At 70.7% G+C, this 112,098-nt stretch carries 109 protein-coding genes, 1 tRNA gene and 4 pseudogenes (1 of these 114 only partly in view); 55 read left to right on the top strand and 59 right to left on the bottom strand.

Translation table 11 applies throughout. From position 1 onward, the window contains the following. The 4 genes in view from N5096_RS07985 to N5096_RS07970 are tightly spaced (at most 60 nt apart) and all read right to left on the bottom strand, a layout consistent with a single transcriptional unit that may run on beyond the window. Positions 1 to 1,638, bottom strand: the 5' portion of a protein-coding gene (locus N5096_RS07985) for a type II secretion system protein (RefSeq protein ID WP_267663825.1). It extends 183 nt beyond the left edge of the window; 1,638 of the gene's 1,821 nt are visible here — the first part of the coding sequence; its start codon is at positions 1,636 to 1,638; the stop codon falls past the left edge of the window. Continuing rightward, entirely contained in the window at positions 1,635 to 3,560 is a 1,926-nt protein-coding gene (locus N5096_RS07980) for an ATPase, T2SS/T4P/T4SS family (RefSeq protein WP_267663824.1), read from the bottom strand. Before N5096_RS07980 ends, N5096_RS07985 begins: the two co-directional genes overlap by 4 nt. Before the next feature lie 33 nt (positions 3,561 to 3,593). Continuing rightward, complete coding sequence (locus tag N5096_RS07975; RefSeq protein WP_267663823.1) at positions 3,594 to 4,076, bottom strand: DUF7311 family protein; 483 nt, start codon at positions 4,074 to 4,076, stop codon at positions 3,594 to 3,596. Positions 4,077 to 4,136: 60 nt separating this feature from the next. After that, a complete protein-coding gene (locus N5096_RS07970) occupies positions 4,137 to 4,703 on the bottom strand; it encodes a DUF7310 family coiled-coil domain-containing protein (RefSeq protein WP_267663822.1) in 567 nt (188 codons plus the stop codon). Between the two features lie 75 nt (positions 4,704 to 4,778). Here N5096_RS07970 and N5096_RS07965 point away from each other — a divergent pair, with 75 nt between their 5' ends. Both N5096_RS07965 and N5096_RS07960 read left to right on the top strand, forming a co-directional pair. Beyond that, on the top strand, positions 4,779 to 5,858 hold the full coding sequence (locus N5096_RS07965) for a tubulin/FtsZ family protein (RefSeq protein WP_267663821.1): 1,080 nt from the start codon (positions 4,779 to 4,781) through the stop codon (positions 5,856 to 5,858). Between the two features lie 70 nt (positions 5,859 to 5,928). Beyond that, positions 5,929 to 6,636, top strand: coding sequence for a phosphoglycerol geranylgeranyltransferase (locus N5096_RS07960; RefSeq protein WP_267663819.1), 708 nt, complete (start codon positions 5,929 to 5,931; stop codon positions 6,634 to 6,636). 33 nt (positions 6,637 to 6,669) lie between these two features. On the opposite strand, the gene N5096_RS07955 is transcribed toward N5096_RS07960, so the two are convergent. Continuing rightward, complete coding sequence (locus tag N5096_RS07955) at positions 6,670 to 7,284, bottom strand: riboflavin synthase (RefSeq protein ID WP_267663818.1); 615 nt, start codon at positions 7,282 to 7,284, stop codon at positions 6,670 to 6,672. Between the two features lie 119 nt (positions 7,285 to 7,403). Here N5096_RS07955 and N5096_RS07950 point away from each other — a divergent pair, with 119 nt between their 5' ends. Further along, positions 7,404 to 7,676: a DUF7533 family protein gene (locus tag N5096_RS07950; RefSeq protein ID WP_267663817.1), complete on the top strand. Its 273-nt coding sequence runs from the start codon at positions 7,404 to 7,406 to the stop codon at positions 7,674 to 7,676. 19 nt (positions 7,677 to 7,695) lie between these two features. Here N5096_RS07950 and N5096_RS07945 read toward each other — a convergent pair whose 3' ends face one another. The 5 genes from N5096_RS07945 to N5096_RS07925 form a co-directional block, all read right to left on the bottom strand. Next, positions 7,696 to 9,039, bottom strand: coding sequence for a M24 family metallopeptidase (locus N5096_RS07945; RefSeq protein WP_267663816.1), 1,344 nt, complete (start codon positions 9,037 to 9,039; stop codon positions 7,696 to 7,698). Next, on the bottom strand, positions 9,036 to 10,880 hold the full coding sequence (locus N5096_RS07940) for a UvrD-helicase domain-containing protein (protein ID WP_267663815.1): 1,845 nt from the start codon (positions 10,878 to 10,880) through the stop codon (positions 9,036 to 9,038). The genes N5096_RS07945 and N5096_RS07940 overlap by 4 nt, the downstream gene beginning before the upstream one ends. Before the next feature lie 85 nt (positions 10,881 to 10,965). Next, positions 10,966 to 11,124 (bottom strand): DUF7563 family protein, encoded by a 159-nt coding sequence (locus tag N5096_RS07935; RefSeq protein ID WP_008002314.1) that lies wholly within the window; start codon positions 11,122 to 11,124, stop codon positions 10,966 to 10,968. 88 nt (positions 11,125 to 11,212) lie between these two features. Beyond that, entirely contained in the window at positions 11,213 to 11,395 is a 183-nt protein-coding gene (locus N5096_RS07930; protein ID WP_092565639.1) for an HVO_0416 family zinc finger protein, read from the bottom strand. A gap of 190 nt (positions 11,396 to 11,585) precedes the next feature. After that, positions 11,586 to 12,128, bottom strand: coding sequence for a CDP-2,3-bis-(O-geranylgeranyl)-sn-glycerol synthase (locus N5096_RS07925; protein ID WP_267663811.1), 543 nt, complete (start codon positions 12,126 to 12,128; stop codon positions 11,586 to 11,588). Between the two features lie 140 nt (positions 12,129 to 12,268). On the opposite strand from N5096_RS07925, the gene N5096_RS07920 reads away from it, so the two are divergent. Both N5096_RS07920 and N5096_RS07915 read left to right on the top strand, forming a co-directional pair. Continuing rightward, complete coding sequence (locus tag N5096_RS07920) at positions 12,269 to 13,108, top strand: proline dehydrogenase family protein (protein WP_267663810.1); 840 nt, start codon at positions 12,269 to 12,271, stop codon at positions 13,106 to 13,108. Positions 13,109 to 13,176: 68 nt separating this feature from the next. Then, positions 13,177 to 13,881, top strand: coding sequence for a DUF502 domain-containing protein (locus tag N5096_RS07915; RefSeq protein WP_267663809.1), 705 nt, complete (start codon positions 13,177 to 13,179; stop codon positions 13,879 to 13,881). Between the two features lie 22 nt (positions 13,882 to 13,903). On the opposite strand, the gene N5096_RS07910 is transcribed toward N5096_RS07915, so the two are convergent. The 3 genes from N5096_RS07910 to N5096_RS07900 form a co-directional block, all read right to left on the bottom strand. After that, complete coding sequence (locus N5096_RS07910) at positions 13,904 to 14,833, bottom strand: branched-chain amino acid transaminase (protein WP_267663808.1); 930 nt, start codon at positions 14,831 to 14,833, stop codon at positions 13,904 to 13,906. 493 nt (positions 14,834 to 15,326) lie between these two features. Next, entirely contained in the window at positions 15,327 to 16,061 is a 735-nt protein-coding gene (gene ribB, locus N5096_RS07905; RefSeq protein ID WP_267663807.1) for a 3,4-dihydroxy-2-butanone-4-phosphate synthase, read from the bottom strand. Beyond that, positions 16,061 to 16,843, bottom strand: coding sequence for a CTP-dependent riboflavin kinase (locus N5096_RS07900; protein ID WP_267663806.1), 783 nt, complete (start codon positions 16,841 to 16,843; stop codon positions 16,061 to 16,063). The genes ribB and N5096_RS07900 overlap by 1 nt, the downstream gene beginning before the upstream one ends. Before the next feature lie 248 nt (positions 16,844 to 17,091). Between N5096_RS07900 and N5096_RS07895 the strand changes: the two genes are divergently transcribed. Beyond that, positions 17,092 to 17,163: transfer RNA gene (locus tag N5096_RS07895), tRNA-Ala, on the top strand. Between the two features lie 143 nt (positions 17,164 to 17,306). Here N5096_RS07895 and N5096_RS07890 read toward each other — a convergent pair. Then, positions 17,307 to 17,486, bottom strand: a complete 180-nt coding sequence (locus tag N5096_RS07890; RefSeq protein WP_267663804.1) for a hypothetical protein — start codon at positions 17,484 to 17,486, stop codon at positions 17,307 to 17,309. Positions 17,487 to 17,570: 84 nt separating this feature from the next. Here N5096_RS07890 and N5096_RS07885 point away from each other — a divergent pair. The 4 genes and pseudogenes from N5096_RS07885 to N5096_RS07875 all read left to right on the top strand — a co-directional run. Further along, a pseudogene (locus N5096_RS07885) lies at positions 17,571 to 17,810 on the top strand (hypothetical protein); the annotation flags it as partial. Positions 17,811 to 17,879: 69 nt separating this feature from the next. Continuing rightward, complete coding sequence (locus N5096_RS07880) at positions 17,880 to 18,014, top strand: hypothetical protein (RefSeq protein WP_267663802.1); 135 nt, start codon at positions 17,880 to 17,882, stop codon at positions 18,012 to 18,014. Positions 18,015 to 18,057: 43 nt separating this feature from the next. Next, positions 18,058 to 18,564, top strand: a pseudogene (locus N5096_RS16425) (MFS transporter); the annotation flags it as partial. Positions 18,565 to 18,709: 145 nt separating this feature from the next. Next, on the top strand, positions 18,710 to 20,002 hold the full coding sequence (locus N5096_RS07875; protein ID WP_267663801.1) for an MFS transporter: 1,293 nt from the start codon (positions 18,710 to 18,712) through the stop codon (positions 20,000 to 20,002). On the opposite strand, the gene N5096_RS07870 is transcribed toward N5096_RS07875, so the two are convergent. The 4 genes from N5096_RS07870 to N5096_RS07855 form a co-directional block, all read right to left on the bottom strand. Beyond that, entirely contained in the window at positions 19,993 to 20,391 is a 399-nt protein-coding gene (locus N5096_RS07870) for an MmgE/PrpD family protein (RefSeq protein WP_267663800.1), read from the bottom strand. The two genes, N5096_RS07875 and N5096_RS07870, sit on opposite strands and share 10 nt — an antisense overlap. A 76-nt stretch (positions 20,392 to 20,467) precedes the next feature. After that, complete coding sequence (locus N5096_RS07865) at positions 20,468 to 20,857, bottom strand: hypothetical protein (RefSeq protein ID WP_267663799.1); 390 nt, start codon at positions 20,855 to 20,857, stop codon at positions 20,468 to 20,470. Between the two features lie 54 nt (positions 20,858 to 20,911). Beyond that, positions 20,912 to 22,213, bottom strand: coding sequence for a ribonuclease catalytic domain-containing protein (locus N5096_RS07860; protein WP_267663798.1), 1,302 nt, complete (start codon positions 22,211 to 22,213; stop codon positions 20,912 to 20,914). A gap of 71 nt (positions 22,214 to 22,284) precedes the next feature. Next, a complete protein-coding gene (locus N5096_RS07855) occupies positions 22,285 to 22,635 on the bottom strand; it encodes a DUF7562 family protein (protein ID WP_267663797.1) in 351 nt (116 codons plus the stop codon). 193 nt (positions 22,636 to 22,828) lie between these two features. On the opposite strand from N5096_RS07855, the gene N5096_RS07850 reads away from it, so the two are divergent. Continuing rightward, positions 22,829 to 23,308: a cation:proton antiporter regulatory subunit gene (locus tag N5096_RS07850; RefSeq protein ID WP_267663795.1), complete on the top strand. Its 480-nt coding sequence runs from the start codon at positions 22,829 to 22,831 to the stop codon at positions 23,306 to 23,308. A gap of 64 nt (positions 23,309 to 23,372) precedes the next feature. After that, complete coding sequence (locus N5096_RS07845) at positions 23,373 to 24,608, top strand: cation:proton antiporter (RefSeq protein ID WP_267663794.1); 1,236 nt, start codon at positions 23,373 to 23,375, stop codon at positions 24,606 to 24,608. Between the two features lie 472 nt (positions 24,609 to 25,080). On the opposite strand, the gene N5096_RS07840 is transcribed toward N5096_RS07845, so the two are convergent. From N5096_RS07840 to N5096_RS07830, 3 genes are all read right to left on the bottom strand, one after another. Further along, positions 25,081 to 25,536 carry a DUF302 domain-containing protein gene (locus tag N5096_RS07840; protein WP_267663793.1) on the bottom strand — a complete coding sequence of 152 codons (456 nt, stop codon included), beginning with the start codon at positions 25,534 to 25,536 and terminating at the stop codon, positions 25,081 to 25,083. A gap of 72 nt (positions 25,537 to 25,608) precedes the next feature. Then, positions 25,609 to 25,896, bottom strand: coding sequence for a DUF5789 family protein (locus N5096_RS07835; protein WP_267663792.1), 288 nt, complete (start codon positions 25,894 to 25,896; stop codon positions 25,609 to 25,611). A 426-nt stretch (positions 25,897 to 26,322) separates the two neighbouring features. After that, positions 26,323 to 27,468 (bottom strand): M24 family metallopeptidase, encoded by a 1,146-nt coding sequence (locus N5096_RS07830; protein ID WP_267663791.1) that lies wholly within the window; start codon positions 27,466 to 27,468, stop codon positions 26,323 to 26,325. Positions 27,469 to 27,564: 96 nt separating this feature from the next. Between N5096_RS07830 and N5096_RS07825 the strand changes: the two genes are divergently transcribed. Together N5096_RS07825 and N5096_RS07820 are read left to right on the top strand one after the other, a co-directional pair. Continuing rightward, positions 27,565 to 27,705 (top strand): hypothetical protein, encoded by a 141-nt coding sequence (locus N5096_RS07825; RefSeq protein ID WP_267663790.1) that lies wholly within the window; start codon positions 27,565 to 27,567, stop codon positions 27,703 to 27,705. A gap of 122 nt (positions 27,706 to 27,827) precedes the next feature. Then, complete coding sequence (locus N5096_RS07820; RefSeq protein ID WP_267663788.1) at positions 27,828 to 28,058, top strand: DUF7543 family protein; 231 nt, start codon at positions 27,828 to 27,830, stop codon at positions 28,056 to 28,058. A gap of 110 nt (positions 28,059 to 28,168) precedes the next feature. Here the strand turns inward: N5096_RS07820 and N5096_RS07815 are convergent, their stop codons facing one another. Next, positions 28,169 to 28,480 (bottom strand): VOC family protein, encoded by a 312-nt coding sequence (locus N5096_RS07815; protein WP_267663787.1) that lies wholly within the window; start codon positions 28,478 to 28,480, stop codon positions 28,169 to 28,171. A gap of 26 nt (positions 28,481 to 28,506) precedes the next feature. Then, complete coding sequence (locus N5096_RS07810) at positions 28,507 to 29,931, bottom strand: tRNA(Ile)(2)-agmatinylcytidine synthase (RefSeq protein ID WP_267663786.1); 1,425 nt, start codon at positions 29,929 to 29,931, stop codon at positions 28,507 to 28,509. A gap of 207 nt (positions 29,932 to 30,138) precedes the next feature. Between N5096_RS07810 and N5096_RS07805 the strand changes: the two genes are divergently transcribed. Then, positions 30,139 to 31,110 (top strand): transcriptional regulator, encoded by a 972-nt coding sequence (locus tag N5096_RS07805; protein ID WP_267663785.1) that lies wholly within the window; start codon positions 30,139 to 30,141, stop codon positions 31,108 to 31,110. 44 nt (positions 31,111 to 31,154) lie between these two features. Here N5096_RS07805 and N5096_RS07800 read toward each other — a convergent pair whose 3' ends face one another. Then, positions 31,155 to 32,786 (bottom strand): nucleotide-binding protein, encoded by a 1,632-nt coding sequence (locus tag N5096_RS07800; RefSeq protein WP_267663784.1) that lies wholly within the window; start codon positions 32,784 to 32,786, stop codon positions 31,155 to 31,157. A 156-nt stretch (positions 32,787 to 32,942) separates the two neighbouring features. Here N5096_RS07800 and ahaH point away from each other — a divergent pair, with 156 nt between their 5' ends. The 8 genes from ahaH (at position 32,943) to N5096_RS07760 (ending at position 41,152) form a co-directional block, all read left to right on the top strand. After that, positions 32,943 to 33,299 (top strand): ATP synthase archaeal subunit H, encoded by a 357-nt coding sequence (ahaH, locus tag N5096_RS07795; protein WP_267663783.1) that lies wholly within the window; start codon positions 32,943 to 32,945, stop codon positions 33,297 to 33,299. Continuing rightward, a complete protein-coding gene (locus N5096_RS07790; RefSeq protein ID WP_267663782.1) occupies positions 33,286 to 35,484 on the top strand; it encodes a V-type ATP synthase subunit I in 2,199 nt (732 codons plus the stop codon). Before ahaH ends, N5096_RS07790 begins: the two co-directional genes overlap by 14 nt. A 248-nt stretch (positions 35,485 to 35,732) precedes the next feature. After that, positions 35,733 to 35,984, top strand: coding sequence for an ATP synthase subunit K (locus tag N5096_RS07785; RefSeq protein WP_066412079.1), 252 nt, complete (start codon positions 35,733 to 35,735; stop codon positions 35,982 to 35,984). A gap of 20 nt (positions 35,985 to 36,004) precedes the next feature. Further along, a complete protein-coding gene (locus tag N5096_RS07780) occupies positions 36,005 to 36,583 on the top strand; it encodes a V-type ATP synthase subunit E (RefSeq protein ID WP_267663781.1) in 579 nt (192 codons plus the stop codon). Continuing rightward, positions 36,580 to 37,626, top strand: a complete 1,047-nt coding sequence (locus N5096_RS07775; protein ID WP_267663780.1) for a V-type ATP synthase subunit C — start codon at positions 36,580 to 36,582, stop codon at positions 37,624 to 37,626. The genes N5096_RS07780 and N5096_RS07775 overlap by 4 nt, the downstream gene beginning before the upstream one ends. Continuing rightward, positions 37,623 to 37,952, top strand: a complete 330-nt coding sequence (locus N5096_RS07770) for a V-type ATP synthase subunit F (protein WP_267663779.1) — start codon at positions 37,623 to 37,625, stop codon at positions 37,950 to 37,952. Before N5096_RS07775 ends, N5096_RS07770 begins: the two co-directional genes overlap by 4 nt. A gap of 1 nt (position 37,953) precedes the next feature. Next, a complete protein-coding gene (locus N5096_RS07765) occupies positions 37,954 to 39,732 on the top strand; it encodes an ATP synthase subunit A (RefSeq protein WP_267663778.1) in 1,779 nt (592 codons plus the stop codon). 1 nt (position 39,733) lies between these two features. Further along, a complete protein-coding gene (locus N5096_RS07760) occupies positions 39,734 to 41,152 on the top strand; it encodes a V-type ATP synthase subunit B (RefSeq protein ID WP_267663777.1) in 1,419 nt (472 codons plus the stop codon). Between the two features lie 53 nt (positions 41,153 to 41,205). Here N5096_RS07760 and N5096_RS07755 read toward each other — a convergent pair whose 3' ends face one another. Continuing rightward, positions 41,206 to 42,381 (bottom strand): helix-turn-helix transcriptional regulator, encoded by a 1,176-nt coding sequence (locus N5096_RS07755; RefSeq protein WP_267663776.1) that lies wholly within the window; start codon positions 42,379 to 42,381, stop codon positions 41,206 to 41,208. A 179-nt stretch (positions 42,382 to 42,560) separates the two neighbouring features. Between N5096_RS07755 and N5096_RS07750 the strand changes: the two genes are divergently transcribed. The 4 genes from N5096_RS07750 to N5096_RS07735 all read left to right on the top strand — a co-directional run bounded on the left by N5096_RS07750 (position 42,561) and on the right by N5096_RS07735 (position 46,843). Further along, entirely contained in the window at positions 42,561 to 44,609 is a 2,049-nt protein-coding gene (locus tag N5096_RS07750) for a DUF7096 domain-containing protein (RefSeq protein ID WP_267663775.1), read from the top strand. Continuing rightward, positions 44,609 to 45,337: a DUF7345 domain-containing protein gene (locus tag N5096_RS07745; RefSeq protein ID WP_267663773.1), complete on the top strand. Its 729-nt coding sequence runs from the start codon at positions 44,609 to 44,611 to the stop codon at positions 45,335 to 45,337. Before N5096_RS07750 ends, N5096_RS07745 begins: the two co-directional genes overlap by 1 nt. A 321-nt stretch (positions 45,338 to 45,658) precedes the next feature. Further along, positions 45,659 to 46,351 carry a V-type ATP synthase subunit D gene (locus tag N5096_RS07740; protein WP_267663772.1) on the top strand — a complete coding sequence of 231 codons (693 nt, stop codon included), beginning with the start codon at positions 45,659 to 45,661 and terminating at the stop codon, positions 46,349 to 46,351. Between the two features lie 87 nt (positions 46,352 to 46,438). Continuing rightward, the gene (locus N5096_RS07735) at positions 46,439 to 46,843 is read left to right on the top strand and encodes a DUF6276 family protein (protein WP_267663771.1); all 405 of its coding nucleotides are present in this window, start codon (positions 46,439 to 46,441) and stop codon (positions 46,841 to 46,843) included. A gap of 19 nt (positions 46,844 to 46,862) precedes the next feature. Here N5096_RS07735 and N5096_RS07730 read toward each other — a convergent pair whose 3' ends face one another. Then, positions 46,863 to 47,225, bottom strand: coding sequence for a hypothetical protein (locus N5096_RS07730; RefSeq protein WP_267663770.1), 363 nt, complete (start codon positions 47,223 to 47,225; stop codon positions 46,863 to 46,865). Positions 47,226 to 47,347: 122 nt separating this feature from the next. Between N5096_RS07730 and N5096_RS07725 the strand changes: the two genes are divergently transcribed. Together N5096_RS07725 and cysS are read left to right on the top strand one after the other, a co-directional pair. After that, the gene (locus N5096_RS07725; RefSeq protein WP_267663769.1) at positions 47,348 to 48,733 is read left to right on the top strand and encodes a cryptochrome/photolyase family protein; all 1,386 of its coding nucleotides are present in this window, start codon (positions 47,348 to 47,350) and stop codon (positions 48,731 to 48,733) included. Positions 48,734 to 49,104: 371 nt separating this feature from the next. Then, the gene (gene cysS, locus N5096_RS07720; RefSeq protein ID WP_267663767.1) at positions 49,105 to 50,607 is read left to right on the top strand and encodes a cysteine--tRNA ligase; all 1,503 of its coding nucleotides are present in this window, start codon (positions 49,105 to 49,107) and stop codon (positions 50,605 to 50,607) included. Positions 50,608 to 51,081: 474 nt separating this feature from the next. Here the strand turns inward: cysS and pheA are convergent, their stop codons facing one another. The 3 genes from pheA to N5096_RS07705 all read right to left on the bottom strand — a co-directional run bounded on the left by pheA (position 51,082) and on the right by N5096_RS07705 (position 52,951). Beyond that, a complete protein-coding gene (pheA, locus tag N5096_RS07715; RefSeq protein ID WP_267663766.1) occupies positions 51,082 to 51,888 on the bottom strand; it encodes a prephenate dehydratase in 807 nt (268 codons plus the stop codon). Positions 51,889 to 51,964: 76 nt separating this feature from the next. Beyond that, positions 51,965 to 52,501, bottom strand: a complete 537-nt coding sequence (locus N5096_RS07710; RefSeq protein ID WP_267663765.1) for a copper resistance protein CopD — start codon at positions 52,499 to 52,501, stop codon at positions 51,965 to 51,967. Between the two features lie 93 nt (positions 52,502 to 52,594). Continuing rightward, positions 52,595 to 52,951: a hypothetical protein gene (locus tag N5096_RS07705; RefSeq protein ID WP_267663763.1), complete on the bottom strand. Its 357-nt coding sequence runs from the start codon at positions 52,949 to 52,951 to the stop codon at positions 52,595 to 52,597. A 225-nt stretch (positions 52,952 to 53,176) separates the two neighbouring features. Between N5096_RS07705 and N5096_RS07700 the strand changes: the two genes are divergently transcribed. The 4 genes from N5096_RS07700 to N5096_RS07685 are packed head-to-tail and all read left to right on the top strand — an operon-like array spanning position 53,177 to position 57,270. After that, on the top strand, positions 53,177 to 54,307 hold the full coding sequence (locus N5096_RS07700) for an ABC transporter substrate-binding protein (protein ID WP_267663761.1): 1,131 nt from the start codon (positions 53,177 to 53,179) through the stop codon (positions 54,305 to 54,307). Beyond that, the gene (locus N5096_RS07695) at positions 54,304 to 55,455 is read left to right on the top strand and encodes an ABC transporter ATP-binding protein (protein WP_267663760.1); all 1,152 of its coding nucleotides are present in this window, start codon (positions 54,304 to 54,306) and stop codon (positions 55,453 to 55,455) included. The genes N5096_RS07700 and N5096_RS07695 overlap by 4 nt, the downstream gene beginning before the upstream one ends. Further along, on the top strand, positions 55,455 to 56,390 hold the full coding sequence (locus N5096_RS07690) for an ABC transporter permease (protein WP_267663759.1): 936 nt from the start codon (positions 55,455 to 55,457) through the stop codon (positions 56,388 to 56,390). Before N5096_RS07695 ends, N5096_RS07690 begins: the two co-directional genes overlap by 1 nt. After that, entirely contained in the window at positions 56,383 to 57,270 is an 888-nt protein-coding gene (locus tag N5096_RS07685) for an ABC transporter permease (RefSeq protein ID WP_267663758.1), read from the top strand. The genes N5096_RS07690 and N5096_RS07685 overlap by 8 nt, the downstream gene beginning before the upstream one ends. Before the next feature lie 104 nt (positions 57,271 to 57,374). On the opposite strand, the gene N5096_RS07680 is transcribed toward N5096_RS07685, so the two are convergent. Next, a complete protein-coding gene (locus N5096_RS07680) occupies positions 57,375 to 57,626 on the bottom strand; it encodes a hypothetical protein (protein ID WP_267663756.1) in 252 nt (83 codons plus the stop codon). Between the two features lie 143 nt (positions 57,627 to 57,769). Then, a complete protein-coding gene (locus N5096_RS07675; protein ID WP_267663755.1) occupies positions 57,770 to 58,321 on the bottom strand; it encodes a DUF7523 family protein in 552 nt (183 codons plus the stop codon). A gap of 127 nt (positions 58,322 to 58,448) precedes the next feature. Here N5096_RS07675 and N5096_RS07670 point away from each other — a divergent pair, with 127 nt between their 5' ends. The 4 genes from N5096_RS07670 to N5096_RS07655 all read left to right on the top strand — a co-directional run bounded on the left by N5096_RS07670 (position 58,449) and on the right by N5096_RS07655 (position 64,872). Continuing rightward, positions 58,449 to 59,318 carry a CbiX/SirB N-terminal domain-containing protein gene (locus N5096_RS07670; RefSeq protein ID WP_267663753.1) on the top strand — a complete coding sequence of 290 codons (870 nt, stop codon included), beginning with the start codon at positions 58,449 to 58,451 and terminating at the stop codon, positions 59,316 to 59,318. Positions 59,319 to 59,320: 2 nt separating this feature from the next. Then, positions 59,321 to 60,538 (top strand): DR2241 family protein, encoded by a 1,218-nt coding sequence (locus N5096_RS07665; RefSeq protein WP_267663752.1) that lies wholly within the window; start codon positions 59,321 to 59,323, stop codon positions 60,536 to 60,538. A gap of 136 nt (positions 60,539 to 60,674) precedes the next feature. Then, positions 60,675 to 63,308 (top strand): DNA topoisomerase I, encoded by a 2,634-nt coding sequence (locus N5096_RS07660; RefSeq protein WP_267663751.1) that lies wholly within the window; start codon positions 60,675 to 60,677, stop codon positions 63,306 to 63,308. 64 nt (positions 63,309 to 63,372) lie between these two features. Next, complete coding sequence (locus N5096_RS07655) at positions 63,373 to 64,872, top strand: PAS domain-containing sensor histidine kinase (RefSeq protein ID WP_267663750.1); 1,500 nt, start codon at positions 63,373 to 63,375, stop codon at positions 64,870 to 64,872. Positions 64,873 to 64,902: 30 nt separating this feature from the next. Here the strand turns inward: N5096_RS07655 and N5096_RS07650 are convergent, their stop codons facing one another. The 5 genes from N5096_RS07650 to N5096_RS07630 form a co-directional block, all read right to left on the bottom strand. Beyond that, the gene (locus N5096_RS07650) at positions 64,903 to 65,280 is read right to left on the bottom strand and encodes a DUF192 domain-containing protein (RefSeq protein ID WP_267663749.1); all 378 of its coding nucleotides are present in this window, start codon (positions 65,278 to 65,280) and stop codon (positions 64,903 to 64,905) included. 94 nt (positions 65,281 to 65,374) lie between these two features. Further along, a complete protein-coding gene (locus N5096_RS07645; protein WP_267663748.1) occupies positions 65,375 to 65,629 on the bottom strand; it encodes a glutathione S-transferase N-terminal domain-containing protein in 255 nt (84 codons plus the stop codon). A 252-nt stretch (positions 65,630 to 65,881) separates the two neighbouring features. Continuing rightward, a complete protein-coding gene (locus tag N5096_RS07640; RefSeq protein ID WP_267663747.1) occupies positions 65,882 to 67,261 on the bottom strand; it encodes an NCS2 family permease in 1,380 nt (459 codons plus the stop codon). A gap of 148 nt (positions 67,262 to 67,409) precedes the next feature. Continuing rightward, positions 67,410 to 68,123, bottom strand: a complete 714-nt coding sequence (locus N5096_RS07635; RefSeq protein WP_267663746.1) for a phosphoribosyltransferase family protein — start codon at positions 68,121 to 68,123, stop codon at positions 67,410 to 67,412. Positions 68,124 to 68,251: 128 nt separating this feature from the next. Further along, positions 68,252 to 68,707: a DUF7529 family protein gene (locus tag N5096_RS07630; RefSeq protein ID WP_267663745.1), complete on the bottom strand. Its 456-nt coding sequence runs from the start codon at positions 68,705 to 68,707 to the stop codon at positions 68,252 to 68,254. Between the two features lie 126 nt (positions 68,708 to 68,833). Between N5096_RS07630 and N5096_RS07625 the strand changes: the two genes are divergently transcribed. The 5 genes from N5096_RS07625 to N5096_RS07605 are packed head-to-tail and all read left to right on the top strand — an operon-like array spanning position 68,834 to position 74,844. Beyond that, positions 68,834 to 70,474, top strand: a complete 1,641-nt coding sequence (locus N5096_RS07625; protein WP_267663744.1) for an ABC transporter substrate-binding protein — start codon at positions 68,834 to 68,836, stop codon at positions 70,472 to 70,474. 33 nt (positions 70,475 to 70,507) lie between these two features. Beyond that, on the top strand, positions 70,508 to 71,500 hold the full coding sequence (locus N5096_RS07620) for an ABC transporter permease (RefSeq protein WP_267663743.1): 993 nt from the start codon (positions 70,508 to 70,510) through the stop codon (positions 71,498 to 71,500). Position 71,501: 1 nt separating this feature from the next. Then, entirely contained in the window at positions 71,502 to 72,521 is a 1,020-nt protein-coding gene (locus N5096_RS07615) for an ABC transporter permease (RefSeq protein WP_267663741.1), read from the top strand. After that, complete coding sequence (locus N5096_RS07610) at positions 72,518 to 73,792, top strand: ABC transporter ATP-binding protein (protein WP_267663739.1); 1,275 nt, start codon at positions 72,518 to 72,520, stop codon at positions 73,790 to 73,792. Before N5096_RS07615 ends, N5096_RS07610 begins: the two co-directional genes overlap by 4 nt. Further along, complete coding sequence (locus N5096_RS07605) at positions 73,789 to 74,844, top strand: ABC transporter ATP-binding protein (RefSeq protein WP_267663738.1); 1,056 nt, start codon at positions 73,789 to 73,791, stop codon at positions 74,842 to 74,844. Before N5096_RS07610 ends, N5096_RS07605 begins: the two co-directional genes overlap by 4 nt. A 43-nt stretch (positions 74,845 to 74,887) precedes the next feature. On the opposite strand, the gene N5096_RS07600 is transcribed toward N5096_RS07605, so the two are convergent. The 4 genes from N5096_RS07600 to npdG form a co-directional block, all read right to left on the bottom strand. Continuing rightward, positions 74,888 to 75,304 carry a thiol-disulfide oxidoreductase DCC family protein gene (locus tag N5096_RS07600; protein ID WP_267663737.1) on the bottom strand — a complete coding sequence of 139 codons (417 nt, stop codon included), beginning with the start codon at positions 75,302 to 75,304 and terminating at the stop codon, positions 74,888 to 74,890. Between the two features lie 185 nt (positions 75,305 to 75,489). Beyond that, a complete protein-coding gene (locus tag N5096_RS07595; RefSeq protein ID WP_267663735.1) occupies positions 75,490 to 76,302 on the bottom strand; it encodes a hypothetical protein in 813 nt (270 codons plus the stop codon). Between the two features lie 68 nt (positions 76,303 to 76,370). After that, positions 76,371 to 77,213 (bottom strand): polyprenyl synthetase family protein, encoded by an 843-nt coding sequence (locus N5096_RS07590; protein ID WP_267663734.1) that lies wholly within the window; start codon positions 77,211 to 77,213, stop codon positions 76,371 to 76,373. 622 nt (positions 77,214 to 77,835) lie between these two features. After that, a complete protein-coding gene (gene npdG, locus N5096_RS07585) occupies positions 77,836 to 78,504 on the bottom strand; it encodes an NADPH-dependent F420 reductase (RefSeq protein WP_267663733.1) in 669 nt (222 codons plus the stop codon). A 125-nt stretch (positions 78,505 to 78,629) separates the two neighbouring features. On the opposite strand from npdG, the gene N5096_RS07580 reads away from it, so the two are divergent. Further along, the gene (locus tag N5096_RS07580; protein WP_267663732.1) at positions 78,630 to 78,935 is read left to right on the top strand and encodes a MazG-like family protein; all 306 of its coding nucleotides are present in this window, start codon (positions 78,630 to 78,632) and stop codon (positions 78,933 to 78,935) included. A 78-nt stretch (positions 78,936 to 79,013) separates the two neighbouring features. Beyond that, on the top strand, positions 79,014 to 79,184 hold the full coding sequence (locus N5096_RS07575) for a hypothetical protein (protein ID WP_267663731.1): 171 nt from the start codon (positions 79,014 to 79,016) through the stop codon (positions 79,182 to 79,184). A gap of 48 nt (positions 79,185 to 79,232) precedes the next feature. Here the strand turns inward: N5096_RS07575 and N5096_RS07570 are convergent, their stop codons facing one another. The 3 genes from N5096_RS07570 to N5096_RS07560 all read right to left on the bottom strand — a co-directional run bounded on the left by N5096_RS07570 (position 79,233) and on the right by N5096_RS07560 (position 84,229). Further along, positions 79,233 to 80,951, bottom strand: a complete 1,719-nt coding sequence (locus N5096_RS07570) for a globin-coupled sensor protein (protein ID WP_267663730.1) — start codon at positions 80,949 to 80,951, stop codon at positions 79,233 to 79,235. Between the two features lie 117 nt (positions 80,952 to 81,068). Further along, positions 81,069 to 83,153: a formate dehydrogenase subunit alpha gene (fdhF, locus tag N5096_RS07565; protein ID WP_267663729.1), complete on the bottom strand. Its 2,085-nt coding sequence runs from the start codon at positions 83,151 to 83,153 to the stop codon at positions 81,069 to 81,071. Positions 83,154 to 83,278: 125 nt separating this feature from the next. Beyond that, on the bottom strand, positions 83,279 to 84,229 hold the full coding sequence (locus N5096_RS07560) for a hypothetical protein (protein WP_267663909.1): 951 nt from the start codon (positions 84,227 to 84,229) through the stop codon (positions 83,279 to 83,281). Between the two features lie 184 nt (positions 84,230 to 84,413). On the opposite strand from N5096_RS07560, the gene N5096_RS07555 reads away from it, so the two are divergent. Beyond that, on the top strand, positions 84,414 to 85,109 hold the full coding sequence (locus N5096_RS07555) for a helix-turn-helix domain-containing protein (protein WP_267663728.1): 696 nt from the start codon (positions 84,414 to 84,416) through the stop codon (positions 85,107 to 85,109). A 35-nt stretch (positions 85,110 to 85,144) separates the two neighbouring features. On the opposite strand, the gene N5096_RS07550 is transcribed toward N5096_RS07555, so the two are convergent. The 11 genes and pseudogenes from N5096_RS07550 to N5096_RS07500 all read right to left on the bottom strand — a co-directional run bounded on the left by N5096_RS07550 (position 85,145) and on the right by N5096_RS07500 (position 95,033). After that, complete coding sequence (locus tag N5096_RS07550) at positions 85,145 to 85,327, bottom strand: DUF7987 family protein (RefSeq protein WP_267663727.1); 183 nt, start codon at positions 85,325 to 85,327, stop codon at positions 85,145 to 85,147. 61 nt (positions 85,328 to 85,388) lie between these two features. Then, positions 85,389 to 87,008, bottom strand: a complete 1,620-nt coding sequence (locus N5096_RS07545; protein ID WP_267663726.1) for a cobyric acid synthase — start codon at positions 87,006 to 87,008, stop codon at positions 85,389 to 85,391. A 43-nt stretch (positions 87,009 to 87,051) separates the two neighbouring features. After that, entirely contained in the window at positions 87,052 to 87,765 is a 714-nt protein-coding gene (locus tag N5096_RS07540) for a cob(I)yrinic acid a,c-diamide adenosyltransferase (RefSeq protein ID WP_267663725.1), read from the bottom strand. After that, entirely contained in the window at positions 87,762 to 88,490 is a 729-nt protein-coding gene (locus N5096_RS07535) for an adenosylcobinamide amidohydrolase (protein WP_267663724.1), read from the bottom strand. Before N5096_RS07535 ends, N5096_RS07540 begins: the two co-directional genes overlap by 4 nt. Next, the gene (locus N5096_RS07530) at positions 88,483 to 89,535 is read right to left on the bottom strand and encodes an aminotransferase class I/II-fold pyridoxal phosphate-dependent enzyme (RefSeq protein ID WP_267663723.1); all 1,053 of its coding nucleotides are present in this window, start codon (positions 89,533 to 89,535) and stop codon (positions 88,483 to 88,485) included. The genes N5096_RS07535 and N5096_RS07530 overlap by 8 nt, the downstream gene beginning before the upstream one ends. Then, positions 89,532 to 90,215: an NTP transferase domain-containing protein gene (locus N5096_RS07525; protein ID WP_267663908.1), complete on the bottom strand. Its 684-nt coding sequence runs from the start codon at positions 90,213 to 90,215 to the stop codon at positions 89,532 to 89,534. Before N5096_RS07525 ends, N5096_RS07530 begins: the two co-directional genes overlap by 4 nt. Then, entirely contained in the window at positions 90,215 to 90,997 is a 783-nt protein-coding gene (gene cobS, locus N5096_RS07520) for an adenosylcobinamide-GDP ribazoletransferase (RefSeq protein WP_267663722.1), read from the bottom strand. The genes N5096_RS07525 and cobS overlap by 1 nt, the downstream gene beginning before the upstream one ends. Then, positions 90,994 to 92,046, bottom strand: coding sequence for a CobD/CbiB family cobalamin biosynthesis protein (locus N5096_RS07515; RefSeq protein ID WP_267663721.1), 1,053 nt, complete (start codon positions 92,044 to 92,046; stop codon positions 90,994 to 90,996). Before N5096_RS07515 ends, cobS begins: the two co-directional genes overlap by 4 nt. A gap of 2 nt (positions 92,047 to 92,048) precedes the next feature. After that, complete coding sequence (locus N5096_RS07510) at positions 92,049 to 93,359, bottom strand: cobyrinic acid a,c-diamide synthase (protein ID WP_267663720.1); 1,311 nt, start codon at positions 93,357 to 93,359, stop codon at positions 92,049 to 92,051. Further along, positions 93,356 to 94,441: pseudogene (locus N5096_RS07505) on the bottom strand (nicotinate-nucleotide--dimethylbenzimidazole phosphoribosyltransferase); the annotation flags it as partial. The gene N5096_RS07510 and the pseudogene N5096_RS07505, both read right to left, overlap by 4 nt. Before the next feature lie 196 nt (positions 94,442 to 94,637). Then, on the bottom strand, positions 94,638 to 95,033 hold the full coding sequence (locus N5096_RS07500) for an ArsR/SmtB family transcription factor (protein WP_267663719.1): 396 nt from the start codon (positions 95,031 to 95,033) through the stop codon (positions 94,638 to 94,640). A gap of 159 nt (positions 95,034 to 95,192) precedes the next feature. On the opposite strand from N5096_RS07500, the pseudogene N5096_RS16510 reads away from it, so the two are divergent. From N5096_RS16510 to hcsS, 5 genes and pseudogenes are all read left to right on the top strand, one after another. Next, positions 95,193 to 95,324 (top strand): annotated as a pseudogene (locus N5096_RS16510) (cupin domain-containing protein); the annotation flags it as partial. Between the two features lie 192 nt (positions 95,325 to 95,516). Further along, positions 95,517 to 95,846, top strand: coding sequence for an arsenite efflux transporter metallochaperone ArsD (gene arsD / locus N5096_RS07495; RefSeq protein WP_267663718.1), 330 nt, complete (start codon positions 95,517 to 95,519; stop codon positions 95,844 to 95,846). A gap of 3 nt (positions 95,847 to 95,849) precedes the next feature. Then, positions 95,850 to 97,820 (top strand): arsenical pump-driving ATPase, encoded by a 1,971-nt coding sequence (gene arsA, locus N5096_RS07490; protein ID WP_267663717.1) that lies wholly within the window; start codon positions 95,850 to 95,852, stop codon positions 97,818 to 97,820. After that, entirely contained in the window at positions 97,817 to 98,233 is a 417-nt protein-coding gene (gene hcsL, locus N5096_RS07485) for a halo-CC-star protein HcsL (RefSeq protein WP_267663716.1), read from the top strand. Before arsA ends, hcsL begins: the two co-directional genes overlap by 4 nt. Beyond that, the gene (gene hcsS, locus N5096_RS07480; RefSeq protein WP_267663715.1) at positions 98,224 to 98,445 is read left to right on the top strand and encodes a halo-CC-star protein HcsS; all 222 of its coding nucleotides are present in this window, start codon (positions 98,224 to 98,226) and stop codon (positions 98,443 to 98,445) included. The genes hcsL and hcsS overlap by 10 nt, the downstream gene beginning before the upstream one ends. Before the next feature lie 15 nt (positions 98,446 to 98,460). Here hcsS and N5096_RS07475 read toward each other — a convergent pair whose 3' ends face one another. The 4 genes from N5096_RS07475 to N5096_RS07460 all read right to left on the bottom strand — a co-directional run bounded on the left by N5096_RS07475 (position 98,461) and on the right by N5096_RS07460 (position 104,335). After that, the gene (locus N5096_RS07475) at positions 98,461 to 98,937 is read right to left on the bottom strand and encodes an arsenate reductase/protein-tyrosine-phosphatase family protein (protein ID WP_303654931.1); all 477 of its coding nucleotides are present in this window, start codon (positions 98,935 to 98,937) and stop codon (positions 98,461 to 98,463) included. 109 nt (positions 98,938 to 99,046) lie between these two features. Beyond that, the gene (locus tag N5096_RS07470; RefSeq protein ID WP_267663907.1) at positions 99,047 to 99,769 is read right to left on the bottom strand and encodes a DUF726 domain-containing protein; all 723 of its coding nucleotides are present in this window, start codon (positions 99,767 to 99,769) and stop codon (positions 99,047 to 99,049) included. Between the two features lie 253 nt (positions 99,770 to 100,022). Next, entirely contained in the window at positions 100,023 to 101,966 is a 1,944-nt protein-coding gene (locus N5096_RS07465) for a type II secretion system F family protein (RefSeq protein ID WP_267663713.1), read from the bottom strand. Beyond that, positions 101,963 to 104,335: a type II/IV secretion system ATPase subunit gene (locus N5096_RS07460; RefSeq protein ID WP_267663711.1), complete on the bottom strand. Its 2,373-nt coding sequence runs from the start codon at positions 104,333 to 104,335 to the stop codon at positions 101,963 to 101,965. Before N5096_RS07460 ends, N5096_RS07465 begins: the two co-directional genes overlap by 4 nt. Before the next feature lie 211 nt (positions 104,336 to 104,546). On the opposite strand from N5096_RS07460, the gene N5096_RS07455 reads away from it, so the two are divergent. The 3 genes from N5096_RS07455 (at position 104,547) to N5096_RS07445 (ending at position 106,911) form a co-directional block, all read left to right on the top strand. Then, entirely contained in the window at positions 104,547 to 105,587 is a 1,041-nt protein-coding gene (locus tag N5096_RS07455) for a zinc-dependent alcohol dehydrogenase family protein (RefSeq protein WP_267663709.1), read from the top strand. Between the two features lie 76 nt (positions 105,588 to 105,663). Beyond that, complete coding sequence (locus tag N5096_RS07450; RefSeq protein WP_267663707.1) at positions 105,664 to 105,831, top strand: hypothetical protein; 168 nt, start codon at positions 105,664 to 105,666, stop codon at positions 105,829 to 105,831. 168 nt (positions 105,832 to 105,999) lie between these two features. Next, positions 106,000 to 106,911, top strand: coding sequence for an HpcH/HpaI aldolase/citrate lyase family protein (locus tag N5096_RS07445; RefSeq protein WP_267663706.1), 912 nt, complete (start codon positions 106,000 to 106,002; stop codon positions 106,909 to 106,911). A 105-nt stretch (positions 106,912 to 107,016) separates the two neighbouring features. Here the strand turns inward: N5096_RS07445 and N5096_RS07440 are convergent, their stop codons facing one another. Further along, positions 107,017 to 107,502, bottom strand: a complete 486-nt coding sequence (locus N5096_RS07440; RefSeq protein WP_267663705.1) for a DUF7529 family protein — start codon at positions 107,500 to 107,502, stop codon at positions 107,017 to 107,019. 80 nt (positions 107,503 to 107,582) lie between these two features. On the opposite strand from N5096_RS07440, the gene N5096_RS07435 reads away from it, so the two are divergent. Then, complete coding sequence (locus N5096_RS07435) at positions 107,583 to 110,315, top strand: dipeptide ABC transporter ATP-binding protein (protein WP_267663704.1); 2,733 nt, start codon at positions 107,583 to 107,585, stop codon at positions 110,313 to 110,315. Positions 110,316 to 110,407: 92 nt separating this feature from the next. Continuing rightward, on the top strand, positions 110,408 to 112,098 hold a 1,691-nt coding region (locus N5096_RS07430; protein WP_267663703.1), incomplete at its 3' end, for an ABC transporter substrate-binding protein.

The raw sequence follows: 112,098 nt of genomic DNA, 5'->3' as shown, positions 1-112,098 counted from the left end.
GACGGAGAGCGTTCCGGAGCCGGATCCGCCGGCGGAATCCCCAACCGTCCCGGCCGTGCCCACGTCCCCGCCGCCGGTAGGATCCCCGCCGCCCACTCCGAGGACGTCCGCGCCGGCGGTGGCTCCGCCACCCAGCCCGCCGGCGTCGACGGTATCGATCCCCGTCGCGAGCGCGACGGTTGCGCCGCCGACGAGCGGCGCGAACACCGCGGCGGTGTTCGTCAACGTCCCCGTCACGGTCGCGAGCTGCCGCCGGGCGTCGGTTTCGAGCGCGCGGAGCTCTTCCAGTTGATCGGCGAGCTCGAGGAGCACGTCGCCGGCCGGACGCCCCTCCCGCGCGGCGACGGCGAGCAGCGCGACCGCGCCGCGAACTCGCGGTGACGGAACCGGAACGGCCGGCCCGCCACGACCGAGGAACGCCTCTCGCACGCCAACTCGGAGGGTCTCGCTCCGGCTTCCTGCGCGCTCGAACAGCTCGCCGGTCGCGCCGTCGAGCCGCTTGCCGGCGTTCGCGATCGCCGTCTCGACGGCGACGCCCTCGGCCACGTCACCGCCGATAACCGTCATGGCGTCCGGTAGCCCGCGTTCGACGGCGCGGATCTCCGAGAGCGCCGCTCGCCGGTGTCGGACCCCGACGAGGAGCGCTGCTCCCGTCCCGGTCCCGACGCCGGCGACGGGCGCGGCCCATCCGGCAACCAGCCGACCGGCGACCGCGGCTGCGATGACTCCGGAAACGGAACCGGCCGCGACGGCGTGTTTCGCCCGCTCCGGTACGTCCGGGTGACTACCGTCGATCGACGGCGGCGCGAACGCGACCGGTCTGCGCGAGAGCAGCCACGCCGACGCGGCGAGCAGTCCGGCAGGGAGTACGCCGAGGTAGAGTCCGGCGACGACGCCGGACCCGACGGGAACGCCCGATGCGGCCGCCGCGGGGAGCAGAGCGATCAGGGCCAACGGGAGGAGCACCCCGAAGGCGTATAGCGCAGAGACCGGGCCGCGGACCTCGCCGACAAACGCCGCGAGCCGATCGGTCGTCCCGGAGACGGTCGCGTCGAGCGCGCGGTTCAGACAGCGTCCTCGCCGCTCTGCGGGCGCCGACGCCGCCGTCCGGATCAGCGCGGCGGCGCGGTCGATCGCGGGGAACCACGGTTGCCACTCCCGGGCGAACGACCGAAGCCCGCTCGTCGGTCCGTTCGCGCTCCCGCGTTCGTGACGCGCCAGTCCCTCGGCGAGCGGCCCGTCTCCAGTACGCGCGGCGAACCGGACGGCGCGCTCCGCCGACGGGTCCAGACGCATTCGCAACACAAGTCGACCGACGAGGCCGGGAGCCGCCCCGAGCGCTCGCGTCCGCCGGAGCGAGGCGAGCCACACCGGTGCCCGATGGGCCGCGTGGGTCGCCGTCAGCCCGCCGGCGAGCCCGGCGAGCGCTCCCGGAACAGGACCAACAGCGAAGGAGAACACGGCGACACAGAGCAGACCGACACCGATCCCGACCCGATACCCGAGTTCGACGACGCGCTCGGCCGAGGAGTCCCACCCGAGGAACGCGACCGCGCGACGGAGCTCGGGCGACTCGATCGCCTCGTCCCCGAGGGAACGAGGCGAGCCGTCAGTCGGCCCGTCGATCGGCTCCGTCATCTCCGCTCACCGTCCGCGCCGACGAACTCGGCGTATTGCTCTGGATCGGTTCGCCCGACGGCGACCGCCTCGCGGATTCGTTCTCCCCGTTCTCTGACGGTCTCTCGAGCCGCGGCGTACGATCCGTCGGTCTCCGCGAGTCGCTCGATGAGCCGGCTCTCGCCGCGGTCGATCCGTCCGGTCGGCGTCAGCCCTTCGGCCGTCCGCTCGAACAGCGGGTCGAACGCGGCGCCGCCGTCGTGACCGACCACCTCGGCGATCGCGCCGACGCGGTGGTCATCGAGCATGACGATCAGGTCGGTCGCGGCGAACGACGAGGGTGACACGCCCAGATCGGAGACCACCCGCTCTCGGACGGCCCCCGGATCCTCGCCGTGGATCGTCCCCAGCACCGTCTCGCCGGTCGCGCCGACGCGCATCGCCTCGTAGAGGGCCTGCGCCTCCTCGCCGCGGACCTCTCCGACGACGATCGCGCCGCCGCCGAGTCGGAGCGCGGTCCGAACCGCGTCGCTCGGCGACGGCTCTGCGCCGTCGCCGACGCGGAGGCGCTGGGCGTCCCGCCCGCCGGCCGTCAGGGCGCTTGCCGGGAGCTCGGGCGTGTCTTCGATCAGAATCGACCGCGCTTCCGCGGGGAGCTCCCACAGGAGCGCGCCGAGCGCGGTCGTCTTTCCCGCGCCCCGCCCGCCGGCAACGAGCCCGGTCACGCCCCGCTCGACGGCGACCGAGAGGAGCCCGGCGGCCCCCGGCGTGATCGTCTCGACGTCGACGAGCCGCGCGAGCGTCCACGCGTCGGGGTCGCCGCGGCGGAAGGCAAACGAGAGGCCGTCGCTGGCGGGGTCCGTTGTTGCGGCGACGCGGACGCGACCGGCGTCCGTCTCCAGCGTCGCATCGAGGGTCGGGCTCGCCCGGGAGAAGCCTCGGCCGCTGGTCCGCCGGAGCCGAGAGGCCAGGGTGGCGGCCCCCTCCGGCGGGAGCCTGACGTTCGTCCGACAGCGCTCGCCGTCGACGACGACGCGAAGCGGGTTCTCGGTCACCGGCGCCGACAGCGTCGCGTCGCTGACTCGGTTGTCGGCGAACACGTGCTCGAACGCGCCGTATCCCCGCGTGTGCCGCCGGAGGGCATCGGCGAGCGTCGAGACCGGATCCGCGTCCTCGGCGACAGCACGCGCCGCGCGGCCGGGCGCCCGCTCTCCCCCGGTCGGATCGTCGAGCAGCCGCCGCTTGGCGTCGTCGAGCCGCTCAACCGCCCCGTCGTCGAGCTCTCGGACCGGGGGCCTGAGGTGATACGTCCGGAGCGGTCCCGCCCCATCGTACAGCCGGACCGTCGCGCCGGTGTCGAGCTCCCAGCGCTCGACGAGCGTCGCCTCCGGCGGCGGCGCGGTCGCGACACGCGCGGCCGCGATCCGGGGACCCGCGTGCGCTCGCAACACCCCTTCGACCCCGTCGGACCCCTCGACGACTGCCGACAACCCCGTCTCCGCGACGATCCGAGCCGGCGGTCCCTCGCGTCCGGCGGCTTCCCGGGCAGCACCGACCGGGTCGCGCAGCACGCGGTCGGCGAGCCGCGTCTCGTGGAACTCAACGCGCTCGCGGAACCTCCCCGCCGCGACCAGACACGCCGCGGCACGTCCGGCGTAGGCCCGCTCACGTCCCCGGTGGCGAGTCCTGATCACGTCGGCGTCGCGCTCGCTCAGCGCCTCGACGACGGTCGCCAGGCAGTCCGGGCTCTCGGCGAGATCGCCGCGTCCGGGACAGTCGTCCGCGTCGACGGCGAGCACGACGCGGTCGCCGACGCCCGTTCCGACCGGTTCCCGGAACGACGGCTCGCACCGACAGCCGCGCTCGTCGTCCGTCCACGGCAGCGACCGAAGCGAGGCCTCGTCGCCGTCGATCCGCGGCAGCGAGGGGAGATCGAGGTTCATGGCGGGCGTGCTCCCGGCATCGTATATAAACGCTCACCCGACCCTGCCGATACGGACGGTCGGCCCGCCGTCGTCGACGAGCCGGAGCACCAGCCGGCTCTCGCCGCCCGGTCGCAGCGCGATCGCTTCCCCGTCGACCGCGACGGTCGCGTCCACGCCACCGGGCGCGATCGGCACGCTCCGCTCGGAGCCGCCGTCGATCCGATATCGGAGCGCGACATCCGCCCCTGCGGTGTCCCCCTCACTGACCTCGTCGGTCTCCGCGAGCGCGACGCGGTCGATCGGTGCCGCCCCGAACCCGCTCGGGACGCGGACGGTCACGGTCGTCCGGGCGGCGAGCGACGGGTTCGCGACGCTCACGGAATCCGCGACGAGACGTCCGACGGCTCGCTCGACCCTGTCCGCCTCCGTGTCGAGCCGCTCGGCGGTCGTGGTCGCCCGGGCGCTTTCCAGCGCCGGCATTGCGGCCGCGAGGAGGGCGACAGCGACGAGAACCGTGAGAACGACGCGGATCACAGTTCGATCCCATCGTTTCCGGTCCGCGGCGCTCTGCCCCGCTCCGCCGTGCCGTCCGCTCTACAGGGACTCACGGAGTCGGTCCAGCGCCTCGTCTCGCCACGTTCCGTCCGCGTCGGCCCCCTCTCTCAAGCCCTCCCGGTCAGCCCCTCCCGGCGCCTCGGTCCGACGGTCGTCGTCCGCCGGAACGGCGGCGTCGAGAGCGGTCTCGCTCGGCACGGCGTCGCCCGGGCCGGCCTCGCTCGAACGTTCGCTCTCCGGGGCGGCGTCCTCGCCGCCACTCGCCCTCGCCAGCGCGAGGTCGGCTCGCCGTTCGACCTCTTGGTTGACGGCTCGGATCGATCCCACGTACCCCCTGATTGCCTGTGTGGCGGCCTCCAACTCCTCCACTCGCGACTCGACCTCGGCCACGCGCGACGCCAACGCCTCGCGTTCCGCGGCGGCCGCCGCGCTGTCGCCGAGGTCCGCGACGGCCGCGTCGGACCCCGTCACGGCGCGCTCGACCGCGCTGAGGCGCTCGTCGAGTCGATCTTGACCCCGTGCGTCGCTCGGTCCGTCGGCTCCGGCAGCGCCTCGTCGCTCTCCGCGCTTCGACGTCTGACTCCCCTCGTCGGTGGCGTTCGACATGCTCGCGGTTGGCCTCGATTTCGCACTTAAACCTCGGGGGAAAAGGTAAGACGACGGATCGGTTACCCTCCGATCATGAAGGCAGTCCTCCTCGGCGTCGGGCAGGCGGGCGGGAAGCTCACGACCGCTCTCGCCCGGTTCGACGCCGATGCCGGCCACGGGGCGGTGCTTGACGCGCTCGCGGTCAACACGGCCGCGGCGGACCTCGACCCGCTCCCACTCGACACGGTCCTCGTCGGTCAGTCCCGGGTGAACGGCCACGGCGTCGGCGGCGACAACGAACTCGGCGCCGAGGTGATGGACGGGGACGCCATCGAGGTGCTGGACGCGCTCGCCTCGAAGGTGACGGCGGAGGCTGAGGCGTTGTTCGTCGTCGCCGGGCTCGGCGGCGGCACCGGGTCGGGCGGCGCGCCGGTGCTCGTCCGCGAGCTGAGCCGCGTGTACGACGTCCCGGTGTACGCGATCGGTATCCTCCCCGGCCGCGACGAGGGGGCGATGTACCAGGTGAATGCGGGCCGGTCGCTGAAGACGCTGGTCCGGGAGGCGGACGCGACGATTCTGCTCGACAACGACGCGTGGCGCTCCTCGGGGGAGTCGGTCGAGGGCGGTTTCGCCGCGATCAACGAGTCGATGGCGCGGCGCGTCGGGCTCCTCCTGGCCGCCGGGGAGTCCGTGGAGGGCGTCGCGGAGTCGGTCGTCGACACCAGCGAGGTGATAAACACGCTACGGGCCGGCGGGATGGCGGCGGTCGGGTTCGCCTCGGCGCCGGCCGCCGAGGACGCCGAGGAGAACGTCACGACCGTGATGAGCGCGGTCCGGAGCGCGGTGATGACGGGGATGTCGCTCCCGAACGCGACCGACGCCGACGCCGCCCTCGTCGCAGTCGCGGGCGACCCGGACCGCATCTCCCGGAAGGGCGCGGAGAAGGCGCGCAAGTGGCTCCAGGAGGAGACCGGCTCGATGCAGGTGCGCGGCGGCGATTTCCCGCTCGACTCCGACCGGATCGCGGCGCTCGTGCTGCTCGGCGGCGTCGAGCGCTCCCGGCGGATCGAGGCGTTCCTCGAACGCGCCCGCCAGGCCGTCCGCGACGAGCCGGAGGAGCGACCCGACCCCGCGGCGGCGTTCCAGAACGACGATCTCGACGACCTGCTCTGATCAACGGACGCGGTCGTTCGACGGCGTCGGTTCCGCACCTTTTTGGTTCCGCCCGGTGGAGTCGTTCCCGATGAGCAACCCGTGGGACGACTGGGACCACGTGCTGAAGGTCGACCCCGACAAGGAGCTGCGGGACGGCGAGACCTTCGAGGACGTCTGCCGCACCGGCACCGACGCGATCGAGATCGGCGGGACCCTTGACGTCACCGCGGAGAAGATGACGCGCGTCGTCGACGCCGCGGCCGAGTACGACGTTCCCCTGTACCAGGAGCCGTCGAACCCGGGCGTCGTCATCGACTCGCCCGCGCTCGACGGCTACCTGATCCCGACGGTGTTCAACGCCGGCGGGCCGTTCTGGATCACGGGCGCGCACAAGGAGTGGGTCCGCATCGACGAGTTAGACTGGGACCGGACTCACACCGAGGCGTACATCGTTCTCAACCCCGACGCCGCCGTCGCGGAGCTGACGGACGCGAACTGCGACCTCGCGGCCGACGACGTCGGGGCGTACGCGAAGGTCGCCGAGCGGATGTTCGGCCAGGAGATCGTTTACGTCGAGTACTCGGGCACCTTCGGTGACACGGAGAAGGTCGCGGCCGCCCACGACGCGCTCGACGAGTCCACCCTCTTTTACGGCGGCGGAATCCACGACTACGAGTCCGCCAACGAGATGGCCGCCCACAGCGACGTGATCGTCGTCGGCGACCTGCTCCACGACCAGGGCGTCGACGCGGTCCGGGAGACGGTGGAGGGCGCGAAGGACGCACACGACGACTGAGCGTCAGATTCCGAGCGCGGCGGTTCCTTCCTCTCAGTCCGCTCCCGCGTACCCGCCGATCATGTTCTCGACGTACTTCGCGATCACGTCGACCTCCAGGTGGACCGGGTCGCCGACCGACTTCTCAGAGAGCGTCGTCAGCTCGTACGTCGTCGGGATGACGGCGACGTCGAACTCCCCCTCGCGCTTCTCGGCGACCGTCAGCGAGATGCCGTCGAGCGTCACCGACCCCTTGTCGACGAGGTAGTCGGCGTGTCCCTCGGGGATCTCAAACCCGAACCGCCAATCCTCGCCGACGCGCTCGACCCCCGTCACCTCGGCGACGGTGTCGACGTGGCCCTGCACGACGTGGCCGTCGAACCGGCCGTCGGCCGGCATCGCGCGCTCGACGTTGACCGGGTCGCCCTCGCCGACGTCGCCGAGGTACGTCTTCGCGACCGTCTCGCTCGCGAGGAACACCTCGAACCAGCCGCTCTCGTCCTCGCTGACCTCGTACTCCTCGACGGTGAGACAGACGCCGCTGACGCTTATCGACTGGCCGTGACCGATGTCGTTGAACCCCTCGACGCCGATCCGGAGCCGCAGCCCGTCCGCTGTCTCGGTCCGCTCGCGGACCGTGGCGGTCCCTTCGACGATGCCGGTGAACATACCCGATCTGGGCGCGCGCGACACATATCGGTTCGGTGTTCGGGCGGCCGTCTCGCCCCGCCGTCCCCTCCCTGTCGCCGCCGCGGCCCTTTTGAATGCCGGGCGCCAACTCGAGTCCGATGAACCTCGGGTTGATGGATATGATCGGGCTGGCGGCGTCGCTCGTGTTCGCGCTGCCGCTCGCGAACTACGCCGTTATCCGGCTGTTCGTCGGCGAGGTCGCGCTCGGCGCCGGGCTGCTCGTCGTCGCCGCCGCGATGGTCGTCCTCCCGCAGTACTTCCTCGACCCGGGGCGGATCCTCCGCGGACTGATCTCGGGGCTGCTTCCCCGACAACTCCGCGGCGAGGAGGGCTCCGGCGCGGAGTCCGACGCGGAGTCCGTCGAGAAGTGATCGGCGGCCGGAGCCGACCTCACTCGCGCTTCTCGGGCGCGATCCCGAACGGGTACTCGGCCAGTATCTCGTAGCCGTCGTCGGTGACGGCGACGAGGTCCTCCAGTCGGACGCCGCCGACATCGGGGTCGTAGACGCCGGGCTCTATCGTCACGACGTGGCCCGGCCGCAGCTCGCCCGCGCCCGTCAGCGACGGCGACTCGTGGAGGCTCACGCCCACGCCGTGGCCGGTGCCGTGCGTGAACCCCGCCTCCCCCTCGCCGGCGTTCGGGTCGAAGCCGTAGGCCGCCAGCTCGGCGGCCGCCTCGCCGTGGACGGTCTTGGCCGGCACGCCGGGTTCGACCTCCGCGAGCGCGGCCTCCCGCGCGGCCTCGATCGCGACGTACGCGCGGCGCCCCCAGCCGCCGTCGCCGTCGACGACGAACGTCCGGGTCATGTCGCCGTAGTAGCCGTCCGGACCGCGAGGCGAGACGTCGAGCAACACCGTCTCCCCCGGCCGGATCGGCTCGTCGCCGACGAAGTGGAGGTCCGCGGCGGACGGGCCGGCGCCGATCACGGTGTTGCCGGCGTCGCGGACGCCCCGGGCGGTGAGGGCAGCGTTCACCTCGCGGCGGAGCCGCTCGGTCGTCAGGGGCGCGCCCTCCCAGCGGAGCGTCGGGCTTCCCGTCTCCTCGCCCTCGCCGACCTCGCTCCCGGCCAGCACGGTCTCGGCGCGCGCCATCCCGGCGGCCGTCGCGCGCTGCGCGCGGCGGAGACGGTCGAGTTCGGCGTCGGTCTTCCGGGCTCGCGCCGTCGTCACCGCGCTCGTCGACGCGAGCTCGTTGCCGGCGCGTTCGAGGTAGACGGCGGCGTCGTGGGGGATAGACGGCGGGACGAGGAGGGCGTGGCGGCCGTCGGACTCGTCGACCAACTCGTCGACCGCCGCGGCCGCGCGCTCTCCGGCGTGGTCGCCGACGTTTTCGGTTCGGACCTCGCGAGCGACGCCGTCGTGGAACCTGCGGTCGCCGCCGCCGCTGCCCCGATCCTCACCGCCGTTCCGAGCCCGCCCGCCCCCGACGAACTCCCGCTCGGCCTGTTCGGCGAACGGCGCGGGCGCACAGCAGACGGCGCGGCCGGTGGCGACGTCGCCGTCGGTTTCGTCAGTGCGGTCGCCGTCCGGGACCACCACCAGCGCGTACGCCCGGTCCGGACCGGAAAAGCGCGTGAGGTACCGCAGGTCGTCGTCGAAGCGGTCGCCGACCGCGACGAGCGCGTCGGCGTCGGCGGCCTCGACCGTCTCGATGATCGGGGCGAGATCGGTCCGGAGGGGGCGCACGGAGGCGGCGCTCCCGTCGAGCGCACCCTCCTCGCTCCCGTCGCTCACGGCTCCGGTTCGGGGACCGCCAGCTCGGCCTGGACTTCCTCAATGAGCTCCTGTGCGGGCTCGTCGCGGATCTCGTTGAACAGCAGGACGCTGATCGGAAGGGTCGGCGCCCCACTGATGAGGCTCTCCATGATGACGAGCCGCTCGCGGGCACGGGACATCCCGACGTAGAAGACGCGGCGCTCGTTGTCGGTGAGGACGGGGACGGGGCTCGTCGCCTTCGTGAACTCGTCGACCCCGTCGACGTCGGCCGGGTCTTCGATGGAGGCCGCCATCTGCTCGACGACCTTCTCTGTGAGGTCGGTCGCGACGAACACGTGGTCGGCCTCGCGGCCCTTCGCGGAGTGGATCGTGCCGACGCGGACGCGGGTCGGGTCCGCCCCCTCGTAGTCGCCGTCGAAGTACGCGCCCATCGACTTCCGCTGGAAGCTCGTCACCTTCCGGACCATGTCGTCGGCGCTCGCGGTGTCCGGCATGAAGGGGATGTGGTCGTCGAGCTCGTCGGCCGTCACCTCGATCAGGGAGACGTCGTCGACGTCGGCGGCCTCCTCGCGGTCGTCGAGCAAGTCGTAGAACTCGTCGCGCTCGTGGGTCCCGAACGCCGAGTCCTGGAGCATATCGGCGAGCCGCCGGGCCTCGAGCCCGTTCACGGGGTCGCCCGCCTCGGCCTTCTCGATGGCGCTGACGTAGTCCTGCACGCGGTCGGTCCACATCCGCCCGTCGGTCAGCATCGTGAACGGGATGCCGTGGTCGATGAACTCGTCGATGAAGTCGAACATCTGGTAGCGCGCGCGGAACAGACACATGATGTCGCCCTCGTCGTCGTCGACCGTGTACCGGACGTTCCGGACGAGTTCGATCATCGACGGCGACTGGATCGCCTCGACGGTCCCGCCCTCCTTGCGGGGATGGAGGTCCTTCTCCTGGCGCTTGTCGATGTGGCGGATCTCGGCGTTGACGACGTTGAGGATCTCCGAGGGGAGCCGGTAGGAGTTCGGGAGCACGACGTCCTCGTCGACCTCGGTGTCCAGCAGGAGGTCCGGGTCGGCACCCTGCCACGCGTAGACGACCTGGTCGTCGTCGCCCGCGATGAGCACCTTCTCCATGTGCGGTTTCCACTCCTCGAAGACGTTGTACTGCAGCGTCGTGATGTCCTGGAACTCGTCGATGATCAGGTAGTCGACACTGGGCACGAGCGAGCGCTGCGCGACTCGCTCGAGCATGTCCGCGAAGCCGATGAGCTCGTTGTCGCCCTTGTAGCCGCGCCACGCGCGGATCGTCTCGGGGATGTCGATCCGCTCGTCGTCGGAGGGCCACGTGGGGGTGTACTTGTTCCCCTCCTGGGCGTTGGGGTCCTCCTCGGGCGGGAGCCGGACCTCCTCGACGTTCCACTGGAAGGGGACGTCGTACCAGTCGGCGACGTCGCGCTCGGTGCGCTGGAGCCACTGGGAGGTGGCGATGATCTTGTTCCCGATCGTCGTCGACCGGGCGGTCCGGCGGCCGGCGCCGCCGTGCTGGTCCTCGAACTCGATGCCGTACTCCTCGCAGAACGCCTCCTTGTCGTCCTCGCCCACGACGTCGCCGCGGGAGAGGTCGAGCAGCTCGTACGCTTTCGCGTGCATGGTGCTGACGTTCCCTTGGAGGCTGCGGGGGGAGACGTCGAGTCGCTCCGCGAGCCGCTCGCGGATCTCGGCGGCGGCCGCGCGCGTGTACGAGACGACGAGCACGTCGCGCACCTCGGCGTCGCCGTCCTCGAGGATCCCCTCGACGCGATCCAGGAGCGCCGTGGTCTTCCCGCTGCCCGGACCGCCGAACAGTCGCGTCACCGTGGGATCGGTCATTGTCTACTTCTGACCCCGGTTCTCCTTAAACGCCGTGGCTCGGGGTCGCTCCGGAAGGAATCCTCCGATCTCACGGACTGATACGTCAGTTACTCCGCGTCGCGCGCGCTTCCCGGACGTCGGCGCCGTCGCGGACGAGGTCCTCGCAGGCGGGGCAGACCCGGGGACGATCGACCTCGTTCGGGGTGAACACCCGAACGTAATCCGTCGTGACGAACGAACCGCAGTTCTGGCAGGTCGGCATAATCGTCACTATCGATTGATACTACATAATGCTGCCGCCAAACATCATCGAAAGAAAACCGCTCGTCGCCCGTGCGCCGCCGTCGGCGTCAGGTCGGGCGCCAGTCGCAGACGTCGCACCGCGCCGTTCCCTCAGGGTGGAGTGCACCGCACTCCGGACACTGGAGCTTGTTATAGGATCGCTCCCAGCGTACGATCTCCGTCTCGTGGCCGCGATCGGACAGGAACTCGTCGAGCACGTCGTCGTCCGAGCTGGGTGCACTACTGGACATGCATGCCAATTAATGACACACGGGTATATATATCTTCTCACGATTCTCGTCGAACAGATGTCTCTCCCACGAACGATCGGAAATACCCGTGAACATGTTCGAATAGACGTTTTCCCCGCCGGCGGCGCGGTGCTTGTAAACTGCTCTCACACGCGAATTCCCGCGGGCGACGGGACCGTTCTCCCGGCGCTCACCACGGCTCGTTCTTCAGCCCGAGGGCGTAGGCGCCGACGTTCGTGACCACGTGGAGGACGGGGGTCATCACGAGGACGACCCCGAGGACGGCGGGCGTGAACGTCGCCAGCGCCCAGTTGGTGTCGACGACGAAGACGGCCAACAGCGCGACGACGACGAAGTCGAGCTGATCGAGCCCGGGGAACGCCGCGCCGCGCTCGCGGCCGGAGCGCCGCTTGAGGAAGGAGGCGCCGATGTCGCCGCACATCGCGCCGAACGCGAGCGCGACCGCCGCGGGGAGCGCGAACGTCGGGAGGTCGACGCCGAGGGCGGCGCTGGCGGGCTCGTTGAGACGGTTGAGCGCGAGCGCGAGGACGACGCCAGTGAGGGTGCCGACCGCCGTGCCGCGCCACGTCTTCCCGTCGCCGAGCAGGCGCGCCCCGCGCCACTCCCGGCCGCCGTCGATGGGGCGGCCGCCGCCGGCGAGCACCGCGGCGTTGTTGGGCACGTACGCGGGTACCATCGCCCAGAACGCGGTCGCGACGAGCGAACCGATCATACGCGCTCCACTCCCGTCGGGGGTATATAAACCACGATCCCTCTCGCGGGGCGGCTCCGCGTTGCGGGTCGGTCTCGCCGGCGATCCGCGCGACCCCTCGGCTCGACAACAGTCAAGTCGCCGCCACCCCCATATCGGGTATGATCCCCCCGATCGCCCGGCGGTTCGTCGCCGGCGAGAGCGTCCCGGAGGCCCTCGACCACGTCCGAGCGTGCAACGAGGACGGCGTCGCCGTCATCGTCAACCTGCTCGGCGAGCACTACGACCGCCCGACGGACGCCCGCGCCGACGTCGACGCGTACCTCGCGCTGTTGGACGACATCGCCGGCAGCGGCCTCGACGCCTGCGTCTCGGTGAAGCCCTCGCAGATCGGGCTCGACGTCTCCACCGAGCTGTTCGAGGAGTACTACCGCGAGATCGTCGACCGCGCCCACGAGCTCGACGCCTTCGTCTGGTGCGACATGGAGGACGCCGACACCACCGACGACGCCCTCGACGCCTTCGAGTCGATCGCCGCCGACTACCCGTGGAGCGTCGGGCAGTGCGTGCAGGCGAACCTCAGGCGCACCCGCGAGGATCTTGACCGCCTCGTCGACGTCCCCGGCAAGATCCGGCTCGTGAAGGGCGCGTACGACGAGCCGGCGTCGATCGCGTACGCGGACGCGGACCGCGTCGACGAGGCGTACCGCGAGAACCTCCGCTTCCTCTTCGAGCGCAGAGACCGGGGAGTCGCCGTCGGCAGCCACGACCCGGCGATGATCTCGCTGGCGAACCGGCTGGCCGCCGACCACGGCACCGACTACGAGGTCCAGATGCTGATGGGCGTCCGGGGGGACGCGCAGCGCGACCTCGCCGCGCAAGGCGTCGACGTGGCCCAGTACGCGCCGTACGGCGACAAGTGGCTCTCGTACTTCTACCGGCGCGTCCGCGAGCGCAGAGAGAACCTGACGTTCGCGCTGCGGGCGGTCGTGGGCCGGTGACCGCCCTCGCGAGTGGGGCGGCGCGTGGAAGCCCTCTTAAGGGTCGCCGCCACATACCAACTCGATAGATGTCCACGTGGAAACGCGACTTCGCCAGCGGGCTCATCGTGTTGGCGCCCCTCTTAGTCCTCCTCTTAGTCCTCCAGTGGATCTACCGGTACATCGCCTCTATCCCCCTCATCGAGGGGCTCCAGCCGGCGATCATCCCGGGGCCGCTCGAGCCGATCTCCCGCGTGATCATCGCGCTCGCGGTGTTCGCGACCGTCGTCCTCGCGGTCGGCTACCTCATGCGGACGACGTTCGGCCGACTGGCCGAGTCCGCCGTCGACGGCGCCATCAACCGGATCCCCGCGCTGCGCGTGGTGTACAACGCCTCCAAGCTCGCGATCGAGACGGCCGTCTCCGGGACCGACGAGCTCCAGAGCCCGGTGTACATCGAGACGTGGCAGGGGATCCGCATGACGGCGTTCCGGACCGGAAAGAAGACCCGCGACGGGAAGATCGTCTTATTCATGCCGACGGCGCCGAACATCACTACCGGATTCGTCATCGAGGTCGAGCCGGAGCGCATCGAGGAGACCGGCGAGACCGTTGAGGAGGGGATGACTCGCGTGCTCTCGGCCGGCTTCGCCGAGTCGGCTCACCAGGTCCCCGTTCAAGAGGAGCGCCCGCCGGACGGCGACACCGACACCCCCGGCGGCGTCGGCGGCGTCAGAACCGACGGCACGCCCGGGGAGACGGACCGGTCCGCCGCGGACCCCGGGAACGACTGACCGGCGGCGACGGCGTCGCCGCTTATAAATACGCGAACCACTCGTCGTGGTCGTCCGTCCGCCGCTCGACGAGGTCGAAGAAGGCGGTCTGCAGCTCCTCGGTGACCGGTCCGCGGCTGCCCGATCCGATCTCGGTGTCGTCGACGGAGCGGATCGGGGTCACCTCGGCCGCGGAGCCGGTGAAGAACAGCTCGTCGGCCGTGTACAGCTGGCCGCGGGAGATGACGGCCTCGTCGTGGACCTCGTAGCCGCGCTCCTCGGCGAGCGCGATGACGGTGTCGCGGGTGATTCCCTCGAGGATCGACTGGGCGGGCCCGGTGGTGTATATCTCGCCGTCGTTCACCATGAAGATGTTCTCGCCGGGGCCCTCGGCGACGTTCCCCTCCTTGTTGAGGACGATGGCCTCGACGTAGCCGTTCCGCCGGGCCTCCTCGCCCGCGAGCATGGAGTTGACGTAGAGGCCGGTGGTCTTCACGTTGGTCGGGACCTGCGAGGAGGCGTGTTTCCGCCACGAGGAGACCATGACGTCGACGCCCTCCTCCAGGGCCTCGTCGCCGAGGTACGCGCCCCACGGCCACGCCGCGAGCACGAGGTCGGTCGGGCAGTCCTTCGGCGAGACGCCGAGCGAGTCGTACCCGTAGTAGGCGATCGGGCGGATGTACGCGGAGTCGAGGTCCTGTCGGTCGAGGAGCTCGAGGGTGGCCTCGGTGATCTCCTCGCGGGAGTGCTCGATATCCATGTCGTACATCTTCGCGGAGTCGAACAGCCGGTCGAGGTGTTCGTCCCACCGGAACACCGCCGGGCCCCGCTCCGTGTCGTAACAGCGGACGCCCTCGAACACGCCGCTCCCGTAGTGGAGCGCGTGGGTCAGAACGTGAGTCGTCGCGTCCTCCCAGTCGAGGAACTCACCGTTCTTCCAGATCGTGTCGACGTCCATCTCGTCGAATCCCATAGTTGAGAGTTGCGGTGATCGGGCTTAAAAGTGTGACATGTGGAGAACGCGACTCTTGCGAGTCGAGTGCTGTCGGCATCTGAGTCGACCGGTCATAAATAGTTGCTGTCGGATCGCCGGTGAACGCCTCCAAAGCCCCAGCCGGGAGGGCGGCGCACGCTCGCTGCGCTCCTCAGTCAGTCGCTCCGCTCCCTCCTTGTGGTGCTTACGTCGCCTGCGCCGCCCTCCCGGCTGCCCCTTTGAGTCCCACCCGACCGCGACCGCACCGCAGCCTCACGCCTCCCCAGCCTCGTCGCCGGCGGTGAAGCCGCCGGCTGCAAGCGAGAGCTTCGCTCTCGTCCTGTCGGTCGCCCTCCGCGTCGCTCCGGGCGACCGACTCCAGCGAGGGACCGGAGGTCCCTCTGGCAGTCGGGCTTCGCCCGACGACCTCCCACGCGCTCCTCGCGCCCTTATCAGGGCGCTCGGAGGCTCGCGCCGACTGCACAGCGGTCGCTTATTTAAATGCTTCAACGAGCGCCGCGCCCTCGACGTACGGGATATCGCGGCGGGTCGCGTACGCCTCGGCGTCCGCGGGCGCCAGCGCGGCGCCCGTCTCGTCGTCGAGCATCTCGCAGACCACGGCGGCGGGGGCGGCGCCGACCGCCCCGGCCATCGCGAGCCCGAGCTCCGTGTGGCCGGTCCGGCCGCCGAGCCCGTCGCGGTCGCCTCGGAGCACGTGGACGTGGCCGGGCGCGCGGAACTCCGTCGCGAAGTCCTCGGGGCTGTACCCCCCGGGGTCGGCGTCGACGGCGGCGGCCGCGCCCGCCAGCTCGACGATGGTCCGCGCGCGGTCCTCGTCCGTGATCCCGGTGAACGTCTCGCGGTGGTTCACCGGCAGCGAGAACGAGGAGCGGTCGTCGTAGTCGGGGTCGTCGTCGACCGCGGGGTGGTCGAGCGCGTCCGCGAGGAACGGGAGCCCGAACGCGTCCGCGACCGGGTCCCCGACCGCGACGCAGATCAGCCCGCCGGCGTCGTTGCGCATGTGCGCGACGGCGCCCTCGTCGACCGCGCCGGCCGGGTAGACGATGTCCGTCTCGCCCTCGCGGTCGGCGAAGTCGTGGACGCAGACCGGGTCGCCGGCGCGGAAGGCGTCAAGCGCGCGCCCGACCGACTCGTCGGTCGCGTCCGGGGCGCTATCCGTCTCGGCGTCGGGAGCGACCTCCGCGTCGGCGTCGACGTCGGCGCGCATCAGGCCGCCTCCGTCCCGGCGACCTCGCCCTCGCCGGTTTCCTCCTCCTCCGTGGCGCCCTCGCCGGGTTCGTCCGCTCGGCTCGTCGCGGTCACCCGGACCTCGACCTCGTCGCCGTCGTCGAGGCCGAGCGCGGCGCGGAGCCGCTCGGGCGCGATGAGCTCCAGCTGGTCGTCGTCGTGGTGGGTCCGGTCCGGGACGATCGCGTGGGCCTCCTCGTAGCGCTCGTCGCCGGCGACGAGGGTGACGCCGTAACACGAGGCCGCGCCGTAGGTCCGGTCGTCGTCCTCCCACGCGTCGATCGGGACTGCGTCGATGCCGGCCATCTCGCCGCGACGCCGGACGCTCTCCTCGCTCAGGTCGACGTTGAACGTGCCGGGGAACGGCTCGTAGCCCAGCCGCGTCCGGAACTGCTCGGCGTAGCCGGGCAGGGTGATGTAGTGGCGCCCCTCGCCCATCCCGCCGGTGACCGCGCCGCGGAGGACGAGCTCGACGTTGCTCTCGAACAGCCGGCGGTAGTCGGCGTACTCGGCCCGGAGGGCTGCCTCGCCCGCGTCGGTGACGCGCACCCACTGGCCGTCGCCGACCACGTCTCGCTCGATGTAGCCCGCGGACTCGAGGGTCTGGAGCCGCCGGGATGCGGTCTGCGTCGAGGCGTCGAGCCGGTCGCCGAGGGCCGCGCACGACACCTTCGTCTCGGTCAGGCCGCCGACGAGCCCGACGTGTTTCAGGGCCGCGATCGCGGCCGGGTCGGGGTCCGTCGTCGCCGTCGCTTCTGCCATACTCAGATCTTCGTCGCCCGCACGCAAAAGAGTAACGAATGTGGTATGCGTCTCAAAAACGTTAATCTGGTTTAGGCTCGGAGCCGCGATTCCGATGTCGACCAAATCTTGCGGCGGCAACCACCTAATCCCGTCGGTGTCGGCGGTGTCCGTCGCGGGCTGCGGCGGCCGGCGCCGCCTGCGAACGACCCGCGTGCGGGTCGTCGAAAGGTAAGGTACAAATACGAACGGCGACTGATCTCAGATGCGGGCTCGTAGATCAGCGGCAGATCGCTTCCTTCGCAAGGAAGAGGCCCGGGGTTCAAATCCCCGCGAGTCCACTCTTTCACTCGCTTCGGCCGTTCAGCCGTTCTCTCGCGTGCCCCCACTCGCTCGGCTCGTGGGCACCCCGCGGGTCCCTGTTTCTCCGTAATGATCGCCAGAATCGCGGTTCCGAGTCGCGACGCGCCCAGCGCCGACGCCGCTAGCTCTGCACTTCGGCGACGACGTGTCGGAGGTCGCGTTTGATGCCCCAGCTGAACAGCTGGTCGAGCAACAGCACGGAGACGGTGTAGATGACGGCTCCGGTCGGCACGGTCAGGACCAGTTCGACCAGCGGGGAGACGTCCACGAGGCGCTGCGCGTACCAGATACCCCCGAACATGACCGCCGACCCGATCGCCGGGTGGGTGTACTCGTGGAATATCTCGACCGGGTGCGCCGAGAGGAGCGTCGAGACGGCGTAGACGTCGAGGCGTTCGCCGACCGGGTCCGAGACCGGTACCTGTTCGCGCTCTCGGGGCTCTCCGAGGCCGAGCGCGCTGTCGTCGAGGAGGCGGTCGACGGCGGGTACTTCGAGGACGACGAGGCGTTCCGGTCGGTGGTCGACCGGATCCGGGAGCACGAGGGGACCGACGTGACCGACTCCTACGGCACGTGGCTCCTCGCGTACGCGGGGACCGAATACCTCGCGTACGTCGAGTGGTAGGCCCGGTCGCGAACCGTCGCTCTCGGCCCGTTGAAAACGATTTAAATACTTTCGGCGAATCGTCGAGATATGGGCGTTTCAGAGATACTCGAGGGAAAGAACCTCTCGCATCGCCAGATGGGCGCGATCATGATCGGCTGGCTGGTGCTGGTCACCGTCATCTCCGTCGGGCTGCTTCTGTACACGTCGTTTAACCTCTCGTAGTCGACCGCTCGAAACCGGGGCGATGGGTCCCCGAACGCAACCCTGGCAGGTCGGCTTCCTGATCGCGGCCGCGCTCGGCGTCGTCGCGGTCGGCTTCTACGCGCTCTACCGCGGCGAGAGCGGCGACGCCGCCAGCTACCCGGACCTCCGCGGGCTGGCGGCCAACCGGGCGTACGTGCTGCTGGCCGTCTCCGGGCTGTTCCTCGGTGCGGCCCTCTTCACGACCACCGGGTACACGGTGCTCTACGTCGAGGGGCCGATCGGCGGGTCGGTCGCCTTCGGCGGCGCCGTGCTCGCGGTCGTGCAGCTGTTCGGGAGCGGCGGCCGGCTCCTCGGCGGGTGGCTCTCCGACGCGCTCCCCGGCGACCCGCAGACCCGGATCGGGGGGATCCTCCTCGTTCAGACCGTCGCCAGCGCGGGCCTGTTCCTCGTCGTGGCCCGGACGTCGACGCCGGTGAACGCGGGGGTCGCGTTCGCGGCGCTCGGCTTCTTCGTCCTGGGCTTCACGGGCGTCTACTACTCCTGCATGGCGACGCTCGTCCCCGCCGACCCGCCGACCCGCCGGGCGGCGAGACGGCGATGGCGGAGTGACCGGGCGGCGCGAGACCCCGGCGCCCGTGTCTCCCGGCGCGCCCTCGCGGCAACCCCGGCAGCTACCCCCGAACCTTTGAGCGGTCACCGCGAACGCCGGCGTAATGGACTCCGCCGAGCGACGGATCGTGGCCTTTACCGCCGGCTCACACGGGCTCGTCCACACGTACGAGCTCTCGATCCCGATCCTGCTGACGGTGTGGATCGCGGAGTTCTCGACGACTGCGGCCACGCTCGGGCTCGTCTCGACGATCGGCTACGGGCTGTTCGGAGTCGGCGCGCTCCCCGGGGGCATCGTCGTCGACCGGTTCGGCTCCAAGCCGGTCATCCTCGCGTGTCTCGCCGGGATGGCGGGCTCGTTTCTCCTCGTGAGCGTCGCTCCGAACCTCCTCGCGCTCGCGCTCGCGATCGGCGTCTGGGGGGTCACCGCGAGCGTCTACCACCCCGCGGGGCTGTCGCTGCTCTCGAAGTCGGTGGCGCAGCGCGGGACCGCGCTCGGCTACCACGGGATCGGCGGCAACCTCGGCATCGCGCTCGGTCCGCTGGCGACCGCGCTGCTCCTCTTGGCGTTCGACTGGCGCATCGTCGCGGCCGCGCTCACGCTCCCCGCGGTCGTCGTCGGCGCCTACGGGGCCACCGTCGACGTCGACGCGGCGCTCGCGGACCCCGCGGCGGCCGACGGCGGGGGTGAGCGCGGGGACGGAAGCGGGGAACGCGAGCCCGCCACGAGCGGCAGCGCCAAAGGGGAGGTCTCGCTGTCGACGGTCGCGGACGACACGCGGGTCCTGCTCGCCGGCGGGTTCCTGATCGTGTTCGCGTTCGTCACGTTCAGCGGGCTCTACTACCGGACGTTCCTCACGTTCCTGCCGGACCTCCTCGGCGACGTCCTCGGCGGGCTCATCGACGTCCAGCTGATCGACCCGGAGAGCCCGTACGCCGAGGAGTTCGACGTCGCCCGGTACATGTACGTCGCGATCCTCACGGTCGGCGTGTTCGGCCAGTACCTCGGCGGGCGGATCGCCGACCGGATGCCCCCGGAACGCGGCCTGATCGTCCTCATGTCCGTGCTGACGGGACTCGCGCTCCTGTTCGTTCCCGCCAGCGGCGGCCCCGCGACGTTCCTCGTCGTCTCGCTCTCGCTCGGAATCGCACTGTTCACGGTTCAGCCGCTCTCGCAGGCGACGGTCGCGGCCTACTCCCCGAGTGAGGCGCGGGGCATCTCGTTCGGCTACACGTACCTCGGCATCTTCGGCGTCGGGTCGTTCGGCGCGGCGCTCGCCGGGACGGTCCTCACCCGCGCCGGCCCCCGCGAGCTGTTCCTCGTCCTCGCGGGGATCGCGGCGTTAGGCGCGCTTTCGGCGGCCGCGGTCTCCCGGTTCGCGACGCGTCAGGACTGAGCGGTCACCTCGGCCCCTCCCGACCGCCCGACCGCCGCCGAGGTCTCCCGGACCACGCCGGCGGTCGCCACGGCCCCGAAGGTGCCGCAGGTGGCGGTCACGTGGAAGCCGCGGTCGTAGTGCGAGTCCGGACCGACCGCCTCGCCGACGGTGCAGGCCACGTCGTAGCCGGCCGCGACGCCGGCGAGGAACCGGTCGATGCTCGCGTCTGTCCCCGGATCCGGCGTCGGCCCGGCGATCCGGTCGATCCCGTCCAGCACGGCCGGCGAGGAGTCCGCGTGTTCGGCCCCGCCGATCGTCACCGCGAACCAGTCGAAGACGTGTTCGGACAGGCCGGCTCGGTCGCCGTCGGCGACCTCGCAGCGGGCGACAACGCGGTCAGTTACCATGCGCTCGCGTCGCGCGCGAGACATCATTCGGCTCTCGGCGGGGACGCGGCGGCGGGGCCCGGGCTCCCGGAGCCGATCAGTCCCCGTCGTCCGCCTCGCTGCCCGCCTCGTCGTCTGCCTCGTCGACCTCGATCCGGACCGGCCCCTCGTCCCCGAGGTCGTCGCGGGAGTCGTCTCCCGGGGCGTCCGCCGCGCCCGCGTCGGTCGCGTAGTCGTCGAGCGTCGTCTCGTGGGGCTCGCCGCGGCTCCCCTCCAGTTCGCTCAGCGCGTAGCCGACGGCGTAGCCGGTCGACCCCCCGAGAAAGGCACCGATCCCGGCGCCGATTGGGCCGCCACGAGCGCCGAGCACGGCGCCCGCGAATCCGCCCATCGTGGCGCCTCGCTCCGCCTCCCGTTCGGACCGGATGCGGTCTCGGTCGCCGATCCGATCGGCGGCATGGCCCTCGTCCTCATCGTGAGCGTTCATACCGCCATGTAGGAGCTCCGGCGGTCTATACGCTTCGCCGAGGTGAGCGAGGGGTCAGACGGTGTGTTTCGCTTCCTCGGCGTCGTCGACGACCTCGGTCCCGCGGTTGTTCACCGCGTGAGGGTCGAGCCCCTGCTCCTGGAGGAACTGCTTGTAGAGGCGCTCAACCGTCTCGCCGTCCTTCTGTCGGTCGCTGGCGTGGTCGCACAGCTCGATCAGGTTCTCCGGCACGTCGTTCTCGTGGACGATCCAGTGGTTGATCGTGTCGGAGAGCCGCCGAATTGGCGAGGTGAAGTGGCCGTAGATGTCGAAGTTGAGCGCGTGGTGGCCGCCGAACGGGTCGTTCATGTACTTCGCGCGCGGCATCACCTTCAGCACGGCGCGCTGGATCTTGTTGAGCTGGCGGCCGGGCGACTCCTCAAGGGCGGCGTTGACCGCCTTGCGCGGGTCGTCACCCCACGCGTCCCCGGGGATGGAGACGGAGTCGAGCTCCTGGATCTCTTTTAAGGCCTCGTTCCACTGGTCGGGGGTCGGCTGCGGGTGGACGCGGTACATCGCCTCGACGCCGCGGTCCCACATCAGGGTGTGCGTCACCGCCTTGTTCGCCTTCAGCATCGACTCCTCGATGATGGTGTGCGCGCGGTCGCGGCGGGGGTTCAACACGAGCGAGCCGTCCGCCTTGCGCTGCTCGTGCATGCGGTCAGCGAGCTCGAAGGCGAGCTGGTTCTCCTCGCCGAGGGGGAGCGAAGGGTCGTCGAGCCGGTTCTCGCACTCGGAGTAGGTGAGTCGCTCGTCGGAGTTGATCACCGATTTGTAGATGTCGATATCCTCGAAGGAGAGCGTCTCGTCGTCGATCTCCATCTCGACGGTGTGCGCGAGCCGGTCCTCGTCGGCGACGAGCGAGCAGACGGTCTCGGCGAGCACCGGCGGGAGCATGTGGATCGTGTAGTCGGGCAGGTAGACGGTGTTCGACCGCTTCACCGCCTCTTCCCACATCGCGGTGTCCGGGTTGACGTAGTGGGTGACATCGGCGATGTGGACCCACAGCCGGTAGGCGCCCTCCTCGCGCTCGATGGAGATGGCGTCGTCGAAGTCCTGCGCGTCGATCGGGTCGGTGGTCCACGTCGTGAGGTCCCTGAGGTCCTCGCGCCCGTCGATCTCCGATTCGATCTCGTCGTCCACGCCCTCGGTCCGCGCCTCGGCCTCGCGGAGGACCTCGCTCGGGAACTCGTCGGGGATCTCGAACTCCTCGAAGAGGTCCGCCCGCTTCTCGGCGAGGCGGTCGGCCAGCTCCGGCGTGATCGTCACGGGACCCTGGTCCTCTGCGGACCCCGGTTTCGGCTCGTCGTCTGACATACCGGGACCAACGCGGGTCCGTTAGAAAGGCCTGTCGGGGGGCGGGCGGAGCCGCCCGGAACGGCGGCGCGCTACCGGTCGCGGTCCGACGGCTCCCTGTCGCGGTCGGATCGGCCGCGGGACCCGGTCGCGCCGTCGTCGTCGCGCTCGTCGACCGCGACCGCGTCGCCGTACCGGGCGAGGAACTCCTCGCGCGAGAGCCCGTCGGCCTCGATCGAACAGACCAGCGACTCCAGCCCGTCGCGGGGCTGGTGGCAGAGCTCGTCGTCGCAGTCGGTACAGAGGTACTCGAACTCCTTGTCGCGCCGGTTCCAGCGGTTCCCCTCCTTGTCGTACTCGCGCGCCTCCTCGCGAAGCAGCGAGTCCCCGCATGCGATACAGGTCACCGATCGCCGGTCCCGGCTCTTCCGGGATCCCCACATGGTTCCCACCTCGGCCCCACCCCACTTAGCGTTTTGTGCGCGGGGGCGCGCGCCGCGGTCTGCGGTGCCGCGGTCCGCGGGGCCGCGATCCCGCCGCCGACGCCGGGCATCGCCGCGGACCGTCGCGCGGACCGTCGCCCGGACGCCGACCCCCGACGTGTACACCTATTACCCGGGCGCCGCTCACTCCGGTATGACGATCCGCGAATCCGACCTCCCGGGCGTCGGCAAGAAGTTCGAGATCGAGCTCGACGACGGCGAGATGGTCGTCGTCATCCACAACACGGGGAAACGCGAGGTGTTCCGCCGTCCCGACCCCGACGCCGACTCGGAGAAGGCGTTCGAGTTCAGCGACGACCTCGCCCGGACGATCGGGTCGATCATCGAGGGCGCGTACTTCCAGCCGGTCGAGCCCGAGACGCGGGAGACCACCCTGCCCGGCGGGATCCTCCTGGAGTGGTACGAGCTTCAGCCCGGCTCCCTGCTGATCGGCGAGACGCTGGAGAGCGCGGACATCGGTAACCGCACCGGTCTCGCCGTCGTCGCGATCCAGCGCGGCGACGAGGTGATCGACAGCCCGACCGCCGACACCACGCTCCGCGAGGGCGACACCGTGATCGGGGTCGGGACGCCCGAGAACTGCGCGGCGTTCGAGGAGCTCCTCACGGAATGAGCGACCGGTCGGACGCCGCCGTCGGCTCGACCGCCTCGGCCGCCCGCCTCGGCGGTGACCCGTAGTGGCGCTGCTCGACGTCGGCGTCATGTTCGCCGCCGTCGCGGTGGCCGGCGCGCTCGCGAACCGCCTCGGCCAGTCCGTGATCCCCTTCTACATCGTCGCGGGAATGCTGCTCGGGGAGTTCGTCCTCGGACGGGTCTCGCTCCCGGTCGTGGGCCCCGCCTACGTCCCCGAGACGGAGTTCATCGCGCTCGGCGCGGAGCTCGGGATCGTCTTCCTCCTCTTTTTCCTCGGGCTCGAGTTCAACCTCGACCGCCTGCTCGCGCGGCGGCGCCAGATCGGGGCGGCCGGGACGATTGACCTCGCCAACTTCGGGGCGGGGCTGGTCCTCGGCTGGCTCGTCTTCGGGGCGTTCCTCCCGGCGTTCCTGGTCGCCGGGATCGTGTACATCTCCTCGTCGGCGGTGATCACGAAGTCGCTCATCGACCTCGGCTGGATCGCCAACGACGAGGCCGAGCCGCTGCTCGGGACGCTCGTCTACGAGGACCTGTTCATCGCCGTCTACCTCTCCGTCGCGGCCGCGCTCGTGCTCGGGGGCGGCGACGTCGCCGCGGCTGCCGTCGACGTCGGCGTCGCGGTCGGTTTCATCCTCGCGCTGCTGGCCGCGGTCCGGTTCGGCACGCCGGCGCTCGACCGGCTGGTCGCGACCGACAACCAGGAGTTCGTCGCGCTCCGGTCGATCGCGGCCGTGGTGCTCATCGCCGGCGCGGCGCTCGCGCTCGGCGTCAGCGAGGCGGTCGCAGCCTTCTTCGTCGGGATGGCGTTCGCCTCGACCGACGACGCCCACGATATCGAGGCGCTGCTCGAACCCGTCCGCGACACGTTCGCGGCGGTGTTCTTCTTCTGGATCGGGCTCGTCACCGACCCGCTGCTGTTCGGCGGCGTGGCGGGGCTGATCGCGCTCGCGGTCCTCGTGACGACGCCGACGAAGCTCGTCACCGGCTTCTTCGCCGGGCGCGCCTTCGACCTGAACACCCGGCGGTCGACCCGCGTCGCGCTCGGGATGACGACCCGCGGGGAGTTCTCGCTGATCATCGCGACGATCGCCGTGACCGGGGCCGACGCGGGCGCGTTCGACCCGGCGCTCGCGCAGACGATCAACGCGTTCGCGGTCGGCTACGTGCTCGTGATGGCGATCCTCGGCACGACGCTGATGCAGTACTCCGAGCCGTTCGAGTCGATCACCGTCTCGTGGCTGGACCGAGACTCCGGTGATGCGGGCGGTGAGCGTTTATAAATGGTCGTCCGCGGATCGGCGGTGAAATCTTCGATAGTCACAGTTAATAGCTTATAAATAGTTGATACCACCTTAACGGCGAAGACGTCAGAAGCTTCGGTCGCTTACTTATAAATAGTCATCAACAGATCGACGGTGAAGACCTCCAAAGCCCCAGTCGCGACGACTCGCGCGCCTTGCTGCGCGCCGCACTCGCTTCGCTCGCGCGCCTTGCTGCGGCGTGCTTCGCCCTCGCCACTGCCCGTTTGAATCCCACCCCATACCGCACAGCACCGCAGCCTCACACCTTCCCAGCCTCGTCACCGGCGCGTAGCGCCGGTTGCAAGCGAGAGCTCCGCTCTCGCCCTGTCGGTCGTCCTCGGCGTTGCTCCGGACGACCGACTCCCTCGTGCGGTCTGCTCACGGGCCTGCGGCCCGCTCGCAGGCGCACGCCACCGCGTCCAGTTTTTAAATAGTCGCCGTCGTCCGCTCGCTATTCGGCGCCGTCCGCTAACTCCGCGAACACGGCGTCGACCATCTCGCCGGTGTCGGCGATGATCTCGTCCATCGCTGCGTCGTCGACCGGGAGCCCAAGGAGCCGCGCGGTCTTCATGATCGAGATGTGGTAGACGACCTGCTTGCCGGGCGACTCCTGCCAGATAACCATGTTGCAGGGGAACAGCCCTCCCATGCGCTTGTCGGTCGCGTCGAGCGCGCGGTCCGCCATCGACGGGTTACAGGCCCCGAGGACGTAGTACGGGTCGCGGTCGGCGTCGATCTTCTTGTTCAGCATCTCCGACGGAGAGAACTCGACCGGGATGCCGAAGCCGGCGTCGAGACACACCTCGCGCACGCGCTCGATCGCGGACTCGTGGTCGGTCGACAGCGTCGTCCGCGTCTCACCGTACTCTTCGGGGTCGATCTCGTGCGGATCGAAGGGGATTGCCATACGTCGACTCCGCGCTGACGGGGGAAAAAGGCCGCGGGGGACGGAGACCGCTCGCGTCTGGCGACGAGAGGGCTACTCGGTCGCGACCGGGCCGCGCCCGACGAGTTCCTCGACCTCCGCGACGAACTCGCTGCGGCTCTCGAACAGGGGCACGTCGGAGTCCGCGAGGACCTCGTCGAGGTCGCGCGCCCCGTCCGGGCTCCGGACCGCGGCGTCGCCCTCCTGTGCCAGGACGTCGCTGCGCTTCGCGGGCCACGTGAGCCGGGACGCGACGCGGGCGATCGGCTCGCCCGCCACGTCCGGCCCCTCGCCGAGCTCGACGGCCGGTTCGCTTTCCTCGGCCTCGTCGTTGTCGCTCATACCCCGCGGTTCCGCTCCGGCGACACTAATGGTTTCGATGCGGACCGGTGCGTTCCGTCCCCGTCGTCGACCCCCGCGTTCGCTCCGCCCTCACACGTTCGATCGGTTCTCACGCCCGTCTGCCGCGATCGGTGGCGACCCGTTCGAATCGCTCGCCTCGAGACCCCTGCTCAACACCGAAATAATTCGGTGTCACAACTATGTGATTCGACAATGACCTCTGATTGCGGAGTAAGCACACGACTCCCGCATCCCGCGTCGGGCGACCGGCGCGTCGGTTTTCGGAGATCCTCACGGTTCTCCTCCCGCGTCTTCCCCCTTTCACGCGTTCTCCCGTTTCACGAGCCCTCACGCCACGCGTAGGGGCTCCTCGACGTCGCCGCCATCGCCGACGTCACCGACGCCACCGTCGCCGGACGGATCCGGTCAGCGCCAGCCGCGGTCGGTGTCGTTCAGCCGTTCGCAGCCGTCCGGCGTGACGGCGACGAGGTCCTCGATCCGGCAGCCGAACCGGCCGTCGAGGTAGACGCCCGGCTCGACGGAGAACACCATCCCCGGCTCCAGTTCGCGGTCGTTGCCCGCCACGATGTACGGCTCCTCGTGGACGTCGAGCCCCACGCCGTGCCCGGTCCGGTGGACGAAGTCGTCGCCGTACCCCGCCGCCTCGATCACCTCCCGCGCGGCCCGGTCAACCGCGGCTGCGGTGCCCCCCGGCTCGGCGGCGTCGACCGCGGCCGCCTGCGCCTCCCGGACCGCCTCGTGAACCCGTTCGTACGCCGCTGGGGGGTCGCCGTCGAAGACGATCGTCCGGGTCTGGTCGGAGGGGTAGCCGTCGACGCGCGTCCCGAAGTCGAGGACGACGGGCTCGCCCGCCCGGACCTCACGGTCGCCGTGGCCGTGGTGGGGCTTCGCGCCGTTGGGGCCCGCGCCCACGATCGTCTCGAACGAGACGCCGGTGCCGCCGTGCGCCGCCAGCCGATCGGCGATCCGCTCGGCGAGATCGCGCTCGGTCATCCCGACCGCGTCGGCGCCCAGCTCGCGGAGGTCGCGCACGGTCGCGTCCGCGGCGGCGGCCGCCTCGCGCAGGGCCGCCAGCTCGGCGTCGTCCTTGCGAACCCGGAGGTCGGCGAGGGCCTCGCTCGCGAGCCCCCACGTCGCGTCCGGCGCCGCCGCGCGGAGGTCCTGCGTGAACGCCGCCCACATCGTGTCGTCGACGAGGAGGCGACCCCCGCGGAGGTCGAGGTCGGCCAGCAGGTCTCGCGCGGCTGCGACCGGGTCGTCGCCGTCGGCCCACGTCCGGACGGTCGCGACCGTCGTCTCCTCGCGCACCTGCGTCTCGTACAGCGACGGGACGAGGAGGGTCGGCGCCTCCCCGTCGCTCGGCGCGTCGGCCCCGCCGTCGCCCGTCCCAGCCGGCACCGCGAACAGGAAGTGCCGCTCGCTCGGTTCCCCGTCGAAGCCGGTGAGGTACCGGAGGGTCCGGCTCGGGAAGCAGACCAGCCCCTCGGCGTCGACCTCCCGGAGTCGAGCGGCGGCGCGCTCCCGTCGGTCCGCGTGGATGTCGTCGGCCATGCGCGCCCTCGGCTCGGCGGTCGCTTATAAGTAGAGACTCGTTGACGGCCCGGCAGGCGGCGTGTAACGATACGGGTCCCCGTGTCACGACGAGATATGAGCATCGAGAACGCGTCGACGTTCGACTGCCCGGAGTGCGACGTGACCGCCCCCTCGGCGTCCGTCCCGTACGACACCCTCGGCTACGCCGTCTGCCCGGTCTGCTCGTACACGAGGGGACCGGCCGACGGGGACTGAGCGGCCGACTGGGACCGAGTGGCCGACTATGACAGGCCAACGATCGCGCGCGGCCGGCTCGTCCGCTTCGACGCCCGCGCCCGAACCGGGCCGTTTTAGCCGCGGCGCCCGCCCCGTGAGGTATGAGCTGGTCACTGGGCCGCGAGGACGACACGATCACCGAGTGGGAGCGCTCCGACGGCTACGCGACGGTCCGGGTCCGCGAGCGCGCCGACGGCGGGTTCGTCGTCCGCCTCGACGTGATGGAGCAGGCGGCCGACGAGTCGGCCTACGAGCGCGAGCGCTTCGGCGACCGCGAGGCCGCGCTCGACCGCGCCGCGGAGTGGCGCGACGACCGGACCGTCGAGGAGTGAGCCGAGCGCCGCGGCGGCTTTCCGCGCGACGTCTCCCTTTTAAATAGCCGGCGCGTCGGCGGCGAGGAACGCCCGGCACTCGACGGTCCGTCGGGGTCCTCGGCGAACAACTAATAAATGCGGTACCGCTCGTTCTCACTCGGTTCCTCGACCGCGGCGGGCGCGCTCCCGTCGTCGCGCCGGTCGCTCGCCTCGACGAGGCGCTCGTGGACCTCGTCGACTCCCCCGCGGTCGGGGTAGACGAACGTGAGCGTCCCGCACGTCTCGGTCTCGTCGCGGTCGCAGAAGCCGAACAGGAGGTTGTCGTACCGCAGGACCGTGCAGTCCGGCTGTCCGAGCCACGTCTCGGCGCCCAACTCCTCGCGGTAGAAGTCGACGCCGCCGTCTCGGTTCTCCGTCTCGTGGAAAACGATCCCGGACATGCCCGACGCCTCACGCCCGGACCACCTCACCGCTCCGGGTGGACCGGCGCGTCGAACCCACCCCTGACGAGCGGCTTCGCGACGTGGCGCCGGGCGCTCGGGGGCACCTCGTACCAGCCGGGCTCCAGCTCGCGGTCGACCTCCCGGGCGACCTTCCCGGGCGCGGCGGTGCCGCAGTCGCGGCAGCGGTAGCCCTGGTCCCGGCCCGCCGAGGACATCGACCGCCCGCAGTCCGGGCAGGTCGGCACGGCCGGCTCGGTCCGCACGAGGTCGCGCACGGCGAACTTCTCGAGTTTGAGGGTCGACGTCGCCCCCGCGGCGCGCCCGTCGTCCGCCCCACCGTTGCCCGGCTCCCGGACCTCGTGTTCGCCGCACAGCGTCACCCGGTCGCCGGGGCGGAGGGCCCGCACGCGGTCGCGAAACCGGCCGGTCGGCGCGAAGGCGACGCACCCGAGGCGGGCCGCGCCGCTCCCGGCGTCCGTCTCGCCCCCCTCCTCTCTCGCCGCGACGTCGACGTGGACGTGACCTCCGCGTTTCGTCTCCGGGTCGCTCGCGACCCTCCCGGCGACCTCGTACCCCGCGCCGTCCCGGAGGTCGCCGATCCGCCCGGGCGCGAGGTGGACGTCGGTGCCTTGGTTCGTGAGGAACGTCGCGGCGCGCTCGACCGGTTCGCTCTCGATCGCCCCCGCCACCTCCCGGCACGCCGCCGGGTCGTCGCCGCGGATCCCGTGGAGGATCGGGCCCGGGGCGTTGGGGACGCAGACGGCGGCCCCCGTCTCGCGGTCGACGGTGTCCCAGACGGTCGGGTACCCGGCGTCGGCCGCGGCGAAGACGCTCTCGACGTCGACCTCACGAGGCGTGCCACACCGGTCCAGCTCCCGATAGGAGATGCGCTCCGCGGTCCAGTCGTCGAACGCCCCCGGGGCGCCGACCGCCGCGAGCGCGCCGATCCGCCCCCGGCCGGCGACGGCCGTCGCCTCGGTCTCCCCGCCGGTTCCGAACGCGGCGTGTCGGTACCCGTACGCCTCGGCCAGCGACAGCGCCTCGTCGAGGCCGAGGCGATGCCGGAGCGCGCGGCGGGCGAACTCAGCAACGTCGCCGGGGACCCCCTTGCCGATCGGAGCCGATCCCGGTGCGAACGGGTCGCCGGTCACGTCGCCGTCGGCGACCACGAGGCCCGGAGAGGTCCGCGGGTCGTCGGCGGCGGCGAACTCCCGAACGGTCTCCGCGGCGAGGTCGAAGGCGGTATCGACGGCGAGGTCGGCGACGTGAACCGCGACGGCGGCGTTCCCCCGCGTCTTGTGTTTCACGGCGGGGTTCAGCCGGACGAGGAGTCGGCGCCGGACCCGTCCGCCGGCCGATTCGAGCCGCTCGGCGAGCCGCGCGCCGACGTACGTCGTGCACATCCCCCGCTCTCGGGAGTCGGTGTCGTCGACGGCGACGATCGGCATGCGCGTCCTTTCCCGCTCCCGGACAAACCGGTTTCGGCCGGGTTGCCGAGCGGGTCTCCGGCGGCCGGACGCCCCGGCGAGGCGCTCGCCCAGGTTCCGGTATTTAATCGCTCCGACGACGCTCGCGGGAAAACCGCAAGCCCGCGGCGCTTTCGCGCGAATACAAGTGACACAACGCATATATACGACGAGCCGCTTGCTTCGGGTATGTCCCGGACTGCGCTGATCGAAAACGTCACCGCGATGCTGGAGGACGCGGGCTTCCTCGTCAGCGACCGGTGTGCGGTCCGGCCCAAGAGCTTCGACGTGGCGGCCCGGCGCGGCGAGGACCTGCTCCTCTTGAAGATCCTCGGCAACGTCGACGCGCTCGACGCGGAGACCGGCGCGGAGATGCGCCGCCTCGGCGAGTACCTGCAGGCGACGCCGATGGTGACCGGGATCCGAACGCGCGACGAGGAGCTGAAGCCGGGCGTCGTCTACTTCCGGCACGGCGTCCCGGTGGTCAACCCCGACACCGCCTACGACCTGTTCGTCGAGGGGATGCCGCCGCTCATCTACGCGGCGCCCGGCGGGCTCTACGTCAGCCTCGACGGCGACCTGCTCGCCGACGAGCGCGAGGAGCGCGGCTGGTCGCTCGGCCGGCTCGCGACCGAGCTCGGCGTCTCGCGGCGCACCGTCTCGAAGTACGAGGACGGGATGAACGCCTCCATCGAAGTCGCGATCCAGCTCGAGGAGCTGTTCGACGAGCCGTTCTCCAGCCCGGTCGACGTGCTGGAGGGCGCGGACGACGTCCGCGACGCGGACCCGACCCCGTCGGCGCCCGAGACCGACCCCGACGACGAGCACGTCCTCCACGTGCTCACCAACGCCGGCTTCACGGTCCACCCGACCGCCCGCGCCCCGTTCAAGGCGGTCTCCGAGGACGACCAGCGCGCCGAGACCCGCGTACTCACCGGCCACTCGGCGTTCACTCCCGCCGCGGAGAAGCGCGCGCGGATCATGTCCTCCATCGGCGAGGTCGCCCACACGCGCTCGGTGTACTTCACCGAGGAAGACGAGAAGCGCGAGTCGGTCGACGGCACCGCCCTCGTCTCCTGCGAGGAGCTCGCGGGCATCACCGACCCCGAGGAGATCCGCGAGCTCATCCGCGACCGCGCCGCGACGCCCTCCGAGGCCTGAGCCAGCGAGCGCGGTCAAAACCCGCTATCTCAAAATAGCTCCGGTCACCGCCCGAACAGCCGGCTGAAGAAGCCGCCGCTCTCCTCGTCCTCGTCGTCGCCCTCGTCGCCGTCCGCCGCCTCTCCGCTCGCCTCGCTCCCGCTTCCGCCTTCGTCGCCCTCCGAGAGGACGGTGTTCATGCTCCCGGTGTCGTCGTCGCGGAACGGAACGCTGCCCGCGAGCTCGTCGTCGAGGTCGGTCGACGCCTCCCCGTCCTCGCTCGTCGACGCGGCTTCGCCCGCCTCTCCCGGAGCGGGGTCGTCGTCGTCCGAGTCGGTCGCGCCCGCGTCGTCGACCCCGTCGCCCCCGGACTCCGCATCGACGTCCGTCGCTTGGTCGGCGAACGCCTCGGCCTCGCCCGTTTCGATCATCGCCTCGAGGTCGTCGCCGTCGACGTGCTCCTCGCCGACGGTCTCCGTCTCGCCGGCCGTCGCCGGCTCCGGGGCCGCGGCGTCGTCGGCGGTCTCGGCGGCGGCGCCCTCGCGGTCGTCGGCGTCTGCCGCCGCGTCCGCCTCGGAGACGGGGTCCTCGTCGGCGACGATGATCTCCTCCTCGTCGCCCGGGTCGCTCAGTCCGCCCGACTCGGCGTCGGCGACGATGATGTCCTCGTCGTCCGCGTCGTCCGCATCGGCCGCGTCGTCCGCATCGGCCGCGTCGTCCGCATCGGCCGCGTCGTCCGCATCGTCCGCGTCGTCCGCCGACGCATCGACGGCTGCGGCGTCTCTCGGGTCGGATTCGTCCTCGTCGGCTGCGTCGAACTCGTCCTCGTCGCCTGCGTCGTCCGGCTCGACACTCGCGTCGTCGCCCGGTTCGTCGCCTGCGTCGGATTCGGCGCCTTTCGCTCTGTCCTCCCCGTCGCGTTCGGGGCCCTCGGCCTCGCCCCCCTCGACCGCTTCGCCGGTCTCGTCGGTCTCGCTGACTCCCGCGCCCTCGATCTCCACGCCCGTCAGCATGCGGGTGAGGTCACGGTAGGCCCGGGTGGCGGGTGCGTCCGGCGCGGACGTCGGTAGCGGGCGGTTCGCGGTCGCCGCACGCACTACCGCGTCGTCCTCCGGGATCCGGCCGAGAACCGCCGCGTCGAGCACGTCGCCGACGTCGCCGAGCCCCTCGCCGCCGTCGGGGTCGACGCGAGTGATCGCGGCGCCGGCCACCGTGCCGCCGAGGCGCTCGGCGAGCTGTCGGGTCTTCTCGGTGTCGCCGAGGGCGCTCCGCTCGGCCGTCGAGACGAGCAGCGTCTCGTCGGCGATCGCGAGCGGGAGGCTCGAGTCGTGCGAGAGCCCCGCGCCGGCGTCGACGAACACGTAGTCGGCGTCCTCGAAGGCCGCGACGACGTCCGTGAGCCCCGCGGGATCCGCCCACGCGTAGGCGTCGAGGTCGTCCGCGCCCGGGACGACGACGAGCCCCTCCGGGCCCTCGTGGACCGCGTCGAGCGGGTCGGCCCGTCCCGCGAGCACGTCGTGGAGCGTCGTCTCGCCGGGCGTCACGCCCAGCGCGCCCGCGAGGTTCGCCATGCCGATGTCGGCGTCGATCGCGACGACGTCGGCGCCGGAACCCGCCAGAATCGTCGCCATCGCCGCGGTCGTGGTGGTTTTCCCGACCCCACCTTTCGCCGACGCGACCGCATACACCGTTGCCATACGGTGACGGTCCGGCGACTGGTACTTAAATGTAGGCGGCGGTCGCCGGCTTGGCGCGTCTCGACGCCGCGGATTCCCGCCGATACCGGGGGCAACACCCGCGTACTTTCGCAAACACCTTATACGTCGCTTGTGGAGTTTCAGGCGATTAGTAGCATGGCGAGACCAGAGGTGCTCGACCGGATCAAGGAGGCTGAACGGGAGGCGGACGAGATCATCGCGGCGGCGGAATCGGACGCCGACGAGCGCCTCGCCGAGGCTCGAGAGCGCGCGGACGAGATCCGCGCCGAGGCCGAGGAGGGGGCGGAGTCCGAGGCCGCGGAGCGGCTCGAGGCGGCCCGCGAGGAGATCGAGGAACGGCGGGAGGAGATCCTCGAGGCGGGGCGGTCCGACCGCGACGAGCTCGAACGCGAGGCCCGCGAGCGCGTGGACTCGGCCGTCGACTACGGAGTCGAACGGTTTGAGGAAGCGGTGAACCAACAGGCCGAGGAGGCGGTGGATGCTCAGGCCTGAGCGGATGAGCAAGGTGTCGGTGACGGGCTCGAAGCGCGTCATCGACGACGTCATCGAGGCGGCGTACGCCCACCACTCGCTGCACGTCACGGACTACGACGAGCGCTACGAGGGGTTCGCGCCCGGCGAGTCGCTCGACGGCGCCGAGACGGTGAACGAGCGGCTCGTCACCGTCCGCTCGCTGGAGAGCGTCCTCGACGTCGACGGCGACGAGGTCGGCGCGGCCGACGCGATAGACGACGAGGCGCTCGAACGCGAGCTCGACGACGTCCGCGACCGCGTCAACGCGCTCAACGACCGGCGCGACGAGCTCCAGGCCGAGATCCGCGACCGAGCGGACGAGATCGACCGGATGGAGCCGTTCGCTGACCTCGGCATCGAGCTCGACCTCCTGGGGGGCTACGACTCGCTGGAGGTCGTCGTCGGCGAGACGAAGCCCGACGCCGTCGAGGCGACGCTCGCCGGCGCCGACGGGATCGAGGCCTACGAGCTGTTCGCCGGCGGCGACGTCGTGGCGGTCTTCGCGAAGCCCGCCGCCGACGCCGAGGAGGGGGTCCTCCAAGACTCGCTCGTCGGCGTCGACATCGCGCTGCTGGAGGTCCCCGAGGCCGAGGCCAGTCCCGCCGAGTACGTCGCGGAGCTGGACCGCGAGCGCGAGGAGCTTCGAGCCGATCTCGACGAGGTCGAGACCGAGCTCGCCGCGGTGAAAGAGGAGGCGGCCGGCTTCCTGCTCCGCGCCGAGGAGCAGCTCACTATCGAGGCCGAAAAAAAGGAGGCGCCGCTCTCCTTTGCCACCACCGAGAACGCGTTCGTCGCCGAGGGATGGGTCCCGACCGACACCTATCCCGACTTCGAGGCGACCATCGCGGACGCCGTCGGCGACCACGCCGAGGTCGAGGAGCTCGAACGCGCCTCGTTCACGCCCGACGGCGACCACCACACCGAGGCGGTCGCCGACGGCGGCGCGGACCTCGACGCCGAACGCGAGGCCGCCACCGACGGCGGCCACGCGGGCCACGGCGAGGACGACCCGCCGGTCGTCCAGGACAACGGCGGCGCGGCGGGCCCCTTCGAACTGCTCGTCCAGGGGTTCGGCCGACCGAAGTACTCGGAGTTTGACCCGACGCTCCTCGTCTTCCTCACGTTCCCGCTCATGTTCGGCTTCATGATCGGCGACGTCGGCTACGGCGTCCTCTACGCCGGGATCGGCGCCTTCCTGTACAGCCGATACGACGGGGCGTTCCGCGAACTCGGCTCCGTGGCGATGTGGGCCGGCGGCTTCACCGTCCTGTTCGGGATCTACTTCGGGATCGACGTGTTCGGCTACCACGCCTACCAGCTGCTACCCGGTGACGTCCACTGGCCGGTCGCCGGGAAGGGACTCTCGCCGGCCGACCTCGACTGGGGGCTGGCGTTCCTCGTCGCCAGCGTGCTGTTCGGGATGATCCACCTGAACGCGGGTCACGCCCTCTCGTTCGTGAGCAACTACCAGCAGCACGACGTCAAGCACGCGCTGTACGAGAGCGGCTCGTGGCTGCTGATCCTCAACGGCGCGTGGATCTGGATCTTCAGCCAGCACGTCCCGGCTCCCAAGCCCGACTTCCTGTTCGAGTCCGTGTCGCTGCTCACCCTCGGCGCGGTCTCGTTCGCCGGCTTCCCCGTGGTCGTCGGCTACGCCGGGCTCGCGGCCGCCGTTGTCGGTGTCGTCCTCTTGGGGATCGGTGCGACCGCGGAGCTCGCGGAAGTGCTCGCGCCCATCGTCAACGTCATCTCGTACGCCCGGATCATGGCGGTGCTGCTCGCGAAGGGCGGGATGGCGCTCGCGGTGAACTTGCTCGCGTTCGGCGCGTACATCGACGACAGCGGGGAGGGGAGCTTCCACTTCATCTTCTCCGCCGACTACCTCGCCGAGGTGCAAAACACCGCCGACTACGAGCTCGTCTTCGCGGGGATGACGACCGCCTTCGACCCGGCCTCGATCGGCGCGGTCGGCGTCGCCGCGCTCGTCGGCGGGGTCCTCGTGGCCGTCGTCGGCCACATCGTCGTCCTCCTGTTGGGCGTCACCTCCGCCGGCATTCAGGCGGTGCGCCTCGAGTACGTGGAGTTCTTCGGGAACTTCTACGAGGGCGGCGGCGACAGCTACCTGCCGTTCGGCTACGACCGGGAGTACACCACGGAGGAGTAGGGCGCCGCACAGGCGCTCGCCTCTCTCGTGCCGCCGGCCGCCCCGAAGCGCGTCTCGCCGCTCGAGTCGGAACCGCGCCGTCGGTCCGAACTCTCCGCTACGCGGCGTGCGAGTCGGAGCGCGACGCGCGTTTAGCGACGCCTCCGCTCCCGATTAAGGCCGCTCTATTCGGTCGTTTTGGGAAGCTTTATGACTCCTGTGGCGGCAAATAGCAACTGTTCGGAGACGAGCAACCGCAACTACTACCAATGCTTGAAGCTACCAACGCACTCGGGAACGCCGTACTGTCCACCGGAGGAACCCTCACTGACCCCAGCGCCGCAGCGGCGCTCGCCGTCGGGCTCGCCGCCCTCGGTGCGGGCTACGCCGAGCGCGGGATCGGTTCGGCCGCCGTCGGCGCGATGGCCGAGGACGACGACCTCTTCGTCAACGGGCTCATCCTGACGGTGCTTCCCGAGACGATCGTCATCCTCGCACTCGTCGTCGTCTTCATCGTCTGAGCGGCACTTCCTTTCACACAATGAGTTTGGACACTGTCGTTGAGGACGTTCGAGACGAAGCCCGCGCGCGTGCAGAGGAGATCCGCGAAGCGGCGGAGTCCGAGGCGGACGAGATCGTCGCCGAGGCGGAGGCCGACGCCGAGCGCATCCGCGAGGAGCGGCTCGCGACGGCCGACTCCCGGATCGACCAAGAGCGCGAGCAGACGCTCTCGTCGGCCAAGCTCGAGGCCAAACAGGAGCGGCTCGGGGCTCGGCGCGACGTCTTGGAGGACGTCCGCGACGACGTCGAGGCGGCGATCGCCGACCTCGACGACGACCGCCGGCGCGAGCTGACCGAGACGCTGCTCGACGCGACCCTGGCGGAGTTCGACGACGGCGACGACGTCGCCGTCTACACCCGCGCCGAGGACGTCGAGCTCCTCGAGGAGCTCGTCGACGACCGCAACGCCGAGGTCGACGGCGAGATCGACTGTCTCGGCGGCGTCGTCGCCGAGAGCGACACCTCTCGCGTTCGCGTGAACAACACGTTCGACTCGGTCCTGGAGTCCGTCTGGGACGACGAGTTGAAGAGCATCTCGGAGCGACTGTTCGACCAATGAGCGCCGCCGGGAGCTCGAACCCAGAGTACGTCGTCGCGCGGGTTCGCGCCCGCCGCGGCAGCCTCTACGGGGACGAGGAGTATCGCAAGCTGACCCGGATGGGTCCAGCGGAGATCGCCCGGTTCATGGAGGAGTCGAGCTACGGCGCGGAGATCAACGCTCTCGGGAGCCGCCACGGCGGCGTGGACCTCATCGAGTACGCGCTGAACCGGAACCTCGCACAGCAGTTCGAGGGGATCTTGGACTGGAGCGAGGGGTCGCTGTACGACCTCATCGCCCGGTACCTCCGCAAGTTCGACGCGTGGAACGTGAAGACGGTCATCCGCGGCGCCTACACCGACGCGGACCAGTCGGCCATCGAGGTCGACCTGATCCGCGCCGGCGAGTTCGACGACCGGCGGGTCCGCCGCCTGCTCGAAGCCGACTCGATCGACGCCGTGGTCGAGGTGCTGGAGGACACGATCTACGGCGACCCGCTCCGCGAGGCGTACGCCGAGTACGAGGAGACGGACGTGCTGGTCCCGCTGGAGAACGCCGTTGACCGCGCGTTCTACGAGCGGCTCCTCTCCGGGCTCGGCAACGACGAGCCGACCCGGCAGTACGAGGCGTTCCTCAAGGCGGAGGTCGACTTCCGGAACGCGACCAACGCTCTCCGGCTCGCCCGGTCGGGCGCGGACATCGACCCTGCCGCGTACTTCATCGAGGGCGGCGAGCTGTTCTCTCGCGGGTCGCTCGCGCGGCTCGCGCGGAACCTCGATGAGCTCGTGGAGTACATCGCGGACAGCCAGTACGCCGACGAGCTCGGCCCGGCGCTGCGCGAACTCGAAGAGGCGGACAGCCTCATCGCGTTCGAGCACGCGACGGACCGGGCGCTGCTGGCGTACGGAGACCGACTCGGGACGGTCCACCCGGTTTCGATCACCCCGATCATCTCGTACATCCTCGCCAAGGAGCGCGAGGTGGAGAACATCCGGGCGATCGCCCGCGGGAAGGAGGCCGGGCTGTCGGCCGACGAGATCGAATCGGAGCTGGTGATAACATGAGCCAGGAGATCGCCGTCGTCGGCAGCCCCGAGTTCACCACCGGGTTTCGGCTCGCCGGCGTGCGGAAGTTCGAGAACATCCCGGACGACGAGAAGGACGAGCGCCTCGACGACGCCGTCGAGCGGACCCTCGACGACGAGGGCACCGGCATCATCGTGATGCACGACGACGACCTCGACCACCTCTCGCGGGGGACCCGCGAGGCGGTGGAGGGGAGCATCGAGCCCGTGCTCGTCACGCTCGGCGGCGCCGGCGCCGGCAGCGGCGGGCTGCGCGACCAGATCAAACGAGCCATCGGGATCGACCTGATGGAGGAGGACGACTAATATGAGTAAAGCAGAATCCACGGAGACCACCACAACCGAAGACGGTGCTATCCAAAGCGTGAGCGGTCCGGTCGTGAGCGCCCGCGACCTCGACGCCCGCATGAACGACGTCGTCTACGTCGGCGACGAAGGCCTCATGGGGGAAGTGATCGAGATCGAAGGCGACATCACGACCATTCAGGTGTACGAGGAAACCTCCGGGGTCAGCCCCGGCGAACCCGTCGAGAACACGGGCGAGCCGCTGTCGGTCGACCTTGGTCCGGGAATGCTGGACTCCATCTACGATGGCGTCCAGCGCCCCCTGGACGTGCTGGAGGGCAAGATGGGCAGTCCGTACCTCGACCGCGGGGTCGACGCGCCCGGTATCGACCTCGAGCAGCAGTGGGAGTTCGAGCCGACCGTCGAGGTCGGCGACGAGGTCGGTCGCGGCGACATCGTCGGCGTCGTCGAGGAGACGGTCACCATCGACCACAAGGTGATGGTGCCGCCGGACGCCCTCGAGGAGGGCGAGACCACCGAGGTCACCGCCGTCGAGTCGGGCTCGTTCGACGTCACCGAGACGGTGGCCGAGCTCGCCAACGGCACGGGCGTCTCGATGCACCAGGAGTGGCCCGTCCGCGAGGCGCGCCCCTCCCAGAACAAGAAGACGCCCCGGACGCCGCTGGTGTCCGGACAGCGCATCCTCGACGGCCTGTTCCCCATCGCGAAGGGCGGGACGGCCGCGATTCCGGGGCCGTTCGGCTCCGGGAAGACGGTCACTCAACACCAGCTCGCGAAGTACGCTGACGCGGACATCATCATCTACGTCGGCTGCGGCGAGCGCGGCAACGAGATGACCGAGGTCATCGAGGACTTCCCCGAGCTGGAGGACCCGGCCAACGGCAACCCGCTGATGGCCCGCACCTCGCTCATCGCGAACACGTCGAACATGCCCGTCGCGGCGCGTGAGTCCTGTATCTACACGGGAATCACGATCGCGGAGTTCTACCGCGACATGGGGTACGACGTCGCGCTGATGGCCGACTCCACCTCGCGGTGGGCGGAGGCCATGCGCGAGATCTCCTCCCGGCTGGAGGAGATGCCCGGCGAGGAGGGGTACCCCGCGTACCTCGCCGCCCGGCTCGCGCAGTTCTACGAGCGCGCCGGCTACTTCGAGAACGTCAACGGCACGGAGGGCTCCGTCTCGGCGATCGGCGCGGTGTCGCCGCCCGGCGGCGACTTCTCCGAGCCGGTCACCCAGAACACGCTGCGCATCGTGAAAACGTTCTGGGCGCTCGACGCGGACCTGGCGGAGCGCCGCCACTTCCCGTCGATCAACTGGAACGAGTCGTACTCGCTGTACAAAGAACAGCTCGACCCGTGGTTCCAGGAGAACGTTGAGGAAGACTGGCCCGAGAAGCGCCAGTGGGCGGTCGACATCTTGGACGAGGAGACGGAGCTGCAGGAGATCGTCCAGCTCGTCGGGAAGGACGCGCTGCCGGACGACCAGCAGCTCATCCTCGAAATCGCTCGCTACCTGCGCGAGGCGTACCTCCAGCAGAACGCGTTCCACCCGGTGGACACGTACTGTCCGCCGGAGAAGACGTACCTCATGCTGACGGCCATCCAGACGCTCCACGACGAGGCGTTCGACGCCCTCGAAGCGGGCGTCCCCGTCGAGGAGATCGTCGACACGGAGGCCGCTCCCCGGATCAACCGGATCGGCGTCCAGGAGGACTACGAGGAGTACATCGAGGAGCTCAAGGCGGACATCGCCGAGGAACTCCGGAGCCTCTACTAACATGAAAGAGTACCAAACCATCACCGAGATCAGCGGCCCCCTCGTGTACGCCGAGGTCGACGAGGCGATCGGTTACGACGAGATCGTCGAGATCGAGACGGCACAGGGAGAGACGCTACGCGGACAGGTGCTCGAATCCTCGGAGGGCGTCGTCGCCATCCAGGTGTTCGAGGGCACCTCCGGTATCGACCAGAACGCGTCCGTCCGCTTCCTGGGCGAGACGATGAAGATGCCCGTCACCGAGGACCTCCTCGGACGGGTCCTCGACGGCTCCGGCCGCCCGATCGACGACGGGCCGGAGATCGTCCCCGAGGAGCGCCAGGACATCGTCGGCGCGGCGATCAACCCGTACTCCCGCGAGTACCCCGAGGAGTTCATCGAGACGGGCGTCTCCGCGATCGACGGGATGAACACCCTCGTCCGCGGGCAGAAGCTCCCGATCTTCTCCAGCTCCGGCCAGCCGCACAGCCAGCTGGCGATGCAGATCGCCCGGCAGGCCAGTGTGCCCGAAGAGGAGGAAGACGGCGAGGAGAGCTCCGAGTTTGCCGTCATCTTCGGCGCGATGGGAATCACCCAGGAGGAGGCCAACGAGTTCATGGACGACTTCGAGCGCACCGGCGCCTTGGAGCGTTCCGTCGTCTTCATGAACCTCGCGGACGACCCCGCCGTCGAGCGGACGGTCACTCCGCGAATGGTCCTGACGACGGCCGAGTACCTCGCCTTCGAGAAGGACTACCACGTCCTGGTCATCCTGACGGACATGACCAACTACTGCGAGGCGCTCCGCGAGATCGGGGCGGCCCGCGAGGAGGTCCCCGGCCGGCGTGGCTACCCCGGGTACATGTACACCGACCTGGCGCAGCTGTACGAGCGCGCCGGGCGGATCCAGGGCCGTGAGGGGTCCGTCACCCAGATCCCGATCCTCACGATGCCGGGCGACGACGACACCCACCCGATCCCCGACCTGACCGGATACATCACGGAGGGGCAGATATACGTCGACCCCGACCTCAACAGTCAGGGCCTGCAGCCCCCGATCAACGTGCTCCCCAGCCTGTCTCGGCTGATGGACGACGGGATCGGCGAGGGGCTCACCCGCGAGGACCACGCCGACGTGAAAGACCAGATGTTCGCGGCGTACGCCGAGGGCGAGGACCTCCGCGACCTCGTGAACATCGTCGGCCGCGAGGCGCTCTCGGAGCTCGACAACAAGTACCTCGACTTCGCGGACGCCTTCGAGTCTGAGTTCGTCGACCAGGGCTTCGATCAGAACCGCGACATCGAGGAGACGCTCTCGATCGGCTGGGACCTGCTCTCGATGCTCCCGAAAGACGCCCTCAACCGGATCGACGAGGAGTTCATCGAGGAGTACTACCGCGAGGACGACTCCGAGCGCAAGGTCATCGAAGCCGCCGACTAATCCCCGGCCTTCTTTCCGCTTGCCCGCCCTCGGTCAGCGGCTGCGTCGGCCTCTCACGCCTCGTCGTCGTCAACGACGTCGATCACGTTCTCTCGGCCGATCCGCAGCTTCTCCACCTCGCCGGCGTCGGCCATCCGCGAGAGCACGCGTGAAGTCTTCGATTTCGACCAGCCGAGCGCGTCGACCACATCGGACTGCTTCATTCGTCCGCCCTCCTCGCGGAGCACGCGCGTAACGCGGTCTTCGTCAGTGAGCAGCGCCGGATCGGTCTCACCCGATCCGGCCGACTCCTCCGTCGCGGCCGCCCGCTCCGCGCGCGGCTCCGTCGATGGAGCGCCGGAGCCGTTCCCACCGCCTTGCTCCGACGCGACACCGCCGCTTATCGACGCGCTCGCCGTGGGGGTGTCGTTGTCGCCCCCATCCCCGATCCGGCCGGTCCGGACGGCGAAGGCGACGAGCGCGGCGCCTCCAACGAGTAGGATGCCGCCGAGCGCGACGAGAATCAGCGCGTCGCCGGTCACCGCTCCTCCTCCGTCACCTCCGCCCGTGCCGCCGTTTCCGCCGTCGGCAGTCGATCCGGGCACGGCTCGAACGCTCGGACGACCCCCGGCGAAGTCCTCGCGCCCCCGCCACTCGGCGACCCCGCCGTCGAGTTCGTCGGGGGTCGGCGAGGCGTCCGCGACCGCGTAGCCGTCGGGCGCCGCGATCGCCAGCGCGTCGTCGTCGCCGATGAAGAAGCCGCCCTCGAACACGTCCCCGACGACGACCGCGTCGCCGTCGACCGCGGCGAAGCCGGTCCAGGTGAACCGGAAGCTGACGACCCCCCACCGGCGCGGAACCTCCTGTATCGACGTCTCGGCCTCGAACTCCGTCGCGCGCATCTCGCGGTCGGCCGAGTCGTTCGCGGCCGCGACCACCCCTGTCATCCGGTCGGCGAAGGGGTCGAGGTAGCGGCTCGTGTTCGACCGGAACCGCTCTTGAAACCGCTCGTACTCGGCGACTTCGCTGTCGTTTTCGAGCCGCGTTCGGAGGGTTATCTCCCACGTCGCGGAGCCGTCGGCCGACAGGCCGATCCTCGTGACCGTGTTGTCCGGCTCCGGTTGGTCGTCGGTCTGCGGGAACGCCGCCGTCTGCGCGCTCGCGGGGACGGCGAACGCGAGGGCGACGACGCAGCAGGCGGCGAGGAGGAGGGCGGCGATCGACCCGACGGTCCGATCGCGTCGTCTCATCGATCTGGGGTACTTCGGCGTCCGGCTTAAATCCACAGATAGCCACGCGACCCGTCTCGCGCAATCCGCCGAAACTCGGTGAAACGGTCGTCAGTCCGGTGAAACGCGGTGCAACTGACCGCAACGGACCGCCACGGTCGTCCCGGTATATGTGGTCGGAGCCCGTTAATCCGTCCGTAATGCAAGCCACACGACTCCTGACCGTTCTCGTGGCGCTGGGGCTCGTCTTGGGCTCCGTGCCGGGCGGGGCGCTCGCGAGCGCCGCCGGCGCCGGGGACGCGACGGACATCGACTCGGCCGACGCGGCGATCGAGGGTATCGACGAATCGACCGTCACGGCGCAGACGGACGACGGGAACGCCACGGACGGGAACGCGACGAGCACGACCGACGGTGACGCGAACGCCTCGGACTCGGACACGTCGCGCGCGACGGTCGGACAGCAGCTCGCGACGGTCATCGCCGTCACCGACGACGAGGTGTCGAGCGACGTCGAGGCCTCGTCGCTCGACGCGGCGCTGGAGGACGCGAACGAGTCGGAGCGCGCGGCGATCCTCGCTGACCGGGCGGCCGCGCTCCGCGACCGCGCCGACGGGATCGTCGCCGACCAGCGCGAGGCGCGGGTCGCCTACGAGGACGGCGAGATCGACCGCGGGGAGTTCGCACAGCGGCTCGCGGTCCTCGCCGGACAGGCGCGCACGGTCGACCGTGAGTTCGACCGGCTCGACGACCACGCGGACGACGTCTCCGGGCTCGAACTCCGCGCGGCGGGCTACGACCGGAGCGCCAACGCGGACGCCCGCCAGCGGCTCGCCCGCGTGACGGGGACCGGGGCGAGCGCGCTGCTCGCGCAGTACACCGGCGAGAGCGCCGGGGAGTTCTCCCTCGCCGTCGACGGCGGCGTCTCCATCGAGGTCGAGGGCGACGACGGCGATCGCTCGCGCGAGATCGAACGCGAACAGCCCGGCGACGGCAGCTTCGAGGTCAGCCAGAGCGAAGCGCTCACGGCCGCCACGGAGCAGCTGTCGACCGACGGCGACGGCGAGTGGACCCTTCGGTCCACCGACCGCGACGAGGACGACGGCTACTACGAGTTCGAGTTCACCTTCTTCGGTCCGGAGACGACCGGCGAGGCCGAGGTGAGCGTCGACGGACAGACCGGCGAAGCCTTCGAGTTCGAGGAGGAGCTCGAGTCCCGCGACCCGGACGACGACGGCGACGAGGCCGATGAGACGCCCCTCTCGATCTCGATCGTCGACGGCACGGCCGAGCCGGGCGCGACGGTGACCCTCCGCGTGACCGCCGCCGGCGAGCCCGTCGAGGGCGCGACCGTCGAACTGGGCGACCGGGGCGTCGGCGCGACCGACGCGGACGGGCGGATCACGGTGACGCTGCCCGACGACGACGAGGTGGATATCGAGGCCGAAGACGCCGACCGCGAGGGCGAACTGGAGATCACGCTCGGCGCGGGCGACGACGGCGACGAGGCGGACGCGGAGATCCGCGAACGGCTCTCCGTGGACGGCACCGTCGAGAACGGAACGGTCACCGTCTCAGTGACCTACGACAGCGATGGCGTCGACGGCGTCGCCGTCTACGTCGACGACGAGCGCGTCGGGACGACCGACGAGGACGGAACGCTCTCGTTCGACGCGTCGGGCGTCGACGACGAGCTGCAGGTCACCCTCGTGAAGGGCGCGTTCGAGGCCGCACTCGACTTCGAGGTCGGCGCGGACGGGGGCCTCGTGCTCGACGAGGTCGACGTCGACGACCGCGACGCGGACGACGAGGCCGACGGCAGCGAGGACGAGGCCGACCGCGAAGACGAAGAGGACGACCGCGAAGACGAAGAGGACGACCGCGAAGACGAAGAGGACGACCGCGACGCCCCCGACCTCTCCGTCGCCGTCGTCTCCGGCGAACTCGGTCCCGGCGCGACGGTGACCGTCGAGGTGACCGACGCTGACGCCGAGCCCGTGGAGGGCGCGAGCGTCGAGGTCGAAGGAGAGTCCGTCGGCGCGACCGACGCTGACGGTCGCGTCGAGGTGACGCTACCGGCCGACGCCGACGGGGCCGATATCGACGTCGAGGACGGCGACCGCGAGGGCCAACTCGAAGTGGAGTTCGAGACCGACAGCGGCGACGCGGACGAGGAGGTCGACGACGATGAGGCGGACGGTGACGACGCGGACGATGAGGAAGACGACGACGAGGAGGACGACGAGTGATGGCGTCCCGCAGTCGCGTCCTCACCGCGGTCGCGGCCGTCGCAACGGTCGCGCTGGTCGGCGCGCTCCTCGCGCCGGGAGCCGCCGCGGTCGACGGTCCGGGGGCGGAGGCCGCGACCGAGGAGGGGTCGGCGTTCGTCGTCGCGCTCGAATCCGACGGCGACGCGACGGTCACGCTCGTCTTGGCGTACGACCTCGACGACGCCGACGACCGGGCCGCGTTCGCGGACCTGCGCGAGCGCCCGGAGAACATCACGGGGCCGTTCGGTGACCGTATGACCCGGATCGCCGAGCGAACGGCGGCCCAAACCGGACGCGAGATGACCGTCTCCGACGTCCGCGCCGAAATCGAATCCGGAGACGGCACCGGCGTCGTCCGGCTTTCGGCGGCCTGGACGAGCCTCGCCGCGGTCGACGGCGACCGGCTGGTCGTGAGCGAGCCGTTCGCCAGCGAGTTCCGCCCGGACCGCCCGTTCGTCCTCGTCGCGCCCGACGGGTACGCGCTCGCGGACGCGACGGTCCCCGCCGACGCCACGACCTCGCCCGACGGGAACGACGCCGCGACCGCCGAGTGGACCGCCGGAACGGACCTGTCGGAGTTCTCGGCCGCGTTCGCCCCGAGCGACGCCGCCGGGGCTACCGACGACTCGGCGCCCACCCCGTTGGCGCCGACGCTGGCGCTCCTCGTCGCCGGGCTGCTCGGTTACGCGGGCTGGCGGCGGGCGTAACCCGACAGCCCTGACCGACGCGACCGCTACGGGTCCCACCGGGTGGCGAGATCCCCGCTGACCGCGGCCCCACCGGACCCGAACGGACGGCCGCTATCCCGGCGACCGCCGTCGGAAGCGATCGCCCGCGCCGTCAGAGGCACACGACCTGTTGCGTCTCCCGGCTTCGCCTTTCTTTGTTGTACGTTCGCTCTCGATGCGGCGAGATATTTGTCCCGTGCGTCGGTTTCGCCGGCCCCTCGTCCCGTGCGTGGCCGCGGCGATGAGACGTCCCGACTGAAAAGAATTATCCGCGTCGGAGCGGAACCGTTCTCCAACAAGATGGCCAAGGACGTCAAACCGACGCGGAAGAACCTGATGGCGATCGAGGACCGCATCGAGCTCTCCGAGCGCGGTCACGACACCCTCGAACAGAAGCGTGACGGCCTCATCATGGAGTTCATGGACATTCTCGATCAGGCGCAGGACGTCCGCTCGGACGTGTCCGAGACGTACGAGACGGCCCAGCGCAAGATCGACATGGCCCGCGCGATGGAGGGCGACGTCGCCGTCCGCGGCGCGGCCGCGGCGCTGAAAGAGCACCCCGAGATCACCACCCAGTCGAAGAACATCATGGGCGTGGTCGTCCCGCAGATCGAGTCCTCGAAGGTGCGGAAGAGCCTCGACGAGCGCGGCTACGGGCTGCTCGGCTCTTCCGCCCGGATAGACGAGGCTGCCGACGCCTACGAGGCGCTGTTGGAGAAGGTCATCCTCGCGGCCGAGGTCGAGACGGCGATGAAGAAGATGCTCACGGAGATCGAGACCACCAAGCGCCGCGTGAACGCCCTCGAGTTCACGCTCCTCCCGACCCTGTACGAGAATCAGGAGTACATCGAGCAGAAACTGGAAGAACAGGAGCGCGAGGAGATCTTCCGGATGAAGAAGATCAAGGACAAAAAGGAGGAAGAGGAGAAGGAAGAGCGAGAAGCGGCCGCCGAAGCGGCCGCGGCCGAGGAGCCGGAGCCAGCGGACTGACGGCCCTCGCCGACCCAGCTCTCCCCGGCCCCTACTGCCCCGCACTGCACCACTCGATAACTCACCGTCTCATCCATCTCGCTTCTCATGGCCTGTCCCCGCTGTGACGCCACTCTCGTCGCCTTCGCCGTCCCGCCCCCGCTCCGGGAGCACGCGCCGGCCCCGACGACGGCGATCTGCGCCCGCTGTCTGCGGACGTTCGCGGCCGACGGGAGCGGGGAGGCCGTCGACGTCGCGGCCGGGAGCGAGTCCGGCGACCCCGATTTCTCCGTCGTCGACCCCGCCTTTCCCGACGGCGAGGCGGGCGTTGCGCTCGCGCTCGTCTGCGGGCACCTGGAGTCGTTCGCGCTCAACCGCACCTCGATCGAGGCGCTCGTCGAACACGCGGAGCGGTCGGGCGCGGACGTCTTCGCCTTCCTCGAGCGGCTCGACGCCCCGGACGCCGCCTTCGATCTCGACCGGCGACGGGCGGCGCTGCTCGACGCGCTGTGAGGCCTCGTCGGGAGCTCCCTCACGACTCGTCGACGTCGACGCCCGGCGGGTCGTCCCACTCGTCCTCCGCGTCCGCCTCGTCGTCGGCCTCGGTCCCAGCCGGCCCGAGCGGCTTCTCGCCGCGGCGTCGCTCGTGGACGGCGAGGCCGGCCTTACGCGCGTCGCTCCCGCCGGCGTAGGGGTCCTCTGAGGGGTCGTACGACTGCTCGTCGCGCTCGAAGAGGTACGCGAAGAGCCCGAACAGCGGGACGACGAAGGTGATGAGCGCCCACTTCCTCCGATCCATCCCGTGTTTCGGCGCGTCGACGTAGGCGTACGCCGCGAAGCCGACCAGCCACGCGAGCGGGACGCCGACGAGGATGGCGACGACGAGCGGTTGCATACCTCCGCTTCGGGCTCATCGGCTTAAGCGCACGGGTGAGTTTCGGGTGGAACGCGGCTGCGACCGTGCCAACCGGGAATCCCGTCCGAAGGACACTATTCGGTGGAGCCCGTATCGATCTCATGCAGCTATTCTGGCACCGACGCGACCCGCGGACCCGAGACAACGCCGGGCTGGCGGCGGCCGCGCGGGCGGGGACCGTCGTCCCCGTCTTCGTCTACGACGCTGACCTGCTCGAGACGGTGGGAGCACGCCAGCGGGCGTTCCTCCTCCGACACGTGAAACGGCTGGAGGCGCGCTACCGGGAGCTCGGGAGCGACCTCGTCGTCCGGGCGGGCGACCCCGAGGAGGTCCTCGTCGAGCTCGCCGACGAGTACGGCGCCGAGACCGTCTTTCATAACGAGTACTACCGCGCGGCCCGGCGGAACCGCCAGCGAGCCGTCGAGGATGCTCTCGCGGGGGCGGGAGTGGAGACGGACGCGCGGACCGACGCCGTGTTAGTCGACCCCGGTCGGCTCGAGTCGCGCTACGCGAACCACAGCCGGTTCCACGACGACTGGGAGGCGGTCCCGAAGCGGGGGCCGTACGCCGAGCCGGACGCCGACGCGCTCGCGGCCGTGCGCGACGGGAAGACGGTCCCTGAGCCGGACGCCGATATCGACCTCCCGGCGGCGGGGTACGAGGGCGCTCGCGAGCGCTTCGACGAGTTTCTCGACTACGGGATCGCGTCGTACAACGACACCCGGGACGATCTCCGGCGCGCCGCGGAGGCACCCACGCACGCGGTCTCTCGGATGTCCCCGTACCTCGCGACCGGCGCGATCGGGATCCGCGAGCTGTGGGCCGGCGCGAGCGACGTCTACGAGGCCGTGACGGGCGGCGAGCGCCGCAACGTGGACAAGTACCGGTACGAGCTGTCGTGGCGCGAGCAGATGTACCACCTGCTCTACTACAACCCCGACTTGGCGGTGTCGAACTACAAGTCGTTCCCGAACGAGATCGCGTGGCGTGAGTCCGACGAGGACTTCGCGGCTTGGGCGCGCGGGGAGACCGGCTATCCCCTCGTCGACGCCGGGATGCGCCAGCTGAACGCGGAGGGGTACATCCACAACCGCCCGCGGCAGGTCGTCGCGAGCTTCCTCGCGAAACATCTCCTGATCGACTGGCGGCGCGGGGCGCGCTACTTCACCAAGCAGCTGATCGACCACGACTACGCCTCGAATCACGGCGCGTGGCAGTGGACCGCCTCGACCGGCACCGACTCCGTCGACGTGCGCATCTTCGACCCCGTGAGCCAGATGAGCAAGTACGACGACGGCGCCCACTTCGTGAAAGAGTACGTCCCCGAGCTCAGCGACGTGCCCGCGGGCAAAGTCGTCGACTGGCCGACGCTCTCTCACGGGGAGCGCGAGGAGCTCGCGCCCGACTACCCGCATCCGATCGTCGACCGCAACGAGGGGTACGACCGCGCGCAGCGCGTCTTCGAGGAGGCGCTCGGGAAGCGGTGAGACGCAGCCATTTATAAGTAAACGAGGCGGTCGGCGCGCGCCGCCGAGTGGTCGCCGAAGGCGGCCACGAGGAGCACGTGCGAGGGAGTCAGTCGCCCGGAGCGAAGCGAAGGGCGACTGACGAGGCTGGGGAGGTGTGAGGCCGCGGTGTGTTGCGGTTGGGCGCTCCTCGCGGCTGGGGCTTTGGAGGTGTTTTCCGTAGAGCAGCCGCAGACGTATGCTCGAGCAAGTAGGAGTTCACAGGCGTCCGTCACCGATCCGCCGTCAGCGTCGGCCATTTATAAATAACTTCACGAGTCGCCAGAGCGCTCGCCTCGGTACCCTCGCTCGATTCGACGGGTTAAAACTCTCACCGTAGCAACGACCCGCTAATGAGTCTCGTCGTTACCGACACCCTGGAAGACGAGCGCGTCGAGTTCACGGCCGACGGCGACGTCACGCTGTACGTCTGTGGCCTGACGGTGTCGGACGACCCCCACCTCGGCCACGCCCGGCTGTGGTTCCACGCCGACGTCCTCCACCGGTGGCTCGACCACCTCGGCTACGACGTGCGCCACGTCGAGAACGTCACCGACGTCAACGAGAAGATCGCGGCCCGCGTCGGCGAGCGCGACGACTGGGCCGCGGAGCGCGACGTGGCCGAGACGTTCACGGCGACCGTCTTCGACGCGATGCGCGGGCTGAACCTCAAGCGCGCGGAGGTGTACCCCCGCGTCACCGAGCACGTCCCGGAGATCCGCGAGCTCGTCGAGACCCTGGTCGAGAAGGGGTACGCCTACGAGTCGCACGGCTCCGTCTACTTCGACGTCACGAGCTTCGACGACTACGGGAAGCTCTCGAACCAGGACGTCGACGAGCTCGAAGCGCAGGGCGAGCCCGATGAGCGGTCGGAGAAGCGCAACCCGTCCGACTTCGCGCTATGGAAGGCCGACGGCGTGAGCGAGACCGCCGCGCGCGAGCACGCGAAACACGACCACGGCACCGAGACGCCCCCGGGCGAGACGTGGGAGTCGCCGTGGAGCGAGGGGCGCCCGGGGTGGCACGTCGAGTGCTCGGCGATGTCGACGACGCACCTCGGCGACACCCTCGATATTCACATGGGCGGGCGCGACCTGGTCTTCCCGCACCACGAAAACGAAATCGCACAGTCGGAGGCGGCGACCGGCGAGCGGTTCGCCCGCCACTGGCTCCACGTCGGGCTGCTGGCGATGGACGGCGAGAAGATGTCCTCCTCGATCGGGAACTTCTGGACCGTCCCGGACGCCTTGGAGGTGCTCGGCGTCAACGTGGTCCGAACCTTCTACGCCGGGGCCGCCTACCGCTCCGAGCAGGCGCTCACCGAGGAGACGATCGCTGAGGCCGAGGAGCGCTGGGAGCGCCTCTCGCGCACCTACGACCGCGCCCTCGACGCGCTCGATTCGACCGACGCCCGCGCGAAGGTCGCGGACGAGGAGCTGCGTGAGGCCGTCGACACCGCCCGCGAAGAGTTCGCGGCCGCGATGAACGACGACCTGAACCTCCGGGAAGCGACCGCCGCGCTGCTGGAGCTCACGGACGCGGTGAACCGACACGTGGACGGAGCGGACGGGAGTGGCGGGGCCGGGTCGGGAGACGCCTACGACTACCGCGGCCTCCGCGAGGCCGTCGCGGCGTTCGACGACCTCGCCGGCGACGTGCTCGGCCTCCAGTTCGAGACCGAGACCGACGGCGACGTTGATCTGGCGGGCGAGCTGGTCGAACTGGTGCTGGACGTGCGTGAGGCCGAGCGCGAGGCCGGCAACTACGAGCGCGCCGACGAGCTCCGCGACGCGCTTCAGGAGGTCGGCGTCGAAATCGAGGACGGCGCCGACGGGGCGACGTACCGATTCGAATAGTACGAAGCCGTTTGCTTATAAATAGATAAGACTGCGACGACCCTCTCCAAAGCCCCAGCCGCTCGCTTATAAGTGGTTATTACCGGATCGGCGGAGAACACCTCCAAAGCCCCAGCCGCTCGCCTCTACGTCGTTGATATCGGATCGGCGGAGAACACCTCCAAAGCCCCAGCCGCTCGCCTCTACGTCGTTGATATCGGATCGGCGGAGAACACCTCCAAAGCCCCAGCCGCGAGGGCTCGCGCGGCTCGCTGCGCGCTTCAGTCGCTCGCGTTGCTCGCTCCTTCCAGTGCTTGCCTCGCCGTGCTTCGCCCTCGCGACTGCCCCTTTGAGTCCCACCCGACCGCACGGCACCGCGCCTCACGCCTCCCCAGCCTCGCGGCTCCCTTCGGTCGCCGCGTCCCTCGCACGCGCTCCTCGCAGGCCGGGGGCCCGCTCGGAGGCGCGCGCCACCGCACTGCAGAGGAATGAACGCTACTCTAACACGTGTTCCGTGTCGTACGAGCCGAGCACGCGCACCCACCCCTTGTCGGCGATCGCCTCGATGTCCTCGACCGCCTGCGCCATGTGGTCCTCGTAGAGCCCGGCGTCGACGTCGAAGTGGAACAGGTAGTCGCCGAGCCGCTCCCCGCTCGGCCGCGACTCGATCCGCGAGAGGTTGAGGTTGCGGTCGGCGAACGCCTCTAGGAGTTCGAGCAGGAGCCCGGGGTAGTTCGCGTTCGGGTAGACGATGAGGGTCGTCTTCCCGCCCGCGTCCGCCCGCTCGGACGCGGGCGCCACGACGAGGAACCGGGTCGCGTTGGAGGTGCGGTCCTGGATGTCCTCCGCGAGGATCTCGAGGTCGTCGCCGGCGTTGTCCGGATGCCCGATCCCGGCGATCCGACTGTCCTCGCGGGCGCGTTCGACCCCGCGTGCGGTTGAGGCGACCGCCTCGAGCCCGGCGTTCGGGTAGCGCTCCTCCAGCCAGTTGCGGCACTGCGCGAGCGCCTGCGAGTGGCTGGCGACGACCTCGAACTCGGGCCCCTGCGCGAGGAGCGCGTGCCGGATCGGGGTGACGACCTCGCGGGTGACCGCGACGTCGAAGTCCGCCAGCGCGTCGAGGCTCTCCGTGACGGAGCCCTCGATGCTGTTCTCAATGGGGACGACTCCCCGCTCGAACTCCCCGACCGCGACCGCGTCGACGATAGCGGTGACCGACTCGCGGAACGACACCTCGGCGGCGACGGCCCGCGCCGCACGGTGTGAGTACGTGCCGGCGGGACCGAGCGTGACGGCGTTCATCGCTCCTACGTATCAGACCGCGTTAGAAAAACGTGCGGGGTCCCGCCTCCAGCCCGTCCACACGCCCCGACGGGTCTCACGTCGGGACGCCGCCGGCCAGGAGCCCGGCGTCGACCAGCAGCAGCGCGGCGAGCCCGGCGCTCGCGAGCAGGTACGGCCGACCGACCGCGGCGAGTCGCTCCGCCGTGAGGTCGCCGCCGACCGCGTCTGCTCCGCCGCCGAGCGCGTCCACCGGGAACCCCTCGGCCATGTACGTCCCCCAGCCGATTTCGGGGTCGACCTCGCGTCGCATCCGGAGGACGCCCAGCTCGACGAGGCCGTTCATGATCCCCCACAGCGAGAGCATCGCGACGACGGCCCACCCGCGGACGCTCGCCGTGAGGAGCCCGAGCGGCCTGTACAGCGCCCAGACCATGTACCCCCCGGTGGCGGGGAGGACGACGCCGGTCCAGCGCGTGATCATGAGGAGGCGGTGCGCGGCGTCGACGAACGCGTCGCGGCCGAGCGTCCCGTCGGCCGCCCGCGGGAGGGTCGCGTAGACGACGTACAGCGTCGCGCCGGTCCACAGCGCGCCAGAGAGCACGTGGAGGACGAAGGCAGTCGTGAGGAGCACGGGATCGGGTGAGGACGCCCGGAAAATAAAGACACCCCGGCGTTCCCGCGGTGCGGCGTCGCGGCCGACTCGGGGGTCGGGACTCTTCGGCGGTCACGGGAGCCGGAGTGTCCCCTCGTACCGGTGTCGACCGTCGACCGTCTCGGCGTATTCGTACGCGTCGGGCGGCTCGATCCCCCACGCTCGGAGCCGGTCGTCGACGCCGTCGACGTACGTCGCGAGGAAGGAGCCGCGGTCCCGCAGCGTCGGCGGGGCCCGGGTGTGTTCCGTCTCGAAGCGGCAGCGCGCGACCCCGTCGCCGGTCGGAGCGATCCGGAGCCGGAGGTCGGAGCGAAGCCGCTCCCGGACCGGGGGCGGGTCACCGCGCAGGTGTCCCTCGCCGAACGCGTCGAGCGCCGCGAGGGCGTCGTCCGGAACGTGGTTCACGTCGGAGGGTGGGCCCGCAGGCACCTCATTCGGTCGGCATTCCCGGTGTGATACCCGTGGGTGACCGCGGCAAGCCCCGAGCTCGACAGACCGAACCCCACGGGACATTCCTGTATGCCAGCATCGTGATGAGTCCGCACTCGATACGAGGTAAAAACGCGCACAAATACGAGAGCCCATTCTAGCGGGACAGGGCACAGGAAACCCGGAAACACGGTATTTTTACCCTCGGACCACTTGGTAATGGTAATGCCAAACGCAGGTATGAACCGGTCCAGACATGTTTCCCGTCGTGAGTTTGTCGCCGCCGGTGGGGCAGTCGGTGTCGCCGGGTTGGCCGGCTGCGCCGGCGGCGGCGATTCGACACCCGACGGAGCGACCACCGGGGAGACGGAGTCAGACGCTCCGTTCCGCAACAAGACCTTGCGGCTCTCGACGTGGAGCGGGGCGAACGCGACCGTGTTCGAAGAAGAGATCAAGCCGGTCTACGAGGAACGGACGGGCGGCACGCTGGAGATCGTTCCGGGGTGGTCGCAGATACTCGCGAAGATCCGCTCTGCGCCCCCGGACAACCCACCGTACGACCTCACCGTCGTGGGCGATCGGCAGCACTACATCGGCCTCCAATCTGACCTGTGGGAGCCGGTGGACTACGGTAACTTGGAGAACGGCGACGTGATCAAGCCGGAGATCCAGCGCGAGGACCCGATTTCCGTGCCGCTCGCGTACGGGGTGATGTGTTACGCCTACGACAACGCGGCCGTCGACTGGCAGCCCGACACGTGGGCCGACCTGACGACCGAGGCCGAGGACGTGGCGCTGCCGGGCAGCTACTGGACGAACTCGATGCAGATGGCGGCTATCGTCTCCGACGCGCAGCCGTTCGACGACGAGCTGTATTCCGCTGAGGGCCACGACGCCATATTCGAGACGCTGAAGAGCATCGACACCGCGAAGTTCTACACCGGGGCCCAAGACATGTGGACGGCCATCGACCAGGGCGTGGCGACGATGGGTCAGTACTTCTTCGCGTATTCGCTGAAGAAGTCGCAGACCGAGTCGACGGACATCGGGCTTCACGTCCCCGAACGGACGACCGGCTACATCGACGACTACCACGTCGTCCGCGGGACCGACCGGAAAGCGATGGCGGAGGACTTCCTTGATTTCATGCTGTCGACGGAGATGCAGTCCACCTTCGCGGAGTCGTTCAACATGGGAGTGGTCAATCCCGACGCGGAGTACCCGGAGGCGACGCGCGAGAACGTCCCGCTGTCGAACGAGGCCCTGAAGGACGTCTCGTTCCTCGAGTGGGCAGACGTCTCGGAGTACGCGAGCGAACTCAACGAGCAGTTCAAGCAACTGAAAGCCAACGTATGACGACCCCGGTGTTAGAGCTCGACGGTGTCACGAAGCGGTTCGGTTCGATGACCGCCGTCAATGACGTGTCGCTGTCGGTCGCCGAGGGAGAGCTCGTCTGCTTGCTCGGCCCCTCCGGATGCGGGAAGTCGACGACGCTGCGGAGCGTCGCCGGCTTCGAGACCCCTGACGACGGCGCCGTCCGGATCGAGGGACGCGACGTGACGGCCACCCCGCCAAACGAACGACCGTGTACGATGGTGTTTCAGAACTGGGCGCTGTTCCCGAACAAGACGGTCCAAGAGAACGTCGCGTTCGGGCTCAAAATGGCCGGCGTGAGCGAGCGCGAGCGCCACGAGCGCGCCGCCGAACTGCTCTCGCTCGTCGAGATGAGCGAGCAGGCGGACGCTCGCCCCGAAGAGCTGTCAGGCGGACAAAAACAGCGGACAGCGCTGGCGCGGTCGCTGGCGCCCGATCCGGACCTGCTTCTGCTCGACGAGCCGCTGTCGAACCTCGACCGGAAGCTGCGGGAGGCGATGCAGCTGGAAATAAAGGAGATCCAGGCGACTCTCGGCACGACGATGGTGTACGTTACCCACGACCAGGACGAGGCGTTCACGCTGGCCGACCGCATCGGCGTGATGAACGACGGCCGACTGGTCCAGACCGGGCCGCCGTCGGACGTGTACACCGATCCGGACGACCGGTTCGTCGAGTCGTTCCTCGGAACAACCAACTTCGTCGAGTGCACCGTTGCGCCCGCCGAGACGCCGCAGCGGAAGCCGTCGGCCGACGGCGGCCTCGCCGACGATCGGGTGCCGCTGGAGACCCCGCTCGGATCGTCGCTGGCCGCGCCGGCGAGCGACGACCTCGAACCCGGCGACCGCGTGACCGCCTCGCTTCGACCGGAGCGGCTGTCCGTCAGCGTGGACACCGACGCCGACGCGAACACCGCCGACGACCCAGGCGCCTTCGCAGCGCGGGCGACCGTCGAAAACGTGCTTCACCGCGGGTCGACCGTCCGGTACGAGCTCACGGTCGGCGACGCGACCCTGTTCACCGAGCGACGGATGGCCGACCGACTGGACGTCGAACCCGGTGACGCGGTGATGGTCCGGTGCGGGAGCCGCGACGTGTCGTACTTCGGCCCCGCGGGGGCGCGGGTCTGATGAGCCTCGGCGACGCGACCCCCACTGACAGCGACGTCCGAGCCGCGTTCCGACGCGCGACCGCTGCTGTTAGCGGGCGCTCGGCCGGGCTGGTCGCACCGCTGTTGTTGTTCGACCTCCTGGTGTTCGTGGTGCCGTTCGGTTATCTCGTGCGGATAAGCCTCACCGAACAGGCGACGGCTCAGGCGTTCGTCGAGGGGACGTGGTCGCTCGACGGGTATCGGTTTATCGCGGAGTCGGCGACGATCCGTCGGGAATTCGTTTTCACCCTTGGGTTCGCCGCCGTCGTGACGGCGTTGGCCGTCGGAATCGGCCTGGTGTACGCGTACGCGATGTGGCGGGCGGAGGGACCGCTACGGGTGGCTCTCGTCGCCGGCGTGTTGGTGTCGATGTTCACCGCCATTGTCGTGAAGTTGTTCGCGGCCGTCCTCGTGTTCTCGCCGAACGGCGTGCTCAACGCCGCGCTCGTCGGCAGCGGGGTGATCGCGGCGCCGCTCACCCTCGTCAACAACGTCCCCGGCGCGGTGATCGCACAGCTGTATATCGTCGTCCCGTACGCGGTGCTCGCGACCTTTTCCGTGCTCGCGACGGTCGACGAGTCGCTCGTCGAGGCGGCTCGGGACCTGGGCGCGTCGCGACCGCGAGCGTTCCTTGCGGTCGTGTTACCCCACACCGTTCCGGGCCTGCTCGTCGCTGGCGTGATCGCGTTCACGTGGAGCGTCGGGTCGTACGCCGCGCCGTTGCTGCTCGGGTCCGGCTCCGAGCGGACGGTCGGTATCGAGGTTGCGGACCTGCTCTTACAGGAGTTCGACTGGTCGGCGGCCGCCGCGTTGGCAGTAGTCGTGACGACGACCGTGATCGCCGCGCTGACGCTGGCGTACCTGCTCATGCGTCGTCAAGGCGGCGCGAGCGCGGAGGTGGCCGCGGATGGCTGAGTCCGGTGCTGACGCGGGTGCGGAAGACGCTGCCCCGGCACCGGCGATCGGTACCGCGTCGACGCGACCGCTCGCGGCTCGACTCGCGGAGCTGTCCGGGACGATCGTGTTTCGGATCGCTTACCTCGCCGTGTTCGCGTTCCTGCTCGCGCCGTTCGTCGTCGTCGCGGGCACGTCGCTGGACGCGTCCGGGGCGGTCGTGTTCCCCCCGTCTGGTGTGTCGCTGCGGTGGTACGATACGTTGCTTTCGAGCCCGGACTGGATCCGCGCGGCGCGCAACAGCCTGATCGTCGCCGGCGGGACGACGATGGTGTCAACGACACTCGGCGTCGGCGCGGCACTCGGCCTCCGGAACGTCGACTCGTGGCCCGCCACCGTCGTCACCGGAATCGCGCTCGTCCCGCTGCTGGTCCCCGGCGTCGTCCTCGGCGTCGCGCTACTGGTCTTTTTCAGTCAGCTCGGTCTCCAGCAGCAGATCCCGACGATCGTGGCCGCCCACTCGCTGTGGGCGACGCCGCTCACCTTCTCGGTGATGCGAGCGACGTTCGCACGGTACGACTGGCGGCTCCGTGACGCCGCCCTCAACCTCGGCGCCTCACGCCCACGGGCATTCCTCGAGGTCGTGGTGCCGAACGTTCGAGCGGGGCTGCTGGCGGCCGCCTGTATCGCGTTCGTCGTGAGCCTCCAAGAGTTCGTCATGTCGCTGTTCCTCTCCGGTCGCGAGACGCGGACGATCCCGGTGATGGCGTGGAACTCGCTGCGGAACTCGCTGGATCCGCTGGTGAGCGTCACCTCGACGCTGCTGGTCGTCGCCGTCTTGCTCGTCGTCCTCGCCGTCGGCGTCACCGCGGGGCTCGAACGGATCGCGCGCGACACCTGACCGCGGCGGCCCTTACCGCCCAAATGCGACGACGGTAGTCGTTCGTGACTCAGCGCGGGCGCAACGATCGACCCACAACGACCGCCGACGCCATCGGTTCCTCGTCACTCCCGTCGACCGGCCGGGCGTCTGGCGGTCGGTTCGTCGGTGCCGAACAGGCGTTTCCGGAGCGTCCCGCCGCCCGCGTCGCCGGCGAGCAGCCCGCGGTCGCGGAGTTCGGGCAGTAGAAGCTTCGTGACGCGACCGAGGGTCCGCTGGACGAGCGCGGGCATGACAACGAAGCCGTCGGCGCCCGCCGCCGACCACCGCTCCGACTCGGCGGCGACCTCAGCGGGCGTGCCGGCCGGCTCCGGCACAACGACGGGGGAGTGACTGCGGTCGGCGTACGCAAACAGGTGTACACCGGCTATTGAGCCACGGACCGGCTGAACCCGCCGCGGCTCGCCGCAGTGACGCCGTCGTCGCCGCAGAGACGCCGTCGCCGGTGTCAGTCTCGCGCTTACGGCTCTCCGTCGACTGGCACCGCAGACAGCGCGTCCTCCGTGACTCGGACCGCGGTCGCGCCGTCGCGGCGACCCACGACGACGACGATCACGTCCCCGGCGACGCCCGCGGCCCCGACGTCGACGTCGCCGGCGTCGAGGCGGCGGAGGACGGCCCCGAGCGCCCCGGCGTCGACGTCGCCGGTCGCGACGATTGCCGTTCGGCGCCCCTCGGGGACGACCGCCACGCCGCCGACTCGGAGGAGGGGGTCTGCGTCGCCCGTGGACTCCCCGGCGGATCCGGCGTCGCCCGCCTCATCGGTCACCCTCACCCCGCTTCGCATCGACACGCTCGCGGCGCGCTCGGCGGTCGCGTACGCCGGGAGTTCCTCCCGGAACCGCCGGAGCGCCGTCGCGATCGCGTCGGTGTCGGCGTCGCCGCCGCCGAGGTCGGCCTCGTCGGCGAGCCACGCGGCGGCGGCGCTGTGGTTCAACACGCCCGCGCGGAGCGCGTCGAGGACGAACGGGCGGGCCCGGGCCGCTTCGCGGGTGTCGGCTGCCAGCGACATGGTCGTGGCTGCGGTGCCAGGCGGCATGGCGATTTCGGTCGGCGGCCGCGGAGGATGGAACGCGGTCGGATTCCCGCGAGCCCGCACGCTCCGAAGTCCCTAAGAGCCGCGCGCCCCCAGCGTGGGTATGCAGTCGCTCGTCATCGTCGCACACGGCTCGCACCTCAATCCGGGGTCGAGCGCGCCGACGTACGACCACGCTGACACCGTCCGCGCGACCGGCGCCTTCGACGAGGTGAAGACCGGCTTCTGGAAGGAGGAACCGCACTTCCGAGAGGTGCTCCGCACCGTCGAGGGCGACGAGGTCTACGTCGTCCCGCTGTTCGTCTCGGAGGGGTACTTCACGGAACAGGTGATCCCCCGCGAGCTCCGGCTCGACGGCTGGGACGTCGCCGACTGGGACTCCGACGGCCTCTCGGCCGACCAGGCCACGCTCGTCGCCGAAGACATCGACCGGGAGGTCCACTACTGCGGCCCTGTGGGCACCCACCGCGCGATGACCGACGTGATCGTCCGGCGAGCCGAGTCGGTCACCGGCGACCCAGACGTCGGCGACGACGTCGGGCTCGCCGTCGTCGGCCACGGCACCCAGCGCAACGAGAACAGCGCGAAGGCGATCGAGTACCACGCCGACCGAATCGCCGAGCGCGACCGCTTCGAAGAGGTGAAAGCGCTGTACATGGACGAGGACCCCGAAGTCGACGACCTGCCGGAGTTCTTCGAGAGCGACGACGTCGTCTTAGTCCCCCTCTTCATCGCCGACGGCTACCACACCCAGGAGGACATCCCCGAGGATGTCGGGCTCTGCGAGGATTACACGGATGGGTACGATGTCCCCACGGACGTGGACGGCACCCGGATCTGGTACGCGGGCGCCGTCGGCACCGAGCCCCTGATGGCCGACGTCGTCTTAGAGCGCGCGGCCGACGCGGGCGCCGACGTCGAGGACGCGCTCGACGACGTGCGCGAGACCACCCGCGTCGCCACGGGGGACTGACCGTGGCCGACTCTGCTCCCGCGAGCGCCGACGCGGAGGACGGCGAGGCCGAGCGTCCCGACCCCCCCGACATCGACCTCCCGAGCGACGCCTTCGACGCGGTCCTCGACGCCCTCGACGGTCGTGACCCCGACGAGCCCCTCCGGTTCGAGGGGTTCGGCGTCGCCCGCGACGACGGTGACCGCGAAGGCGATGCCGCGGGCACGTACCGCCTCGACCCCGCCGACGACGACCCCCGGACCGGCCTGAGCGAGCGCGAGCTCCACGAGGCCCTCGACGAGCGCGCCCCCGCGGTCACGGACTGGTACGCCTTCGAGCGCGTCGTCGGCGAGTTCGGCCCGCGACGCGCGTTCCTGCGCTGGATCGAGGACGCCGACGGCGCGACGGTGGCAACCCGGTACGCCGCGCTCGGGGAGGGGATCGAGCGCGCGTGGGGCGAGCTGAAGGTCACGGCCACGATAACCGACCGCGGCGAGCGCCGGTACGACGTGCGCCACGCCGACGACGCGGGCGTCCCGATCGACGAGCTGGACGCCTACGACGACCCGCTCGACGCCCGCGATCTCGTCAAGCTCGACGCCAAGGGGCGCTACCGCCCGCTCAAGACCGCGCCGTCGCTGGCGGGCGGGTGGGTCTTCCCCGACCTCGGGCCCCGGGACGCCTACGAGGCCGTCGAGACGGTCTACCCCGCGACGGTCGCCAACTGGCACCGCGAGCGCGAGGGCGAGCTGGACGTGACCAACTGGCGCGAGACGATGGAGCGGCAGTCCGGCATCTACGGCGTCGTGAAGACGTGGGACCGCGGTGAGGGGTACGAGCACGTCAACTGGGTCGCGGAGGCGTGCTGCGACGACTCGCAGTGCCTGAAGCGCCGCGAGTGGGAGTACGACGACGAGACCGACCTCGACGTCGACGGCGGGGACGGCGTCTTCCCCTGCCGCGAGCCCTGCTCGGTCGTCGTCTCGGCCGCCCGCAAGTGGACCCGCCTGGAGAGCGAGCAGCCCCGGACCTACGAGTTCGAGCTGACCCCGAGCGAGAAAGAGCAGGTTGAAGACGTCATCGACGCGGTCGCCGACGGCCGGACCGACGAGATCCGCGAGGCCGACACGAAAGAAGGGGCGAACCGCTACCGCACGCGATTCCTCCGTGCGAAGCTGTTCGACGAAGACGGGACCCTCGGCGGCGTGCCGACCGAGCCGGACGAGGACGACGGGGAGTAGAGCGCGCCTCGATGACCGGTGCGCCTCGATGACCGGTGCGCCTCGATGACCGGTGCGCCTCGAACCGTACAACGCGCGCGCGTTCTTTAATTGTGTCACGAAACCTTTAGACGGGAGACCGGCATATTCCGGGGTAATGAGTCGCGGCCCCGAGCTGATAATCACGGAGAAAGACAACGCAGCGCGCCGCATCGCCGAGATCCTGAGCGGCGAGTCCGCGACGACGGAGCGGCAGAACGATGTCAACGTGTACAAGTGGGGCGGCAAGCGCTGTATCGGCCTCTCTGGCCACGTCGTCGGCGTCGACTTCCCCGCGGAGTACAACGACTGGCGGGATGTGGAGCCCGTCGAGCTGATCGACGCGCCGGTCACCAAGGAACCCACGCAGGAGGGGATCGTCGCCGCGCTCCGCAAGCTCGCGCGCAACGCCTCCCGGGTCGTCATCGCGACCGACTACGACCGCGAGGGCGAGCTGATCGGGAAGGAGGCGTACGAGCTGGTGCGCGAGGTGAACGAGGACGCGCCGATCGAGCGCGTCCGGTTCTCCTCGATCACCGACAACGAGGTGACCGAGGCGTTCGCGAACCCCGACGAGCTCGATTTCGATCTCGCCGCCGCCGGCGAGGCCCGGCAGGTGATCGACCTGACGTGGGGCGCGTCGCTCACCCGCTTCCTCTCGCTGTCCGCCCGCCAACTCGGCGACGACTTCATCTCCGTCGGCCGGGTGCAGGGGCCGACCCTCAAGCTCATCGTCGACCGCGAGCGCGAGATACAGGCGTTCGACCCCCAGTCCTACTGGGAGCTGTTCGGGAACCTGACGAAGTCCGACGGCGACCCCTTCGAGGCGCGCTACTTCTATCTGAACGACGAGGGCAACGAGGCCCAGCGCGTCTGGGACGGCGACGTCGCCGAGGCGCTCACCGAAGCGCTCGACGCGGCCGACGAGGCGGTCGTCGACGACGTCCGTCGCCGCACGCGCACCGACGACCCGCCGACCCCGTTTAATACCACGGCGTTCATCCGGGCGGCGGGCTCGCTCGGCCACTCCGCCCAGCGGGCGATGTCGCTCGCAGAGGACTTGTACACCGCCGGCTACGTCACCTACCCCCGGACGGACAACACAGTGTACCCCGAGGACCTGGAGCCCCGCGAGCTGATCGAGGAGCTCTCGGCGGCCTCGACGTTCGGGAAAGACGCGAAGGGCCTCCTCGACCAGGAGGCGATCGAGCCCACCGAGGGCGACGAGGAGACGACCGACCACCCGCCGATCCACCCGACCGGAGAGCTCCCCTCGGCGTCGGATCTCTCGGAGGACGAGTGGGAGGTGTACGAGCTGATCGTCCGCCGCTTCCTCGCGACCTGCGCCGAACCCGCGACGTGGGAGCGGCTGCGCGTCGTCGCGCTCGCCAACGGCGGGGCCGCGGGGATCGCCGAGGGCGCGGACGGGCTCGCCGCCCTCCGAAGCCCCGAGGACGCCGACGGCCCCGGCGACCTCGCCGCCGACGGCGGGCTCCGGCTGAAGGCGAACGGGAAGCGCCTGCTGGAGGCGGGCTACCACGACGTCTACCCGTACCGCTCCAGCGACGAGCGCATCGTCCCGGACGTCGAGGTCGGCGAGACGCTCGCGCTCACCGACCGGCGGACGGACGCGAAGGAGACCCAGCCCCCCCGCCGGTACGGCCAGTCGCGGCTCATCGAGGAGATGGAGAAGCGCGGCGTCGGCACGAAGGCGACCCGCCACCGCACTCTCGAAAAGCTGTACGACCGCAACTACATCGAGAGCGACCCGCCGCGGCCGACCCGGCTCGCGGAGGCGGTCGTCGAGGCGGCCGAGGAGTTCGCGGACCACGTCGTCAGCGAGGAGATGACCGCCCAGTTGGAGCGAGACATGCAGGCGATCGCGGCCGGCGAGAAGGAGTACGAGGAGGTGACCGAGGCGTCCCGCGAGCTCCTCGACCGCGTGTTCGAGGACCTCACCGACTCCCGCGAGGCCGTCGGCGACCACCTCCAGAAGTCGCTGAAGGCGGACAAGACGCTCGGTCCCTGTCCCGAGTGCGGCGCGGACCTCCTCGTCCGGAAGTCGCGGCAGGGCTCGTACTTCGTGGGCTGTGACGGCTACCCCGACTGCGAGCACACTCTCCCGCTCCCCTCCACGGGCAAGCCGCTCGTCTTAGACGAGAGCTGCGAGGAGCACGACCTCCGGCACGTGAAGATGCTCGCCGGCCGGAAGACGTTCGTCCACGGCTGCCCGCAGTGTAAGGCCGACGAGGCCGACGACCAGGAGGACGAGGTGATCGGCGCGTGTCCCGAATGCGGAGAGGGCGCGGCTTCGCCGGGCGACAGAGGCGGTGAAGCCGCTGACGCCGGCGGGGAGCTCGCGATCAAACGCCTCCGCTCCGGCTCCCGGCTCGTCGGCTGCACGCGCTACCCCGACTGCGACTACTCGCTGCCGCTCCCGCGCCGCGGCGAGATCGAGGTCACCGACGAGACCTGCGAGGAGCACGGCCTCCCGCACCTCCGGGTCGACTCCGGCGACGAGCCGTGGGAGCTCGGCTGCCCAATCTGCAACTACCGGGAGTTCACCGCCCGGCAGGAGGGATCCGAGCTCCAGGCGGTCGAGGGGATCGGCGAGAAGACCGCGGAGAAGCTACAGGACGCCGGCGTCGACGGCGTCGACGACCTCAAGTCCGTGGATCCGGACGACCTCGCGGCCGACGTCGACGGCGTCGGCGCCGACACCGTCCGAGACTGGCAGGCGAAGGCGGACTGAGAGCGAGCCTCCGGCTTCCGGACCCACAGACATATAACCGTCAGACGCGTCAACGCTCTTACGTATGGGGCTGGACCGCGACACCGACTCGTCCGGAGAGAGCGGTCCCCCGGCTGGAGGCGAAGGCGACTCGACGGAGGAGCCGCTGATCGCCTCCGGGAGCGACGCGGTCCCTCCCGTCCTGCGGTCGTTCGTCGCCGCGGTCCCGACGCCCACCCTCGCCTGCGACCCGGAGAGCCGCGCGATCCGCGCCGTTAACGGCCCCGCGGTCGACCTCCTGGACCGCGACCGCGGCACACTGACGCTGATGGGCCTCACCGACCTCGGGGAGACGGAGACGACCGTCGACGGCGACCCGCTCGATGCGGTCGTCGCCGCCGCGCGCGACGCCGACGGTGTCACCCGGTTCGAGTGGACCGTCTCCGACGCCCCGACGCGCCGCCTCGAACTTGCCGTCCACGCGGCGACGGTCGCGGACCGCGAGTGGCTGATCGTCGGCCTGACGGACGTGACCGACCGAGTCACCGCCGAAGAGCGGCTCCGATCGCAGCTCCGGGTCACCGATGCGGTCGCCGCGACGGTCCCGGCCGCCCTGTTCCAGTGTACCGCACGCGGCACCCTCTCGCGGTGGAACGACCGGCTCGCCGCGGACGTCGGGTACGGCGGAGAGGAGCTGTCCGGCACCGCGTTGACCTCGCTGTTCGACGACGGTAGCCGCGACGCCGTCGCCGACGCCCTCCAGTCGGTTTACAGCGAGGCGACGGGCGCCGACTGCGAGGCGACGCTCGTCACCCGCTCGGGCGAGCGCGTCCCGTACCGGCTCTCGCTCGGCCCGGTCACCGACGGCGACGGGGTCGTCGGCGTGGTTGGGGTCGGCGAAGACCTGACCGAGGCGTCGCTTCGGGAGGAGCGGCTCGCCGTGTTGACGCGCGTGCTCCGGCACAACTTCCGGAACGACCTCAACGTCATCACGGGGTTCACGCAGCGGGCGATCGCGGAGACCGAGAACCCCGGGCTCGCCGCCGAGCTGGAGCGCGTCGTCGACACCGCCGAGCGGTTGTTGCGCGTCGGCGAGACCTCGCGACGGGTCGAGCGCCTGCTCGCGGACCGACCGGCCCCCCGGCCGGCGGACCTCGCGGACGCCGTCGACGAGGCCCTCGCCTCCCTCCCCCCGGAGATCCGCGAGCGCGCCGACATCGAGGTCGACGTCCCGCCGGGCATCGCGGTGTCGGCGGTCGGCTACCTCGCCGAGGCGATCGCGGAGCTCGTCGACAACGCGATCCGGCACAACGACGCGGACCGGCCCTCCGTGAGCGTCACGGCCGCCGAGCTCCCCAGCGAGTCGTGGACCTCGCTCGTCGTCGCCGACGACGGCCCCGGAATCCCGCCCGCCGAGCGCGCGGTGCTCACCGGCGAGGAGACGCCGCTGGAGCACGCCAGCGGGCTAGGGCTGTGGTACGTCAACTGGATCGTCAGCGCCGCCGGCGGCAGCTTCGACATCGGCTCCGCGTCGACCGGCGGCACGCGGATCGAGATCGAGCTCCAGACGCCGAACGGGGAGTGAGGTCTGGGAGGCCCCGGGCCACCGCCCCCGTCACTCGACGAGCCGGACCTCGTCGCCGAGCGCGACCTCGTCGGCGGCGCCCGCGGGGAGCTCGACGACCGTGTCGGCCTGCCCGCGGCCCAGCCCCACGAACGGGGCGAGCCGCTTCGTCTTCCGCACCTCCCCGTCGACGAGCCACAGCGCGTCGATGGCGAACGGGACGAACAGCATGTGGAGCCACTGCGTGTCGGCCCCGTCGAACGGGAACACGAGCGCGTAGCCGTCCGGAACCGAGCGCCTGAACATCAGACCGCGACCCTGTTGAAGCGTCGACCGGGCGACGTCGACGTCGTCGGCGAGGAGGGCGGCCTCGGGGTCGTCGGGCCCCGTACCGCGCTCAGATCGGTGGCTGCGGTGGACGAGTCGCACGCCGTGTACGTTGCGGGCGTCGGATAAATAGCCTCGCGATCGGGACCGCGGGACGCCGTCCGGGAGGCGGCCTCGGTCGCCCCGCGCCGCAGACTTAGCTCGCGTCGCCGTACGTCTCTTCGAGGTACTCGACGATGTCGTCGCTCTCGGGCATCGCGTCGATCCCGTGTTCCTCGTCGATCAGGACGGGCACCCCGGTCTGGCCGCTGACCTCCTCTACCTCGGTGCGCTCGCCGTGCGAGCGCGGCACCATCACCGACTCGTACTCGAGGTCGAGGTCGGCGAGCTTGGTCTTCACTTTCGCGCAGTACGGGCAGCCCTCCAGTTCGTAGAGCGTCAGGTCTGTCATCGTTTTCGTTACGGCGTAGACGCGTAAAGATGTACGGTGGGCGGTGCGCGCGGCGCGCACGGGCGGCGTTCGCATTTAAAAGGCCTCGCGCCGCGGTTTAAATGCCCCCGCGCCGCGTCGTCGACGCCCCCGCGCCGCGGTTTAAACGCCCTTGCGCCGCGGTTTAAACGGCTCCGCGTCGTCGACGCCCCCGCGCCGCGGTTTAAACGCCCTTGCGCCGCGGTTTAAACGGCTCCGCGTCGTCGACGCCCCTCAGAGGATGACGCCGCGCGTCTGCAGCACGTAGTAGGCCGCGAGCAGCGCCGCGATGGCGTACTGGCCGAGCGCGACCTCGTCGTAGTCGCCGACCGCGACCTTGATCAGCGGATACGCGATGATGCCGGCCGCCAGGCCGTCGGCGATCGAGTACGCGAACGGCATCACGGTGACCGTGAGCCCCGCGGAGACGGCCCACGCGGGGTCCGACCAGTCGACCTCGACGAGCCCCTGCAGCATCATCACCCCGACGACGATCAGCGCGATGAAGGAGGCGTATTCCGGGATAGCGGCGACGACGGGGATCACCGCGAGCGAGGCGACGAACAGCAGCGCGACGACGAGCGCGGTCAGCCCGGTACGGCCGCCCTCCTCGACGCCCGTCGACGACTCGATGTACGTCGTCACCGTGGAGGTGCCGAGCACCGCGCCGGCGGTCGTCCCCACCGCGTCGGCCATCAGCGGCTTGTCCATGTCGGGGAGGTCGCCGTCATCGTCGAGGAAGTCGCCGAACTGCGAGACGCCGATGAGCGTCCCGGCGGTGTCGAAGAAGTCGACGAAGAAGAAGGTGAACACGACCAACACGAACGTGAGCGGCTCGATCTGCGTCAGGCCGTCGACGAACGCCCCCGCGAGCGGCGAGATGTCGTACTGCGCGCTCGGGAGCGTCTCCGGCGTGACCGTGCCGCGCTCGAAGACGCCGGCGAGGGTGAGCCCCCAGCCGACGACGGAGGTCGTCAGGATGCCGATCACGATCGAGCCCGTGACCCCGCGCGCCCAGAGGCCGAAGGTGAACACGAGCCCGAGCAGCCCGAGGACCGCCCACGGGTTCCCGAAGATCCCGCCGAGCGTGACGAGCGTCGCGTCGTCGGGGACGACGATCTCGAGCTCCTGGAAGCCGATGAACAGGAGGAAGAGGCCGATACCGGCGCCGACCGAGCGCTTCACCGGCTCGGGGAACAGCCGGATGACGTACTCGCGCGCGCCGACCGCGGTGAGCAACATGAACAGGACCCCCTCGACGAACACCGCGGCGAGGGCCGTCTCCCACGGGATCCCGAGCCCGAGCACGACGGTGAACGCGAAGAAGGCGTTGAGCCCCAGCCCGGGTGCGAGCCCGAACGGCCGGTTGGCGTACAGCGCCATCACCAGCGTCGCCAGCGCGGACGAGAGGACCGTCGCGATAGCGATCATCTGGACCACCTCGAAGAACTCGTAGCCGGGGATCTGGATCGCCTCCGCGAGGATGAACGGGTTCACGACGATGATGTACGACATCGCGAGGAACGTCGTCAGTCCCGCGACCAGCTCCGTACGGACGTCGGAGTCGTGCGCTTCCACGTCGAACCGGGCGGCCAGCGTGTCTGTAAGCCCCATTGAACAGGTGTGAATTCCTCGGGATCGGATGATAAGCCTTGCTGAACGAGCCCGCGTAATGTACAGGAATGTGCGTATTTTACTCGTCTCAGAGGTCAATCAGCTGAGTAAAATGCGTGAACGTGCGTACTCTTTCCGAACGGCGCGCCTACTCGAACGTCGTCAGCGCGCCGACCGGGGCGTCCGTGATCTCCCGCGCGCGCTCCATCCCCTCGTCGCCGACGGCGATGAGGGTGAACACGCCGGTGACGTCGGCGTCGGCTTGGAGCGCGATGTCGAGGAGGAGTTCCTGCGTCTCGCCCGACCGGATCAGGTCGTCGACCACGAGGACGGTGTCCCCGGCGTCGACCGCGCTGGCGGGGAGGTAGTAGGTGAGTTCGATCCCGGAGGCGAGCCGCTGGCGCGACTCGATGAACTCCTCGACCGCGGTCTCCTTCGACTTCTTGGCGTACGCGAGCCGGGCGTCGAAGAAGGAGGCCATCGCCGCGCCGAGGGTGATCCCGTCGGTGGCGGCGGTGAGGACGACGTCGGGCGACTCGAACGCGAACGTCTCCGCGGCGACGGGCGCGACTAGGTCGAGGAACGACTGATCGAAGACGACGCCGGAGTTGTCGACGTACCCCTCGTCGTCGAACTCGACGCGGGCGATCAGCTCGTCGGCGAGCGCGTCGCGTCCCACCGCCTCGACGACCTCGCTCGCCCGGTCGGCGCCTGGCAGGACGTGCCCGTTCACGTACCGGTTTAAATCGCCTGACGGGAGCCCGGTCACTTCGGAGAGCTCCTCGTACGTCCGCGTCTCCTTCAACATCCGCAACACGGCGACCGCCTGCAGCTGGAGGGCCGCCTTTTCTGCTCGGTTCATGTAGATGATCGTGATCGCACAAGTATGAATACGTCGAAGTGTATTCCGACAGAAATACACACGGGCGTGGCTGCCACGGCCGTGACGAGACGGTAGGGCACCGATTTCCGCGTCGGGAAGAGCCGACCTTAGCCGTCGGTCGCGTCGAGGAAGACCGCCGGCTCGTCCACCTCGAACTCGACGACGTCCCGGTCGTCGAGGGGACGGAGCCGGACCGTGAGCGCGCCGGTCGCGTCCGCCGCTGCCCGCAGCTCCTCCAGCTCGTCGCTCCCGAGGTACGTCGGCACGCAGACGGCGACCGAGGCGTCCCCGTCCTCCGCGACGACGAGGCGGTACTCGACGCCGTGCGCCGCGGCGGCGTACACCCGGATCGCGTCAACGTCGGCGTCGCCGACGACCCCGTTCGCCTCCTCGAACTCCGGGCCGGGGAGCAGCACGTCGATCCGCGCCGCGTCGGCGACCGGATTCACGTCGCCCGGGTGGGCGGCGACCGCCGTCCACCCCCGGTCGCGGTACTCCGTCGCCGTCGCGTCGCTGTCGGCGACCACGTCCCCCCAGCGCTCGCCCGGATCGGTCCGTCGCATGTCACGGTCGACCCGTTCGCCTCATAAATACCTGTCCAGTCGCCGTGACTGAAATCGGGAGGCGTGACGGCCGAGAGCCCCGCTCGCGTCGTTAGGTTCATAACGTTCCCTCGTATGAAGTAGCCTATGAGTCCTGACAACGACGATCACGTTAACAGGCGGACGATGCTCACGTACGCGGGTACCGCGGCCGCGGTTGGTCTCGCCGGCTGCTCCGGGAACGGTGGCGACGGGAGCGACGGCGGCTCGGACGGCTCGGACGGCGATGACGGCATGGACGGCGGCGACGGCTCGGACGGCGAGGACGGCTCCGACGGGGGCGACGAGACCTTCGAGGTCGGCGTCACCATGGGACAGATGGACTCCGGGCTCGACCCCCAGGACCACGCCGAGACGAACACCGAGATCATCGTCGGGCAGATGTACGAGGGGCTGCTCGACCGCGACAAGAAGGGCGGCATCATCGCCGGCCTCGCGAACGAGTGGGAGCGCACCGACGACGGCAGCGTCCGGTTCATGCTGCGCGACGGGCTCACCTTCCACAACGGCGACGAGGTCACGCCGGAGGACGTCCGGTACAGCATCCGCCGGATCGTCTTCGAGGACGTCGGCATCGTCAGCCCGCAGACGAACGACCTCGGCCCGGTCTCGGAAGTCACGACCGGCGACGGGCAGGTGACGGTCTCGTTCGACGGCTACAATCCGATCGCCTTCCAGCTGTTCGCGACGAACGGGCCGATCATGCAGCAGTCGTGGGTCGAGGAGCACGGCAGCGACTACATCAACCGGAACGCGAACGGAACCGGGCCGTTCCGCCTCACCGAGTACCAGTCGGGTAACGTGGTCCGCTACGGGCCGAACGAGGAGTACTGGGACGGCGCGCCCGCGGTCGACGAACTCACCATGAGCGCCTCCAGCGAGTCGAGCACGCGGGTCAACCAGCTGCTCGCCGAGGAGACAGACATCGTGACGAACGTCCCCCCGAACGAAGTCTCCCGGGTGGAGGGATCCGACGTCGCGTCGATCAACTCCGTGGCGAGCGCGCGGATCATCTTCCTCCAGATGCGCTACGACGTGGAGCCGTTCTCCAGCCAGCAGTTCCGACAGGCGATGAACCACGCGGTCGACGTCGAGAGCATCATCGAGAACGTGCTCAACGGCTTCGGCAACATCACCGGACAGCCGACGCTCGAGGGCCACGTCGGCCACAACCCCGACATCGATCCGTACCCGTACGACCCCGACGAGGCCGAGCGGCTCGTCGAGGAGTCCGGCCACGCCGGCGTCGAGATCACCCTGGAGACGCCGATCGGGCGCTACCTCCGCGACGTCCAGATCGCGCAGGCGGCGGCCAGCCAGATCGACTCGCTGTCGAACGTCTCCTGTGAGGTCCAGCAGCGCGAGTTCTCCTCGCTGGTTCAGGACGTCACCGCGCCGGACATCGAGGACCGCCCGCGCTTCACCCTCCTCGGCTGGGGGAACGGCGAGTTCGACGGGAGCCAGACGCTGACCCCGCTGCTCTCCTCGGAGGGCGCGCTGACGATCCTCAAAAACGACGAGCTGGATTCGCTGCTCGAACAGGCCGAGACGACGCAGGACCCCGACGAGCGCGTCGGTATCCTCCAAGAGGCGAACCAGCTCGCCCACGACCTCGCGCCGTGGGTGTTCATGCACCAGCAGTTCAGCGTCTACGGCGTCTCGAGCGACATCTCCTGGGAGCCGCGGGCCGACGAGTTCATCGACCCGGACACCGCCACCCAGCAGTAACGCGACCGCCACTACCCCTCTCTACCGTCATTAATGTCACTCGGAAGGTTCGCACTCAAAAGAAGCCTCCAGGGGGTCGGCGTCGTCTGGGGCGTCGTCACCGTCGTGTTCGCGCTCCGGTTCGTCACCCCTGGCAGCCCGATCAACGCGGTCGCGCCGCTCGACGCCTCTCAGGAGACGCGGCAGGCGATCGCGGCCGAGCTGGGTCTCGACCAGCCGCTGTACGTCCAGTACGGCCAGTACATCTTCGACCTGCTGCGCGGCGATATGGGGTTCTCCTACATCCGCGGCCAGGACGTCACGACGCTCGTGTTCGGGCGGCTGCCCGCGACAGTCGAACTGGCCGTCGCCGCCAGCGTCGTCGCCATCGTCCTCGCGATTCCGCTGGGCGTGATCAGCGCCACCCGGCGCAACGAGCCGATCGACTACGGCGCGACGCTGCTGTCGCTCGGTGGCATCTCCACGCCGAACTTCTGGCTCGGGATTATGCTCATCCTGATCTTCGCCGTGGAGTTCAACATCTTCAACACCAGCGGCCGCGGGGTCACCGTCGTCGACGTCGCCTTCTCGGTCGTCAACGCCGACCCGTTCGTCGGGACGCTCTTGACGTGGCTCGCGTACATCACGCTGCCGGCCATCGCCTTGGGGACGTACTTCATGGCCCTCATCACCCGGCTGACGCGGTCGGGGATGCTCGACGAACTCAGCAAGGGGTACGTCCAGGCCGCGCGGGCCAAGGGGCTCCCGCGAACCCTGATCCGCTATAAACACGCGCTCCGGAACACGCTGATCCCGGTGATCACCGTCCTCGGGCTCCAGCTCGGGACGCTGATCGGCGGCGCCGTCATCACGGAGGCGGTGTTCTCGTGGCCGGGGCTCGGATCGCTCGTCATCGACAGCATCAACAACCGGGACTGGCCGACGCTACAGGGCAGTCTCATCGTCATCGGGACGAGCTTCGTCTTCGTCAACATCCTCGTCGACGTGGTGTACGCCTACCTCGACCCGGAGGTGGTGACTGACTAACATGGTCTCTTCACGTGTCATTCGAAATCTCAAGAAGGAGTTCAGACAGAGCGGGCTCGCGAAGCTCGGGCTGGCGCTGGTGGTAATCATCGCCCTGACCGCCGTGTTCGCCCCCTTCATCGCGCCCCACAACCCGACCGACCAGCAGCTCAACCAGAGCGAGCTGCCCCCGATCGGCTTCTCGGAGACGGCGGAGCGGACCTCTTCGCAGATGGTTGACGGCGAGATCCAGACGGTCACCGAGGAGGTCGAGATCAACGCTGACCCCGACCACGTGTTCGGCACCGACGGGCTCGGCCGCGACATGTTCTCGCGGGTGGTGTACGGCGCTCGGACGTCGCTCGTTGTCGGCGTGCTCGGCACGCTGCTGGCGGCGTCGATCGGCGTTCCGGTCGGCTTACTCGCCGGCTACCACCGGGGACGCGTCGACGACGCGCTGATGCGGATCGCCGACATCAGCCTCGCGTTCCCCTCGCTCGTGTTGGCGGTCGCGCTGATCGGACTGTGGGGGCGGGCGGCGGTCAACGTCCCCGACCCGTTCGTCGTCGCCGGGCTCGCACCGGAGATGCCCGAAAGCTTCGTGTTGCCGATAACGGTGGTGATCGTCGTCGGCCTCGTCAACTGGGTGTGGTTCGCCCGGGTCGCCCGCGGGGAGGCGCTCTCCCTGCGCGGGCAGGAGTACGTGAAGGCGTCGCGCGCGCTCGGCGCCGACGATAACACGATCATCCTCCGGCACGTCCTCCCGAACGCGATCACGCCGATCATCGTGCTCGGGACGGTGCAGGTGGCGGCGATCATCCTCTTGGAGAGCTCGCTGTCGTTCCTCGGCTTCTCCGGGACCACGCTGTCGTGGGGCTTCGACATCGCGCAGGGGCGCGACTACGTCTCCTCCGGCCAGTGGTGGATTGCCTCCATCCCCGGGCTCGCGATCATGCTGTCGGTGATCGGGATCAACCTGCTCGGCGACTGGCTGCGTGACGCCTTGGACCCCGGCATCGAGGGCGAAGGGGGTGCCGCATGAGCGACGCCTTCGAGACCGGCGACGCGACCCCGACCGGAACGCCCGGGCCGGACGACGTGCTGTCGGTCCGGGACCTCTCGACCCGATTCTTCACCGAGGAGGGGCAGATCAACGCGGTGGAGTCGGTGTCGTTCGACCTTCGAGAAGACGAGATCCTCGGCGTCGTCGGCGAGTCCGGCTCCGGCAAGTCGGTGACCGCGCTGTCGCTCGTCGACCTCGTCGAGACGCCCGGCCGGGTCACCGCCGGCGAGGTGTGGTACCGCGACCCCGACCTCGCGGAGGAGTTCAGCGGGAACGACGGCGTGCGGGTCGACGGCGACCACGTCGACCTCCGGACCGTGCCGCCCAGCGTCCGGCGGTCGCTGCGCGGTCCCTCGTTCAGCGTCATCTTCCAGGATCCGATGAGCAGCTTCAACCCCTCAATCACGGTCGGCGAGCAGATCGCCGAGGCGGTCGAGGTACAGCGCCGGGCCCGGGCGAACCCCCGCTCGACGCGCTCGCGGACGCAGGGGTACGGGCTCGGCAAGTACCTCCTCGACGGGATCGTCCCCGGCCGCGACTACACCAGCGAGGGGAGCATGGAACGGGCGGCCGAACTGCTCGGACAGGTCGGGATACCCGACCCCGAGGAGCGCGTCGACGAGTACCCCGGCCAGTTCTCCGGCGGGATGCTCCAGCGCGCGATGATCGCCCAGGCGCTCGCGGGCGAGCCGGACGTGCTGATCGCCGACGAGCCGACGACCGCGCTCGACGTGACGATCCAGGCGCAGATCCTGAACCTGCTGAAAGAGATTCAGGCCGACCGCGGGATGAGTATCGTGCTCATTACCCACGACCTGGGCGTCATCGCCGAGATGTGCGACCGCGTCTGCGTGATGTACGCGGGCGAGGTCGTCGAGCGCGGTACGCTCGACTCGGTGTTCGAGGACACGGTCCACCCGTACACGCAGGGGCTGCTCGGCTCGATCCCGGACGTCGATGACCCGCAAGCGCGGCTCAAACCGATCACGGGCAACGTCCCGAGCCTGGTCGACGCCGAGATGGACGACCGGTGTTACTTTGCGGACCGGTGCCCGAAGGCGATGGACGCGTGCCTCGACAAGCCGCCCGAGGCGACGGTCGCCGACGCCGCCGACCACGGCGCCAAGTGCGTCCTCGCGGACCGCGAGTACGACCCAGCCGACGCGCTCCCGGACGACTACTTCGGCGGGAGCGGCGACGCCGCGGACCCCGATGCGGAGGCCGCGACCGACGGGGGTGACGGCGAATGAGCGACCCGCTGCTCTCCGTCGACGGGCTGAAAAAGTACTACGCGGACGACCCGTCGCTCATCGACCGCCTGCTCGGCCAGGAGTCGGAGAGCGTGAAGGCGGTCGACGGCGTCTCCTTCGACCTGCGGGAGGGAGAGACGCTCGGGCTCGTCGGCGAGTCCGGCTGCGGGAAGTCGACGACCGGCGAGACGGTGTTGCGGCTGCGCGAGCCCACCACGGGCAAGATCACCTTCGACGGGACCGACGTCCGCGGGATGACCGACGCGGAGCTGAACCAGTTCCGGCGGCGCGCGCAGATCGTGTTCCAGGACCCGTTCTCCAGTCTCGACCCGCGGATGACCACCGGCGACATCATCACGGAGGGGCTCCGGATCCACGACGTCGCCGACAAGGGGCAGCGCCGCGAGACGGCTCGGGACCTGCTCGAACGCGTCGGCCTCTCCGCCGACCAGATCGACCGGTACCCGCACGAGTTCTCGGGTGGCCAGCGCCAGCGGATCGGGATCGCGCGGGCGCTCGCCTTAGACCCCGACTTCGTCGTCCTCGACGAGCCGGTGTCGGCGCTCGACGTGAGCGTGCAGGCGCAGATCCTGAACCTGCTCGACGACCTCCAAGCCGATTTCGGACTCACCTACCTCTTCATCGCGCACAACCTCAGCGTCGTGCGCCACATCTGCGACCGGGTCGCCGTGATGTACCTCGGCGAGATCGTCGAGACGGGGCCGGTCGACGAGATATTCGCGGACCCGGCGCACCCGTACACGCAGGCGCTGTTATCGAGCGTCCCGCGGGTGACGACCGAGGACCGCGAGGAGGAGTTCGCGACGCTCCACGGCGACGTGCCGTCGCCCCGGAACCCGCCCGCAGGCTGTCGGTTCCACACCCGATGTCCGGAGGCGCGAGCGGCCTGCCGCGAGTCGTCGCCGCCGTCGTACGAGGTCGGCGAGGGCCGCTCGGCGACGTGTTTCCGCGCCGACGCGGACCACCCGTACTGGGAGAGCGAGCCGATCGAGGAGAACGCCCGGACCGCGGCCGAGGGCGCTGACGACTGATCGGGTCGGCGACGACGAGCCCCTCAGGGGCGGGTCGCCCCGCTCACTCCAAGAACCGCGACTGAACGTCGCCGGACGGCATCATGCACTGGTCTTTCTTGCCGAACCACTGGTACCGATGCTCGGCGACGAAGTCGTATATCCGGTCGCGGATCGATCGAGGTGCGTACCGGAACGGCGCGAGGAGCCGGTAGACGCCCCCGAGTCCCGTCGCGATCCGGATGACCGCCGCCGACTTCACGTAGCTCTCTCCGTCCTCGATCAGAACGACCGAGTCCAGCTCGTCGCTCGGCAGGTCGTGTTCGTCCAGCAGCGCCTGCCCGACGTCGGACTGGAGGGAGGCGAAGCGGTACCTCCCCCCCGTGTCGCGGGGGAGAACGAACTGCACGAACCCGCTGCAGAGGTTACAGACGCCGTCGAAGAGGATGACCGCGTCGTCGTCCGGGATCTCCGTGGGCATCGCTTGCCGGACGTACGGGCCCGTCTCGGTTCACGCTTCCGGTCGTTGCGACCAAGCGACTGTCGGAGGCACGTTCCAGTCCACGACGAGCGTAGCTGAGAGCTATCGAGTACGACTGCTCGGACGGGTTCGTCCAGAATGAGTGAGTCGGGCGGCCTCGACGAGCTTACCGGGGTCGTAGCCGGTCAAATTAACACCTCGGCGTCGATGAGTAACCGCTGCTTCGCTCGTCTGGCTTCCGGCCCTTCCGGAACGAGACCGGGCGTCGAAGCCTCGTCATCGAATCGATCTGGGTTCGGAGTGAGGGCTTCGAGCACCTCTGCGAACGCCGGTCCCCGTCTTCCGGTGAGATGCACGAACCCTCCATGTCGTCGCTGCTCGATCGGGGTTGAATCCGGCTCCGGGAATGCGTCGCGAATACGGTCGACGCTCTCGCGGAGGTATTCCGCGGCTTTGTGCTGCGAGTATTGGCTGTCCGCGTAGTACTGTTCCTGATCGCGGTCGGAGAGATCCGCCTCCGAGAGGGCCGAAGACTCGTATCGGACTGCGTCTGAGCTGACGTCGCCCGTGAGGAAACTGAGATTCACCGTGAAGCAGTCCGGATATCGCAGAATCACCAGCAAGAAAATCTGTTCGTCAACGGTGTAGCGTTCCTGCAGGCGGTAATAACACTCGAGATAATACGCCGCGAGCGCTCCGATCCAGTCGTCGCGTTCCCCGTCGAGATACGCGGTCGCGACGTCGTAGTAGTCCTCACCGGCGACCTGCTCCAAGCGGTACTCGAAGCTCCGTCTCATCTCGTTCAGCTCGTCCTCGTACACCTCCATTAACGGGACGTCTGGGTCGTCGAGTAACCGGCTTTTTCGCTCGCCGGCGTCCGCGATTCGCATCATATTCTCGTGAAGATCTCGTTCTGCCTCCACGTCCGGGAGCGGAATCCGAACTGCCTGTTGGCACAGCATATCTTCCCCGGAGTTCAAACGCTCGTGCCAATCCATGTTGGTATACTCTACTTGGACAAACACTAAAGCTTGAGGCCCGCCCTCTCTGGCTCTGATCGTCCGAATCAGCGCTCCCGCACGACGACGAACTCCGCGAGGTCGCGGAGGTACTCGATCGCCTCGGTCTCCGGCGGGTCGGCGTCGTCGAGCGCGGCCAAGGCGAGCTCCGACTGCTCCCGCGCCCGCTCGTCGATCTCCTCGGGGGTGAGCGAGGTGACCTGCACCACAGAGGGCCGGTCCATCTCGGCGTCCTGGCCCGTCGGCTTGCCGAGGTCGTCGGCGTCGGCGGTCGCGTCGAGCACGTCGTCGCGCATCTGGAACGCGACGCCGACGCGCTCGGCGTACTCGCCGAACGAGTCGATCGCGTCGGGGTCGGCGCCGGCGGCGACCGCGCCGAGCTCGGCGGCGGCCCGGAACAGCGCCCCGGTCTTCCGCCGAGCGAGCTCCATGTACTCCGCCTCCGTCGTCGGGCGGTCGGCGAGCTCGGTCGCCTCTCCCTCGCCGAGCTCGACCATCGCCTCGGCGACGGTCCGCATCGCGCGCGGCTCCGCCGAGAAGAGGCCGAACGCCTCGCCGAGCAGCCCGTCGCTGGCGACGATCGCGGGGCCGTACCCGAACTCCGCCCACGCGGAGGGGGTGCCCCGCCGGACCTCCGAGCGGTCGATGATATCGTCGATCACGAGCGACGCGTTGTGGACGAACTCGATCCCGGCCGCGAAGTCGACGGCGTCGTCGGGGTCGCCGTCGAACGCCTCGCAGGCCAGGATCGCCACCGCCGGGCGGACCCGCTTCCCGCCGGCGAGGACGACGTGGCCGACCTCGTCGGACAGCTCGTCGGGTTCGACCTCGTCGATGACGGCCTCCAGCCGCTCCTCGACCAGCGCGACCCGGCGCTCCAGGTACTCCATCTATCGTCCGGAGGCACCGGCCGCGCAAAGGCCTAACGGAACGGCGGCCGAACGGGGACTCGAACGACTGCGACGACGCTACCTCACCCCCGACTACGACGGTGGCGCGCGCTCGTGAGCGGCCGCCGAGGGCGGCCGCGAACAGCGAGGGACCTCCGGTCCCTCTGGCAGCCGGCGGCAAAGCCGCCGGCGACGACGCCGCGCGAGGGAGGCGGCGGTCCGGCGCGACCCTGCCCGCGCCGGGCCGTCCGCCGAGGTTGGGGAGGCGTGAGGCCACGGTTGCGGTGCGGTCGGGTGGGACTCAAAGGGGCAGTCGCGAGGGCGACGGTGGCCGAAGCAAGGACCGCAGGAAGCGAGCCCGCCGAGCGACTGAGGACCGCAGCGAGGCCCCCGAGCCGTCGCGGCTGGGGCTTTGGCGGTGTTCATCGTCGATCCGGATTCAGTCATTTATAAGCGAGCGGCTGGGGCTTTGGCGGTGTTCATCGTTGATCTGTGCGTAACAATTTATAAATAATGGACCGCCGGAACGGTGGTCGTCGACGCCGCCGCTCGACTCTATTTATAAATCGTACTGAACGGCCGTCCGTTTATTTATAACTGGGCCGTACCTCACGCCGGTCTCCTACTGGAATCGCACGCCGAGGTCGCGGTGCCCGTCGTTGTTCGAGGCGACGTTGATCAGGAGCGGGGTGAGCCCCTCGATCTCGGGCGCGTTGGCGAGCCCACCGGCGTCGAGCGGGCGTAGCCCCTCGATCCCCTCGGCGACGTCCGCGACCGTCCCCTTCGCGTCCTCGTCGTCGCCGATCACGAGCGTGTCGATCCCCAGGTCGGCGTCGAGGTTCGCGAGGCGCGCGGCCGCGAGGTTGTGAAACGCGCCGACGACCGCGACGCCCTCGGGCGCCGCGCCGGCGGCGATGGCCGTCACCGAACCCGCGCCCGGCTTGTGGTAGTGGAACCCCTCGTCGTCGCGCTTCATCCCCGTCGCCGGCGAGACGAGGACGTCGCCGTCGTCGAGCGACCCCGCCACCGCCTCGACGGTGTCGCCGACGTGGTACGGCGGGACCGCGAGAACGGCGACCCGCGCGTCGGCGGCGACCGCGGCGTTCTCGCCGCCGGTCACCGCGGCGTCGAGCCCGCGGCTCTCCAGTTCGGTGGTGTACTCCTCGGCTCTGTTCTCGGCCTTTTCGGCCTCTCGCGAGCCGATCGCGACCCGGTGGGGCGTGTCCGCCGCCAGCCGGAGCGCGAGCCCCTCGCCGATGTCGCCGGTGCCGCCCAAGATGGCGATTCGCATACGATCCGTGGGGTCGCTCGCGTCTTAGGGGTTGCGTGACCGGCCGTCCTCGCCACCGTCGAAGCCGCTGTCCTCGCCGCGTTCGAAGCGGGGGATTCTTGCCCGAACGCGCGGAGGCGACGCTCATGAACGAGCAGGAGCGCGTCGCCGCGTTCGTCGCCGAGCACGGGCTGGAGACCGACCTCGCGCACCGCGTCCTCGACGTGGAGAGCGAGCTCGGCGAGGTCGCGAAGGAGGTGGCGACCTCCACCGACTACGGGAGCGACCCGGCCGCCGCGGCGGTCGCGACCGACGAGGTCGGCGACGCGCTGTTCGCGCTGCTCGCGCTCGCCGAGACCGCCGACGTCGACGCCGGCGACGCGCTCGACGAGTCGCTCGCGAAGTACGAGGCGCGGATCGAGTCGTCCGGAGACGCGCGGTCCGACCGATAGCGACTCCGAGACCGGACCGGACCGGCGGCGCGCAGAGGCCGGGCGTCGGTTCAAGTGCGTCGACCGCCTACTCGGCTCATGACCGACTCCCCGTCGCTCGCGCTGCGCTACGTCGCCTGCGACGCCTGCGAGACGGTGTTCGCGCTCCCGGACGACCCCGACGACCCGACCGCCTGCGCCCGGTGCGGCGCCCGGGCGCTCCGCGATCTCCCCGGGGTCCGAGGCCCGGACGCGTACTTCGCCCCCTGACTCGGCCGGCGGGCCGCGGACCGCGGCGGTCCGGTCGCCCCGACAGGCTCACAACAGGTCGTCCATCTCCAGCTCTCCGGCCGCCACCGCCTCCAGCTCCTCGTCCGAGAGCCGATCGATCACGAACTCCGGCATCCCGTCCGGAAGCCCCGACGGAACCGACCGATCGCGGTCCGTCCCCTGAGCTGTCCGGCCGCCGTCCGTACGGGACGCCTCGCCGGCTCCGTCGTCGTCGACGGCCAGCCGGCGCACGGTCTGCTCCACCGTGTCGACCATCTCGGCCTGGTGCTCGCTCTCGGCCGCCAGCTCCTGCATCTCGTCGCTGACGCGGTTCGACTGCTGGACCACCTCGTCGATCGTGGCGGCGATCTCCTCGGCGGCGGCGGCCTGCTCGTCGGTCACGTCGGCGACCTCGTCGATGCCGTCCGCCGTCTCCGTCACCGCCTCGGCGATGACGGTGAGACTCTCCGTCGCGTCGCCGACGCGCTCGCTCCCCTCTTCGACCCGCTCGGTCGTCTCCCCGAGGCTCTCGACGGTGTCCTCGGTGTCGGTCTGGATCCCGCCCACCATCGACTCGATGTCGCTCGCGTGCTTCTGCGACTCCTCCGCGAGCGATTTGATCTCGTCGGCGACGACGCCGAACCCGGCGCCGGCCTCACCCGCGCGTGCGGCCTCGATCGAGGCGTTCAGCGCGAGCAGATTCGTCTGGTCCGCGATCCCGTTGATCGCGTCGACGAACTCGTCGATCTCCTCGACGCGGTCCTGGAGCGCCTCGACGTCGTCGGCCACCTCCTCGACGGCCTCGCCGATGTCGTCCATGGCCGCCGCGGCGTCGTCGGCCGCCTCTCGCCCGTCGTCGGCCATCGCTTCCGCTCGGCTGCTCGTCCGCTCGACCTCGTCGGCGGTCGACGCCACCTCCTCGACCGTCGCCGAGAGGTTCGCCACCTCCGAGGAGATCTCGTTGACCCGCTGGGACTGCTCCTCCGACGCGTCGCCGACCTCGGCGGCGCTGTCCGCGACGTCCGCCGCCGACTCCTGGAGGTCGCCGATCGGCCCCTGGATCTCGTCTTCGACCTCGGACATCAGGCGCTTGTTCCGATCGATCTCCTCGGAGAGCTTCTCGCTGTACGACTGGATGTACGTGTCCGTGACGACCTGCATGTCGAGGTTGATGATCCGGAGGACCGACAGGAGGTCCTCGATCGCGTCGTCGACCTCCTCTTCCACCGCCGCCTCGACCGCGTCTCCGACCCCCTCGCCAGCGCCCTCGTCGGCCAGCCGGTCCGTGAGCGAGTCAGTGAGTCGGTCGCCGATGATCGGGAGGATCAGGTCGTAGTACACGCCGTACTGACCGATGTAGTGTTTCATCGGCATCTCGAGGATGTCGTGGATCTTCCCGATCCGCGCTCGGTCCTCGAAGTACTCCGACCCGTATTCGCCCTCGGCGAGCGTTACGAGATACGCCGACTGCGTCCGCTTGAGCTGTTCGAGCCCCTTGTCGGAGCGGCCGATCACGTCGACGGTCTGCTGGTGACCGGTGAGGTTGTCGTAGAAGTCGTCCGCGACCTGCTCGGCGTTCTCCGCGAAAGCGTCCTCGTACCGGCTCAGTCGCCGCTCGTCCTCCTCGTCGAATCCGACGAACTGCTTCCGCCACGCGATCTCGTCGGCGTCGAGCCCGATCTCCTCGACCAGTCCGGCAACGTCCAGCCCCTGGTTTAAACCGCCCTGCCCGAAGTCTCCCCGCCCGTACTCTCCAGATGTCGCCATATGCAGCGCTGCGATTTTCAACTATATAAGATGTCTCACCCCACTCTCAGGAGTGATAGCGGGCCCTTCGACCGTCAGGCCGCGGTCGATCGCCGATTACGCGGCTCAGACGGCCGTTCAGTCGGCGTCGGCCGCGTCGCCCCCGGCGGCCGGCTCGACGGCGACAGCCGAGTGCTTGAACTCGGGAATCCCCGCTTCCGGGTCGAGCGCGTCGCCGGTCAGGGCGTTCGCGAGCGGCTCCGCGTAGTGGAACGTGCAGAACGTCACGCCCTCGCGGACCGCCGGGGTGACCTCGGCCGTGACCTCGACGCTCCCGCGCTCGTTCGAGACGGTCACCGGGTCGCCGTCACCGATCCCGCGGTCGGCGGCGTCGTCGGGGTGGATCTGGAGCGCGTCCTCGCCGCGCATGGCCATGAGCCGGTCCGACCGGCGGCTGAGCGCCCCGCTGTTGAACTGCTGGAGCACACGGCCGGTCGTCAGCGTCAGCTCGCCGGCGTCGAGGGCGTCTGCGGGCGGGACGGGGTCCACGACCGCGAGGGGCGCGGTGCGCTCGCCGGTCAGGAACTCCTCGGCGTGCAACACGTCCGTGCCGGCGCCGTCGTCGGCCGAGAAGGGCCAGCGCTGGTAGCCGTCGCCGATCCCCTCGTAGCTCATCCCCCCGTAGATCGGGGCGACGCGCGTGACCTCGTCGAACGCCGCCTCCGGCCCCTCGTACTCGAACCCCTCGGGCCGGTCGGTCAGCCGCCGGCCGAGCGCGCTCAGAATCTCGAAGTCGCGCCGGGCGTTCCCGGGGAGATCGGCGTTGGGCCGCATCCGCATCACGCGCCGGTCGGTGTTCGTCACCGTGCCGGCCTTCTCGGCCCACGCGCTCCCCGGGAGGACCACGTCGGCGTGGGCCGCGGTCCTCGTCTCGAACAGATCGATGACGACGCAGAAGTCGAGCTCGTCGAACGCCGACGCGACCGCGCTCGCGTTCGGCTCGGTGACCGCGGGGTTCTCGCCGAAGACGACCGCCGCCCGCACCTCGTCGCCGAACCGGTGGGTCGCCTCCACCTCGGTGAGCCCGGGCTCGGCCGGCGGCTCGACGCCCCACTCCGCGGCGACGCGCTCGCGAGCGTCCGCGTCCGCCACGGACTCGTAGCCGGGGAGCACGCCCGGGAGCCCGCCGACGTCGCTGGCGCCCTGCACGTTGTTCTGCCCGCGCAGCGGGTTCACGCCGGTCCCGGGTCGTCCGACGTTCCCGGTCAGCAGCGCGAGGTTGAGCAGGGCGTGGACGTTGTCCGTGCCGCAGCGGTGCTGGCTCGTCCCCATCCCCGTGATGACCGCGGCGCGGTCGGCCTCGCCGTACGCCCGGGCCGCCTCGCGGACCGTCTCGGGGTCGACGCCCGCCGCTTCGGCGTTCGCCGCGACGTCGACGTCGGCGAGGTGCTCGCGAAGCCGGTCGAACCCGGTCGTCCGCTCCGCGAGGAACGCCTCGTCGACGAGGTCCTCCTCGACGAGGACCGCGGCGATCGCGTTCGCCACCTCGATGTCGGTGCCGGGCCGCAGCGGGAGGTGGACGTCGGCCGCCTCGGTCGTGTCGTTCGCACGGGGGTCGACGTGGACGAGCGTCGCGCCGTCGCGGACCGCCGGGAGGATGTACGACCGGAACGCGACCGGGTGCTGTTCCGCCGGGTTCGCGCCGTTGACGAACAGGCAGTCCGCCTCCCGCAAGTCGTCGAGGGTGTTCGTCATCGCGCCCGCGCCGAGCCGGTCACTCATCGCGGCGACGGTCGAGGCGTGACAGAGCCGCGCGCAGTTGTCCACGTTGTTCGTCCCGAGGATTCGCGCGAGCTTCTGGAGGACGTAGTTCTCCTCGTTCGTGCAGTTCGAGGAGGCGAAGAACTGCACGGCGTCCGGCCCGTGCTCGTCGACCACTCGCCCGACGCCGTCCGCGACGCGGTCGAGCGCCTCCTCCCACGGCGCCGTGACGAAGCGGCCGTCGTGCCTGACGAGCGGTTCGGTCAGGCGGTCCTCGTGGTCGACGACGTCGAACGCGGCCGCGCCCTTCGGGCAGATCTCCCCGCGGCCGTTCACCGGTCCCTCGACCCCGGTCGCGCTCCCCCACCCGGCGTACTCGACGCCGCAGCCGACGCCGCAGAAGGGGCAGACGGTGGGGTTCGACTCGAAGCTCCGTTCGGACGTCTCGGTCGGGTCGGTCATCGCGTCGAGCGTAGGCCCCCCACGACCCTCCCAATGGGACCGGAGTAGCATGGTGTTTTAAATATCGCTCCGCGTCGCTCGCGGTCGTCGACCGCGCCGACCGCCCTCGTCGACCCCGGCGACGGTCACCCCGTCGCGGCGTCGCCGGCGACCGGGGCGAGGACGCGGCCGAGCGACAGGAGCCCCGCGGTGACGAGGCAGGCCGCGAACGCGATGGTTCCGAGCTTTCCGCCGAAGCCGACGAAGTAGGGCGCGGCGCCGACGAACGCGACGCCCGCGGTCCCGCCGGCCAGCAGCATCGGGCCGGGCCCCGGGATCCGCTCCGGCGTGGCCATCCCGACGAACGACGCGCAGAAGGCGACGGCCGCGAGCGCGTCGCCCCCGGCGAACAGCGGCGGGAAGACCACGCCGGCGACGAGCCCGACGACCGCGGAGCCGACGACCGGGCCGTGGCCGAGCCGGACGCTCACGAGGAACGCCACGAGGGCGGCGACGGCCGCGGCGACCACGAGGCCCGCGGCGACGGTCGGCTCCGGGACCGCCCCCGCTCCGGGCGCGAGCCCGCCGAGCGCCGCCACCGTCAGGCAGCCGACGAACGCGGTCGTGCCGAGCTTCCCGCCGAACCCGTTGAACGCGCGCTTGGCGGCCACGAAGACGCCGCCGGCGACGAGGCCCGCGGCGGCGACGGCCCCGAGGTCCGCGCCGGCCGCCGGGGTCGCCATCCCGACGAACGAGCCGCAGTACGCGGGGGCGCCGTACGTCTCCGACAGGAGGTACGCGCAGAGCCCGACCAAGGCGGAGGCCACGACCGGCCCGACGCCGACCTGCACGGAGAGCGCGTAGGTGACCGGCGCCGCGACGGCGACGGCGGTCGCGTTGCCGAGGTCGGTCCACGTGACCCGAAACCCGTCGGTCCGAAGCGCCAATCTGGCCTCCGTGACGGCGGTGTAGCTGAGGCTCCCGGCGGCGATCGCGAAGGCGAGGGCGCCGACCAACAGCACGGCGCCGGTCCCCGTTCCGGTCGCCAGGCCCCGGGCCGCTCCGCCTCCAAGGCCCGCGGCCGTCGCGACGCTCATTCCGGCCCCGGCACCGGCCAGGGCGATCGCTCCAACGGCGTGGATCGTTCGGGTCACGGTCACGGCTCCGAGCGGCGAACCGATACCGACCGACCCACAGTATTGCGGGTGTTCTCGGAGGGCCCCCCACCGACCCGCTCGTTGGGGATCAGGCCTTTGTGTCCGTCGCCCGTTCCGGGATCCGATGGCAACCGGAGGCGAGTCCACGGGGAGTCGCGCGGGGGAGGTGCCCGACGGCGTCCGCGCCGGCGTCGCGATCCACGGCGCGGGGAACTGTCCGGTCGTCGCGGCGTCGACCGCCCACGACGGTCCGATCACGGGCGTCAACTGGACGCACGCGGGCGACACTCACACCGAGGAATTCCGCGCCCGCGACCCGGACGCGGTCGATCGGGCGGAGGACGTTCCGGCGGCGGCGTCCGTCGTCGACCTCGGCGACGAGCGGGTGTACCGGTACGACCGCCCGCGCGACGAGGGGTGCGCCTGTCGGGTCATCGAGGAGCTCGACTGCCCGATCGCCGACGCGCGCGCCGAGGACGGCGTCCTCCTCTTGACGCTCCACCTCCCCGACCTCGAGCGTCTCCGCGACATCGTCTCGGCGCTCGACGGCATCGCGGACCGCGTCGAGGTCCGCTACCTCGTCCACGGCGCGGCCGACGACGACGCGGTGCCGGACCGGACCCTCGTCGACCGCGGCCGGCTCACCGACCGGCAGTGCGAGGTGTTGCGCACCGCCTACCGGTTGGGATACTTCGAGCGCCCGCGCGACGCCAACGCGAGCGCGGTCGCCGCGGCGCTCGACATCGCCCCCTCGACGTTCGCCGAGCACCTCGCGGCGGCCCAGCGGAAGCTGCTGGAGGAGACGCTGGCCGGGGCGTGATCGGCGGGTCGCGCAGTCCGACGACATGCGACTCCCTACGCCGTCTCTCGGTTGTTTAGCGCCTCGTTGATCGCGAGCGGCGTGACGACGCCGCCGCCGATCAACAGCGCGAGCGGGGCCCACTCCGGATACGACGCGTTCAGCGAATCGACGAGGAGAGCGACGGCGGCGGTGAAGGCGATACACGTCCCGATGACGGCGTTCTCGCGGGAGACCATACGCGACCCGTCGGCGGGGATTTATAAGGATATTTCGCCGTAGCGGCGCCCCTGAGCCCGGTCACCCGACGTCGCCGACCCCGAGCGCCGAGAGGTCGACGTTGTCGGCGACGAGGTCGGCGGCCCGGTCGTACGGCGAGCGGTCGGCCGCCTCCCCCGTCGCGCCCCCGTCGCCCTCGCCCGACCCGGCCGCCGGCCGCGGCTTCCCCGCCACCGCGAAGATGCGGTCGACGAACGCGTCCCGGACGCCCGCGTTCTCGAAGAGGCCGTGGAGGTAGGTCCCGAGCGCGCGGTCGGTGGCCGCGCTCTCCGGGCCCAGCGGGGAGGCGATCGCCTCGGTCGGCGACGACCGACCCATGTGGATCTCGTAGCCGGTCGCAGTTCCCGACGCGCCGGCGAGCGGACCGACCCCCTCGACCGACCGCGTCACGCGCTCCACGCGCTTCTCCGGCGAGAATCGCGTCTCGACCGGGAGCACGCCGACGCCCTCGACCTCGGTCTCCGGCCCGGTCCCCTCAACCTCGGCGTTCGTCAGCCGCTCGCCGAGGATCTGGTAGCCGCCGCAGAGCCCGACGATCGGCCCGGAAAAGTCGCGGAGCGCGTCGTCGACGCCGGCGTCGCAGAGCGCGAGCAGGTCGTCGACGGTGTTCTTCGAGCCGGGGATGACGACCCCGTCGGCGCCGGCGAGGGGCGCGTCGCCGCCGGACGCGCCGCTCCCGGACGCGTCGCCGCGGGGCGCGTCGAGCGGGACGTACGCCACCCGGACGCCCGGCTCGCGCGCCAGCGGCTCCAGGTCGGTGAAGTTCGAGATCCGCGGGAGCCGCGGGACGGCGATCCGGACCGCATCGGCGTCCGCGACCCCGTCGTCCGCGCCGAGGGCAGTCGACCCGCTGTCGGTCCCCTCCGCTCCCGCGTCCGGCAGCGAGAGGCTGTCCTCCGCGGGGAGCCCGGGGTCGTCGTGGGGGACGACGCCGACGATCGGGACCCCCGTGCGCTCCTCGATCTCGGCGATCCCGGGCTCCAGCAGGGCGGGGTCGCCGCGGAACTTCGTGATGACCGCGCCGGCGACGCGCTCGCGGACGTCGTCGGGGAGGAGTTCGAGCGTCCCGTAGAGGCTCGCGAAGGCGCCGCCGCGCTCGATGTCGACCGCGATCAGGATCCGGGCGTCCGCGAACCGCGCCGTCTCGACGTTCGCGAGGTCCCGATCGTGGAGGTTGATCTCGGCGATGCTGCCCGCCCCCTCGGCGACGATCACGTCGCGGTCGGCCGCGAGCCGGCCGTGGGCCGCGACCGCCGCGTTTCGGGCCGCCTCCCAGTGCGACTCGTAGTACTCGCCGGCCGCGAAGTGGCCGACCGCCTCCCCGTCGATCACCAGCTGGCTCTCGCCGTCGCCGCGCGGCTTGAGCAGCACGGGGTTCATGTCGGTCGTCGCCGGGACCCCGGCCGCTCGGGCCTGCACGTACTGGGAGACGCCGATCTCGCCCCACTCGCCGCCCGGCGTCAGCGCGACGCGGGCGTTGTTGCTCATGTTCTGGGCCTTGAACGGGGCGACCGCGACCCCGTTCCGCGTGAGGTGCCGACAGAGCCCGGCCGCCAGCGTGCTCTTGCCGGCGTGGCTCGCCGTGCCGGCGATCAGGACCGTCTCGGCGTCGGGGTCAGGGTCGGAGTCGGCGTCGGTCACGGGCGCCTCCGACGCGGCGCGCGTCGCGGCCGGATCATGCGTCTCAGTACTCCGTCCCCCGCCGGGCACGGTGGCCCGCGTCGAACGGATGCGCCACCTTCCGGACGTTCGTGATCAGGTCGGCGACGCCCTCCAGGTACGCCGGCTCCGCGTGGCTCCCGGTGAGGACGAGTTCGAGGCCCTCCGGCTTCGACTCCGCGAGCGAGACGGCCTCGTCGGGGTCGACGAGCCCCCGGTCGACCGCGTACAGCAGCTCGTCGAGGACGAGCATGTGAACCCCGTCGTCGGGCTCGCCGTCGAGCGGGAGCGGCCCGGAGAGGTCGGCGTCGGCGGCGCCCGCGACGAGCGCCTCGGCCCGCTCGAAGGCGCCCCGCGCCTGCGCCTCGTGCTCGTCGTCGGCGGAGCCGTCGAGCAGGCCGTGCCAGCCGTAGTGACCGGCGTTCTCGTAGGTGAACCCCGGCATGGCCGCGATGGCGTTGTACTCGCCCCGAACGCCCTCGACGCTGTCGGCGCCCCCCTTCATGAACTGGAGCATGTGGACGCGGTAGCCGTGCCCCGCGGCCCGGAAGCCCATCCCCATCGCCGCCGTGGTCTTGCCCTTTCCGTCGCCCCACCAAGCCTGCACGAGGCCGAACTCCTCGGGCGCGGCCGGCTCGATCGGCTCCGGTTCGGGGGCCGCGCCGCCGCCCGGCGTCCGGGCACTTGGGTTCTCGTCGTCCGATTCCGCCGTGTCGCTGTCGGTGTTGTCTGCTGTCATATCTCGAAGACCTCCGCCCGCTCGTCGGCGACGACGCCGTGCTCGGCGTCGCCGGCCGGACCGGGCAGATTGCCGTCCGGGTACCGCGACCGCAGGCCCGCGCGGACCGCGTCCCGGACGCAGACGCGGGCCGCCGCGCCGACCGCCGTGGCGCTGCCCGAGAACGCCGCCGGCTCCCCCTCCGGGTCGTCGGCGACGGCGACCGCGTCGCTGGTCGTCCCCGGGACGCCCGCGGTCGCGAGCAGCGTCGCCGCCTTCGCCTCGGCCGCGACGGCGACGAGGTTCGCCCCGGCGCCGTCCGCGAGCCGACGGGTGGTCCCGACGATCAGGTTGACCGTGCCGGGTCGCCGGGGCGGTCCCTCGGTCGCCGCCGCGTCCCCGTCGACCGTCTCGGCTCGCTCTTCGACCGGCTCCATCGGGAGCATCGCCGGGTTCGAGAGCCCCACGGTCGCGTACGCGACGACGGGGCCGCGGCGGGCGCCCCGCGCGTGTTCCATCGCGACGCCGGTGAACAGGGTCGGCGGGTCGGTCGTGCTTTTAAACCCCGCCCGCGACAGCCGCTCGTCGCGGTACGCGCCGAGGTCGGTGCGCTCGAACGCCTCTGGGACGGTCACGTTGTAGGCGGCGTCGCCCCGGGAGCGCCCGCCGTCCCAGCCGGTCGAGAGCCAGCGCGTCCCCGGGCGGCGCAGGCGCAGGACGCCGTCCCGCACGGTCGCCTCAAACACCGTCGCCCTCCGGATCAGTCGCGTTCTCGTCCTCGACCCCCAGCGCCGCCAGCAGTCGGTCGTTCTCCGCGGGCCGGCGCACCGCGACCCGAACGTGCGAGTCGAGCCCGCGGAAGGTGGTCGCGTCCCGGACCGCGACGCCGCGCTCGCGCGCCTCCCCGACGACCGCCTCGACCGCCCGCCCCGTTTTCCCGACGTCGAGCAGCAGGAACGGCGCGTCCGAGGGGGAGACCCCGTAGCGCCCGGCGAGGGCTTCGCGCATCCGCGACCGCTCCGAGCGCACGCGCTCGCGGGTCTCGCTTATAAATTCCTCCCGGCGCATGCAGTGCGCGCCGGTCGCGAGCGCCGGGGCGCTCAGGTTCCACGGCCGCCGGGCGCTCGACAGCGCCGCGCCGACCTCGCCCGTCGCGACCGCGAAGCCGGTCCGGATCCCGGGGAGCCCGAACAGCTTCGTGAGCGAGCGGGCGACGACGACGCCCTCCGTCCCCGCGAGCGACGGACGGTCGGTGAACCCGCGGAACGCCTCGTCGACCACCAGGCGCGTGTCGGCCTCGCGACACCGCGCCGCGAACCGCTCCAAGGCCGCCCGGTCGTACGCGGTCCCGGTCGGGTTGTTCGGATCGCAGACCACGGCGAGCGCGTGGCCGCTCGGGTCGGCGTCGAGAATCTCGCTCGCCGGGGCGAACGCGGGTTCGCCCCCCTGCAGCCGCGCCTCGCGGGCGTACTCGCCGAAGCTCGGCGCCGGGAGGAGGGCGGTGTCGCCCGGGTCGACCGCGAGCGCGACCGCGGCCCGGATCGCGGCGAGCCCGCCGGGGGCCGGGACCACGGCCTCGGGGTCGCAGCCGACGTAGTCGGCCGCGGCCTCGCGGAACGCCGCCGGCGGCTCTGCCGGGTACGTCCGCGCGTCCGCGAACGCCTTGCGGTAGACCGCCTCGACGCCCGCCGGCACCTCGGGGTTGGTGTTCGCCGAGAAGTCCAGCAGGTCGGGGTCGTCGCTGCTCCCGTGGGCCGCGCGGTCGAGGTCGACGGCGTCGTCGTAGTTCATCGGTGTGTCCCCTCCTCGCTGTCGGCCGCCCCGTCGGCGAGCAGCCCCTCGGCGACTCGAACGTCCGACGGGTAGTTGACGTTGACGGCGAGCCGGACGTCCTCGGTGACGTGGACGGCGGCGTCGCCGTCGTTCCCCTCGCCTTTCCCGCCCCCGACGACGTTGATCCCGGCGGGGACGACCTCCCGGCCGTCGACCTCGGCCGCGGTGTCGGCGCTGACGCCGAGTTCGCGCTTGCGCGCTGCGGGGACGCAGACGGTGAGCGACGCCGGCGCGTCGCCGGCGCCGGCGGCCCGGGCGGCGTCGATCACGCCGTCCGCCGCCTCCGAGTCGAGGAGCGGGAGATCGGCGGCGACCGTTAAAAAGGGTGTGGCGGCCGATCGGCCGACGTCGCCCGCGTCGCTCGCGTCGTCCCCGTCGCCCGCACCGACCGCGTCCATCGCGTACCGCAGGTCGGCGACGTAGCCGTCCCCCGGCGCGTCGATCACTGACTCCTCCGGACGCTCGTCGACGAGGTGCGCGCGCGTCGCCGACGCGTGCGGCGAGACGACCGCGTGCGCCGTCTCGACGCGGCTCCCGGCGAGCGCGTCGAGCGCGCGGTCGACCATCGGCCGCCCCCCGATCGGGGTCAGCGGCTTTTCGACGGCTCCCCCGAGGCGGGTCCCGCGCCCGCCACACATCAGAAGCGCGTCCACGCGATCACCCCCGCGTGCAGCGCGGCGACCCGCGCGAGCTCGGTCGTCGCGCCGAGCGCGTCGCCGGAGACGCCGCCGAGCCGGCGCCGGGCCCACCGCCGGAGGAGCTCCGCCGTCGCCAGCGCGGCGAGGAGCGCGGCGGCTCCGGGTAGGAGCCGCGGCCACGCGAGGAGCGCGGCGGGCGCCGCGAGCGCGAGGACCGGGAGCGCCGACCCGGCGGTGGCGCCTTCCGTGAGCGCGGAGCCGAGCCCCTCGTGGGCCGCGTCGCCGACGCAGACGAGCGTCGCGGTCGCGGCCTTCGCGCCGACCTCGGCGGCGACGACGACGCCGACCGCGACGCCGAGCCGGTCGCGGACGCCCGGCGCGCCGGCCGCGGTCGCGGCCTCGACCAGCCCGAACGCGGCGGTCGCCAGCCCGAGGACGACGGCGACGAGCGCCACCGTCCCGCCGACGCCGAGCGCGGAGTCCTTCAGGACCTCTCGACGCCTCTCGGGCTCTCCGTGGACGACCGCCGCGTCGCCGAGGTCCGCGACCCCGTCGAGGTGAGTGATCCCGGTCACGGCGTAGACGGCGAGCGGAAACGCCAGCGCGACCGTCGGCGCGGGGGCGGGCAGGAGCAGGGGGAGCGCGACGAGCCCCCCAACGAGGTAGCCGACGACGGGGAACGTCCACGGCGCGCGCGAGAACGCCTCCCACGCCGCCTCGCTGCGACCGACCGGGATCCGGGTGAGGAAGCCGAGCGCGCCCCGGAGCGCGGCCGCCCTCATCCGATCACCCCCGCGGGAGCCGGGGGCCAGTCGCTCGACAGCCACCACATCGTCGGGAGCAGCCACCCGACCGCGAGCAGCCACCCCGCCGCCCCCGCGACGGCGACTGCGCCAGCGACGCCGACGAGCCGGACCGCCCGCTCCCCGTCGGCGACGCTCGGCGACCCGGCGGCCGGGTTGAGCGCGTAGCGCCCCGGCTTCGCCAGCCGCACGTCGAGCGCGGCCGCCGCGGTCGCCATCGGCCACCCGGAGTTCGGCGACTCCGGCTCCCGCGCCCACGACCGGGCCCGCGAGAGGGCCCCCACCGACCCGGCTGCGACCGCCAGACAACCCGCGCTCGCGCGGGCCGGCAGGTACATGACGGCGTCGTCGAGCCGGGCGCTCGCCCACCCGACCGGCTTCGACCGGTAGCCGAGCATCGAGTCGAGCGTGTTCACGGCCTTCACCCACGCCGCGCCGCTGACCCCCGCGGCGAGCGGGACGACGCCCGCCGGGGCGACCGCCAGCCCGACCGTCGCGCCGCCCGCGAACCCCGCGAGCGGGGCGGCGAACCCGTCGGCGAGGTTCTCGGCCGCGCTCTCGACGGCCGCGCTCCGGAGGTCGGCCGGCGAGAGGTCGGCGGCGTCCCGCCCCACGAGCGCCCTGACCGACTCGCGGGCCGCGTCCGGGTCGCTCTCGGTCAGCCCGACGACCTCCGCGGTGACCTCGCGCAGCATCCGGAGGCTGACGAGCGAGAAGAGGAGCGTCCCGGCGACGGGGACGGCGAGGAGCTTCGGGCCGACGCCGCTCCGCGCTCCGACCCCCGCCGCGGCCGTTACGGTCCCGCCGGCGACCACCCCGGCAGCGAGCGGGAGCCCCACCGCGGCCGCGACGCCGACGAGCCGGGGGCGCGACCACGGGCGGTCGACCCGTCCGACGACGGACCCGAACAGCGCGACGGGGTGGACCCGTCCGGGGGGCTCCGCGACGAGCAGGTCGAGGGCCACCGCGACCGCCAGCGTGGTGACGGCTGGGAGCGCCGGGGCGGCGGGGGAGACGAGAGCGGCCACGGCTACAGCCCGTCGAGGAACGCGTCGAACGCCCCGCTCTCGGCGTGGACGTGACAGTACGTCCCGAGCGTTCGGTGTTCGATCAGGCCGTCGCGGTCGCCGTCGATCCCGGTCCCGCGCTCCACGTCGAAGGCGAACCGGGCGTCGTCCCCCACGTCGGCGGCCGAGTAGTGGAACTCGTGGCCCCGGAGGGTCTCGCCCGCCGCGGCCGTCGGCGCGTCCCGCCGCGCCCGCAGCTCGACGTGGTCGAGCGCCTGGTATCGGTCGCGCATCCGCACGTCGGCCGGGAGGACGCCCGCCATCGCGTGGGTCTCGCCCTCGACGGTCGTCAGCGACTCGGCGAGCGCCATCAGCCCGCCGCACTCGCCGAGCACCGGGACCCCCTCGGCGGCCGCGCTCGCGACCTCGTCGAGCGTCGGGCTCTCCGCGAGTTCCGCGGCGTGCAGCTCCGGGTAACCGCCGGGGAGGTAGACGCCGTCGCAGGGCGGGAGCTGGTCGCCGGCGGTCGGCGAGAACGGCTCGACGCTCGCCCGCTCGCGCAGGCGCTCGACCGTCGCCGGGTACGCGAACCGAAAGGCCTCGTCGCGGGCGACGGCGACGCGCGGGCGGTCGGCGCCGGTCTGCTCTCTCGCCTCGTTCGGCTCCGCGGCTCCCGCCGGCTCCCGCGCGATATCGAGCAGTCGCTCGGTCCGGAGCCCCTCGGCGGCCGCGTCGAGCGCGTCGCCGGGCAGAGGCGACTCGTCGCCCATGTGGAGCCCGAGGTGGCGCTCGGGGACCTCCAGGTCGTCGTTCGGCGGGATCCGGCCGACGTAGGCCAGCTCGTCCGGGAGCGCCTCGCGGATCCCCTCCTCGTGGCGCCCGCCGTGCGCGCGCTGAGCGATGACTCCCCCGACGTCGATATCCCGGCCCGCGCGCTCGGCGTACGCCCGGAAGCCGAGCGCGGTCGCGGCGACGCTCTCCATCCCCGCGCTCGCGTCGACGACGAGCACGACCGGGAGGTCGAGCGCCTCGGCGACCGCGGCCGTGCTCGACCCGTCGCCGTCGTACAGCCCCATCACGCCCTCGACGAGGCAGACGTCGCCCCCGCCGCGGGCGTAGTTCCGCCGGAGCCCCGCCTCGCCCTGTAACCACAGGTCGAGCGTCCGCGAGGGGCGCCCCGCCACGCGCTCGTGGTGGCTCGGGTCGATGAAGTCGGGGCCGGCCTTCGCCGGCTGGACCGTCCGCCCGGCGTCGTCGAGCGCGCGGATCGCCGCGAGCGTCGCGACGGTCTTGCCGACGCCGGAGCTGACCCCCCCGAGGACGAGTCCCTTCACGGCGCCCCGCCTCCCGTCGCACCCGGCGGTCTTTTTTCCCGCTCGGCGAGCAGTCGGTCGGTGATCGCGACGACGCGCTCGCGCAGGTCGGCGTCGAGGACGCCCGCACGGTCGGCGAGCGCCAGCGCGCCGCCCATCCCGACGCCCTCTTTCGCCTCGCCGCGTGCGTACGCCTCCATCGCCGGGTGATCGCTCCCGCCGAACCCGGGGTCGGTCGCGGTGAGCGCGAGGTCGAGGTCGTCCGCGAGCCCGGCCACGTCCGCGGTTGGGTCGTCGTCGACGAACGCGGTCGTCGCCAGCGGGAGCCGCCGGTCGACCCCCGCGTGCCGCGCCAGCGCGGCGACCGTCGCTAGCTGGGTTCCGCCCGCGAGCATCACGTCGACCCCGTGGCCGACGGCGCCGACCACGAGGCCGGCGGCCGCCGCGAGCACGGGGTCGCCCGTCAGCCGGACCGCGTCGACGGGGTCACCGGCGGCGTCGCCGGGCGCGAGCCCGCTCGCTTCCAGCCCCTCTTCGACCACCGCGCGCTTCGCCTCCAGCGGGTTCGCCGCCAGCGACGAGGAGACGGCCGGGCGCTCGCCGAGCGCGGTCAGGACCCCGAGCGCGGTCGTCGTCCCGCCCGGGATCGTCTCGGCGACGAGGAGCTCTGCGGAGTCGCCGTCGTTGTCACCGGCGCCGTCGCCCGCGATTGTCCCCGCCAGCTCGCGCCCTCGTTTAAATACTCTCGCCGCGTCCGGCACCGGCTCGGGGCCCCGCACATCGCCGCCCGGGGCGGCGCCCGCGTCCTGAACGGTCGCTCCCGCCGGCGACGTCGGCACCGCGAGTCCGGCGTCAATCCCGACGAACTCGAGGTCCACGAGCTCTCTGACCGCCCGGGTGACGACCGCGGGCGTCGGGCAGCCGGACGGGCTGACCGGCACCGGCGAGTCGCTCCCGGGGCGGCCGTCGGCGACGATCTCCAGGTCGGCGCTCGGCGTGTGCCGCCGGAGCGTCGGGTCGGCGCCCGCGGCGCTGATCCCGTCGATCGCGGCCGTCTCGGTCGCGCCCGCGACGACCGCGAGGGTCGCGTCGCTCACGCGGCACCCCCGGCTCGCCGCGTCGGTTGAGTCCGCCCGTCGGCTGTCGCGTCGATACTAACCACTACAGGTTGATTAGGACAAGTCGACTTTAATCGATCGGGATCCGAGGCCGCCCCGGGTGGTGCCCGGAGTCGCGCTCCAGAACGCCCGCTGACGCGCCCGTCCTGGCCGGCCTGCTCTGAGCCGGCACGGTTCGCTTCTACAGCGACCGCGACCCGTCGAGGGCGACGAGGACGGCGTCCGCGCGCGGCGTGGCGCGGTACATCCGCCACTTTCCCTCTTTCCGGCGCGTGACGAGGCCGGCGTCGGTGAGCTTCGAGAGGGCGTGGCTGATCGCGCTGTCGCTGACGTCCAGCAGCGGCGAGAGCTCGCAGACGCACAGCTCGTCCTCGTCGGTCGCGTGTAACATCCGGACGATCTTGTACCGCGTCTCGTTCCCGAGCGCCGACAACAGCTCGACGTCGCTGTCCAGATCCGACCCGCCGGCTGCCTCGTTCAGCTCCTCCAGTTCCGCAACACGCTCGGACAGGTCCTCATCGGTACAGGAGCCGCACTCGTCGACGACGTACCGCCGCAGGCGATCGGTGGACGACATGCGCCACGGTTGAACCGATACGAGATTAAGCGTTGTGGACCACCGTCCCGGCGGAGTTCCCGGTTAGCGGAAAACGATATAGCAATCGTTCAGCTATGTGCACACACGAGGGATGAGCGCGTTCCGGCGGTCCCCCGCCGGTCGACGACCAGCGCGACGGCGACGCGGCAGATACGGAACGGCGACGCTGAGAGCGCGTTCGTCCTCGTGAGCGCCCCGGCCTCGCAGTGCCGAACCGCGACGTGTACCGACGAACCGGGATCGTGGGCCACGGACGGCTTTATCGGGTAACCGCGGCTCTGGACCGTCTCGGGCTTTTGATCCTCTCGGGGCCTCGACCGCCCGACTGGCTCGGAACTCCCCGACCGAAGGGCTTATAATTGAATGAGTGTTTGTTCAAATGAATTGGTCGCGGGGGACTCGCCATCGGCGCGTCCCGCTGCGAACGATACTTCAGACGATCGACGACCATCCGACTCCATCATGACCGAACTCACCCTGTACGAAGAAGCGATGTGTTGCTCCACCGGCGTCTGCGGCCCCGACCCCGACGACGAGCTCGTCGCGGTCAGCGCGGCGCTCGACCAGCTCGAGGACGCGTTCGACGACCTCGAGGTCAACCGGGCGAACATGCAGCACAACATCGACCAGTTCCTCGAGACGCAGCGGATCTACGACCGCGTGCAGGAGAACGGGCCGTCGGTCCTCCCGATCACGGTCGTCGACGAGGAGATCGTCGCCGAGGGGGAGTACCTCTCGTACGACGAACTGACCGCCGCCGTCGGCCAGGGCGCGACGCCCCAGGAGGCCTGACGGATGACACAGACGGAGCAGTCGGCGGAGTCGACGGGAACGAGCGCGCGCGAGATCGTCGAGCCGAGCGGCGACGACACCGAGTTCGTCTTCTTCAGCGGGAAGGGCGGCGTCGGCAAGAGCACCGTGAGCTGTGCGACCGCGACGTGGCTCGCCGACGAGGAGTACGAGACGCTCCTCGTCACCACCGACCCCGCGCCGAACCTCTCGGACATCTTCGGGCAGTCGATCGGCCACGAGGTCACCGCGATCGACGGGATCGAGAACCTCTCCGCGATCGAGATCGACCCCGACACGGCCGCCGAGGAGTACCGGCAGGAGACGATCGAGCCGATGCGCGAACTGCTCGGCGACGAGGAGATCCAGACGGTCGAAGAACAGCTCAACAGCCCCTGCGTCGAGGAGATCGCCGCCTTCGACAACTTCGTCGACTTCATGGACAGCCCCGAGTACGACGTCGTCGTCTTCGACACCGCGCCGACGGGCCACACCATCCGGCTGATGGAGCTCCCCTCCGACTGGAACGCCGAGCTCGAGAAGGGCGGCTCGACCTGTATCGGGCCGGCCGCCTCGATGGAGGACCGGAAGCGGGACTACGAGCGCGCCATCGACACCCTCCAGGACGACGAGCGCACCTCGTTCGCGTTCGTCGGCAAGCCCGAGGACTCCTCGATCGACGAGATCGAACGCAGCGCGGGCGACCTCGCCGACCTCGGGATCGAGTCCCAGCTCCTGATCCTCAACGGCTACCTCCCAGAGCCGGTGTGTGAGGACCCCTTCTTCGAGGGGAAACGCGCCGACGAGCAGGCCGTCATCGAGCGCGCCCGCGAGGAGTTCGACGCCGACGCGACGGCGACGTACCCGCTCCAGCCCGGCGAGATCGCCGGTCTCGACCTGCTTGAGGACGTGGGGAGCGTCCTCTACGACGGCGCGGAGGCGACCGTCGACGTCGAGACGGCGACCGACGGTGACGGCGCGGGCCGCGCCGGTCCCGACGGCGCGACCGATTTCGGGTCGATGGCGGGCGCCGACGCGGTCGTCGACCAACTGACGCCCGGCGAGGAGACGCGGTACCTCTTCTTCACCGGGAAGGGCGGCGTCGGCAAGAGCACGGTCGCCTCGACGGCGGCGACGAAGCTCGCCGAGGCGGGCCACGAGACGCTCGTGGTCACGACCGACCCGGCCGCGCATCTCGAGGACATCTTCGGCGAGCCCGTGGGCCACGAGCCCACCTCGGTCGGGCAGGAGAGCCTCGACGCGGCGCGGATCGACCAGGAGAAGGCGCTGGCCGAGTACCGCGAGGGGGTCATCGACCACGTCACGGAGATGTACGAGGAGCGGGAGGACGCGCAGATCGACGTCGACGCCGCGATCGCGAACGTCGAGGAGGAGCTGGAGTCGCCGTGCGCCGAGGAGATGGCCGCCCTCGAGAAGTTCGTGAGCTACTTCGACGAGGACGGCTACGACGTCGTCGTCTTCGACACGGCCCCCACGGGCCACACGCTCCGACTGCTCGAACTCCCATCCGACTGGAAGGGGTTCATGGACCTCGGCTCGCTGACGAAGGGCGCCGCGCCCGCGAAGGGGGACCAGTACGACGCGGTCATCGAGACGATGAAAGACCCCGAGCGAAGCACCTTCGCGTTCGTGATGTCCCCCGAGTACACCCCCATGATGGAGGCGTATCGGGCCGCCGCCGATCTCGAGGACCAGGTCGGCATCGAGACCTCGCTGGTCGTCGCGAACTACCTCCTCCCCGAGGAGTACGGCGACAACGCCTTCTTCGCGAACCGGCGTGCCCAGCAGGCGCGGTATCTCGAGGCGATCCGCGACCGGTTCGACGCGCCGCTGATGCTGGCGCCGCTCCGTCGGGACGAGCCGATCGGACTCGACGAGCTGAGCGCGTTCGGCGAGGAGATCACCGGTCTCGGGGATATCGCCGCGGCGGGCGCCCCGGAGGTGACGCCCTCGTGAGCGACGCGCAGGACGCGGACGACGCGGCCGAGAGCAACGTGGGCGTTCCAGATGAGGAAGCAGTGGAGGCAAACGTCGAGGCGGCGCTCCGCGAGTTCCTCGACGCGCTCGGCGAGTCGGAGACGTATCGGCGGTTCGTCGCGGCCGACGAGGCGTTACGGGATGACGCCGACGCGATGGCCCTGCTCCGCGAGTACCAGCGGAAACAGCAGCAGATGCAGCGCGGCGGCTTCGACGGGTCGGTGATGGCCGAACTGAAACAGCTCCAGACCGAGATGTCGAACGACGAGACGATCCAGCGGCAGCGGGCCGCACAGGCCGACCTGATAGCGCTCCTCCAGCGGACGGACGACGTCATCAGCGACGCGATCGGCGAGGCGTTCGCGCGGTCCACCGGGGGTGGGTGCTGTTGAGCGCCTCTGACGGGGACGCCGACGAGAGCGGAGTCACCGACGACGAGGTCGTCGCGGCCGCCGCGGCGCTCGGCGAGGAGCTCGCGGCGGCGAAGGAGTCGTCGTCGGAGTCCGCGTTCACGACGATGGTGATGCAGTGTAACGAGGCGATCGGCGAGGAGACCGGGATCGACTACGGCAGCGTCTGCGGTGCCGACGACGGCTGCTGTTAGCGGGGCCCGGAAGCGTCACTCAGCGGACGGCGTCTCCGACAGGAGCTCGTCGAACAGCGCGGCGACGCGCCCCTCGGTCTCGTCGCGGATCTCGCGGACCTCCTCGATCGGCCGCCCGTGCGGGTCGTCGATCCCCCAGTCTCGGCTCTCGCCGTTCCACGTCGCCGGGCAGACGTCCGACGCAGAACAGCCGACGGTGACGACCAGATCGACCGCCCGTAGCTCCTCGGGCGTCACCTCCCCCGGCGTCCGGTCGCTGAGGTCGATACCGCTCTCCCCCATCGCCGTGACGACCACGTCGTGGACGCGCTCGGCGGGCCGCGTCCCGCCGGTGAGAATCTCGATCCGATCGCCCGCGTCTCGACGGTCGCGCTCGCGCTCCGCGAACGCCGCCATCTGACTCTGTCCCGCGTTCTGGACGCAGACGAACGCTACTCGGTGGTTCGGTCCGTCGCTGTCGTCGCTCACGGCTCTGCATGCGAGAGGTGTCAGTACAGTCGTTACTCGGGACCGCTACCGAGCGCTATAGAGCGGTACCGAGAGCCGACGCGGGTCTCGTGGCCCGTTCGCGCCGACCGCGAGGGTCGCGGATCCACTCGACTCACCCGATCCCGAGTCGGTCGACCGCTCGCGGGAGACACCCGTCTCCCGGCTCGACGTACGAGTAGTGGTCCGCCACCGAATCGGTGACGTCGACGTCCGCGTAGCCCGCCGGTGCGGTCGCGGAGTCCGGAATCCCCCCGTGGCCGACCGCTCGGGTCCGGTCCGAGGCGCGGTACGCCCAGCCGAGGACGCGGTCGTTCCGGCTGTGGAAGTTGAACACGGGGGCACCGACCGCCCCGATGGCCGACCCGTATCGCCCGTCGCCCGCGACGCTCTCGTCCGGGATCGCCCCGCCGAACAGCGAGGCCGAGGCGAGGGCGTCCGTCCGCCCGCGGTCGGCGAGTTCGCGGAGCGTCCCGCCCGCCACGCGAGCGCCGAGCGAGTGGGCGAACAGGTGGACCGGTCGCCCGTCCCCGTCCGCCCACGCCGCCAGCCAGTCCGCGAGCGGGACGGCGTTGGCGTCCGCGGTCCGCTTCGCCGGCCCCCAGTCGACGTCCGACGCCCACGAGTAGCCGATCACCGGCGGGGCGTCGCTCGCCTCGGCGGCGCCCGTCGCCGCCGCGAGGCCCAGCCGAGCGGTGTACGCTTGATCCCGGGCTGACTCGGGGTCCGCGCCGAGGCCGTGGACGAACAGGACCACCCCGTCGGCCCCGTCGAACTCCCACGAACCCCCGCGTTCCGTCGAGTCGTCGGCGCCGAGGCGCCCCCGGGTCGTCACCATCGGCTGTGACTCCGGCGCCTCGTACCCGCCGGAGTCGCCGTCCAGCGACCGCGCGACGTAGAGCCCGCCGCCGAGAAGCCCGCCGCCGCCGGCGAGGCCGAGGAGGAGTCGCCGCCGCGTGACGAGCGCGCCGGAGCCGTCGTCCGCAGAGGTGTCCGATGAGATGCCGGGCCTTCGCCTCGGACGATCAAATACCTGACGCGGCGGCGACCGCCGTCCGTGAGCCCGGCCGCCGCCCACACCGGGCCGCCGCCTACACCAGCCCGCCCGCGGTGAACACCGCGTAACAGATCGCCACGAGCAGCCCGGAGTGGAGCAGCGCCTCGTAGCGCCCGCGGGAGGCGGTGCCGGCGAACCACCCCGAGGCGAGCATCGTCGCCTGCGTGACGACGTACAGTCGGAAGCGCTCCAGCTCCGGGTGGACCGTCTCCGGCTGGGTCACGAGCTCGGTGGCGGCCGCGAGCTCCGCGAGCCGCGCCGCGTCGATCACCTGGGTGTTGACGACGGCGACGACGCCCGCGACCAGCGCGGCCGCCGCCCAGCCGACCGCGACGTACGGGTGCATCGACGAGCGGAGCGCGCGCTGCTCGCTGTACAGCTGTCCGACCTCGATCCGGAGCGTCTCGAAGACGGCGTCGGCGTCGCTGCCGGCGTTCAGCGCCCCGGTGACGAGCCCGAGGGTCCCCTCGGCGAGCGGGGTCCCGACGCGGTCGACGAACCGGTCGATCGCGGCCGCGCGGACGTCGGCGGAGTCGCCCTCTCCCCCCGTCGCCGTCGTCGAGCCCAGCGCGAACGCGAGGTCGGCCACGTCGTCGTCGAGCACCCCGAGGTCGACGTCGCGGGCCACGGCCGCGACCGCGTCCGGGAAGGGGCGCCCGTGCGCGACGTGGCCGGAGACGGCGTGGACGAAGTCAGCCAGCTCGCGGTCCTTCGCGTCGTCGATCCGGGTGCGCCTGACGGCGACGCTCCCCACGGGAATCGCGAACGCCGCGTACGAGAGCAGGGCCACGTTGACGAGCGTGTACTCCGCGAGCGCGAGGCCGACCGCGAGCAGGGCCGCGGGCGGCGCACAGGCGACCGCGGCGCTCGTCGGATTTCGCGCGAGAGAGGCGGCGATAGCGCGCGGCGTCGCCGGCAGGTCGTAGCTCGCGCGCTGGTTCGGCGGGCGGAGCGTCCCGACGGCGACCGCGCCGGCGAGCCCGATGGCGACGAGGAAGGCGACGGCCCCGTAGAGCACGACCGCCCGCGTCGGCACCACCCCGACCGGCGTGTCGACCGGCGGGAGCAGCTCCGGAACGACGACGGTGAGCGCGGTCGCTGCGATGACGAGCAGCGCCGGCAACACCAACACCGCGACGAACAGCTCCGTGAGCAGTTCCAGGAAGCGCCGAGCGCGCTTTCGGGCCCGGTCCTGTCGGTGCGCGAGCATCCGGCTCTCCGTCCGGAAGTACTCCGCGAGCGCCGCGTCGCCGGTCGCCGCGTGCTTCCGGAACTTCAGCAGGAACGGCGCGAGCAGCTCCCGCGAGGGCGTGTCGCGGGCGACCCGCCGCAGTCCCTCGTCGAGGCTCCCGGCGAGCCGCGCCGCGTTGAGCGCCTTCCGTAACGAGGTCGCCGTCCCGCCGTAGGCGTCGCTCGCGGCGGTCTTCTCCACCATCTCGCGGGGGCCGTCGCTCCCAGACGCGAGCAGTTCGAGGTACCGGACCGCCGCCGGGAGCGTCCGCTCGATGTCCGTCCGGCGCGTCGCCGTGAGCCACCGCAGGTGGAGCCCGCCGAGCCGCACCGTCGCCCGCTTCGCGAGGACTCCGGCGAGCGCGGCGACCGCGACCGCGACCGTCTCGGGCGACGGGGCCGGTGCGGCGCCTCCGACTCGCCACTCGACGGCTGCGAGCAGCTCCGGGGCCGCCCCCGTCGCCACGAGGAGCGTCGGTCCGGCGACCGCGAGCGCGGCGAGCCACGAGAGCCCGTAAGTCCGCGACAGGTACGTCTCAAATCCCGTGTCGAGCGCCGTCCCGCGGTACCGCTTCCGATCGGCGTCGTGGCGGCGGTCGCTCGCGTGCCGCGCGAACAGCGCGTAGAGGGCCCGGTCGACCACCGCCGACCGGCCCCCCCGCAGGAACCCGTCGGCCTCGGCGGCGTCGACCGCTCGGTCGAGCCGCGCGCTCCCGTCGTCGCCGTCGGTCGTCGGCTTCCGACTCACGGCCGCCCCCGCTCGTCGCGCTCACTGGTCCGGTCACGATCGTCGCTTCCGCCTCCCTCGCCGGTCCGGTCGTCCGTTCCGTCCCCTCGACCCATCGTCCGCGCGGCGCGCTCGACGGTCGCGGCCTCGTCAGTCCGGAGGTCGGCGAGGAACTCGAACAGCGCGTCCGCGTCGTCGATCCCCTCCCGAACGAGATACTCGACGTACCGGCGCTTGGCGACGAACTCCGACCGCACGGCGTCGGCCTCGCGGTCGGTGTGGTCCGCGATTCGGCCGAACGCGTGGAGGCGCGGTCCCTCGCCCGGGGCGGCCGCCGCGTCGCTCTCGGGGGCGCCCGGGAACCGGAACTCGCCGTCGGCGTCGCGCCACGCGAGCGTGTTGAAGTACACCGCCTCGCCGCCCTTGTCGACGACGCCGGCGCCGCCGCGTTTGGGGTTCCCGGTCGGGCTCCGCTTCGCCTCCGGGCCGAGCGCCTCGTACTCCTCGGCGGAGAGCAGCTCGACCGCCCGCGAGACGTACCGCTTGCCGTCGACCTGTCGCGGGAAGACGACGAGGTCGATCTCGCGGAGGAGGTACGGCGGGAGCCCCCGCTCGACCACGCGGTTCACGAGCGCCTCGACGTCCTCGGCGTGCGTGGACCCGATGACGCCGTGGCCGGTGTTCAGCGTCTCCGCGAACGTCTCGAAGCTCGCGGGCGTGTTGATCTCGGCGATCACTTCGACGTCGGGGTTGAGGTAGTTGGCCTCCGTCATCAGCTCCGACATGCTCACGGCCTTGTACGTCTCCTCGTGCTCCCGGGTCGTGAGCGACACCCCGGTCTCGTGCGGGAGCCGGACCTCGCGGGAGCCTTCGTCGATCGATACCGGCCGGTCGTCGAACGGGATGAAGGGGGTGTGGGCGTTGAGCAGCGTCGTCTTCCCCACGCCGGTCGGCCCGGCGAAGAGGACGACGCCGCGGTGTTCGTAGAGGAGCCACAGGAGCGTGACGAGCTCCGTCGAGAGCGTCCCGCGGTCGATCAGGTCGACGGGCGTCATCGCGTCCGCGCTCTGCTTCCGGATCGAGACGTGCGGGCCGTCCGCGGAGATGACGGGCAGCGCCACCGCACAGCGGACCGTCTCGTCGACGCCGTCGACGTCGAGGTTCACCTTCGCCGACGGCGTCGAGGCGTTGAGCTCGGTGCCGTCGCGGGCCGCCAGCCCCGTGACGACGTTGACGAACGTCGTCTCGTCCTCGAACGCGAGGTTCGTCGGGACGCGCCGTCCGGCGCCCGTGGACGTCTCATCCTCGGCCCCCTGCAGGACCGGCGCGCGCGGGACTACCTTTACCCGCTCGCCCACCCGGTTGGCCTCCACGTCCTCCAGGTTCGGGTCCCGGATCGGGACCGTCAAGATCCCCTCGCCGACGAAGTCGCGGAGGACGTAGTACGCCAGGTCGTCGAGGCGGTCGTGGGCGTACCGGGAGTCGACCGGGGGCACGGCGAGCCCGCGGTCGGCCAGCACGGATCGGACCCGGTGGGCGGCCGCGTCGAGCCACGCACGGGTGTTGCGGGCGGTGAGCCGCCGGGAGAGGAACCGGCGGGCGTGTTCGGCGACGAACGCCTCGCGGTCGTCGACCGCGCCGTTGACGGTCGTCTCCCAGATCCGCTCTTTACACTCCTCGATCAGCGCCTCGTCGCCCGGGAGGAGGTCGGGCTCGAGGACGGCGTACTTCGTCTCGAAGGCGTCGGAGCCCAGCAGTCGCTCGCGGTAGACGACCACGTCGACAGAGAGCCCGGCGAAGCCGACCGCGTACTGCGCGAGCCGCTCGGCGGCGACCCGCTCGACGTACTCCGCGTCGGCGTCGATACCCGTCTCCAAGGGGGCGAACGTCTCCGTGTGGACGACCAGCTCGCGCTCGTCGCCGACGTCGGCCACCTCGATCCGGTCGTCCAAGGCGAGCGGGGTCACGTCGCCCAGCAGCCGGAGGTCCCGCAGCGCGTGGTAGTCGATCCGGCGGCGCGCGGCGGCGCTCGCGTCGATCAGCCGGTCGAGCGCGCGGTCGTACTTCGGCTCGAACCCGGCCTCCGCGCGCTCGACGACCCCGACGCGGGTGAGCGGTCGGCGGTGCCGAACTGCGGAGAAGTGGTCGCGCACGCGCTCCAGCGCGTCCTCGTCGGCGGGCGCCAGTGGCGGCTCGCGGACGTCGTACCCGAACCGGCCGCCGTCGCGCTCGCGGACCGTGGCGACGACGCCCGGCGCGGCCTCGTACTGCGCCCGGACGTCGGGGGCGTACCACGCCTCGGGGTCGTCAGGCGGGACCGGAGCCGGCACCGCGCCGCCGGGGTCGCCGTCGGGCTCGTCAACGATCCGGAGCGTCGGGCCGTCGCTCACGGCTCGGCTCCCCGCGTCTCCGGCCTATCCCCTGCGATGGTGACGTCGCTTCCCTGCGTCATCTGTCGATTCGTTCCCGCCTGACCGTCGCCCCGTGTTAAGCGTTCTTTTCTGTCGATGCGCTGGTATTTCGGCGAACGGAAACGTTCACGAGCCCGACCCGACGTCGGGCCGTCGTTGCGCTTTAGTCGCCGGCCGCCGGAGACGCCGTATGCGCGCAGCCATTTTCAACGGTCCCGGCGAGATCGACGTTGAGGAGCGGCCTCGCCCCGAGATCGAGGCCCCGACGGACGCGATCGTCCGGGTGACCCACACCGCGGTCTGCGGTTCCGACCTCTGGTTCTACCGCGGCGACAGCGACCGCGACGCGGGCTCGCCGGTCGGCCACGAGCCGATGGGGATCGTCGAGGCGGTCGGCGAGGACGTCACCTCGGTCGACCCCGGCGACCGCGTGCTCGCCCCCTTCGCGATCTCCTGCGGCGAGTGCGAGTTCTGCCGGAAGGGGCTCCACACTTCCTGCGAGAACGGCGACTCGTGGGGCGGCGACAACGGCGGCGGCCAGGGCGAGTACGTCCGGTCGACCCACGCCGACGGGACGCTCGTGCGCGTCCCCGACCGGTTCGCCGACGACGAGGACACCCTGCGGTCGCTGCTCCCCCTGACCGACGTGATGGGGACCGGCCACCACGCGGCCGTGAGCGCGGGCGTCGAGGCGGGGTCGACCGTGGCCGTCATCGGCGACGGCGCGGTCGGGCTCTGCGGCGTGCTCGCTGCCCGCCGGCTCGGCGCCGAGCGGATTATCGCCCTCGGACACCACGAGGACCGCCTCGAGCTCGCCGAGGAGTTCGGCGCCACCGAGACCGTCTCCGAGCGCGGCGAGGCCGCCGTCGAGCGGGTCCGTGAGCTCACCCGCGGCGGCCCGACCCACGCGATGGAGTGCGTCGGCGCCGCGAGCGCGATGAACACCGCGATCGACGTCGTCCGCCCCGGCGGCACGATCGGCTACGTCGGGGTCCCCTACGGCGTCGAGGAGGAGGGCCTCGACGTGTTCGGGATGTTCGGGGACAACATCACCCTCGCGGGCGGCGTCGCCCCGGTTCGCGCGTACGCCGAGGAGCTCATGGCCGACGTGCTTCAGGGGACCCTCGATCCCGCCCCCATCTTCACCGAAACCGTCGGCCTTGACGAGGTCGCCGAGGGGTACCGGCTGATGGACGAGCGCGAGGCGATCAAGGTGCTGGTCAAGCCGTAGAAACGAGGACGTGAGCCGCCTATTCGCCGATATCGGCGTAATGTTTATCAGTAGCTGTCCCTTGGTAGTAGTTGTCATGTGCCATCATACCATCGAGGCGCGCTCGATCGAGGAGATCCGAGAGCGCCACCGGTCCGAGGAGGCGGACGAGCGATTCGACGAGCACGTCGACGTCGACCCCGCGGACGACCCGGCGGAGGACGCGGAGCCGCCGGCCGAACCGCGGACCCCGGCCGACGACTGACGCGGCCGGGGCCGACTTCGCCTCGAACCCCGACGATTTTTCGCGGTCGCCGTCGCGACGAACGGCCGTCTCGCCCTCGCTCGGAGAGTTGACTCGCTTCCGACTCAGAGAAAATACCCCCGCGTGAGGTAGCTTTATTTTGATGGACGAGCGTGATAGAGCCGCTATATGACGGACGTCACTCTTCGCCGGACGCAGCTTGCAACGCCCGCGAGCGACGAGAAAATGATGCACTCGGCCGCCGACAGCGACGCCGACGAGGTGTTCCTCGACTTGGAGGACTCCGTGGCGCCGAACGCGAAGCCCGACGCGCGCGAGCCGCTCATCAAAGCGGCCCAGGAGGAGGACTGGAGCGACAAGGTCCTGAGCTTCCGCATGAACGGGATCGACACCAAATGGTGGTACGACGACGTGATCACCGTCGTCGGCGAGGCGGGCGAGTCCATCGACGACATCATCGTCCCGAAGGTCAAGTCCGCCAGCGACGTCCACACCGTTGAGAACCTGCTCGCGCAGGTCGAGGAGAACAACGGGCTTGAAGTCGGCGCTATTGGCCTCGAACCCCAGATCGAGGACGGCGAAGGGATCCACAACGTCCACGAGATCGCGCACGCCTCCGACCGGCTCTCGTCGATCATTTTCGGGCCGGGCGACTACTCCGCGGCGATGGGCACGCCCGGACTCGACATCGGGCAGTTCCCGGAGTACCCGGGCCACTACTGGCACCACGCGCTCTCGGAGTGTAACTCCGCGGCGAAGTCGGCCGGCCTGCCGTGTCTCGACGGCCCGTACGCCGACATCGAGGACGCCGACGGCTTCCGCGAGTCCGCCGAGAACGCCAACATGATCGGCTGCGACGGCAAGTGGGCGATCCACCCGTCGCAGATCGAGATCGGCAACGAAGTGTTCGCGCCGGACCAAGAGACCGCCGAGCGCGCCAAGCGCATCGTCGACGCCTACGCCGAGGCGATGGAGGAGGGCAAAGGCGCCGTGAGCGTCGACGGCCAGATGGTCGACGAGGCGACCAACAAGATGGCCCAGGACATCGTCGAGACCGCCGAGGCCGGCGACATCCTCTGAGGCCCCGTCCGACTTCGAGCAGTTCTTTTTATCGGCTCCGTCGGCTCCGGAGCGTGCCGTTCACACGTCTCCGACGTGCTGTCACCTTTGATTCACGACAAACGCTCATTCGACGGGTTCCGGGAGGAACGGCGTCGGGTCGTCGTGGACGAACCGCACGGTGTCGTCGTTCAATCGGCGGCAGAAGAGGCGCACGGTCCCCGCGTCTCTGATCGATTCGATCGTCTCCGCCGCCTGGCTCGGGTCGTAGTACGCGGGGACGAACACAGCCGTCTCGCTCTCGGGAGCGAGCTCGGCGACGAGCACGTAAACCAGTCCGTCGCCCTCCGCCCGGAACACCTCGACGTCTCGGAACTCCCGGTCGTCGACGAGCGACTCGAGGTCCTCGAACTCCGGGCCGGGGAGGACGACGTCGAGCCCGGTTCGACGGTCCGAGTCGACCAGGACCGAGTCCCCGGGGTGCAGTTCGAGCGTCGTCCACCCGCGCTCTCGGTACTCCGCCGCGGTCGCCTCCATGTCCTCCATGACCGCGGACCACCCGTCTCCGACCTGTACGTTCGTGGGCGCGTCGTCGCCTGCGGGACCGCTCATATCGTGAGACGCTCCGGTAGTCGTATAAAGGTTCCACTGTCCCCAAAGATATTTTTCCGTAAGGCGCGCTACCACCGGTAGTGACTGACCTCCTCTCGCTGTCGGCGCTCCGGACCCAGTTCAGGACCGAACGGGGCGCGGTTAAGGCCGTCGACGGTATCGACCTCTCGATAGAGGACGGCGAGACTGTCGGCCTCGTCGGCGAATCAGGCTCCGGGAAGAGCGTTACCGCCCTCTCGGCGATGGACCTCGTCGACGACCCGGGCGAGGTCGTCGGCGGCCGGATCACCCTCGCGGATCCGGCGCTCGCTACCTCCCTCCTCGAGGAGTTCGACGGCGCGCACGTTCCGTACTCGTCCGGACTGGTCGACGCGATCGCGGCCGTGAGCAGCGACCTCCGCGCCGGACGACGCGTCCCCGACACGGCGGCGGAGCTCCGCGGAATGGTCGACGACCTCGCCGACGAGGCGGACCCCGACGACCTCGCGAGCGACCTCGCGACCGCCGCCGATCGCCTCGCGGACGACGCCGACCCGACGGCCGTCGGCGACGACCTCGAGGCGGCGCTCGCCGACGCCGTCGACGGCTTCGTGTTCCTCGACGCCGACGCCCGCGAGCGGATCCGCGACGGCGCGAAGCCGAGCGACGTCGAGATCACCGAGGGGATCGTCGACGTGACGGCCGCCCCCGAGGCGGCCGTCCGTCGGGTCCGCGGCGGCGAGATGGGCATGATCTTCCAGGACCCGATGACCTCGCTCAACCCGGCGGTCACCGTCGGGGAGCAGATCGCCGAGTCGCTGCGACTCCACCGGTACGGCGGGCAGAAGCGGGACTCGTGGCTCAACGGGATCCGCGAGATCCTCCCGAAGGCCGGCGGTCGCGACGGCGACGAGGAGGTGATGGACGAGGTCGTCAGGATGCTTCAGGCGGTCGGTATCCCGGAGGCGAAACAGCGCCTGGACGACTACCCGCACGAGTTCTCCGGCGGGATGCGCCAGCGCGTGCTCGTCGCCATCGCGCTCGCCTGTCGGCCGAACCTCCTCATCGCCGACGAGCCGACGACCGCGCTCGACGTGACGATCCAGGCGCAGATCCTCGACCTGATCGACGACCTGCAGGCGGAGTTCGGGATGTCCGTCCTGATGATCACCCACGACCTCGGCGTCGTGGCCGAGACCTGCGATCGGGTGGCCGTGATGTACGCCGGCGAGATCGTCGAGGAGGGGCCCGTCGAAGAGATATTCGCCAATCCGAGCCACCCCTACACCTACACCCTGCTCGAGTCGATCCCCACCGAGGAGAAGGAGCGGCTGACCCCGATCGAGGGGAACGTCCCCGACCTGATCGACATGCCCGAGGGGTGCCACTTCGCGCCGCGCTGCCCGTGGGCCGAACCGCAGTGCCGCGAGGGGGAGATCCCGTTCCTCCAGCACGGCGGGGAGGAGGTCGACCACCGGTCGAAATGCGTCCACGACGAGTTCGACAAGGCCGCCTACGGAACCGACGGCGTCGAGGCCGGCGCCAGGTCCGCCATCGGCGACCCGCTCGTCGAGGTCCGCGGGATGCGGAAGTACTACCAGCAGGAGGCGGGCCCGCTCGACCGGGTGTTCGGCACCGGCGATCCGAGCGTCAGGGCCGTCGACGGGATCGACCTCGACGTGCGCGAGCGGGAGACGCTGGGGCTCGTCGGCGAGTCCGGCTGCGGGAAGTCCACGGCGGGGCGCGCGATCCTCCACCTGGACCCGCCGACCGACGGCACGGTCGTGTTCGCCGGCGAGGACCTCGGATCGCTCTCGAAGTCGGACCTCCGCAAGCGCCGGAAGGACATGCAGATGGTCTTCCAGGACCCGATGTCGAGCCTCGACCCGCGGATGACCGCCGGCCAGACGATCATGGAACCGCTGAAGATCCACGACCTCGCCGAGGGACGCCGCCGCCAGCGCGTCTTCGAGCTGATGGACGCGGTCGGATTGGAGCGCGGTCAGTTCGGCCGATACCCCCACGAGCTCTCCGGCGGCCAGCGCCAGCGGGTCGGCATCGCGCGGGCGCTGGCGGTCGACCCCGACTTCATCGTCGCGGACGAGCCGGTGTCCGCGCTCGACGTCTCCGTGCAGGCGCAGATCATCAACCTCTTGGAGGACCTCCAGGAGGAGTTCGGGCTCACCTTCCTGTTCATCGCCCACGACCTGAGCGTCGTCCGTCACATCTCCGACCGGGTGGCCGTGATGTACCTCGGCGAGATCGTCGAGGTCGCCGAGACGGACGAGCTGTTCGAGACGCCGAAGCATCCCTACACACAGGCGCTGCTGTCCGCGATTCCGGAGCCGGACCCCCTCGCCGACACGGACGATAGAACGATCCTTAAGGGGGACGTCCCGTCGCCGATCGACCCGCCCTCCGGCTGTCGGTTCCGCACCCGGTGTCCGTCGATCATCCCGCCGGCCGATCTGGACATCGATCAGGAGCGGTACCGGGAGGTGATGTTCTACCGACAGCGCTTGGAGTCGGGGGACATCGACCTCGACGCCATCGAGTCGGAGGTCCGCCTCGAGGACGGGTCGGCGCCGACCGCCGTCGCCGACGGCGGCGAACACCCGACGCTCTTCGAGTACTTCTTTGACGGGCCGCTCTCGGGAGAGGCGCGGGCGGCCGTCGCCGACTCCTTCGAACACCTCAAAAACGACCGGTGGGAGGAGGCGGAAGCCACGCTCCGCGAGACGTTCGAGAGCGTCTGTGAGCGAGAGAACCCCGCGCTCGACGAGAGCAGCCACCCCGCCGCGTGCCACCTCTACGACGAGCGACCAGATCGATAAATAAACGCGCGACCACTCCGTCGGAATTCATGTCGCAGATCCGTCCCGTCACTCCACCAGAATTATTTGGGTGGCCAGTTTACAACCGGTGTATGTCCCCTGACACCACGGAGACGTCACGACGCGGATTCTTACAACGAGCGGGCGGTGCGACGGTCGCGACGGCGTCCGTCGCCTCCCTCGCCGGCTGTGGCGGCGACGGCAGCGACGGCGGCGACGGTAGCGGCGGCGGCGACGGCAGCGACGGCGGCGACGGTGGCGACGGCGGCGACGGCACGACCTCCCTTCGCTACGGCCGCGGCGCCCACTCCAGCACCCTCGACCCGCAGAACACGACCAGCGGCGAGGTCGCGAAGGTCACCAATCAGGCGTACGAGGGCCTGATCGCGTTCCAGCCGGGCGAGGCGTCGCTCACGGAGTCGCTCGCCACCGACTGGTCGATGGACGGCAACTCGGTAACGCTCACGCTCCGAGAGGGGGTGAGCTTCCACGACGGGTCGGAGTTCACCGCCGACGACTTCATCGCCACCTACCGGCGGTTCGTCGACGACGACTACGAGTACCACTTCGAGGATTCGTCCGTGTACGGGCCGTTCACGCTCGGCAACTGGATCGACAGCGTCGAGGCGCCGGGCGACTACGAGCTCTCGATCACGCTAACCCAGACGTACGCGCCGTTCCTCCGCAACCTCGCGATGTTCGCGGCCGCCGTCATCTCCCAGGACGCGATCGAGGGCGACACGAACCTCGGCGAGGAGATGGTCGGCACCGGCCCGTTCCAGCTCGAGACCCTCGACGACGCCAACAACCGGATCCGGCTCACCGCCTTCGACGACTACTGGGGCGAGGCCCCGAACGTCGACCGGGTGCTGTTCCTCACCCGCGGGCAGAACTCCACGCGCGCCCAAGCGCTCGTGGAGGAGGAACTCGACATCATCGACGGGCTCGGCCCCGACAGCATGCAGATCATCGAGGGGTCCGACACCGCCGAGAACCGGACGGCGACGGGGATCAACATCGGGTACATGGCGTTTAACCTCTCGCGCGTCGAGGCGTTCCGCGACCGTCGGGTCCGCCGCGCGATCAGTTACGCCATCGACACCCAGGCGATAGTCGAGAACATCTACTCGGGGATCGCCACGCAGGCCGACCAGCCGATCCCGCCGGCGCTGTTCGGCCACAACGACGACATCAGCCCCTACGAGTACGACCCCGAACAGGCGCAGAGCCTGCTCGAAGAGGCCGGCTACGGCGACGGGTTCTCGTTCTCGCTGACGACGTTCCAGAACCCCCGCGGGTACAACCCGGCGCCGCTACCGACCGCGCAAACGATCCGGTCGAACCTCGCCGAGGTCGGCATCGAGGTGTCGATCGACGACCGGCAGTTCTCGGACTACCTCACGTACACCAGCCAGGGGAGCCACGACGCGACGCTCGCCGGTTGGTACACCGACAACGCAGACCCCGACAACTTCTGTTACGTCCTCCTCCACCCGCAGACCGACGTGCCGGACGGACAGGACTGGGTCTCTTGGGACACCGAGGGGTTCAACACCTCAAACAACGCCGCGTGGGCCAACAGCGAGTACATGAGCGTCGTCGAGGAGGCGCAACGGACCACGAACCAGGACGACCGGGCCGAACTGTACCGAGAGGCCGCCCAGATCGCACACGACGAGGCGCCCTGGGTGTTCATCGACTACGCCGACGAGGTCCGCGGCGTGTCCAACGGCGTGAGCAACTACACGGTCGCCGCGATCGGCGGACCGTTCCTCGAAGCGGT

Source organism: Halorubrum yunnanense (genome assembly GCF_026586675.1).
GTDB classification, from domain to species: Archaea; Halobacteriota; Halobacteria; order Halobacteriales; family Haloferacaceae; genus Halorubrum; species Halorubrum yunnanense.
Note: the sequence above shows the minus strand (reverse complement) of the source record. Positions and strands in the feature narration are given on the sequence as shown.

Coding starts and splice junctions, on each gene's coding strand:
- N5096_RS07935 (WP_008002314.1), bottom strand. CDS start 11,124: ATGCCGACCTGCCAGAACTGCGGTTCGTTCGTCACGACGGATTACGTT.
- N5096_RS07645 (WP_267663748.1), bottom strand. CDS start 65,629: ATGACAGACCTGACGCTCTACGAACTGGAGGGCTGCCCGTACTGCGCG.
- N5096_RS07655 (WP_267663750.1), top strand. CDS start 63,373: ATGGGGCTGGACCGCGACACCGACTCGTCCGGAGAGAGCGGTCCCCCG.
- N5096_RS07610 (WP_267663739.1), top strand. CDS start 72,518: ATGAGCGACGCCTTCGAGACCGGCGACGCGACCCCGACCGGAACGCCC.
- N5096_RS07785 (WP_066412079.1), top strand. CDS start 35,733: ATGCTTGAAGCTACCAACGCACTCGGGAACGCCGTACTGTCCACCGGA.
- N5096_RS07970 (WP_267663822.1), bottom strand. CDS start 4,703: ATGTCGAACGCCACCGACGAGGGGAGTCAGACGTCGAAGCGCGGAGAG.
- N5096_RS07965 (WP_267663821.1), top strand. CDS start 4,779: ATGAAGGCAGTCCTCCTCGGCGTCGGGCAGGCGGGCGGGAAGCTCACG.
- N5096_RS07630 (WP_267663745.1), bottom strand. CDS start 68,707: ATGCGACGGACCGATCCGGGCGAGCGCTGGGGGGACGTGGTCGCCGAC.
- N5096_RS07470 (WP_267663907.1), bottom strand. CDS start 99,769: ATGGTGACGACCCGGGGGCGCCTCGGCGCCGACGACTCGACGGAACGC.
- N5096_RS07940 (WP_267663815.1), bottom strand. CDS start 10,880: ATGACCGATCCCACGGTGACGCGACTGTTCGGCGGTCCGGGCAGCGGG.
- cobS (WP_267663722.1), bottom strand. CDS start 90,997: ATGAGGGCGGCCGCGCTCCGGGGCGCGCTCGGCTTCCTCACCCGGATC.
- N5096_RS07900 (WP_267663806.1), bottom strand. CDS start 16,843: ATGGCAGAAGCGACGGCGACGACGGACCCCGACCCGGCCGCGATCGCG.
- N5096_RS07590 (WP_267663734.1), bottom strand. CDS start 77,213: ATGGAGTACCTGGAGCGCCGGGTCGCGCTGGTCGAGGAGCGGCTGGAG.
- N5096_RS07800 (WP_267663784.1), bottom strand. CDS start 32,786: ATGGCAACGGTGTATGCGGTCGCGTCGGCGAAAGGTGGGGTCGGGAAA.
- N5096_RS07865 (WP_267663799.1), bottom strand. CDS start 20,857: ATGAACGCTCACGATGAGGACGAGGGCCATGCCGCCGATCGGATCGGC.
- N5096_RS07640 (WP_267663747.1), bottom strand. CDS start 67,261: ATGGGGCTTACAGACACGCTGGCCGCCCGGTTCGACGTGGAAGCGCAC.
- N5096_RS07605 (WP_267663738.1), top strand. CDS start 73,789: ATGAGCGACCCGCTGCTCTCCGTCGACGGGCTGAAAAAGTACTACGCG.
- N5096_RS07440 (WP_267663705.1), bottom strand. CDS start 107,502: ATGAGCGGTCCCGCAGGCGACGACGCGCCCACGAACGTACAGGTCGGA.
- N5096_RS07855 (WP_267663797.1), bottom strand. CDS start 22,635: ATGTGGGGATCCCGGAAGAGCCGGGACCGGCGATCGGTGACCTGTATC.
- N5096_RS07750 (WP_267663775.1), top strand. CDS start 42,561: ATGCAAGCCACACGACTCCTGACCGTTCTCGTGGCGCTGGGGCTCGTC.
- N5096_RS07580 (WP_267663732.1), top strand. CDS start 78,630: ATGAACGAGCAGGAGCGCGTCGCCGCGTTCGTCGCCGAGCACGGGCTG.
- N5096_RS07500 (WP_267663719.1), bottom strand. CDS start 95,033: ATGTCGTCCACCGATCGCCTGCGGCGGTACGTCGTCGACGAGTGCGGC.
- N5096_RS07575 (WP_267663731.1), top strand. CDS start 79,014: ATGACCGACTCCCCGTCGCTCGCGCTGCGCTACGTCGCCTGCGACGCC.
- N5096_RS07685 (WP_267663758.1), top strand. CDS start 56,383: ATGGCTGAGTCCGGTGCTGACGCGGGTGCGGAAGACGCTGCCCCGGCA.
- N5096_RS07825 (WP_267663790.1), top strand. CDS start 27,565: ATGAGCATCGAGAACGCGTCGACGTTCGACTGCCCGGAGTGCGACGTG.
- N5096_RS07620 (WP_267663743.1), top strand. CDS start 70,508: ATGTCACTCGGAAGGTTCGCACTCAAAAGAAGCCTCCAGGGGGTCGGC.
- N5096_RS07955 (WP_267663818.1), bottom strand. CDS start 7,284: ATGTTCACCGGCATCGTCGAAGGGACCGCCACGGTCCGCGAGCGGACC.
- N5096_RS07820 (WP_267663788.1), top strand. CDS start 27,828: ATGAGCTGGTCACTGGGCCGCGAGGACGACACGATCACCGAGTGGGAG.
- N5096_RS07805 (WP_267663785.1), top strand. CDS start 30,139: ATGTCCCGGACTGCGCTGATCGAAAACGTCACCGCGATGCTGGAGGAC.
- N5096_RS07920 (WP_267663810.1), top strand. CDS start 12,269: ATGATCCCCCCGATCGCCCGGCGGTTCGTCGCCGGCGAGAGCGTCCCG.
- N5096_RS07915 (WP_267663809.1), top strand. CDS start 13,177: ATGTCCACGTGGAAACGCGACTTCGCCAGCGGGCTCATCGTGTTGGCG.
- N5096_RS07870 (WP_267663800.1), bottom strand. CDS start 20,391: ATGGTAACTGACCGCGTTGTCGCCCGCTGCGAGGTCGCCGACGGCGAC.
- N5096_RS07740 (WP_267663772.1), top strand. CDS start 45,659: ATGGCCAAGGACGTCAAACCGACGCGGAAGAACCTGATGGCGATCGAG.
- N5096_RS07780 (WP_267663781.1), top strand. CDS start 36,005: ATGAGTTTGGACACTGTCGTTGAGGACGTTCGAGACGAAGCCCGCGCG.
- cysS (WP_267663767.1), top strand. CDS start 49,105: ATGAGTCTCGTCGTTACCGACACCCTGGAAGACGAGCGCGTCGAGTTC.
- N5096_RS07770 (WP_267663779.1), top strand. CDS start 37,623: ATGAGCCAGGAGATCGCCGTCGTCGGCAGCCCCGAGTTCACCACCGGG.
- N5096_RS07745 (WP_267663773.1), top strand. CDS start 44,609: ATGGCGTCCCGCAGTCGCGTCCTCACCGCGGTCGCGGCCGTCGCAACG.
- ahaH (WP_267663783.1), top strand. CDS start 32,943: ATGGCGAGACCAGAGGTGCTCGACCGGATCAAGGAGGCTGAACGGGAG.
- N5096_RS07790 (WP_267663782.1), top strand. CDS start 33,286: ATGCTCAGGCCTGAGCGGATGAGCAAGGTGTCGGTGACGGGCTCGAAG.
- N5096_RS07635 (WP_267663746.1), bottom strand. CDS start 68,123: ATGAACCGAGCAGAAAAGGCGGCCCTCCAGCTGCAGGCGGTCGCCGTG.
- N5096_RS07450 (WP_267663707.1), top strand. CDS start 105,664: ATGTGCCATCATACCATCGAGGCGCGCTCGATCGAGGAGATCCGAGAG.
- N5096_RS07880 (WP_267663802.1), top strand. CDS start 17,880: ATGGGCGTTTCAGAGATACTCGAGGGAAAGAACCTCTCGCATCGCCAG.
- pheA (WP_267663766.1), bottom strand. CDS start 51,888: ATGAACGCCGTCACGCTCGGTCCCGCCGGCACGTACTCACACCGTGCG.
- N5096_RS07695 (WP_267663760.1), top strand. CDS start 54,304: ATGACGACCCCGGTGTTAGAGCTCGACGGTGTCACGAAGCGGTTCGGT.
- N5096_RS07600 (WP_267663737.1), bottom strand. CDS start 75,304: ATGCCCACGGAGATCCCGGACGACGACGCGGTCATCCTCTTCGACGGC.
- N5096_RS07690 (WP_267663759.1), top strand. CDS start 55,455: ATGAGCCTCGGCGACGCGACCCCCACTGACAGCGACGTCCGAGCCGCG.
- N5096_RS07875 (WP_267663801.1), top strand. CDS start 18,710: ATGGACTCCGCCGAGCGACGGATCGTGGCCTTTACCGCCGGCTCACAC.
- N5096_RS07550 (WP_267663727.1), bottom strand. CDS start 85,327: ATGGTCTCCCGCGAGAACGCCGTCATCGGGACGTGTATCGCCTTCACC.
- N5096_RS07950 (WP_267663817.1), top strand. CDS start 7,404: ATGAACCTCGGGTTGATGGATATGATCGGGCTGGCGGCGTCGCTCGTG.
- N5096_RS07530 (WP_267663723.1), bottom strand. CDS start 89,535: ATGAACTACGACGACGCCGTCGACCTCGACCGCGCGGCCCACGGGAGC.
- N5096_RS07725 (WP_267663769.1), top strand. CDS start 47,348: ATGCAGCTATTCTGGCACCGACGCGACCCGCGGACCCGAGACAACGCC.
- N5096_RS07625 (WP_267663744.1), top strand. CDS start 68,834: ATGAGTCCTGACAACGACGATCACGTTAACAGGCGGACGATGCTCACG.
- N5096_RS07560 (WP_267663909.1), bottom strand. CDS start 84,229: ATGAGCGTCGCGACGGCCGCGGGCCTTGGAGGCGGAGCGGCCCGGGGC.
- N5096_RS07925 (WP_267663811.1), bottom strand. CDS start 12,128: ATGATCGGTTCGCTCGTCGCGACCGCGTTCTGGGCGATGGTACCCGCG.
- N5096_RS07760 (WP_267663777.1), top strand. CDS start 39,734: ATGAAAGAGTACCAAACCATCACCGAGATCAGCGGCCCCCTCGTGTAC.
- N5096_RS07730 (WP_267663770.1), bottom strand. CDS start 47,225: ATGCAACCGCTCGTCGTCGCCATCCTCGTCGGCGTCCCGCTCGCGTGG.
- N5096_RS07555 (WP_267663728.1), top strand. CDS start 84,414: ATGGCAACCGGAGGCGAGTCCACGGGGAGTCGCGCGGGGGAGGTGCCC.
- N5096_RS07615 (WP_267663741.1), top strand. CDS start 71,502: ATGGTCTCTTCACGTGTCATTCGAAATCTCAAGAAGGAGTTCAGACAG.
- fdhF (WP_267663729.1), bottom strand. CDS start 83,153: ATGACCGACCCGACCGAGACGTCCGAACGGAGCTTCGAGTCGAACCCC.
- N5096_RS07445 (WP_267663706.1), top strand. CDS start 106,000: ATGACGGACGTCACTCTTCGCCGGACGCAGCTTGCAACGCCCGCGAGC.
- N5096_RS07830 (WP_267663791.1), bottom strand. CDS start 27,468: ATGGCCGACGACATCCACGCGGACCGACGGGAGCGCGCCGCCGCTCGA.
- N5096_RS07675 (WP_267663755.1), bottom strand. CDS start 58,321: ATGTCGCTGGCAGCCGACACCCGCGAAGCGGCCCGGGCCCGCCCGTTC.
- N5096_RS07815 (WP_267663787.1), bottom strand. CDS start 28,480: ATGTCCGGGATCGTTTTCCACGAGACGGAGAACCGAGACGGCGGCGTC.
- N5096_RS07660 (WP_267663751.1), top strand. CDS start 60,675: ATGAGTCGCGGCCCCGAGCTGATAATCACGGAGAAAGACAACGCAGCG.
- N5096_RS07570 (WP_267663730.1), bottom strand. CDS start 80,951: ATGGCGACATCTGGAGAGTACGGGCGGGGAGACTTCGGGCAGGGCGGT.
- N5096_RS07700 (WP_267663761.1), top strand. CDS start 53,177: ATGCCAAACGCAGGTATGAACCGGTCCAGACATGTTTCCCGTCGTGAG.
- N5096_RS07735 (WP_267663771.1), top strand. CDS start 46,439: ATGGCCTGTCCCCGCTGTGACGCCACTCTCGTCGCCTTCGCCGTCCCG.
- N5096_RS07910 (WP_267663808.1), bottom strand. CDS start 14,833: ATGGGATTCGACGAGATGGACGTCGACACGATCTGGAAGAACGGTGAG.
- N5096_RS07960 (WP_267663819.1), top strand. CDS start 5,929: ATGAGCAACCCGTGGGACGACTGGGACCACGTGCTGAAGGTCGACCCC.
- N5096_RS07810 (WP_267663786.1), bottom strand. CDS start 29,931: ATGCCGATCGTCGCCGTCGACGACACCGACTCCCGAGAGCGGGGGATG.
- npdG (WP_267663733.1), bottom strand. CDS start 78,504: ATGCGAATCGCCATCTTGGGCGGCACCGGCGACATCGGCGAGGGGCTC.
- N5096_RS07850 (WP_267663795.1), top strand. CDS start 22,829: ATGACGATCCGCGAATCCGACCTCCCGGGCGTCGGCAAGAAGTTCGAG.
- N5096_RS07840 (WP_267663793.1), bottom strand. CDS start 25,536: ATGGCAATCCCCTTCGATCCGCACGAGATCGACCCCGAAGAGTACGGT.
- N5096_RS07765 (WP_267663778.1), top strand. CDS start 37,954: ATGAGTAAAGCAGAATCCACGGAGACCACCACAACCGAAGACGGTGCT.
- arsA (WP_267663717.1), top strand. CDS start 95,850: ATGACACAGACGGAGCAGTCGGCGGAGTCGACGGGAACGAGCGCGCGC.
- N5096_RS07860 (WP_267663798.1), bottom strand. CDS start 22,213: ATGTCAGACGACGAGCCGAAACCGGGGTCCGCAGAGGACCAGGGTCCC.
- ribB (WP_267663807.1), bottom strand. CDS start 16,061: ATGCGCGCCGACGTCGACGCCGACGCGGAGGTCGCTCCCGACGCCGAG.
- N5096_RS07890 (WP_267663804.1), bottom strand. CDS start 17,486: ATGTTCGGGGGTATCTGGTACGCGCAGCGCCTCGTGGACGTCTCCCCG.
- N5096_RS07670 (WP_267663753.1), top strand. CDS start 58,449: ATGCAGTCGCTCGTCATCGTCGCACACGGCTCGCACCTCAATCCGGGG.
- N5096_RS07455 (WP_267663709.1), top strand. CDS start 104,547: ATGCGCGCAGCCATTTTCAACGGTCCCGGCGAGATCGACGTTGAGGAG.
- N5096_RS07595 (WP_267663735.1), bottom strand. CDS start 76,302: ATGGATTGGCACGAGCGTTTGAACTCCGGGGAAGATATGCTGTGCCAA.
- N5096_RS07755 (WP_267663776.1), bottom strand. CDS start 42,381: ATGAGACGACGCGATCGGACCGTCGGGTCGATCGCCGCCCTCCTCCTC.
- N5096_RS07525 (WP_267663908.1), bottom strand. CDS start 90,215: ATGTGTGGCGGGCGCGGGACCCGCCTCGGGGGAGCCGTCGAAAAGCCG.
- N5096_RS07980 (WP_267663824.1), bottom strand. CDS start 3,560: ATGAACCTCGATCTCCCCTCGCTGCCGCGGATCGACGGCGACGAGGCC.
- N5096_RS07930 (WP_092565639.1), bottom strand. CDS start 11,395: ATGTCCAGTAGTGCACCCAGCTCGGACGACGACGTGCTCGACGAGTTC.
- N5096_RS07775 (WP_267663780.1), top strand. CDS start 36,580: ATGAGCGCCGCCGGGAGCTCGAACCCAGAGTACGTCGTCGCGCGGGTT.
- N5096_RS07540 (WP_267663725.1), bottom strand. CDS start 87,765: ATGACAGCAGACAACACCGACAGCGACACGGCGGAATCGGACGACGAG.
- arsD (WP_267663718.1), top strand. CDS start 95,517: ATGACCGAACTCACCCTGTACGAAGAAGCGATGTGTTGCTCCACCGGC.
- N5096_RS07835 (WP_267663792.1), bottom strand. CDS start 25,896: ATGAGCGACAACGACGAGGCCGAGGAAAGCGAACCGGCCGTCGAGCTC.